The sequence below is a fragment of the Vibrio sp. La 4.2.2 genome (assembly GCF_027586995.1).
GTDB classification, from domain to species: domain Bacteria; phylum Pseudomonadota; class Gammaproteobacteria; order Enterobacterales; family Vibrionaceae; genus Vibrio; species Vibrio mediterranei.
On record NZ_JAPPTJ010000005.1, the window covers coordinates 172,598 to 287,940 of the forward strand.

Consider the following 115,343-nt stretch of genomic DNA (forward strand, 5'->3'; position numbering starts at 1 on the left):
TGATTGGTGATAAGACAGGCCTTTCTATCACTCTCGATGATGTTAATTTGGTACTGGAAGCCGTGGCCACGGGCAAATCAAATAATGTGTTTAATCGATGGATCGCATTTATGTCAAAGGTGTTTGACTATGCGGTCGATGAGTCAGTGATGGTCGATAACCCAGCTAAACGTAAAAAGCGCAAGCCTAAGGAAGAAAAGCAGCGTCAACGACTTACTATTGCTGAGTATAAGGCTATTTGGTCGATAGCGCCCCAATGGATGCGTATTGCAATGGACCTTTCTCTTGAGACAACTCATGCAGTCAACGAAATATGTGCGATGAAATATGAACACATCACCTTACTGGATAAGCCCGTTATGGAAAACGGAGTTGAAGTGTACGGGTACCTTAGAATTCATCGTCAAAAGGTAAAAGGAAAAGAAGCAAGTCGAGTTGTTATCCCTGTGACAAGGTCACTGCTAAATATTATTGAAGCAAGCAAGGACAACATCAATTCACCTTATGTAGTACACCGGATGCCGGAAAAGCGCAGCAATGAAATGAGTCAGTATTGTGATCACATCACTCAAGTGAACAGAAAATATTTGAGTCGCTTTTTTTCCAAGCTACGAGATCAGGCTAAGGTAAAGAGCAGCATTCCATCAGAGAGTAGGCCGACCTATCACGAGATTCGAGGTTTGAGTATCCACCTTTATGATAAGGCAGGGCATGACCCTCAAGCACGCGCTGCCCACACTGACTCCCGTAGTACCAAAATATACAAAGAGGGTCATGAAAAGTGGGTCCAAGTGCCAGCGGTTGAACTGGCAATCTGGACATAATATTGGAACCAGTTTTGGAACTGTTTTGGAACCGCCTTGCTTTTAAGTGCTTTCCTAAGGGTGTAAAAAAGCCCGTAACTCATTGAATTACGGGCTTTAGGTGTATGGTCGGACTGAGAGGATTTGAACCTCCGACCCCCGACACCCCATGACGGTGCGCTACCAAGCTGCGCTACAGTCCGATGGGATTAATCTAAACCAGAGGATTTTCTAGGTCAAGAGTCCAGAGTTATTAAATCCTTGATTTACTGACTTTTTGCGTAGAAACGTTGTAGTTCTGTGAAGCCTTGCATCAGTATCGGCAGCTTCGGATTCTTATCGTCTAGTTTACGATAGTTGTGATCGTATAAGCTGTAGTTACCAAATTTATCGACAACAGTAGTATCTGTCGGCGTAATTAATGCGAGCTCTCTAGTGTCCCCTGCGATAATCCATTTGCGTTTACGTTCATCAAACAAGTTACGACCACTGCTGTAGTTTTTTACATTCGTGGACACGCCACTTAAGTCTTGCATGATGGTTGCTGAGAGATCAAGGTGACTGGTCATATGGGTATAGTCTGCAGCCAGTTTTCCAGGCCAATGGACCACCATAGGAACGCGAAGTTGATATTGACTGTAGTTGGTATTAGAGCCCCAACTGCGCGTCTTCGTTTCGTTGAATTCAGTGCCATGATTAGACGTAAGAATAATCACGGTGTTGTTCATCAACCCTTGATCAGCGATTGTTTGCAATATTTTAGCAAACTCACCATCCGCTGCTGTCGCTGCAGCAGAATAAGCAGCAATAAACTGCTGTTCCGGTGATAAGTCAGTGCCTTGTGGTTGATAGGCGTCGAAGTTATCAACGGTCGTAAGCTCTATGTAGCTGAACCAAGGTTTTCCGGCCCCTGATTCAATATCAGCTTGCCAACGTTTGATGGCAGTGAGGTCAGAGACGACAGGTGGGTTCGTTTCACCTTCTTGCTGAACGGTTAGGTCTACCATAGGGAATTTGCGGAATATGGTGTCTCTATAAATATCATCTTCAAAATTATCACCGCTATAGAGTTTGAAACTATAGCCTTGGTCGCGAAGAATTGACATAAACAGAGGCGCAGTCCCTTGAGCTTTGATGCTACTTGCGTAGCTACTTGGCAGACCATACATCAAACCAAATACACCAAAGTCATCATTGCTAGAACTATAGTGATTAGTGAAATTCTGGTTGTTTAGAGCAAAGCCATAACTAACAGGCATGGTCTCCGCAGTTAACATATCGCTGCGTAAGTTATTAATGCTTACGACAAGTACGTTTAAATTTTCTGAGCGACGATTGAACTCTATCTCTGTTAATGGGTAGCTAACAAGGTCTACCGCACCTTCATTCTCTTTCAATTTTTGAAGGTATTCTTCTCTATCCAATAGACCATGCTTTTCCATGAATGACTTAGCTGTCATTGGGTAAGAAAGCGGGAAGTTCGCTTTTTGAATGGTAATTGGATTATAGAAATAAGCATCTGCCCAGATAAAAATCAGGTGGCTAGAAATAAAGCACAAGAAGAACACCGCCGTGAGTGGGCGTCCGACATGCTTGTGGGAGAGTTTACGTTGTTTCTTCCAAACCCACTCTGAAAGTGCCAACTGCGCTAAGAATATTGGCGGTAGCACAATAAATAGATGTTGTAGGTCCGAACTTATCGGGCTACTTTCGTCATTGAACAGTAGCTCCCATACCACCGGAGAAAGGTGTAAGTTGATTGACTGGTAAGCTTGAGTATCAATGAGTAGGACTGTGAGTCCGAACGTTGCGAAACAAACGGCAAGCAGCCTAAAGAGCTTGCGCGAAGGAACAATAAACGTTAGCGGAAATAACACTAAAAGATACAAGGCAAATACTAAAAAGCCAAAATGCCCAATCCACGAGGTCAGCAGATAGATCTGCCCCAACAGTGTATCTGGCCATGGCGATGCGGCGATATAACGCGTGCCAACCAACATAGCTGCGATAATATTGAAGAACGCAAACCAGTGTCCCCAACCGACTAGTCGTGAGACTCGTTCACCATATGAATTTTCGCTATCTACCATCTGCCGTTTTTTCTGTCCGTAGTTGATTAGTGTTGGTCTTTAGTTTCTAGTGAAGAAATCAGAGCCTTAGAGAATTTTTCCGCAATTGCTTGGCGTTGTGAAGGAGCAACGTTCTGATTTAAGACATTGGTTGCGATATTGCCTGCAATCATAAGTGAAAGTTCTGCACTTGCGCCATGCTTATCAAGCACTGCTGCAACTTCAGAAAGGATATCTTCAACTTGTTGATCGGTATATTTAGATGTAATTGGCATAAAGACTCTGCTAATGATAATGAAAGCGGCTTATGATACCCTACTCTGCATCACAAACGAAACAGCAACGATAATAATTTCACTATGAGTTTGAACCTATCTAACGTTATTTTACACCAGTTGGCGATAAATGAGCAGGAAGAACTGGTTGTTCATTACCGTGAGGCCCTTTTACCAAACGATAATTCAACCGAAAGCCTTGTTGCTGAGCTTCATCGCGTATTTAATTCGAAAGCAGGAAAAGGATTTGGTTCCTTTACTCAAGAAAGTGACTTCCAGGTTTGGTTGGGTGAGCTGCTAAAAGGTGATAAAGACTTTTACGCATTCTCGCAAGACAGCGCCGAGCGACTAAAAACTGAGTTAGCTAAATACCCATTTGCAGAAGCGGGTACCTTGGTAATGGCACAGTATCAATCTTTAGCAACCGACTATCTGTTCATTGGTTTACTACCTTCTTACAATAGCTTGCAAATCACTGAAGGATTGAACATCGGTTCAATTGATTATCTCGATATCGCCAAGATGGATATTGCCGCACGCATTGACCTAACCAGTTATGACTTAGATAAAAGCTCTAACCGTTATCTTACCTACATCAAAGGTAGGGTAGGTCGTAAAGTAGCAGACTTCTTCCTCGACTTTTTGCAGGCACAGGTGGGGCTGGACACCAAACAGCAAAATACCATTTTGATGCAAGCGGTAGAGGATTATTGTGCGGATGCTCAGCTTGATAAAGATGAAACCGTTAGTTACAAGAAACAGGTCTTTGATTACTGCAGTGATCAGTTGAAGACTGGTGATGAAGTTCAAATAAAAGAACTGTCGGGAGAGCTGCCTAGTAATGAAGGCTCGAGCTTTTTAGATTACACTCAAGAACAAGGCTATGATCTTGAAGACAGTTTTCCAGCAGATCGCTCCACAGTTCGCAAGCTAACAAAATTTGTTGGTGCGGGTGGTGGACTGAACTTAAGCTTTGATAGTCTATTACTGGGTGAGCGCGTATTTTACGATCCAGAAACTGATACATTGACGATTAAGGGGACTCCTCCTAATCTCAGAGACCAGTTGACTCGGAACCGATAAAATAATGAAAGCGCTGCCTTGTGTAGCGCTTTTTAGATCGCAAGAACCAAGGAAGGGGAACGGTTGTTGAATTCTTATAAACGTCTTTTTACTGTCGTTGCCATTGTTGGCATGATGTGGGCGCTGGCCATTTCGGTTGTCGTTTACCTGACTTCTAAAGAAGATCAAATTAACCATTTAATGGATGAGATATCCATTAGTATCAATAAGCTGCAGCAGACTCTCTTTCTCCCTCAACCTTATCGCTCTAAGTTTTCGGAACAGATAGAGCTTGATATCCAGTTAATACATGCGCAAGCGATTCAACTTAAATCTCTAACAAGCTCAGATCTACTTTCCGATGTATCACACACCGTATATTTGTTAGAACGGTTTGTTGAGCAGGCAGAATTGCTTGCAAGTGATGAAACTCGTCTTGATGAGTTTATCGCGCGAGTTAGCGAGCAAACGCCAACATTTAGTGCAAGTGCAAAAGCGCTAAGTAATCAATTGTCTTATGTAGTATTGGACACATTGTTTAATGAATCTATCGAGCCAAGACAAGTCTATCTGCGTCTAGAAGAAATTCAGCGTGCGGCGTATCAATTACCAGAAGAGGATAGGTTGGAGCTATTAGCTCTAAACTCTCAAGCATCGGTTCTACTCTCACAATCTGCGAATACTGAGTTCCTAATCGAACGAGTTGTAAATCACCCGGTAATGCGCGAGCTTTCTCAAAGAACGGATCAATCTAAGCTTATCGTTAATCATCAAATATTAATGATAGTAATGCTTAGTATTGTCGCGATGGCTCTAATCATCCTAACTGCGATCCGGACTATGCGTGTTGCTCAGGATAGTCAATTGCAGCACGCTACCCAGTCATTAGCGACGGAAAGCTCGGTTGAGCAGGAGCAGCACATCTCAGAGCCTGAATTAGCACTTGCTGTGGAAATTGAATCGCAAGCCGTGCCTAATCAACTCAAAACCGCGCCGAATGTGGAGACTGAGGTAGAAACTGAACAGCAAGCTTCAGCTCAAAGGAAGGAGAGTTCTGAGGCGATAGATTTCTCAAAGATGTTGAACACTCTTGACGGTGACCGAGAGTCTATGTTGTTGCTGTTGGGGGTATTTGTTTCAGAGCACGCGCAAGATGCAGAAAGATTACAACAACATTTAACCGACGACATTGAACAAGCCACGCGAATTGCTCATACGTTGAAAGGCGTTTCTGGAAGTATTTTTGCTGATGAACTTCGCAAAGTTGCGACAGTAGCGGAAAAAAGCTTGAAAGAGAGTCAAACGCTATCTGAAACCGTGCTCGCTGATCTGGATGCTAATTTACAGCAAGCGATAGTGTCAGCGCAGGCCTACATTGCGCAATCGGCGACCTAGCACTTTGAATTAGCGAAAACAGCTTAAGGCTTTCACGCATTTAGGTTTAAGGCTGAACATGCCCCTAGAAAAGAGTTTGTCAAAATCACTCAAAAACACTGACACTTAGCGAGAACTTTGTGTTTTATAAGTATAATGAATGTGTTGTACATTTATTCACGATCAGAGGCTTTTTTGATGAACGCATTGCGCGCCACTCGCAATTTTCTTTTACTACTGCTCATGGTAGCTCTCTCAGGCTGCTCACTTCTCGAGGTACAGCTCGATAGTCAAACGACCCCGCTGACGAAGCAAGAATTGAATATGCGCTTGATGACGCGAGAATACAGTCGTGAGTTTTTTAGCCAAGTTGAATCAACAGCGGATTCGCTTGCAGCTCAGTATCCTGAAAATGACGTAATGAACCAATCGTACGTGTTACTTTGGAAAATCCATGCCGAAGAGGGTCTACAGCAAGCTGCTTATCAAGTTTCGCCGACTGCGGGCTTGATCGATTCGTGGGTGTTTACGATCCAGATGAATAACTTTTTCAACCAAGGCAATGGTCAAGCTCTGTTTACAAGTGATGACGCTAAACAAGTGTCTCAGCAACTTAGCAACGAAATTGATCAGTTAGCAAAATCCTTGTTTAAAGGTGATAGCTACGCTACTAGCAAAGAGTTTGTCGAGAAATTCGCTGCGTTACACCCTTTTGAAAATCTAACTTTTTCCAGAACACCAGCTTATCGTGAGTGGTTAAAAGCGCAGGGGATTGACGAAAGTGAAGTTACAACAACGCTTGGAACCATGCCAGAAGCACTATCGGATGTTTCGGATCGTTTATCTCTTATGTCGGAACAAACACCAAAGCTAATGACGTGGAAAGCGCAGCTGATTGCTTTAAATAGCAACGTAAATGGTGATGATATTCGAGGAGCTATCCAAAGTTTCCAGTTGAGTGCAGACGCGTTTCAGGACTTCGTTAACAATAATCCCGAGTACATGAGAGATCTAGCGCAGAAGATGGCGATTGAATTGCAGCCACTACTCAATGATTTGGATGCCAAGACTCAAGATAAGTTGACGCAGCTAAGCGCGGAAAGACAAGCCCTTGACGACATGGTGGCGAGAGAGCGTGAAGAGCTGATTAAAATGGTTGAGCGTGAACGTAAGGAAATCGCGCTTATCGTAAATCAAGAGCGAGAATTGTTTGCTCAAGACCTCGACAAGATTTCTCAAGATGTCGTAACGTTAGCTGTAGAAAAACTTATCCAACTGATTAAGAGCACTATTGTTTACTTTATCTTGTTTATTTTGGTGATCTTTTTTGCACCTCTTGGACTTGGCTACATCCTTGGTAAGAAGGTTCAAGCAAGAAAAGAGAGTAAAACAAGCGCGTAAATTTATAGAAGCCCCGTATTGGGGCTTTTTTTACAACTTAATCTTCTCAAATTAGCAAAACTGGTAGGGTTAGTTAAAAAAAGACACACTTATTGTTACTTTACTCTTGTGTTATGGCTCGGAAAATTTTATAGATGGAGGAGCCTTTTTTAAATTCACACGGAGAGTAATTCAATGAGAGTAGGTTTAGTTGGTTGGCGCGGCATGGTTGGTTCGGTATTGATGCAGCGTATGGTCGAAGAAAAAGACTTCGACGTTATCGAACCAGTATTCTACAGTACCTCTCAAGTAGGTATCCCAGCCCCTAACTTCGGCAAAGATGCCGGTATGCTTCAAGATGCTTTTGATATCGAAAGCTTGAAACAACTTGATGCAGTCATTACCTGTCAAGGTGGTAGCTACACAGAAAAAGTCTATCCTGCATTACGTCAAGCTGGTTGGAAAGGCTATTGGATTGATGCAGCTTCTACTCTCCGTATGGACAAAGACTCTATCATTACTTTAGACCCAGTGAACTTAGGTCAGATTCAAGATGGTCTAATTAAAGGCACAAACACTTTTGTTGGCGGTAACTGTACCGTGAGCTTGATGTTGCTTGGTTTAGGTGGCCTGTATGAAAAAGGCATGGTCGAATGGATGAGTGCCATGACGTACCAAGCGGCTTCTGGTGCCGGTGCCAAAAACATGCGTGAGCTTATTTCACAAATGGGTGTAGTTAATGATGCTGTCTCTTCAGAGCTTGCAAACCCAGCTAGTTCGATTCTAGACATCGACCGTAAAGTGGCTGAGACTATTCGTTCGTCTTCTTTCCCAACGGATCAATTTGGTGTGCCTTTGGCTGGCTCTCTCATTCCATGGATCGACGTAAAACGCGATAACGGTCAAAGTAAAGAAGAGTGGAAAGCTGGCGTTGAAGCCAACAAGATCCTTGGTACGGATGGCAACCCAATTGCTATCGATGGTACTTGTGTTCGTATCGGCGCGATGCGTTGTCATGCTCAAGCACTCACAATCAAGCTTAAGCAAGATGTACCAATGGATGAAATCGAAGAGATCATCGCCACTCATAATGACTGGGTTAAAGTTATCCCGAATGAGCGTGACATTACCGCTCAAGAACTGACTCCGGCGAAAGTTACCGGCACGATGTCTATCCCTGTTGGTCGTCTAAGAAAGATGGCGATGGGTAATGACTTCTTGAATGCGTTCACTGTAGGTGACCAGTTACTTTGGGGGGCTGCGGAACCGCTACGCCGTACACTGCGCATTATTCTTGCAGAAAAAGCATCGTAATCAATGCATTGAACAATAAAAAAGCCCTCAAGATGAGGGCTTTTTTTGGTATTGGGGGGCGGAAATTATTCTTCTGAACTGGCTGTCACACGCTCGTCTGGTGGAGCAAGTTCACTGCCACAGTGCTTGCAGTGCAAAGCATCACTTTCGTGTCCCGCCTTTGAGCAGTTTGGACACTTTACCAGGTTCCTATGTGTCTTCATTTCTTGATTTAGCTCCGCCGTAATAATACCAGTAGGCACTGCAAGAATAGAGTAACCGAGTAGCATGGTTAATGATGCCAGCGCTTTGCCAAGAGGTGTACTTGGCACCAAATCGCCGTAGCCAACCGTCGTTATAGTGACGATCGCCCAGTAAATACTTTGTGGGATGCTAGTAAAACCATTCTCGGGGCCTTCTATAACGAAGATCAAAGCACCAAATATGGTGACTAGAATTGCTACTGTGCTGAAGAATACAAAGATCTTACGTCTCGACATGAGTAGAGAACGCAACAAAATATTTGAATCTTGAAGATAGCGCACGAGCTTTAAGATTCGGAATATTCTCATGACTCGAAGCAGCCTGATTACCCCCATAAACGAAGCCGATGGGAAAAGAAGGGCTAGGTAGGTCGGTAAAATGGCAAGGAGGTCAACCACACCGTAAAAACTTGTGGCGTACGCTTTGGGTTTTGGAGAACAATACAGCCGGAGTATATATTCCACTGTAAATAATGCAGTAAAGAAGTACTCGAGTAGTTGAAATTCTTGATCCCATTCTGTCGCAAGCCCTTCGATTGAGTGAAGGATTAACACTGTGAGCGAAAGAAGAATGGCAATAATGAGCGCAATATCAAACGCTCGTCCCGCTCGGGTATTATGGCCAAATATGATGACGTAAAGCTGATGCTTTAACCGATTGTTTTCCATAGCAAGTACATTTCGTTAACGACTAAAAACTAGTATATACCTAAGTGAGGTGTAGGGGCAGGGGGCTTAGTTTCGGAGAGCGGAGATTAAGGGCAGACGGCAAGGTAGCCCCACCTTTATTAAAGTGGGGCTTGAAAGGTTATTTAAGCCAAACCAGGGAACAAAGCTTTAAGGCCATTTGCCATAAACTCAATACCCAATGCACCGAGAATCAAACCCATGATACGGGTGATTACGTTAATTCCTGTCTGCCCTAAGAAACGCACGATTAAAGGCGCTGAGCGATAAAGTAGCCACGAACACAGAGCAAAAGCGATAATGGTAATGATGATACCCGTTGTTTCCAGCATTCCTGGGTAGCGAGCGCCATAGACAATAGTAGAGCTTATCGCACCAGGCCCCGCCATTAATGGCATTGCCAGTGGAACGACGCCGATTTGCTCTTTGCTGACATACTCCGATTTTTCTTGTTTATTCTGCTTATCTTCACCGAGCTTACCCGACATCATTGAAAACGCGATGCTCAGTAGCAGCAAACCACCTGCAACGCGGAATGAGTCTAGCGAGATACTAAACATATCAAGAAGTACTTGGCCTGCTAACAACGAGGTGATCAAGATGATAGCGACAGCAATATTGGCTGTCGCTGCGGTTTTGTTTTTATCTTCGAGCGACATATGTCCAGTTAGCGACACAAAAACCGGCATGATTCCTACAGGGTTCACTGCGGCAACTAGACCTAAGAAGAACTGCAAATAAATAGCGAATTCGATACTACTCATTTCTCGATACTCTATGTGAAAGAGGTGGATAACATGGGCGTGGAGTCCCCAATTTTAGGACGCTAATGTACGCTAACATTTGTCGATAAGCGAATGAAAAAATCTAACGATATGTCACTCAATAACCACAAAAAATCTAATGGCAAATGATGCTGGTCGCATTTATGAATAGAATGTGAAAATAAATTTCAATACCAGTAGCAAACTGAATTGAAGCTTGTTTCGTATTTGTTATCGCGAGCACGTTTTTGATAAAAAAATGTGATGTCGGTGGTTTTAGAGGTGGCTGCGGATATACTTGCTGTAGCACGTGCAGGGTGGTTTACTTGATTTATCTGTACAAAAATGAAACTTTTTTACAGAAATTTGTAGTTTATTTAAAAAAATCATTCGATTGCTGTAATTTTGAGCTAAGTATTTTACTCAATATAATTGTTATAAAACAATTACTTACCTTGCATTACCCTTAATGGTTACTACTAAGTAGGTAAATTACTTTTCAGAACTGATCTGAGTCAATTTTTTTCACGTCCTGAAATATTATACTCAGCCATGAAAGCAATTTACTAAGTAGAGTTGGGTTACCTAAGAGTAACTATTAATGGCAAACAGCTAACTTACTAAAAAGTTTTTAGTTTTTTTATTTTAGGAGATTCATTATGCCTGTAACAAATATGGCTGAACTAGATGCAATGGTTGCACGCGTTAAAGCGGCACAAGCAGAATTTGCAACTTACTCTCAAGAGCAAGTTGACAAGATTTTCCGCGCAGCATCTTTAGCAGCTAACCAAGCTCGTATCCCTCTTGCACAACAAGCGGTAGAAGAGTCTGGTATGGGTATCGTTGAAGATAAAGTTATCAAGAACCACTTTGCGTCTGAGTTCATCTACAACAAATACAAAGACGAGAAAACTTGTGGCATTCTTGAAGAAGACGACAACCTAGGCACTATGACTATCGCTGAGCCTGTAGGCATCATCTGCGGTATCGTACCAACAACTAACCCAACTTCTACTGCAATCTTCAAATCTCTAATCTCTTTGAAGACTCGTAACGGTATCATCTTCTCGCCACACCCACGTGCGAAGAACTCTACTAACGATGCAGCTAAACTAGTTCTAGATGCAGCAGTAGCAGCAGGTGCTCCAAAAGACATCATCGGTTGGATCGACCAACCATCTGTAGAGCTTTCTAACGCTCTTATGAAGCACGACGACATCGCTCTTATCCTTGCAACTGGTGGTCCAGGCATGGTTAAAGCAGCTTACTCTTCTGGTAAGCCAGCAATCGGTGTAGGTGCAGGTAACGTTCCTGTAGTCATCGACGAAACTGCTGACGTTAAACGTGCAGTTGCCTCTATCCTTATGTCTAAAACGTTCGATAACGGCGTAGTTTGTGCTTCTGAGCAGGCTGCAATCGTTGTTGACTCTGTATACGACGAAGTTAAAGAGCGTTTCGCTTCTCACAAAGCATACGTTCTAAGCAAAGCTGAAGCTGAGAAAGTACGTAAAGTACTTCTAATCGACGGCAACCTTAATGCTAAGATCGTAGGTCAACCAGCTCCAGCAATCGCTGAAATGGCAGGCGTTAAAGTTCCAGCTGACACTAAAGTTCTAGTTGGTGAAGGTCTAGGTAAAGTTTCTTACGACGACGCATTTGCTCACGAGAAACTTTCTCCAACTCTGGGTCTATTCCGCGCTGACGATTTCGAAGACGCAGTTGCTCAAGCAGTAACTATGGTTGAAATCGGTGGTATCGGTCACACATCTGGTCTGTACACAAACCAAGACGTTAACGCTGACCGCATCCGTTACTTCGGTGACAAGATGAAGACTGCACGTATCCTTGTAAACATCCCAACTACTCACGGTGGTATCGGTGACCTTTACAACTTCAACGTTGCACCTTCTCTAACTCTAGGTTGTGGTTCTTGGGGTGGTAACTCTATCTCTGAGAACGTAGGTCCTAAACACCTAATCAACAAGAAAACTGTAGCGAAGCGAGCTGAAAACATGTTGTGGCACAAACTACCTAAGTCTATCTACTTCCGTCGTGGTAGCCTTCCAATCGCTCTTAGCGACCTAGAAGGTAAGAAGCGCGTATTCCTAGTAACTGACCGTTTCCTATTCAACAACGGTTACAGTGATGAAGTAGTGAAGCTTCTTAAAGCTCAAGGCATGGAAGTTCAAACTTTCTTCGACGTAGAGGCGGATCCAACGCTATCTGTTGTTAAGAAAGGTGCAGAAGCAATGCAAAGCTTCCAACCAGACGTAATCATCGCTCTAGGTGGTGGTTCTCCGATGGATGCTGCTAAGATCATGTGGGTAATGTACGAGCACCCAGAAACTCACTTCGAAGAGCTTGCAATGCGCTTTATGGACATCCGTAAACGTATCTACAAGTTCCCTAAAATGGGTCAAAAAGCTGAGCTTGTATGTATCACTACAACATCTGGTACTGGTTCTGAAGTTACTCCATTCGCAGTTGTTACTGACGATGAGACTGGTGCTAAGTACCCACTAGCTGACTACGAACTAACTCCTAACATGGCTATCGTTGACGCGAACCTTGTTATGAACATGCCTAAGTCTCTAACAGCATTCGGTGGTTACGACGCAGTAACTCACGCTCTAGAAGCTTACGTATCAGTTCTAGCGAACGAATACTCTGACGGTCAGGCTCTACAAGCACTTAAGATGCTTAAAGAGTACCTACCTTCAAGCTATGCGAACGGTGCAAATGACCCAATCGCTCGTGAAAAAGTACACAACGCGGCAACTATCGCTGGTGTAGCATTTGCGAACGCTTTCCTAGGTGTTTGTCACTCAATGGCTCACAAGATTGGTGCTGAGTTCCACTTACCACACGGTCTGGCGAACGCACTACTAATCTCTAACGTTGTTCGTTACAACGCTAACGACAACCCAACTAAGCAAACTGCGTTCTCTCAGTACGACCGTCCACAAGCACGTCGTCGTTACGCTGAAGTAGCTGACCACCTAGGCCTAAGCCAAGCTGGTGACCGTACTGCTCAGAAGATTGAACGTCTGCTAGCATGGATGGAAGAGCTTAAGCAAGACCTAGACATCCCAGCTTCTATTCAAGCTGCAGGTGTAGCTGAGTCTGACTTCCTAGCGAAGCTTGACGAGCTAGCGGTTGAAGCGTTCGATGACCAATGTACTGGTGCGAACCCACGCTACCCTCTAATCTCTGAGCTTAAAGAAGTTCTGAAAGCGGCATACTACGGTAAAGCATTCGTTGAAGGTGAAACTTTCGAAGGTACGACTGTAATCAAGAAGAAAGCAGACCAAGAAGCTAAGCCAGCAGCTAAAGCTAAAAAAGAGAAAGCTGAAGCTTAATTTAGTTGTAGATTTTCGCTAGCACGAAATCTAAATCGGGAAAAATGATAAAGCCCCTTCAGAAATGAAGGGGCTTTTTTTATCCGGTTTTCAAAGAGTCCCTACTTAGGGCGTTACTTGAACCTGTGCACGGCTATGCTTCAGTACTTACAACTCGACCACTGAAATAATCATTACTCACTATGTATTCCGTTGTTCTCGTTAGCTCGTCCTGCACTTCTGACCAATTTGTGGCAATGTGATAGTTATGCGTTGTGACCGGAATGACGCCTCCAACACGTACATTGTGTGCTTTTAGTTCTTTCGCCCAACTTTTGGTAAACCCGGTCACCATCGACGTCGTGTTATCTAAATCACTATGATGCTGATCTGGCTCTTGCGCGACCACATTGACGATCACCCCAGATTGGTGAATAGCCATGCGCTCCGCTGCCACTTGTCCAAACATAAATAGACTGGAGGCGAGCATAGAGAATTTTTGAATAAAGCTCGAGTTTGATGAACTTCCTGTTAAGGATTGTTGTGGGAGTGACGTCCAATGATTAACCAGAACATCAGGAGATCGACCAGTTTTTGACTCAATCACATTGAACAGAGATTCTACCGAATCTAACGATATATCTTCAATCTCCACCATATCGACAAGCTCGGTAAGTTCGAGGCAACGCCGGTAAGTAGCCAGTAATGAAGATGGATTCACATCGCACAGAACAATACGGGCACCAAGTTTAGCAAAGTGCAACGCAATCATTGCTCCCAAGCTAGTCCCTGCGGATGTGATAAGTACAACTGAATTTTTAATGATCATAGTTACCCCGAAAGTGTCGGTTTCGGATAGATTTAGCCAAAAAGGCATTCCCCTGAATTAATAACTTGGTAGAAAAACTGTGAATCAAATGTGAATAACTTCAAACTTTTCTAGAAAAGTGCTAAACGAAAGGGTTATTTCTGCCACATATCACATTGTGTACGGAAAAAGTGGACAAGATTACATTAGTAACCACTTATAAAGTGTGGTTAAGCTTGGATGGCTAACGTATCTTTACGGTAGGCGGTGGAAAGGTGGTTATATAAGTAATCTATATTTGGGGTAGTAACAGATCCTTGAGCCAACTGTCGGCGCGTATGTCCTGACAGATTTTGATAGACTTCTTCACTGAGACCTATGGTATCTGTTGGCTGGTAGTTTAGCGGTTCAGGTGTGCTGTAATGCTGAAGTTTTGCGCTTGCCAGACCACCTTGGTGGAATTGATTAGCAATTGCCGCTGAGGTTTGATAATCATCCAACTCCCCCTGAAGTTTCTGAGCAGTAGGGACATTGAAGCGTTGGCGCAATACTGTTTCGTCCGCTATAGCAGTATCGATATCCTCAATGACGCTGGTTTCACGGCAGTCATGACTAAACATAGATAGAATTAATGCGAAATCAGCGCGTCTACCTTGTTCTACGGCACGGCAAAGCGACGTACCACATTGTAGTTCGTTGATTAAATTCGCTTTGTCTAAGCTATGAATTTGCATATATACCCCTCATGACTCTTTCTTTATCGGCATGAGAACAGGGGGCTTTAGCAATAATTGGCGGTTACCATAAAAAAAGACCTGCGAAAGCAGGCCTTTAAAGTAATCAGTAATCGATCCGATTATTTAGCTAGGTTTTCTTCTACGAATGCCCAGTTAACTAGAGCCCAGAAACCATTCATGTAGTCTGGACGAAGGTTACGGTAATCGATGTAGTAAGCGTGTTCCCACAGGTCTACAGTTAGTAGTGGAGTCACACCTTCTTCTGTTAGTGGAGTCGCTGCATTTGAAGTGTTCACGATATCTAGAGAACCGTCAGCTTTCTTAACTAACCAAGTCCATGAAGAACCGAAGTTGTTGATTGCTGAATCAGTGAACTTAGCTTTGAACTCTTCGAACGAGCCGAATGCAGCGTTGATTGCATCAGCAACCGCACCTGTTGGTTCGCCGCCAGCGTTTGGCGCTAGACAGTGCCAGTAGAACGTGTGGTTCCAAATCTGAGCTGCGTTGTTGAAAACACCGCCAGTTGAAGTCTTAACGATCTCTTCTAGTGTTTTACCTTCAAACTCAGTACCTGGAATTAGGCCGTTTAGTTTAACAACGTAAGTGTTGTGGTGCTTACCGTGATGGTAGTCCAAAGTTTCTGCTGAGATATGTGGTTCTAGAGCATCTTTTGCGTAAGGAAGTGCTGGTAGTTCGAATGCCATTGCTCGCTTCTCCATTGATTATTAGCGGGTTTTTACCCTGATTGCTTCCAAGATATTTTTTATTGAGTCGGGTGTTGACTGACTGCTTGCTATTTTAGCAAGTTTTTACTTTATTAAAAGAGTTCTCAAGAAAATTTATTGTTATGACTTATTAAAAACCGAACTCAGGTAGCTAAGATTAGAGTCGGTTGCATCACATCTTAGCTACAATAGTATAACCACATAATTATTGTGCTTTTTATTCTGTGGCGATTCGCTAGAATGTGACCATATCCGCAGTAAAAGCATTTCGAGGAAGCAATGGAAACTATCGATAAAATCAAACAGCAAATTGAAGAAAACGCAATTCTTCTTTACATGAAGGGTTCACCTAAATTGCCTAGCTGTGGCTTTTCTTCTCAAGCTGCTCAAGCACTAATGGGTTGTGGTGAAAAATTTGCCTACGTAGACATTCTACAAAACCCAGATATTCGCGCTGAACTGCCTAAGTACGCACAATGGCCAACGTTCCCACAACTATGGGTTGAAGGTGAGCTAATTGGTGGCTGTGACATCATTATGGAAATGTTCCAAAAGGGTGAACTACAACCTCTAATCAAAGAAGCGGCTTCACGTAACGCTGGTGAAGAAGAAGCGTAACGTGTTGTTTTCAATCATTTCTCTTTATTGAGTGATGACAGAAATAAAAAAGGCTTGGTCAATGACCAAGCCTTTTTCGTATCTGATGTGATTACAGAACCATCGCAGCAATCCAACCGAAAATAATCAGTGGGATGTTGTAGTGAATAAAGGTCGGAACAACAGTTTCCCAAATGTGTTCGTGTTGGCCGTCGGCATTCAATCCCGAGGTTGGACCTAGGGTTGAGTCAGAAGCTGGAGAGCCTGCATCACCAAGGGCAGCGGCGGTACCAACTAGAGCAATTGTTGCCATTGGTGAGAAGCCAAATGCCAGTGCCAGAGGCACATAAATAGTTGCGATAATTGGGATGGTTGAGAACGAAGAACCGATACCCATAGTAACTAGCAAACCGACGATAAGCATAAGCAGAGCAGCTAGTGGTTTATTGTCACCAATACTTGTTGATAGTGCTGCCACTAAAGATTCTACGCCGCCCGTTTGTTTCATTACTGCGGCAAATCCAGCAGCAGAAATCATGATGAAGCCAATCATTGCCATCATGTGAACACCCTTAGTGAACACATCTTGGGTTTCTTTCCAAGCGATAACACCGCCAAACGTGAAAACCATGAAACCTGCAAGTGCACCAATGATCATAGAACCAGATGTTAACTGCACAGCAAGCGCTGCGACGATACCTGCAATGGCTACAACAATGTTTTTCTTATTAATATGTGTTGGCTCTTCATCGATTTGAGTCATCTCCGTTTCAGCATACACACGAGGTTTTCTATAACTAAAGAAAATAGCAAATAGGAGGCCAGTGATCATACCAGCAGCAGGAAGAAGCATTGCCATTGGCACTTGTGCCGCTGTCACTGATTCCAAACCGTTGTCATGAAGGTTCTTAAGCAAAATGTTGTTTAGAAAAATGCCACCGAAACCAACAGGTAACACCATATAAGGCGTCACCAAACCAAAAGTTAGTACACATGCTACCAGTCGACGGTCGAGCTTTAACTTGGCAAAAACGCCCAATAGAGGTGGAATTAAAATTGGGATAAAGGCGATGTGTACAGGAATAATGTTCTGCGAAGACATGGTAACGAGAATGAGTGCTGCAAGTACCGCATATTTTAGGCCAGTAGTTGAAGCAGAGCTTTCTTTGCCATGAATACGCTTAATAACACTTTGAGCTAACAGGTCAGTGATGCCAGACTTTGAAATTGCCACCGCAAAGGTACCAAGCATTGCGTAGCTTAGCGCGATGGTTGCACCACCACCTAAGCCACCTTCAAAGGCGCTCACAGCTTCAGTCAATGACATACCAGACACGACGCCACCAACAATGGCACTGAATGTTAACGCAACGACAACGTTAACTCGCATCAAGGCCAAAACCAGCATGATGCAAACGGAAATAACGACAGGATTCATATTAATCTCTAAAAGTTGTGTTTATTTATTCTTGGGCTTGTTCATCAACAATAGGCCAGCCACCAAGCGCTTTCCATTTGTTGACGATTCGACAAAATAACTCAGCCGTCTTTTGAGTGTCATAAAGGGCAGAGTGAGCCTCTCTATTGTCAAACTCCATACCTGCGGCTTTACAAGCTTTTGCCAATACCGTTTGACCATAAGCTAAACCACTTAGAGTGGCTGTATCGAAAGTGGCAAACGGGTGGAAGGGAACACGCTTAAGTTTAGCGCGCTCATTCGCTGCACTAACAAAACTATGATCAAAGTTAGCATTGTGAGCCACCATGATAGCTCGGCTGCAATCATGTTGCTTTTGCTCTTTGCGAATGACTTTGTAGATTTCTTTAAGTGCTTCCTGTTCGGGCACAGCACCTCGAAGCGGACTAAATGGGTCGCGAATCCCTGTAAATTCCAGTGCCTCTTTCTCTAGGTTAGCGCCTTCAAATGGCTCTATGTGAAAGTGCAAGACGGAAGCTGGCTGCAAATTTCCTTGGTCGTCCATGGTTAAAGTGATTGCGCAAATCTCTAATAACGCATCGGTCTTAGCATTGAAACCTGCGGTCTCAACGTCAACGACGACGGGAAAATAGCCACGGAATCGCTTTTTTAGGGTGAGTGCTTCGTTTTCTACGGTCATTTCAGAGTTTTCTAGTGTGACGAAGGCAGCATTATTGCAGATTATCCAACTATAAAAAACCAGACGAGTCATTTAATTTTCGCAGACAAAGTTTGAAAAATCATGCTTGGCTATGATTCATGAGTATTTATCAAAACATTAAAGGGAACAAGTTGAACAAAGAAGCAGAGGAAACGTATGTTGGTGAATTGAGCCGATAACATGGCGAGGTTTTTGCAGTAACTGATGTGGAGATCCATCTAGCACGTAGAGCGGCAAAACTGTGCCGTTGCGTATATTGCAAAAGAGTTACTTAACTGTATGAAATTAAAAGCCTTACTAACAATATCACTGTTGCCTATTATGACTGCTACTGCGGCCAATGCGGCAATTGAGAAACGTTATGTGGCAACACCAACACAGTCACAATGGGAAATGGTCAGTAATTCTCCGCTAGAATGCCGACTTGTTCATCCGATTCCAAATTTCGGTGACGCGGAGTTCATCGCACGTGCAAGCAAGAAGATGAATCTGGACTTTGAATTAAAAATGCGCCGTTCTATGGGCGAGACTCGAAATGTGAGTTTGGTGTCTTTACCGCCTCCATGGAGACCGGGTGACAGTGCCGACAGAATTACTAACCTACAGTTCTTTAAGCAGTTTGATGGGTATGTCGGTGGACAGGCTGCTTGGAGTATATTGAGTGAGCTGGAAAAAGGACGCTATCCAACTTTCAGTTATCAAGATTGGCAAAGTAGAGATGAGCGAATCGAGGTCTCGTTGTCTTCGGTTTTATTCCAAGCCAAATACAATGTCTTTAGTGACTGTATCGCCAATCTATTACCTTATAGCTTCGAAGACATTTCATTCACGATTTTACATTATGACCGTAATAGTGAGCAGCTGAATAAGACTTCCCAACATAGGCTTGAGCAAATCGCCGAGTATGTTCGATACAATCAAGATATCGATTTGGTTCTTGTCTCGACCTATACGGATTCTTCAGATTCTAAAGGTGAGAGCCAACAACTTTCCGATAAACGCGCATCGATTCTGCAAGACTATTTTCAATCACTGGGACTACCTAAAGACCGTATTCAAGTTCAAGGCTATGGGAAGCGTCGTCCTGTTGCTGAAAATTCTTCTCCAATAGGTAAAGCGAAGAATCAGCGCGTGGTGATTTCTTTCGGGCGTACCGAAGTTTAGTTTTGATAGAAAAAACGCCAGCTAACTAAGCTGGCGTTTTAAATTAAGGCGTGGTGAAAGAGTAGAGATTACCCCTCTAAACCTGCACTTGCTTGTTTGTTCTGAATAAGCTCAATCATGTAGCCATCAGGGTCTTTTACGAATGCAATTTGAGTGGTGCCACCTTTCACAGGACCTGGCTCACGAGTGACGTTACCGCCTGCTGTTTTAATTGCATCACAAGTACTGTAAATATCATCGACACCAATAGCGATATGACCGTAAGCGCTGCCCAGATCGTATTCAGTTACGCCCCAATTGTAGGTTAACTCAATTACTGCGCCTTCTGACTCGTCACCAAACCCTAAAAACGCTAAAGTGTATTTATATTCAGTATTTTCGTTTTTACGTAGCAACTTCATTCCAATAACGTCGGTATAGAAAGAAATTGACTTGTCTAAATCACCCACGCGCAGCATGGTGTGAAGGATACGGCCGTTAGACATAACATTGCTCCTTTGTTTTTAATTCTCTGGATAGACTTTTTCTTTAAACTCACAAAGATCTTCAATAATGCAGCTACCACATCTCGGTTTTCGAGCGACACATGTGTAACGCCCGTGAAGGATCAGCCAGTGGTGAACGTCTAGTTTAAACTCTCTCGGTACAACTTTTAGTAACTTGTGTTCTACATCATCCACCGTTTTGCCCATCGCAAATTTGGTTCGATTTGAGACACGATAAATGTGGGTGTCTACAGCAATGGTAGGCCAGCCAAACGCAGTGTTTAGCACTACATTAGCGGTCTTACGCCCAACACCGGGCAGCGCTTCTAGTGCTTCGCGGTTTTCTGGGACTTCGCTATTGTGTTGGTCAACTAGGATTTGGCAAGTCTTGATGACATTCTCTGCTTTAGAGTTAAACAAGCCGATAGTTTTAATGTATTCCTTTACGCCATCCACACCCAATTCGAGCATTGCTTCAGGTGTATTAGCGACGGGATAGAGCTTATCGGTCGCTTTATTGACGCTAACATCGGTTGCTTGAGCAGAGAGTAAAACGGCGATAAGTAGCTCAAATGGGGAGTTCCAGTTGAGCTCAGTCTCTGGCTTTGGGTTGTTTTCTCGAAGTCGTTCGAGGATTTCTCTTCTTTTTATATTGTTCATTGGCTGACTTAGCTCTTCCCAAAAAGTAGTGGGTTCTTCCGGTGATTAAAAGCCCAAGATTAGCAAAGTCTTGGGCTTGTTATAGATGGTGATTAGTTCGTTACACGAGCGCGTTCTATCTGCTGTTTTTCTTGTTTCGGTTGACGAAGCTCTATTTGCTTATCAATAACATTTTTCAGAGCTATGAGAAAGCCAACCCCGATAAATGCGCCTGGTGGTAACAAGGCGAGTAAGAACTGGCTATCAAATTGGAAGACTTCGATACGAAGCGCCGCCGCCCACGGCCCCAATAACAAATCAGCACCATCAAATAGAGTACCGTTGCCGATAAGTTCGCGCATGGCACCAAGAACGACCAGTACTGAAGTCATGCCTAGCCCCATCCACAAACCGTCAAGTGCCGCTGGTAGCACCGCATTTTTGGAGGCAAACGCTTCTGCTCGCCCAATAATAATGCAGTTGGTCACAATAAGAGGGATGAAAATACCGAGGGATAAATACAGTCCATAAGCGTACGCATTCATTAATAATTGAACGCAGGTAACTAGCGCGGCAATGATCATTACAAAGACAGGGATTCGAACTTCTTTGGGGACGTAGTCTCTGATAAGAGAAACGGTCACGTTGGAACCGACTAACACCGCTAAAGTCGCAAGGCCAAGACCCAACGCATTCGTCACTGTGGATGACACTGCAAGGAGAGGGCATAGGCCAAGAAGCTGAACTAGCGCGGGGTTATTATTCCATAGGCCATTTTTTAACAACTCTTTAGAAGTACTCACTCTTCACCTCCACAATTTAGTGGTTGGTTTAATATCTTATCGCGATGGGTGTTCACGTAGTTTACTGTATTCTTCACGGCCTTAACGACGGCACGTGGTGTAATTGTGGCGCCAGTGAAAGAATCAAATTGACCACCGTCTTTTCGCACGGCCCACTGTGACTGATTATCTTCTGTGACTTGCTTGCCTGTAAAGCCAAGCACCCAGTCAGTAATTCTTAGGTCGATTTTATCGCCTAGTCCTGGTGTTTCTTGATGGGCCAGAACCCGAGTACCTAAGATCGTGCCTTCGATATCCATACCAACAATGATCTTAATTGCGCCATTGTAGCCATCAGGTGCTACTGACTCGATAGCCATGGCTTTGGGTTCATTATTAATGGTCGCGATATAGACCGGCTGTGGCTGTGTTGTTCCAAGAGCTGGATCACTCACCAAAGTACAAGATGCGTAAAGTTCATTATCATGCAGTTCATGCGGGATAACTTCATTAAGTGTCGCTTGAAGTTGTGCTCGCTCCTGGTGAACGATCTGATCTTTGGTTAGATACTGCGTAACAGCGACTACCCCTGTTGATGCACAGGCAAAGATAGCCAAGGTTAAGCCATTTTTTCTAATTGCATTCAACATGGTGATTAATGTCCATAAGTTCTTGGTTTAGTGTAATAGTCTATGAGCGGAACGCACATATTCGCTAACAGAACAGCGAAGGCGACACCGTCAGGGAAGCCACCCCAAGTACGGATTACGAAGATCATCACGCCGATAAATGCACCAAATATCAATCGACCTTTTACTGTTGTCGAGGCTGATACTGGGTCAGTAGCAATAAAGAACGCCCCAAGCATGGTTGCACCAGATAACAGGTGTAATATTGGTGACGCCGTCGCGCCTGGTGTAAACAGCATGAATAGACCACTAATCACGGTTAACGAGGCAAGAATCGCAACAGGAATGTGCCACTGAATGATTCGTAGCTTAAGTAAGATAAGACCACCAGCTAAATAAGCAAGGTTCACCCACTCCCAACCAATACCCGCTAGACCGCCAAATATAGGCTGTTGAACAACTTCCGCAATGGTGTTGCCATTTTTAATACCCGTTTTGAAGGCATCAAGTGGTGTTGCCATGGTAATACCATCAATACCAGTACGAATTTGCTGTAATGAATACCCGTCAGCATCAAAACCCGAGAAAATGAGCGAGAATGCATCGGTGAAAGTAACGGGTTCACTGGATAGTGAATGAGGCGTAATCCAGCTGGTCATTTCAACTGGGAAGGAAATCAGCAGAACAACATAGGCTACCATCGCTGGGTTGAATGGGTTTTGTCCTAGGCCGCCATATAAATGCTTAGCAATGATGATGGCAAATACTAAGCCGATGACTAATACCCACCAAGGAGAAAGTGGCGGTATCGCAATTGCCAATAACCAAGCCGTGACGAGCGCGCTATAGTCACGAAGGGCGGAGATTGGAGAGCGCTTACGAAACAGCATTACGATCGCTTCGAGCATCAAGCCGACTATGATAGCTAAACACAGTTGAATAGCGGTGCCCCAACCAAAAAAGTATGTTTGCGCTATCAGACCTGGCAACGCACAAAGCGCCACACCTTTCATTAGATCTGGAGTGCGTTTACGACTGTGCGCATGTGGAGAGCTAGCAATAAAGAAAGACACTAGTTGTTCTCCTTGTTATTTTGTTCTTTTTCAATTTTTCTCGCTTTTGCGCGTGCAATTGCAGCTGCAACTGCCGCTTTTTTGGGGTCATCCACAGCAGGCTCGTTCTCACCTTTAGTCTTAGGCTCTGTTTCGGCAGCAGCTTGCTTACGCGCTTTAGCACGAGCGATAGCGGCAGCGACGGCTGCTTTTTTCGGATCCTCTTCAGTAGGTGCGTCGGCGTCTTGAGCTTCTGGCTCGGTCTCGACAGCGGCTTGTTTACGCGCCTTAGCACGAGCGACAGCGGCAGCAATGGCTGCTTTTTTCGGATCGTCTTCAGCAGGCGCATCGGTGTCTTGAGTTTCCGGCTCGGTTTCGACAGCGGCTTGCTTACGCGCTTTAGCACGAGCGATAGCGGCAGCGACGGCTGCTTTTTTTGGATCGTCTTCAGTAGGTGCGTCGGCGTCTTGGGTTTCAGGTTCTGTTCCGGCAACGGCTTGCTTACGCGCTTTAGCACGAGCAATAGCGGCAGCGACGGCAGCTTTTTTCGGATCGTCTTCAGCAGGCGCATCGGTGTCTTGAGTTTCCGGCTCGGTTTCGACAGCGGCTTGCTTACGCGCTTTAGCACGAGCGATAGCGGCAGCGACGGCTGCTTTCTTCGGATCGTCTTCAGCAGGTGCATCGGCATCTTGAGTTTCCGGCTCTGCTTCAGTTGCAGCTTGCTTCCTTGCTTTAGCTCGAGCAATCGCAGCGGCAACAGCGTCTTTTTTCGACGCCTGAGCCTCTTCACCTGATGATTCTTCAGCTTGTAACTGTTGAGCGGCTTTCTTTGCTTTTGCCCTTGCTAATGCAGCCGCAATAGCCGCTTTTTTAGGGTCTTGCTCAGTACTGTCTGAGCCTTGTGCAGAGTCCGCTTCAGCTGGCTTATTTGCTTTTCGTTCTCTAGCCAAGCGTTTACGCTCTTCTCGCAACTTGGCCATTTCGGAGTTGTCTGGTTCTGCTTGTCCTTGTTTAGCGGCTTCAGCTTGTTTGGCTTTAGCACGAGCTATGGCTGCGGCAACGGCAGGCTTAACCTCATTCGTTGCAGAAGTGGACTTCTGCGCTTTTACGCGTTCAATCGCAGCAGCGATGGCATCGTCGCCACCAGATGATTTCATCTGTTTGCGGCGGTCGTCAGCGGCTTTCTTGAAGCGGTTTTCTCGCTCAACTTTATCACGCTCTAGACGTGCTTTCTTCTCTTCAAATCGAACTTTGGCTCGTTCTGCTGCCTCAGACTCTTGTTTCCGAGTACGAATTTCGGCTTTAGCTTGGCGATAGTAATGAACTAATGGGATCTCACTTGGACAAACAAAAGCACACGCTCCACATTCGATACAATCTTTGAGGTTTAACTCTTCACACTTATCGTATTCTTGAGATTTCGCGTACCACTGTAACTGCTGAGGTAACAAGGATGCAGGACAAGCTTCTGCGCATTGACTACAACGAATGCATGATATTTCATGTGAACGAGGATCAATCTCTCGATAAGTCGGAGCTAGAATACAGTTCGCTGTTTTAGTAATTGGCACATTCGCATGAGGCAATGTGAAGCCCATCATAGGACCGCCCATAATTAAGCGTGGAGATTTTTTATCGGCTTTGTAACCAAATTGATCCAATAAAGATTGCACAGGAGTGCCGATCAATGCCCAAACATTACGTGGTTGTTTAAAGGTTTTCCCTGTTAGAGTGACAACGCGCTCAATCAAAGGTTCACCATCGCAAACGGCACGTTTGATTGCGTAAGCCGAGCCAACATTTTGCACCATCAAACCAATATCAGCAGGAATACCGCCTATAGGGACTTCCAGGTTGGTAAGTATTTTAATGAGCTGCTTTTCGCCACCAGATGGGTATTTAGTTGGAATGACTCGAATGACGATATCTTCATCTGTCGCTGCTTGTTCCAGTGCTTTAATTGCTTCAGGCTTATTGTCTTCAATACCAATTATCGTCAGCTTTGGTTTGAGAATGTGATTGAGGATCTTAATACCTTCAATGACTTCCTGTGCCTTATCTTGCATCAAGCGGTCATCAGCAGTGATATAGGGTTCACATTCGGCCGCGTTGAGAATTAGAATCTCAGTGCGTTGTAAGCCAGACTGGATTTTTCTTGCAGTTGGAAAACCTGCGCCGCCCATACCAGAAATGCCTGCTAAGCGGATTCGCTCTATCAAGGACTCTGGTAGCTCATCAAGATAATTCTCACATGGGTTTAGATCGAACCATTCGTCTTGTTGATCCGCTTCGATAACAATACATAGGTCGCTCAAGCCTGATGGATGTGCAATAGTGCGCGGTTCAATGGCCTTTATCGTTCCAGATGTTGGCGCGTGAATCGGCAGCATAAATGCCGCATTGACTTGGCTGAGAGGTTGTCCTTTCAAGACACGCTCACCCACAGTTACTAATATATCGCCTGGTTTACCAATATGCTGTTTGAGTGGAATCACTAACTCATTTGGAATATTTGCCTTGGCGATAGAGCTTTGGTTGGATTGTTTCTTGTTTTCTTGCGGGTGTACGCCACCGGGGAAATCCCAAAGAGAACCAGATTTGATTTGTTCAATAAGTGATAACATGACGCTCCCTACTCACCGCTAGCTTGTGTTTGAGTTTTGGAAATATTGACAACAGGAATAGCATCAAGCTGCCACTTCCAAGTATCAGCGGTTGTTTTTACAGGAATCATTTCAATACAGTCAGTAGGGCATGGGGCAACGCATAGATCGCAACCAGTACATTCGTCTTTGATTACAGTGTGCAGCGCCTTTGTTCCGCCAACGATGGCATCTACTGGGCACGCTTGGATGCATTTAGTACAACCAATACACATATCTTCATGGATAAAAGCCACTTTCTTTATCGACTTTTCTGCGTCATGAGCGGAGTCTTCGACTTCAACACCCATTAAGTCAGCAAGCTTTTCAATAGTTGCTTGGCCACCGGGAGGACACTTGTTAATAGCGTCGCCGTTTGCAATAGCTTCCGCATAAGGCCGGCAGCCAGGGTAGCCACATTGTCCACATTGTGTTTGAGGCAGAATACCGTCGATTTGGTCAACAATTGGATCGGCTTCTACTTTAAACTTAATCGAAGCAAAACCGAGAACGGCCCCAAAAACGGCCGCTAAGATAACAAGAGCAATAATTGCAATAAGAATTGTCGTCATTACAGTTTCACCAACCCAGTGAAGCCCATAAATGCAAGAGACATTAGTCCCGCTGTTATCATGGCAATCGAGGCTCCTTTAAAGGGAGCTGGCACATCAGCTGCGGCAATACGCTCACGCATTGAAGCAAACAAGATAAGAACTAAAGAGAAACCTACAGCCGCTCCGAAGCCATAGATAATGGATTCGATAAAATTGTGGTTTTCGTTGATGTTTAGTAATGCTACGCCTAAAACTGCACAGTTAGTGGTGATCAAGGGTAGGAAAATACCTAGCAAACGATAAAGCGTTGGACTGGTTTTATGAACTACCATCTCAGTGAACTGCACGACAACTGCGATAACCAAGATAAAACTCATGGTTCGTAAATATTGAATGCCTAAAGGTACTAAGACGTAAGTTTCTACTAAGTACGCGCACACTGACGCAAGTGTCAGCACGAATGTCGTGGCTAACCCCATGCCAATTGCAGTCTCGAGTTTTTTAGAAACGCCCATGAAAGGGCATAACCCAAGGAATTTTACCAGTACGAAATTGTTGACGAGGACAGTTCCCACCAACAATAAGAAATATTCGGTCATAATAATAAGTGTAAAGAGCTCCGATCCCGTTATTATCCTGCTTTGCGTAGCGAATAACAACCAGTGAAACATAAGGTTTTGTCTGTTTGTACGAAAAGTATAGGTATTAAGCCTAAAATCAGGAAAGGGAAGTTTTAGGTTTCTGAAACGCAACAAGCATTTCTTGCGACACGACCTCTTTGGAATTTGGCTCCCCCTGAGGGACTCGGACGCGGGCGGCGAGCTCTGCGACATAAAACTCGGTACGAGTTTCGTCGCATTGAAATGTAAAACGCCGCGTCTTTCGACACGGCTTTTCTGGAATTTGGCTCCCCCTGAGGGACTCGGACGCGGGCGGCGAGCTCTGCGACATAAAGCTCGGTACGAGTTTCGTCGCATTGAAACGTAAAAAGCCGCGTCTTTCGACACGGCTTTTTTGGAATTTGGCTCCCCCTGCGGGACTCGGACGCGGGCGGCGAGCTCTGCGACATAAAGCTCGGTACGAGTTTCGTCGCATTGAAACGTAAAAAGCCGCGTCTTTCGACACGGCTTTTTTGGAATTTGGCTCCCCCTGCGGGACTCGAACCTGCGACATACGGATTAACAGTCCGCCGTTCTACCAACTGAACTAAGGGGGAATTGCTTTAAGCGGGGCGAATGTTAGCTATCTCACCAGATAGAGTCAATATTTTTCTGCAAAAAAAAGCAGAAAAAAACCGAAGAAAAAACTTTACTTTTCTGTATGCCTTGCTGGGTATAAGGCTATTTTACTTATCCACCAAATTTGTGGATAAATGTGTTAATTACACTGTATCAAATTAGAAGTAGGTGAAATGCAAGAACAAGAGGTTGTGAATAAGTTTAAAGCTTTGATGGTAACTTGCTGAATCTTCTGGAATTAAACGGAAAGGTAAAATTAATGTCAGAATTGAGAATTGTGTGAATAAGACACTTTTATCGATTGATTGGGGAAAAGTCGTGGATTAATTAACAATAATTATTTGGCTGTGACGCCGAGCAGGGCGAATACAATATCAAAAAGTCTGCCCGATAGCGAGCTTTAGGTTGCAAATTCTGTCGGCTAGGGGTGAAATACTAGGTTCGTTAACAAAGGAATCGCATTATGGCAAAACACTTCGAATTGGTTTCGGATTATCAACCTTCTGGAGATCAACCTACCGCCATCGCGCAGCTAGTCGATGGGCTGGATTCTGGTTTAGCACACCAAACATTGCTCGGCGTGACCGGATCAGGTAAGACGTTCACGCTTGCCAATGTGATTGCGCAATCTCAGCGACCAGCGATTCTGTTAGCACCAAACAAAACTCTTGCGGCTCAGCTGTATGGTGAAATGAAAGGCTTCTTTCCAAATAATGCGGTTGAGTATTTTGTCTCTTATTATGACTACTACCAGCCTGAAGCTTATGTACCTACCACCGATACCTTCATTGAGAAAGATGCGTCAGTCAATGCACATATTGAGCAAATGCGTTTATCTGCGACTAAGGCATTACTAGAGAGAAAAGATGCCATCATTGTGGCTTCAGTATCAGCGATTTATGGTTTGGGTGACCCAGACTCTTACCTGAAGATGATGTTGCATGTTACTCGAGGTGCGGTTATTGACCAGCGAGATATTCTATTGCGTCTGGCCGAACTGCAATATTCTCGAAATGATGTGGCCTTTGAGCGTGGTCAGTTCCGAGTTAGAGGGGAGGTCATTGATATCTTCCCGGCGGAATCCGATCAAGAAGCGGTTCGATTGGAAATGTTTGACGATGAAATCGACTGCATCAGTCTCTTTGATCCTCTTACCGGAGTGATTACTGAGCGAGATATTGCTCGCTATACGATTTACCCAAAAACTCACTATGTGACGCCTAGAGATCGTATTTTAGATGCTATTGAGAATATCAAAGTAGAGTTAGCAGCTAGACAGACGTATCTAAAAGATAATAACAAGCTACTTGAAGAACAGCGTATTTCGCAACGGACTCAATTTGATATTGAGATGATGAACGAACTTGGCTTCTGTTCTGGTATCGAAAACTACTCACGTTATCTCAGCGGAAGAAGTGAGGGAGAGCCGCCTCCGACACTGTTTGACTATCTCCCTGCTGACGGTTTATTGATTATCGATGAATCTCACGTCACCGTGCCTCAAATTGGAGCCATGTACAAAGGGGACCGTTCAAGAAAAGAGACGCTGGTGGAGTATGGATTCCGATTACCTTCAGCGTTAGACAATCGCCCCCTCAAGTTTGATGAATTTGAGATGATTGCACCACAGACTATTTTTGTTTCGGCAACACCTAGTACTTATGAGCTGGAAAAATCGGATGGCGATGTCGCTGACCAAGTTGTTCGTCCGACTGGTTTGCTTGACCCAGAAATTGAAGTACGTCCTGTAGCAACTCAGGTTGATGATCTGCTATCTGAAGTACGCTCTCGAGCCGCGATAGATGAGCGTGTGTTAGTAACTACACTAACTAAACGTATGGCCGAGGACCTTACTGAGTATTTGAGTGAACATGGCGTCAAAGTACGTTACTTGCACTCAGATATTGATACCGTGGAGCGGACTGAAATCATACGCGACTTACGATTGGGTGAATTTGACGTGTTAGTAGGTATTAACTTACTACGAGAAGGTCTAGATATGCCTGAGGTGTCATTGGTAGCTATACTTGACGCTGACAAAGAAGGTTTCTTGCGCTCTGAGCGCTCCCTGATTCAGACCATAGGTCGAGCTGCACGTAACCTAAAAGGTAAGGCGATTCTTTACGGTGACCGCATTACCAATTCCATGCAAAAAGCCATCAATGAAACCAACCGCCGTCGTGAAAAGCAGCATGCTTATAACGTTGAAAACGGTATGGTCCCGATGGCCTTGAAACGTAATATCAAAGATATTATGGAGATTGGCAGCGTGGCCAAGGGTGGTAAGCCCAAGAAAGGAAAACAAGTACCGTTATCGAAAGTGGCTGAGCCTTCTCAAGCGTATGTGGCACTATCACCTCAAGATCTAGAAAAACAAATTCTAAAATTAGAAGCAGAGATGTACCAGCATGCTCAGAACCTAGAATTTGAACTAGCCGCAGAAAAACGTGATGAAATAGAAAAACTTAGACAGCATTTTATTGCTAATAGTTAAAAGTTTTGGTTGAGTTTGATAGGCTGTTTCAAATATAAACAGCAAAATAAAAATGGTCTTTATTGGATAAAAATTGCAAAATGCGAATATTCTTATAAAGACCAAATTATAATCAACAGTTAGCTAGGAACTATGCAACAACTATTCGACGAGCCCAAGTCTCGCTATCTACTTATGGTAGAAGACACGGCTTCCGTTGCTGCGCTGTATCGCTCATATCTATCTCCATTGGGTATAGATATCAATATCGTTGGAAACGGTAGAGATGCAATTCAAAGTTTAGCGCACCGGACGCCTGACCTCATTCTACTGGATTTACGACTTCCCGACATGACGGGTATGGATGTATTGGACGCTGTAAAAGAATTCAATCCCGATGTACCTGTCATCTTTATGACAGCTCATGGTTCTATCGACATTGCGGTAGACGCTATGCAGCATGGCGCGCAGGACTTTTTAATCAAACCGTGCGAAGCCGACCGACTTCGCGTGACGGTAACCAACGCCATCCGCAAAGCTTCTAAGCTACGTAATGAGATTAATGATTCTAGTAGCCAAAACTACCAAGGATTCATTGGCAGCAGCCAACCTATGCAAGCGGTTTACCGCACTATTGACTCTGCCGCTTCCAGTAAGGCCAGTATCTTTATTACTGGAGAAAGTGGTACAGGTAAGGAAGTGTGCGCAGAGGCGATCCACGCTGCGAGTAAACGAGGCGATAAGCCATTTATTGCGATCAACTGTGCCGCCATACCAAAAGATCTTATTGAGAGTGAGCTGTTTGGTCATGTCAAAGGTGCCTTTACTGGGGCGGCAAGTGACCGACAAGGTGCGGCAGAGCTTGCTGATGGCGGCACGCTGTTTCTTGATGAGCTCTGTGAAATGGATCTTGATCTACAAACTAAACTACTGCGCTTTATTCAAACGGGTACCTTCCAAAAAGTGGGGTCTTCACGTATGAAGAAAGTGGATGTACGTTTCGTATGTGCGACCAACCGAGATCCTTGGAAAGAAGTACAAGAAGGGCGATTTAGAGAAGATTTATACTACCGACTTTATGTTATCCCTCTTCATTTGCCACCGCTTCGAGAGCGTGAAGAAGATGTGATTGAAATTGCCTACTCGTTATTAGGCTTTATGTCGCATGAAGAAGGTAAGAGTTTTGTGCGCTTTGCTCAAGACGTCATTGACCGCTTCATTCAGTACGAGTGGCCAGGTAATGTCCGCCAATTGCAGAATGTATTGCGCAATGTGGTGGTATTGAATCAGGGTAAAGAAATAGAGTTAAGTATGTTGCCGCCGCCTTTGAATGAGCCAGCGGTTAAGCCCGCAAACTCAAGTAATGTGGTATCAGTATCATTTGGGCCACAGGACATCCAACCTTTGTGGAAAACTGAAAAAACCACCATAGAGCAAGCGATAGAAGCGTGTGACGGTAACATTCCACAAGCAGCGAAACACTTGGACGTGAGTCCCTCGACAATCTACCGCAAAATACAGGCATGGAATGCAAGCGAGAAGAAAGCATGAAGTTTATGAATCGAGAAAAAGTAGAGCAGCTCACTCGCGAGATTGGTCAAGATAACATTCCTATTCTTCTTGGGATTTTCACCGGAGAGTTGGTGACATATCAGGCGCAGTTAAGTGAAGGTGATTTAACCGAAAAAATGTCGCACATGAAGGAAATCTGCCATGCGCTTAAGAGTAGTGCAGCTAGCTTCGGAGCTGAGTCACTGTGTGAGTTTGCTATTGATATCGACGCTCAAGTGAAAGGTGGCAAATTACGAGAAGATCAAGCCCAGGTCGACAGTATGCTGGCGAATCTTTCGGAAACACACTCTTGCTATATAGAATTTTTAGAGTCGATTAAATAATGTCATCACCGAGTCGCAAAACGGGGGCACAATTTGGCGCCCCCGTTTCTTTTGCTTCAATTATTAAAGCAGTGACTCGATAGCATGCTTTAGTTTTACTCGGTCATGACGCCAATCTCTATTTGGCGATGCCAGAGGAAGGGTAACGCAGTTCCATTGACTGCAAATATCAGAGTGTGCTTCTTCACCTAAAACAACGTCCAGTTTTCTGCCTTGAAGTGCACGTTCACACCACAGCAGCTTCTGTTCTAATGTCATGCGGCCAGCTGGGCCATATTCGGGTGATAGGTTCTCGACAAATACGACTTTAGCGGTTTGATTCTGGCAGATCGCTTGGCTCAAATCAGCGAGAAGCAGCGGTGGCATAATACTGGTTAAGAAACTACCTGGTCCAAGAATAATACAATCGGCTTGAGTAATCGCTTCTACTGCTTCTTTGGTGGCGGGTACGACGGGGTCAAGATCCAATCTTTGTAAATCTTGTTCCATCTCATCAACGGATGTTTCACCTGTCACCCACTTACCATCGACTGAAAGTGCTGTTAGGTCAGATGGATGTTCTGACATTGGAATGATATTGACATCAACCGCGAGAAGCTTGCGGATTAAATGTATGGCTTCAAGTGGACGAACGGACAAGTTATCCAGCGCAGTGAGCATTAAGTTGCCAAGGTTGTGGCCGTTTAGATCGCCAGAGCCTTTAAAGCGGTACTCAAACATCATGGAGCCAATAGACGGGTCGGTAATCAGCTGATTAATACAGTTACGAGTATCACCCCAAGCGATGCCGCCTTGACATTCTCGGATGCGCCCAGTAGAACCACCATTATCTGTAGTAGCTACGATACCAGTGGCATTCCCGCCAAATTCCTTCAAAGCCGCCAACATACGACCCAGCCCATGACCACCACCAATGGCCACGACTTTCTTTGATGAATATTTGCTCATCTTGTACTTCTTTTGAGTTATCTGAACTTTGTAACATAGGTTAAATTGTTCATTTGAGATACTCAACTATAATAAAAATGACGAATATGTAAGGTTTTTTGACATGAAGGCTGGAAAACCATACCGTTATTGAGTATTTTACTCAAAAGCTGTTACCGACTCATTATGCGGTAACTGCCATAACTCCGAGCTCTACGCGCTAAGTCGAACCAAAGATAAGCTTCTAGAGCCAGTGACAATTTGTCACAAGGGCATAATTGGAAATGATTGTGCCTCCCGTGTTTGGAAAGGTGTTCCGTGGCGCAACAATTCGAAGATAAATTTAATCGCAAGTTCTATTACTTGCGTCTTTCGGTTACAGATGTCTGTAACTTCAAGTGTACATATTGCCTCCCTGATGGCTACAAACCGCCTGGTCACAAAAGACCAGCCTTTTTGACGCTTCCAGAAATCAAACGCGTGGTCACCGCGTTTGCAGATTGTGGTACTTCCAAAGTACGAATCACTGGTGGTGAGCCGAGTTTGCGCAAAGATTTCCCTCAGATCATTGAAACGGTAGCGAATACACCGGGTATTACGAAGGTAGCAACGACGACCAATGGTTATCGAATGGCTAAACAAGTTGATACATGGCGTCAAGCTGGCCTTACCAATATCAATGTAAGTGTAGATAGTCTCGATCCAAGAATGTTCCACCAGATCACCGGTGAAAACAAATTTACTGAAGTGATGTCTGGCATCGACCGAGCGTTTGAAGTCGGCTATGAGCAGGTCAAAGTCAACGTGGTATTGATGAAAGATCTCAATGCCAAAGAGCTTCCTGCCTTCCTCAACTGGATCAAAGATCGTCCGATTCAATTGCGTTTCATCGAGTTGATGCAAACTGGCGAAATGGACGAGCTATTTAACAAGCATCATGTCTCCGGCACTGACATTCGTAATCAACTGATTGCCAACGGTTGGATCTTGAAAGCTCGAAGTCAAAATGATGGCCCAGCTCAAGTTTTTGTTCATGCGGACTACCAAGGTGAGATCGGCCTTATCATGCCATACGAGAAAAACTTCTGTGAAAGTTGTAATCGTCTACGTGTGTCGGCAATGGGCAAACTGCACCTCTGTTTATTTGGTGACCATGGTGTAGAGCTACGCGACTTACTTCAAGAAGACGCTCAAGAGAGCGCTCTGATCGAACGAATTCAGGCACAATTACAGACCAAATCAGTCAGTCATTTCCTGCATGACGGTAATTCAGGGATGACGCCGCATTTGGCATCTATCGGCGGCTAATAGACCGCGAAAAAATACGTAAAAATTTTATAGGGTGAATAATCATGGGTCACGCAGAAAGCAAGTTCGTGCCTGCAAATATCGCAGTGCTAACCGTATCGGATACACGTACCGAAGAAAATGACACGTCAGGTCGCTTTTTAGTCGAGAATCTACAAGAAGCAGGCCACACACTGGCGGATAAGCAAATCGTTATTGACGATATCTATCAAATTCGCGCAGTGGTGTCGAAATGGATCGCTGATGAGAGTGTGCAAGCGGTAATGATCACTGGCGGTACGGGGTTTACTTCTCGTGACAGCACGCCTGAAGCACTCGTTCCACTATTCGACAAACAAGTGGAAGGCTTTGGTGAGCTATTCCGTGCAGTTTCTTACGAGGAAATTGGCACATCAACTATCCAATCTCGTGCAATCGCAGGTTTTGCAAACCACACGGTTATCTTTGCGATGCCAGGCTCGACTGGAGCATGTCGCACAGGTTGGACAAAGATCATCAAGCAGCAACTTGATGCTAGCCACCGCCCATGTAACTTCATGCCTCATCTAAGTAAGTAATCATCTAGGGAAAGTCATGTCCGAATTTACCCATATCAACGCCTCTGGCGAAGCAAACATGGTCGATGTGTCGGCCAAAGCCGAGACGGTGCGTGAAGCAAGGGCCGAAGCTTTTGTTCACATGGCACCAGAAACTCTGCAGATGATTACTTCAGGCAACCATCACAAAGGTGATGTGTTTGCTACTGCACGTATCGCAGGTATTCAAGCGGCTAAGAAAACATGGGATCTTATTCCTTTGTGCCATCCGCTGTTACTGTCTAAAGTGGAAGTACAGCTGGAAGCTATCGAAGCGGAAAACAAAGTACGTATCGAGTCTGTTTGTAAGCTAGCAGGTAAAACTGGCGTAGAAATGGAAGCGTTAACAGCTGCGTCTGTGGCGGCTTTGACTATTTACGATATGTGTAAAGCGGTACAAAAAGACATGGTTATTGAAAACGTTCGTCTACTCGAAAAAACGGGTGGAAAATCAGGACACTTCAAGGTGGAATCATGATTAAAGTACTTTTCTTTGCACAAACTCGTGAGCTGATTGGTCAAGACAGTGTGGAGCTTGCTGCTGAGTTTGCCACAATCGAAGATATTCGAGCCCATCTTGCCGCTCAGCAAGGTAAGTGGGAACTAGCTCTTGAAAGTGGTAAGTTGCTTGCTGCTCTTAATCAAAATATTGTTGCTCTGGATGAGAAAGTTCAAGACGGCGATGAAGTGGCTTTCTTTCCACCGGTAACGGGAGGTTAACATGACCTTAAGAGTATCCGTTCAACACGAAGACTTTTCAGTGGGCGCTGAATACGATGCGTTGGCTGAAGGTACAGCGTCGGGTGCAATTGTCACGTTTACCGGCAAAGTTCGCGATATGAACTTAGGCGACAATGTTACCGGTTTATCACTAGAACACTATCCGGGAATGACAGAACGTTCGTTAGAAAAGATCTGTGATGAAGCAGAAGAGCGTTGGATGTTAAATGGTATTCGTGTAATTCATCGCGTGGGTGATATGGATGCCGGTGACCAAATCGTATTCGTTGGAGTATCTAGTGCTCATCGTGGATCTGCGTTTGAAGCTTGCGAATTCATAATGGATTACCTTAAAACCAAAGCTCCGTTTTGGAAAAAAGAGCGAACGACAGAGTCGACGCGTTGGGTTGAGTCACGAGACTCCGACGCCGAAGCGGCTGCACGCTGGCAAGAAAAATAATCTAAATCAAAAGAGCATGTCGATGACATGCTCTTTTTGTATCACTCGACGGTGGCTAAGTATTTATCTACCACTTTCAAGACGCCTGCTTCATTGTTGCTTGGAGCAATAAAGCGACTCAGTTTTTTTATCTCAGGATGTGCATTGTCCATAGCGTAAGAGTGGTAGCTCTCTTTTAACATTTCAACGTCATTGAAGTAGTCACCGAAGCTCATTGTTTCTTCAAACTTAAACCCTAAATGCTGTTGCAAGAAACGAATAGCAGCCCCTTTTGAGGCTTCTTTATTCATGACATCCAACCATATTTTTGCGCTTACCACCACTTGATACTCATTGCCAAAAAGATCATTGATGGTTGGGAAGACATGTTGCTCAGCCCCCTCAAAGTTACAGATCGCGACCTTGATAAAATCGTCTTCGACAGAGAGTAGGTCTTCGACATACTCGCATCGATGATAGTATTTACGGATTTCTTCAAGCGCTCTACGATCCTGAGTTTCAATATAGGCTGAGTGCTTACCGCATAGAACCATATAAGTGTTATCTATAGATCGGGCAGTTTTGATGATCTCTTTTGCGGCGGCCGTATCTAATGTGCAGCTGTAAAGCTCCTCATCGTTTTGCATGACCAGCGTGCCGTTTTCTGCGATAAAAATCAGCTCATCTTGAATAGAAGAGAACATGTCTTTAAGGCTGTAGTACTGACGGCCGGAAGCTGGTGCAAAGTGAATACCTTGCTCTTTAATACGCTCGTAGAGAGGGAAAAAATCTGGAGTCAGTTGGCCGTTTGGGTCGAGCAGTGTGCCATCCATGTCCGTTGCTATAAACTTGATTGTACTGTGCATATATTATCGCTGTTCAAATGGTAAGAGACGTGTGCAGTATACGTAAATCGACGCGATGGTGAAGTAAATAACTGGAATCTTAGTTAATGACTTGGTCACGTTGACGACAGACGGTTCAGTTGTTGGGTAAATAGGTTCTTATCACACTCAAAATCACCTTAAGAGATAGCTAGTTATTGCATTTCGAACGTGTGAAACGGAAATTTCGATAGTGGGCCGAATGGTGAGCGCCAGTACTTTGATCGTACAACCCAGCCCAGTTTGAGAGCTCTGGCGCGGTGGCCCAGATATTCATCATCGCTCTTAGCTTCGTATCGGATTGGCTAGGAATAGGTTGTGTTTCAGTATTGCGCACTTTGTATACCAGTTCATCGTCGATGTACCATTTTATGGTGTTTCTATTCCATTCTATGGCGTACTTATGAAACTCATCTGCGGCGTCAAAATCTAGGTAGTGAATATATTCATTACGCTGCTCGTAGCTATCGTCGTTACTCCAAAAATTAAACTGTACCAAGTTGGTGTTCAGGCCAATAAATTCAATGTCAATTTCGTTATGGATTCCATTGCCACCTTCAGGCTGATCGTAGGGACCTGCAAACAGGAAGAACGCGCTCACGACACCTTCCGCTTTGACAGGCTTCATTTCTACCTCAAAACAGCCGTTCCCATAAAAGCCTTGAGTTCGTATCTCTCCTGATACGATATCTGGATAGCCATGATTGTCGATGATATTGGATAAGTTGAGTGCCAACCCCTGTGGACTAAATTCTGCGTGGTCGTGTTGCCATCGATTTAAAAACGGATAACCGTTCTCCCACCCGTCGGCGATAAACCAACGATTGGTGTCTAATGAGGTCAGCGGGTCGTCAAATGCTTTCCCAGCCTCGGCAGAAGTGGCAAGACACACCATAGCAAGTGTTGTAGTCGTTGTTTTCATTATCGAGTCCTTTCATTGGCTTAGAGCTTTCACCTCGGGCTGAAATCGCTGTTATGGCCCGCTCTTTATAGTAGTTGTGGACGACTGACAATCCATCAGAGCGTTGTAACAGTTTTGAGAAACAACAAAGTTAAGAATCACACTATTGGTGCAACTGCATGATGATAGATCACAGTAAGACGTGGTAAATACAAAGAAATAGATACAAATTGTTGATATTTAGTGACTTTAATAACTGGCAATGTTCTTGCAGTGACATGAAGACTTCTAAATAAGAAGCGTGACATAAAGTGTCTCACTAATAATCAGTTGGCGACGGTGCGTTCTCATTCATTCGAGGCGCACCTTTTTTCTATTGAGTAAGGGATATGTTGTGGCGATGGCTAATTCTTGGATTACAATGGGTGAGTCAGTACATATAAAAAGGATTAAGTTTGTCGATTATTAAAGAGTGTATTCGCACGGTTGGCCGTGGGTCTCGTGGACGTGGTCCGTTAACTCAGGAACAAGCTAAGCAAGTGATGGAAGAGTTTATCGATGGACAGATCGGTGATGATCAAATGGCTATGTTGATGATGCTTATCCGCGTCCGCGACGAAACCCCAGAGGAAATCGCGGGCTTCGTGGAAGGTTTGAAACCTCATTACCCAGATATTAGCGCTGATTTCGACTGGCCATTATATGCGGGTAAAAGAGTAGGGCAGTTATCGGGAAAACCTTGGCATCTTATTGCTGCGAGCATTTTGGCGGAACATGGTGTACGGGTGGTGTTGCATGGCGACTTGGATAAAGAAAGTGATCGCTTACATGCAAAAGACTGTTTGGGTACACTGAATATTTCCAAAGCGGAGGATTTAGCTCATGCACAGCAACTTCTTGACCGCGATAATATTGCCTATTTACCGCTGAACCACTTTTGTCCACTCGCCAAGAAAATGTTGGATTGGAAGCATCGCTACGGTCTAAGAACACCGATCAATACTGTTATTCGAGCCCTGAATCCAGCGAATGCACCTTTTGGTATGCGAGGAAGTTTTCACCCGGGTTTCCAAGAACTGCACGCCAAAGTCGAACATCTTCTCGCTCGACATGGAAGAGACAACAATGACTATCAACGAATGCTATCGTTCAAGGGACAAGGTGGTGAAACGGAATACAATCCGAAAGTAAGCCAAACTGTGTGGTGGGTCGAATCCGATACGATTCATTCTGAGTACGTTGAAGAAAATATGGCCGAGCTAGCGCTTCCACAACACTGTCCATTACAGACACCGCAAGAAGAAATGCAGTTGATGGCAAATACCGTTGTATCCACATTGACGGCAGCGCTGTTTTCAATTTCAGGGGATTGGCAACAAGCATCCGAGAAAGCAAACCAATACTGGAATGGTTATTGCGAGACTCCACACTCAAGTTGTTAAGTAATAAACAGGCGCAGCCATTGACCGCGCCTGTTTTAGTTTACCGTTATTAACCTGTCAGGACGTTGTCTTCAGGGTATTTTAGTAATGTCGGTTTTGGTCTGGCTAGCATGTAGGCTAAGGTTAGTGGTCCAACACGACCAATAATCATCACGACAATCATAATCCACTTACCTTCGGTATTGAGTTGAGCAGTTAAACCTGCTGTTAGTCCGACGGTAGCAAATGCCGATATGGTTTCAAACAACACTTGTTCAAATTTTGCCTGTTGGGTGACCATAAGTAAGAACATGGCGATAGTCAAAATAGCGCCGCTCACCACTATGATTGCAAGCGACTTAGTAACGGTCTGCCAACTAACAGTGCGATTAAAGATCTCCACGTATTGTTTCTGCCTTAAGAATGCCCATGTAGCATAGAAGGCAACTGCGAATGTCGATACCTTAATACCACCACCTGTCGATGTAGAGCCTGCACCTATCAGCATTAAGATAATCATAATCAGTAGGGCAGGTTGCCCAAACTGAGCGATATCAACGCTATTAAAGCCAGCAGTACGAGCACTTGCCGACTGGAAGAATGCGGAGAGCCATTGTCCACCAAGAGGTAAAGCCCCTAAAGTTTCTGGGTTGGTGCGTTCCAGTAAGAAGAAAAACAGTGTGCCGCCCAACAACAAGATGGGTGTGGCAGTGAGCATGATTTTTGTATGTAGCCCTAGCCTAGAAAAGCCTTTCTTACCGTTGATCGCAAGATCACTGACCACGGTAAAGCCCAACCCGCCGAAGATGAATAACCCAGACAAAACAAGCAGAACGACTGGCTCTGATGCGAAACTCATCATACTATCTGAGAACAAAGCGAAGCCGGCGTTATTAAAGGCGGAAATCGCGTGAAATATCGAATAAAACACGCCTTGAGACAAGCCCATTTCGGGGATCCAACGCATAGCTAAAACGGCCGCACCGATAGCTTCGGCAATGAAGGCAAAAATGATGATTTTTTTCACTAACCCTTTAATATTGACCCGGCGATCTTGGCCAAGCGCTTCTTGGGCCAAAGCTTGTTGCTTTAGGCTTAATCTAACACCAAACATGTAGAGTAAAACCGCTGAAAGCGTCATTTGCCCAAGGCCGCCAATTTGCATCAACAGCATCAGTAACACTTTCCCTGAAGTCGTGAAATGCTGACCAGTATCGACCACACCGAGTCCAGTCACACTGATAGCGGATGTCGCCGTAAAGAAGGCGTCGCTAAAGCTCAATCCGGTAACCGAAAATACGGGTAGTGTCAGCAGCAAAGCTGAGGGTACTAAAACCGCCAAAAAGCTTGCTACTATAAGGTAAGGCTCTGACGGTACTGCTGATTTCCTAGTGAGTTTAATCGGGTAAATCAGACCTTTTTGGAAACGACGATTCATGACAGTCTGATCTTTTCGTGCAGGTCTTTTTCTGGGCCAGCAACAATGATCATGTCACCAATTTCAAGTGTTTGACTCATTTTTGGGTTGGCGTCCAGCTCAGGACCGCGCTTGAATCCCAGTACTTTGACATTGCTAGCTTGGCAAATGGCGACGTCAGCCAAGGTTTTGCCCATTAACTTATTGCCAACGACGATTTCGGTTAGCGCTAAGCCACTTCCTAGTTCATTGAAAGCAATCACTCGGTTATCAAGCATACGCTGCGCTACTCGGATACCCATATCTCTTTCAGGCATGATGATTTTATCTGCCCCTATCTTTTGCAAGATTTTGTACTGGAACTTGTCATTCGCCTTAACCCACACTTTCTTCACTTTGGCTTCTTTAAGCACCAGTGTGGTGAGAATACTGGCATTGATGTCATTACCTATGGATACCATCACCATGTCGAACTCATTCAGTCTGAGCTCTTCAACGGTTTCTTCTATCGTACAGTTGGCAATAATGCCTTGTGCGACGATTTTAGACACTTCCTTTACACGATCTTCATTGATGTCGATAGCAAGAACTTGAGCACCGGCTTCAGATAACTCTTTACAGATACTCATTCCAAAACGCCCTAAACCAATCACGGCGTATTGTTTGGTCACTGCTTTCATAATATCTACCTGCTTACTTTGTTTTTATGCATTCGGAGCTTAACGCTAGGTGGCTGTTGTTTAAATATAGTATTAATTATCGGATAAAAATTTCAGTGTTATCTGACAATAACAGCGGTTCACGTAAATATACATTAAGCGCCTAAAACGTAGACAGGTCAATGCTCTATTCGATTCGGCTATGTCGAGGAGATTAGGTTCGACTCATAAACTGGCTTTCCAGATGGTCGTTGACTGATTGCTCAAACAAAGATGTCAACCAGTCTAGGTCATGTTCTTGTACCGTGTTTTTTACGATAAAGGCTCGTTGCATAACATTGGCGCTAATGACTGCTTTGCGATGTTCCAAATCCGTAATACCTCCATCAAATGACAGCGTTTTGTTGTTCTTTACAGCAATGATGTTTGTGAGCTGTACGATGAGCGACATGGCATCACATTTCGAGGCTATACGATACAAGTAGCCGGATTCAACCTTCTGTTTCACCCAGTACTCCATGTCAATGAGGCTTAACGGAGTGCGGCTGATGAGCAACGCTTCACACTTTTTTGGCCAAAGCTCTATTGATACTGGGGTATGTTTGAATTCGGGTTGGCCAGAAAAAGGGTCAGTATTGGGCGAGATAAGTTTACACGCTTTTGCATTACTGGCGGTTGCTAAGTTCCAGTGAATGGGTACAAAGGCGTGCTCAGCAGTCACGTCGGAATCTACCGCTACCCGCATGTGAATATTGGCGTGTGGGTTGGATAGCTCTGCGATGTCTCCAGATTTAAGTCCCCACATGAGCGCTGTATCAGGATGCAGGCTTATAAACGGTTCTGGAGTATGAGAGGCCAGATGAGGTGACAATCCAGTACGGCTCATGGTGTGCCAATGATCTCGCGTCCGGCCACTGTTAAGCAAAATAGGCAGTGCATTGCTGGTTGTTTGTTGTGGGGCTTGATAATCCGTGGCGACAAAGTGTGCTTTTTGGTCAGCAGTATAAAACTGATGTTGGTTAAACAATCGCTGGTTGACGATATCGGTTTGTAGCGTTAACACTGGCCATTGTTGCGGAATAAGCGTGTTATAGCCTTTGTCATCCAACTGAGTTAACCCACTTAATGTCAGATCACGCTGTTGACCGCCCTCATTACCTAAGGTCGTCATGCGAGCATACTCGTTGAAGATTTGCCCCTCATGTAGATAATCAAAAGCATTGGTGAAACCCATTTTCATTGCCACCTCGCTTACTATCCACCAATCAGGCATAGCCATGCCAGGGCTGGGAAGCAATCGACGTTGTCTTGAAATACGGCGCTCAGAATTGGTGACCGTGCCCGATTTCTCGCTCCAACCTTGTGCGGGTAAAAGCACGTCAGCTAGTTGGGCGGTTTCGGTTTCCTTAATACAATCCGAGACCACTACAAACGGGCACTTTTGTAGCGCTGATTTTATTTTTTCTGAGTTAGGTAGACTCACCATGGGGTTGGTTGCCATGATCCAAATCGCTTTGATTTTTCCTGCTTCGACTGCGTCAAACAGGTCGATCGCTTTAAGGCCAGGCTTAGTGGCAAGAGTGGAGGTTTTCCAAAACTCACTAATTAATGAGTGATGCTGTGGATTATCAAACTCCATATGACTTGCTAATGTGTTTGCCAGTGCACCTACCTCTCTTCCTCCCATTGCATTAGGTTGCCCAGTGACAGAGAAGGGGCCCATGCCAGGCTGTCCAACTCTGCCTGTAGCGAGATGGCAATTTAGAATGCTGTTGACTTTGTTCGAGCCACTGCTGGATTGATTAACGCCTTGCGAATAGATGGTGACGGTTTTTGGGGTGTTAGCAAACAGAGTGTAAAACTCTTCAAGTTGCGATTGAGTTAGCCCTGTGATGGAACCAACGTCGACCGTCTGCTTCGCAACGGCCAACGCGTCATCAAACCCTTGCGTATGGTGTTCTATGTAGTTTGCGTTGAGCTGTCCCGTCAGTGAGAGATGATTCAATAGCCCGTTGAACAGAGCAACATCACTGCCAGAATGAATGGCGAGGTGTAGATCGGCAAGCTCACAAGTTGCGGTTTGACGAGGGTCAATTACCACCACTTTCATATTTGGATTATTCTGCTTAGCAGTCTTTAAGCGTTGAAAAAGGACCGGATGACACCACGCCAAGTTAGAACCAGTAATGACAACCAAGTCAGCCAGTTCGACATCTTCATAGACCACGGGGACAGTATCGCTGCCGAAAGCACGTTTATGGCCTACGACGCTCGAGGCCATACATAACCTGGAATTACTATCGATATTGCCGCTGCCAATAAAGCCCTTCATGAGTTTGTTGGCGACATAGTAATCCTCAGTGAGCAACTGACCTGATACATAGAATGCGACAGAGTCAGGACCATGTTGTTGAATGGCCTTCTGGAATTGCTCAGCGACAAGAGACGTCGCCTCATCCCAAGTCATAGACTTTTCCTCTAAAGCATCAATGCTGCGAGTGCGATGGATCGGTGATAAAAGGCGACCGTCGGTAATGACCGTATCCCCAAGTGCGATACCTTTGGTACACAGTTTGCCATAATTGGAGGGATGCTGTTTGTCGCCTCTTATTTCCAGAAGACCGTTTGCTTTTGGTCTCGCTTCAACACCGCAACCGACTCCGCAATAGGCACATGTTGTCTTAATCCAGCCTTCTTTAGTCATAACCTTTATCCTTGCTGATAATTTCCGTTAATTGTTGTTGAAAGCAAAACGCGCGCCATTGGGGTATTGTTGGGTTAAATATGTATTTATCCCTAATATAGTCAATCAATACAAATGGTTAGCCCGTGTACCACTAAAGTGGTATATGGGCTTTTTTGACAAAATATCAGTTATTTATTGTTTATTTGCACTGTTTTGGGATTTATCGCACTAAAAATGCTCAAAATCTTCTCTAATTGGATTTTTGTGGGTGTTGTTTTTGTGTTTCTAAATCAAAGGCTGAAATTATATTTCATTGTTTTTAAAGAGTTTATTCAAAAAATAACGAGACTATTATCATCGCTGGCATCCTTATTGCCTCTAAGTTGGCAAGCGAATAAAAAAATTTCGCCTGTCTATAAGGAGAAATGCCATGCAAGGAAATAGTATGAGAAGTAATCATATCTCATTGGTGGGTGCTGGACCGGGCGATCCTGATTTGCTCACGGTTAAGGCTCTTCGAGCAATCCAATCTGCTGATGTCATTATCTTTGACAATCTCGTTAGCCAAGAGATCAAGGCACTTTTTCCATCCAACAGCGAGCAGGTTTATGTTGGCAAAGCTAAGGGTTGCCATAGCTATACCCAGCAGCAAATTAACCAAACCTTAATCGACTATGCCCATCGAGGTGGACGAGTTTGCCGAGTTAAAGGGGGCGATGCCTTTATATTCGGTCGTGGCGGAGAAGAAATGCTACTACTCAAAAAACAAGGCTTTGATGTTGATGTTATTCCTGGCATTACGGCTGCTTCGGGGTGCACCACATACTCTGATATCCCGCTTACTCATCGCGGTTTAGCTCAAGGGTGTACTTTTATCACCGCCCATGCCGAAAAGGAATTGGACATACATTGGAAGGCACTGGCTGACCTGAATCAAACTCTCGTTATCTACATGGGATTAAGCAAAGCGGAGATGATTGCGAGCTCTCTTATAGACGCAGGTTTATCGGCGTCTACCCCTGTAGCGTTAATTGAAAACGGCTGTTGCCCAGCACAAAGAACGGTGCTGGGCAGTTTGGATGAGCTTGTCGAGTTAAGAGATAGTCATCAAATTCAGTCGCCTGCTCTCATTGTAATTGGCCAAGTGGTTAAAGTGGCCGAGCAAATGCAGTGGCTGTCGCAGCTCAACGAACGAGTATTGATGGAATCACCAAAACAAAATCAACAACACAAATTACAGCTGACAGCGTAATTATGAAAGGAAGCATTATGAAAACACAAAGGATTGTGGTGGTCGGCAATGGGATGGTAGGCCACAAGTTCATTGATAGCGTGATTGCTGCAAACGATGAGTCTGCGCAAATTATCACGTTTTCAGAAGAGTCGCGACTTGCTTATGACCGCGTGCAGCTTACCAGCTATTTTGATGACGACAAAGGTGCTGAGTATCTTGCGCTAACCGATGAAACTTACTATCAGAATCATGGGGTTAACTATGTCTTAAACGACAAAGTTGTCTCGATTGATACAGACCAAAAGCAGGTGACAACCGAAAGTGGGCGTCAGGAGAGTTACGATAAGTTGGTACTTGCCACGGGTTCATTTCCTTTTGTACCGCCCATTTCTGGTAATGACCAAGAACACTGTTATGTTTATCGCACCATTGAAGACCTAGATGCCATCGAGTCGGGCAGTAAAGTCAGTAAAACAGGCGTCGTTGTCGGAGGTGGATTACTCGGCTTGGAGGCCGCTAACGCGATTAAAAACCTTGGTTTAGATACGCATGTGGTGGAGTTTGCCCCGCGCCTTATGGCGGTGCAGCTTGATGAAGGTGGCGGCGCATTGCTGCGCAGGAAAATTGAAAATTTAGGCGTATCGGTACACACCGATAAAGCGACTACTGAAATTATTGCAGGTGAGCAGGCTCGCTATCGAATGAATTTTGCTGATGGTACTTACCTTGAGACCGACCTTATTGTCTTCTCGGCTGGCATTCGTCCTCAAGATGAGTTAGCGCGTCAAGCAGATATTGAGATAGGGCCGCGCGGCGGAATAGTGATTGATGATCAATGCCGCACCAGCGTCGAGGATATCTATGCGATTGGCGAATGTGCGTTGTGGCAAAATCAGATCTTCGGGCTTGTTGCACCGGGTTATCAAATGGCAAAAGTCGCAGTTAGCCAAATTGTCGATTCATTGGAGCCACTGGCATTTACTGGTGCCGATATGAGCACCAAACTTAAATTGTTGGGCGTTGATGTTGCGAGTATCGGTGAGGTTCACGGCAAGACAGTTGGTGCGCAGTCATACACCTACAATGACGAAATTGAGCAAGTCTACAAGCGGCTAATTGTGTCTGAGGATGGCAGTAAAATTGTAGGTGCTGTTTTGGTAGGGGATGCTGATGCCTACGGCAGCTTATTGCAACTCAAACAAAACGACATGGCTCTCCCAGACAGCCCTTCGGTATTGATTCTGCCTAATGTGGCTGACGATAGCTCAGCAGGACTCGGTGTAGAGGCTCTGCCTGACTCTGCGGTGATCTGCTCCTGTTTTGATGTGACAAAGGGTGATATCAAACAAGCGGTGGCGAGCGGTTGTAACACGATGGCTGCGCTAAAAGATACCACTAATGCATCGACAGGTTGTGGTGGCTGTTTAGCGTTAGCAAAACAAGTACTCGATAGTGAGTTGATGAACCTCGGCGTTGAAGTGAACAACGATATTTGTGAGCACTTTGCCTATTCCCGTCAAGAACTCAGCGACATTATTCGCGTTAACCAAATTAAGACGTTCGATGAATTACTATCTAGCCATGGCTCTGGGTTGGGCTGTGAGATTTGCAAGCCAACAGTGGGCTCAATTTTAGCGTCGTTTTGGAATGACTATATTCTGGAAGAGCAACACATGGAGCTCCAAGATACCAACGATATCTATTTGGGTAATATGCAAAAAGATGGAACATATTCGGTGGTTCCTCGTATCGCTGGTGGTGAAATCACACCAGATAAATTGATTGTACTTGGTCAGGTAGCTAAAGATTTCGACCTGTACACCAAGATTACCGGAGGTCAACGCGTTGACTTGTTTGGGGCACAACTCAATGAATTGCCTTTGATTTGGAAACGATTGGTGGAAGCTGGATTTGAAACCGGACACGCTTATGGCAAATCGGTACGAACGGTGAAATCGTGTGTCGGGAGCACATGGTGCCGCTATGGTGTCGGTGACAGTGTAGGTTTAGCTATCGACATTGAAAATCGTTACAAAGGACTAAGATCGCCTCACAAACTGAAGTTCGCTGTCTCAGGCTGTACTCGTGAGTGTGCAGAAGCTCAGTCGAAAGACATTGGTGTGATTGCCTCCGACAAAGGTTGGAACTTGTATGTGTGTGGTAATGGTGGAATGCGTCCTCGTCACGCCGACTTGCTAGCCACTGATCTTGATGAACAAACACTGATTCGCTATATCGACCGTCTATTGATGTTTTACGTCCGCACTGCAGACCGTTTACAACGAACTTCTGTGTGGCTTGAAAACCTAGAAGGTGGCATTGAATACCTCAAACAAGTGATTGTCGATGACAAATTGCAACTCGCCGATGAGCTGGAAAAAGACATGGCTACCAATGTCGGTAAGTATCAGTGTGAGTGGAAAACCACACTCGAAAATCCAGAGAAACTAAAACGATTCCAACACTTTATTAATACCGATGAGCTGGATGGTAACCTTCAGTTTGTCAATATTCGCCAACAAAGATTCCCAACTAATAATAAGAAACAAGCGCTTGTTTTGGAGCAACGTATTGATGTTGTTGAAGTTTAACGACGTTGCCTCGCTATAGGCGAATGAAATTTGATAGTTAAGGAGAAGAATATGAGTCAGTGGTTAACTGTTTGCTCAACTGATGACTTAGTACCCCATACCGGAGTGTGTGCTAAAGTCGAAGATAAACAGGTCGCTATTTTCTATTGTCAGCGTAGCGACCAACTGTACGCGCTTTGCAATTACGATCCTTTTGGCCATGCCTATGTGATGTCTCGCGGCATTATGGGCTCGCTAGATGGCCAACCTTGTGTGGCTTCACCGCTTTACAAGCAGCACTTTAACTTACAAACGGGTGTCTGCATTGAAGAGCCAGAGGTCCAACTGACTCGGTTTGATGTACGAGTCAGTGGTAATGATGTTCAACTCAAGTTGCCACTTGCAGCTTAACTCTTCGTGTACAAGGAAACTTGATCAACACATTGATCAGTAAAAGGAATTTGTTATGGAAAGCACTAAATTTAATTTGTTTTCGTTTTCTGGGAAGATGAAAACACTGCACTTAAGCTGGATGGCCTTTTTTATTACCTTTGTGGTTTGGTTTAACTTTGCACCATTACTTCAAATGGTAAAAACGTCATTGGGCTTATCAACACAAGAGATCAAAACCTTACTTATCCTCAACGTGGCGTTGACGATACCAGCGAGGGTAATCATTGGTATGTTGACCGACAAATATGGTCCACGTCTGGTCTACTCCGCATTGTTGGCAATATGTTCTATTCCATGTTTTGTTTTTGCGTTGTCAGATTCATTTATTCAAGCGGCTATCGCTCGTTTCCTATTAGGTTTTATTGGTGCAGGGTTTGTTATTGGTATTCGTTTAGTATCTGAGTGGTTCCCACATGATGAACTGGGTACTGCGGAAGGTATTTATGGTGGTTGGGGCAACTTTGGCTCAGCGGCGGCGGCTTTCACTTTACCAACCTTGGCTCTGATGTTTGGTGGTGACGACGGATGGCGCTATGCCGTTGGTGTGACGGGCCTAATGAGCTTGGTGTTCTCAGTCATTTTTTATCGCAACGTTCAAGATACGCCAAAAGGATCGACTTACTTTAAACCTAAACATTTAGCAGCGATGGAAGTGACATCGAAAGGGGATTTTTTCTTTCTGTTGATCATGAAGATCCCTATGTATGCTGCACTTGCGCTACTCGCTTGGAAACTGGCGCCATCGAATATTGGCATGTTGAGTGACACGGTGGTTAACGCCTTCTATGTAGGCTTGGTTGCTCTATATGGATTCGAAGTTTCTCAAGTTTGGAAGGTCAATAAATCTATTTTCTCTAAGCCTGTTGCGCAAATGCATCAATATAAGTTTAAGCAAGTCGCGGTGCTGAACGTCTTATATTTCGCTACGTTCGGCTCGGAGTTAGCGGTGGTCTCAATGCTACCTCTGTTCTTCTCTGAAACGTTTGAATTAACGCCTGTTTTAGCGGGTATGGTGGCTTCGGCTTATGCCTTTATGAACTTAATGTCGCGTCCGGGTGGCGGTTGGATCTCTGACAAATTTGGCCGTAAATCGACACTGTTAATTCTAACCGCAGGTTTGGCGGTGGGCTATTTCATGATGGGCCAGGTCAACAGTGAGTGGCCGCTGTGGCTTGCAGTATGCGCAGCCATGGTTTGTTCATTCTTTGTTCAAGCAGGAGAGGGGGCGGTGTTTGCGACAGTGCCATTAATCAAGCGCCGCATGACAGGTCAAATCGCTGGAATGACTGGCGCTTACGGAAATGTCGGTGCAGTGGTGTACCTGACGGTTCTGTCATTTGTTGACTATCAAACCTTCTTCTATGTTATTGCGGGGACAGCGGTTCTTGGGTTCGCAACCTTGATGTTTATGGAGGAACCCAGTGGTCAAATCGCTGAGGTAAACAAAGACGGTAGCGTAACGTTAATCAATGTATCTCATTAAAGGTCATCGGGGAGTGAGTATTTAGCGTGCTCACTCGTTCAAAAGCTCTGCTTGCACAGAGCTTTTGTTCTTCGACAGGTTCAATAGGGAATGATCATGGGATTACCGCTTAACCATCCACAAACGCTGACGACATCTTACGGAGGCGTGTCTTCTGCTGGTACTCGAAGCGAAAACCAAGATGCGTTTGTGGTTCGAGAGCCAAAACTACAAAGTGAGTTGGAAACCAAGGGTATGCTTGCTTGCATTGCCGATGGTGTGAGTTGCAGTGAACACGGGCAAAAAGCCAGTCACACCAGTGTGATGCAGTTTGTCGCCGATTATTATGCAACGCCAGAAAGTTGGAGCGTTCGGCGTTCGGCCATTCAGGTATTGACGTCATTGAATACTTGGTTATATGAGCAGAGTCTAAAGCAACCGCTGAAGCATAATGGACTGGTTACCACCTTTAGTGCCGTTGTCGTCAAATCCAATACGGCGTATCTATTTCATGTGGGTGATAGCCGAATCTATTTGCTTAGACAGGGCAAACTCCGTTTGTTAACCAGAGATCATCAGCGGACCAACATCGGTAAAGCGGCGTACCTAACTCGCGCTTTAGGCATGGATAGCAAATTGGAGGTCGATTTTCAGACCGTAGCCGTCGAAACTGGCGATCTTTTCTTGCTCTCAACCGACGGGGTACATGATTTCATCACTGAGAAACAGTTGGTCAACGTTATCCAAAATCACCTCCAAGGCTTTGAGACACGAAGCCAAGCATTGACGGATCTTGCCATAGAAAATGGTAGCCAAGACAATGTCACCAGCTTATTGGTTTCTATCGATCATGTTCCCAACCTAACATTGCATGAGTTTCAACAACAATCACTTAACCAAGTGGTGCCACCCCCGCTTAAAGTGAACAACAGAATTGATAGTTACACGGTGACAAAAGTACTTCATGCTGGAACTCGAAGCCATGTTTATGAGGTGAGGCAGGAACAGACGGATCAGAAGTATATTCTCAAAGCGCCTTCTTTACTGCATGTGGAAGATAAACAGGCTCTACTCGACATAAGTAATGAGTATTGGGTGGGAACGCATGTGAATAGCCATCGAATCATGCGTACTTATCCACGACCTGCTAATTCTCCCTTTCTCTACTTACTATGTGAGCCGATAGAAGGGATCACGTTGAGGCAGTGGATGCTTGATAATCCGGCGCCGAGCTTAGACTCTGTGAGGAGTATTGTTTCTGAGATAGTAAAAGCGGTGCGAGTGTTGCAACGGTTAGATATGGTACATCGCGACTTAAAGCCGGAAAATGTGATGATATCAGAGTCGCTGCAAGTGACTTTGATTGATTTGGGGTCTGTTTCGGTAAAGGGCTTAGACGAAGCAAGACAAGAACAATGTGCTCAAATGCCTAAAGGCGCGGCGAATTATATTGCCCCTGAGTATTTGAATGGCAACGAAGCGACAACTGTATCCGATTTATTTTCTGTTGCGGTAATGACGTATGAAATGCTGTCTGGCACGCTTCCCTATAAAGCGGCGATTGCACGTAGTGTCGACAGTGCACGCCATCAACAGTGGAAGTATCAGAGTATTCAAATCACCAATCCTGAACTCCCCCTATGGTTGGATATGGCCTTAAAGAAGGCTTGTCATCACAATCCGCAACATCGTCATCAAGCGTTGGGAGAGTTCTTATTGGATTTGAGCCAGCCGAATAAAGCGTTAATGAAACAATATGAGACGAGCCCGCTCATTAAAAAGCACCCATTGCTCTTTTGGAAGGGAGCGACAGCATTGCTTGCATTATTGGCCGCCATCGAGTTGATGCTATTAATGATTCAATAGCTGTTTATTTGACGCGCATAAGCTGGTGTTTAGTGCGACCAAGTTCAAACACTAAGATTTGTGAGCGCTTCATGCTCTCGACTTTACTCAGCATCTCTTGATCGTAGCCTTTGCCTTTCATCCAAGACAACGGAGACGAGAACTGATCTTCATTGACCACATATGACTGGTCTTTGAGTATGGACTCGGAAACATGGACTACCCAAATGCGAGAGCGAAATTCGACCGCATTCGCAAGAGAATTGAGAAGTTTTTTTAGCATGAAAATGACTCAGTGCATTGAGTTAACAGACAATAAGGCGACCGATTGTTACAAAAATCTTAACAATAAGATAGGCAAAACAAGAAAATTCGTCTTACGCTTAATTTAAACGGGACAAACAATTCTTACTTAACATCATGGATTGATAGGTAATGTCTATTACAAGAATCGTAGAATCCCATTTAGCAATATTGAAAATTTGGACAACAATAAACTTATCAAGATTAAGTTATTGGGGCTGAAGGAGATCGCCATGGAATCGCTAAAAGTTAAAGACTACATGACTCAAAGAACGGTGACCTTTACACAAGACATGTCATTGAGTGCTGCGCTTGATAAAGTCATGCAATCTAACCACCTTGGTGGTCCAGTTATTAATGAACGTGAACAAGTTATTGGCTTTATTTCGGAACAAGACTTGCTCGACAAGTTGGTTAAAGTTAGCTATCACTGTCAAGACACGCATACTGTTGGAGATTGTATGCATCAAGAGGTGCTGTCAGTGACACCTGAAACGTCCATCATTGAACTCGCAGATATGATGAAGGTCGGTAAACCGAAAGTCTATCCTGTTATCGACAATGGAAGATTGGTAGGGACGATTACTCGCCGCGATGTACTTCGAGCCATCGGCAAAAATATTGAAGCGTGCTTCAAACATCCTGTGTAAACTAAACAATATTCCCCTATGGGCGCTTCGGCGCCCTTTATTGTTTGTTGCATGTAAATAAAAGGACTGATATGGCGGACCAATCGGCTAAATTCGTTGAAGGATCAACCATGAGGCATATCCTGGTGATGTCAGGAACCTCCACTGTCGGAATCATGGCGATATTCATTGTCGATTTACTCGATATGCTGTTCATCAGTATGTTGGGTCAAGCTGAACTGGCTGCTGCGGTTGGGTTCGCTGGTACGTTAACCTTTTTTGCAACCTCCGTTTCTATAGGAACTTCCATCGCTATGGGTGCATTAATGTCCAAAGCGATTGGAGCTAAGAACGTAGATTATGCAAGGCAGATAGGCTCTAGTGTTCTTGTCATCGCATTTATCATTAGCGCGATTGTAACGGCAATAATGTGTGCCTACATTCCAGAACTGCTGACGGCCATCGGTGCAGAAGGGAGAGCACACGAGAGAGCAGAAGCCTACCTTTGGATCTTATTACCGAGTACGCCTCTGATTGCTTTAGGTATGGCTAGTGGTGCAGGTTTGCGAGCTGCGGGTGATGCGAAACGGTCGATGTGGGCAACGCTTGCGGGTGGGATCGTTAACGCTATATTGGATCCTATTTTCATTTTCGGTTTTAACTGGAATGTGGAAGGGGCCGCCGCCGCTTCGGTGGTCGCCCGATTTGCTGTGTTCTATTTCTCGTTTGCACCGTTATTACGTGTTCACAAATTACTAGCCAAACCTACATATTCGAATGTCATTAGTGATGCCAGAGTGATGTTGGCGATCGCTATTCCTGCCATTATTACTAATACCGCAACGCCTATTGGTAATGCGATTGTGACCACTGCTATTGCCCAATATGGTGAGGATTTTGTTGCTGGGTTTGCGGTAATAGGTCGTCTGACGCCAGTTTGTTTTGCCTTTATCTTTGCGCTGTCTGGGGCTGTTGGGCCTATCGTGGGGCAAAACTATGGAGCGGTAAGAATTGATCGTGTGGAGGAAACGCTAAAGAACTCACTCATCGTGACGACCATCTACACATTAGTGGTTTGCGCTTTATTGTATCTTCTCCAACAGCCGATTATTAACATGTTCTCGTTAACCGGTGATGCATCGCTGATCGTGGCGGCATTTGCGACTTATGTAGCGATTACCTTTGTGTTTAATGGTGTGCTGTTTGTTGCGAATACGTCGTTCAATAATTTGGGTAAGCCACTGTATTCTACCGCACTTAATCTGAGTAAGGCGACTTTAGGTACTTTGCCATTTGTGTACTTAGGCTCATTATGGTTTGGTGCGTTGGGCGTCTTGTATGGACAAGCGGTGGGTAATATCGTGTTTGGGGTGTTAGGTTACATTGTTCTTAAATTCCATATCTCTGAACTGCGTAAGACTGGCGAATGTCAAAGTACAGAAGAAGACCCAAGTTTGGTTTGTGTTAACTCTCAACCATTCAGTACAACAGATCCGGTTATGATTAATGATGTGTCGAAAGTTGAGGAGCAGTTAGAGTCGCCAACACTATCAGGGTAAAATTCTTCTTGACCTTGGAGCTAGCTCCAAGGTTTACACTTGGGATGTAGGATAAGCAAAGGAGAATCCCATGTGTACAAAACATAAAGCGTGCAGCTCACAATCTATCAACGCTATTCGTCCCGCGGGTGATGCGTGCAACGCGCCAAAAATCGCACAAGTAACGGCCATTTCTAGCGAGCAATCTGCGGATTGTTGCGACTCAGAGAGCAGTTGCTGTGCGTCAGAACCTGATGAACCTGCCGCCTCCGGTGGGAAAAGTGAATCTGATTCTGGACTATTAAAATCTTGGAAAGTTGTCGGGATGGACTGTCCTGCATGCGCCAGAAAAGTGGAATCAGCAACCAATAAGTTAGCTGGTGTGGTGAGTTCTAAAGTTCTGTTTGCCACTGAAAAGTTGGTGGTTCGAGTTAATGATGCTGCGTTATTTACTCAAGTTGAAGCAGCCGTTGTTGATGCTGGCTTTACTCTGAACGCTCTAGATGGCAGTACCAATGGAGCGCCGCAAGACCAACTAACAGGCTGGAAAAAAACCTTAAAAGACAACTTTCATATCCTTGCTATCTCTACCGGTATGGCGATCGCTGCTGCGTTTAAAGGCAGCTTGCCGCAGTTAAGCGAATGGCTATTCACGCTTACATGTATTCTTGGTCTTATCCCTATTGCCTCAAAGGCATTGAAACTTGCCAAATCTGGTACTCCTTTTGCCATTGAAACACTAATGAGTGTGGCGGCGATTGGTGCTCTGTATCTCGGTGAAACGGTAGAAGCTGCAATGGTTCTGTTACTGTTTCTTATCGGTGAGCGATTGGAAGCGTTTGCTGCTTCTAGAGCGCGCAGTGGTGTCCAAGCGTTAATGTCCTTGGTTCCAGAAGAAGCTACAGTGATTGTAGATGGTGTGCGTCAAACCAAGAGTGCATCGGCACTTGTGCCCGGTGACATTATTGAAGTTGCACCTGGTGATCGTATGCCAGCCGACGGTTCGTTATTGGATGCTAACGCCAGCTTTGATGAAAGTGCATTGACAGGCGAATCGCTCCCTGTCGAACGCCATATCGGTGAGACCGTTATGGCAGGTGCGGTCCTTGCAGACAAAGTTGTGCGACTCACGGTTACGTCCAAACAAGGTGAAAACGCCATTGACCGCATTCTCCACCTCATAGAAGAAGCGGAATCGAGAAAAGCACCAATCGAGCGATTCTTGGACAAATTCAGTCGTTGGTACACACCATTAATGATGTTGGTATCGCTACTAGTAATTATCACGCCGCCTCTTATGTTTGCACAGCCATGGGAAACCTGGGTGTATCGTGGTTTAGCGTTACTGCTAATCGCTTGTCCTTGTGCGCTTGTGATTTCAACACCAGCAGCGATTACGTCAGGTCTTGCCGCGGCAACAAGACGTGGTGCACTGATTAAAGGCGGAGCAGCGTTAGAGCAGTTAGGCAACGTTCAAGCTATTGCATTTGATAAAACGGGTACACTGACGTTAGGCAAACCTCATGTTACTGACGTAGTAGTGACAGCAGATTTGGATACTGAGCAAGTGTTGGCGCTATCTGGCGCGATTGAACAAGGTTCAAATCATCCTTTAGCAACGTCATTGATTAAGCACGTAGAGCAGCGTGGCATTACTATTCCAGAAGCCCAAGAGAAAAAAGCGCTGGTTGGTGTTGGTATCGAAGGTATTGTTGATGGTAGTAAGTGGATATTAAGCGCACCATCTAAAGTGACTTTTGACATTGCTGATGAGGTGATGGATAAAGTAGTTGAGCTGGAAAATGGCGGTAAAACGGTGGTGGTACTGGCAACAGAAAACACGGTGAAAGGTATCATTGCATGGCAGGATGAAGTTAGAGCGGATACCGCAGAAGCGGTGGAAAAACTCGCTAAACTCGGTATCGATACCATCATGTTGACAGGTGATAATGAGCGAAGCGCACATGCGATAGCAACGCCTCTGGGTATGGATTATAAAGCAAGCTTGTTGCCCGCAGATAAAGTCACCTTTGTAAATGAGTTAGCTCAAGGTCGTCGTGTCGCTATGGTCGGCGATGGCATCAACGATGCACCTGCGATGAAAGCGGCCAATATTGGTATTGCTATGGGTGGGGGGACTGATGTTGCGCTGGAAACGGCTGATGCAGCTTTGACTCATAACCGCTTGAGTGAGCTTCCTGTGATGATCGAACTCTCAAGAGCAACACTCAGTAACATTAAGCAAAATGTTACGTTAGCATTGGGTTTAAAAGGCGTATTCTTAGTCACTAGTCTTTTAGGTATTACAGGGTTATGGGTTGCTGTCTTGGCAGATAGTGGCGCTACCGCCATCGTGACCCTCAACGCACTGAGATTACTGCGTCATAAATCTAAATTTGATTGAATGTAGTACTCAGCTTCGCTGTATTTATAAATAATTCCATCAATAAACCGCCCCTCTGTAGGGCGGTTTTTTTGTGAACAGCAAAGAGTTATTCGTGTAATTTATAGACCGATATGACAATAAAGTGTGATGCAAACCGTTTTTATTTGAAATGTTGATGCTGTTACATTAGTAAAGTGTGATCTGTGTACGTTTATGTTTGGCGTGATCTTATAAGCTTTACCACATATCCAAGAGACAAAAGGAGTCCCCCATGTCCCAAGCTGTTTTCCATCTCGGAGTAAATAAAGAAGATCTACAAGGCGCTACACTAGCGATTATTCCAGGTGACCCAGCTCGAGTTCAAAAGATCGCTGAGTTAATGGATGAGCCAGAGTTTTTGGCTAGTCAACGTGAATACACAGTATACCGTGCAAAACTAGACGGTAAGACGGTTGTTGTTTGTTCGACAGGTATTGGTGGTCCATCAACTTCTATTGCTGTTGAAGAACTGGCTCAATTGGGCGTTCGCACTTTCTTGCGTGTTGGTACGACCGGTGCGATTCAATCTGACGTAAACGTTGGCGACATGATTGTCACCACTGGTTCTGTTCGTCTAGATGGTGCAAGCTTGCATTTTGCTCCTATGGAATTCCCTGCGGTAGCCGATTTCGATGTAGCAACGGCAATGAAAGAAGCAGCAATTGAAGCGGGTTCTACGGTTCATACTGGTGTAACGGCATCAAGTGACACTTTCTACCCTGGCCAAGAGCGCTACGACACCTTCTCAGGCCGTGTTGTTCGTCGTTTCCAAGGTTCTATGGAAGAGTGGCAACAAATGGGCGTACTGAACTTCGAAATGGAGTCGGCAACGCTACTGACTATGTGCGCAAGTTCTGGTCTAAAAGCTGGCTGTGTTGCGGGTGTTATCATCAACCGTACTCAGAAAGAAACGCCTGACCATGATACGTTGAAGCAAGCGGAAACTCGCTCTATCAAAGTGGTTGTAGAGGCTGCGCGTAAGCTTCTTTAAGCATTGATTCAATTAGAAAAGCCTCCTGTTATGGAGGCTTTTTTTTAGTCAAAAATCGCCAAATTTGCTAAGCATGTTTTGTCGAGGTTTGGTGTTTTGCTTCTTTGTTGTCACGAGTGACGGCCCAAATACATACAAAGGCAACTGTTGTTAGTACACCAATGGCGACGGGTAATGCGCTCCAGCTAAACGATTCGACAGTAAAGCCGCTGATCGCGCTGCCAGTTGCAAAACCGATGGAAATGAAGAACATCATTAGCCCTTGCGTATATCCAGCGCCAACTCTTGTTAAGCGGGAAGCGACGGCTGGAGAGCACATGTCTGTCACAGTAATACCTTGTAAATAAATGATGACTAACGCAACAGGGAAAATAATGGTTGGTATGAGTTGGAACTCAGCAATAAAGTAAAGTGCTGCAACAACAACAATAGACGCTACCGTACACAGCCTAAATAGTGCTGCTGGACCAAATTTAGCTGAGAAGCGCTCGGCTATAACGACGACGATTAACCCCAGCACTGCTGAAATTGATAGGCTGGTGGCGGAGACTGCTTCAGATACCGAGAACGCATTTTTCATTAAGTTTGGGAATTGAGCTTGAAACGCGCCTTGACCTGCGCATAATGCTGCGACAGCAAAAAGGAATAGACCGAATTTAGAAAACAGCACACTCAACAGATTCACTTTTTGTTGAGACTCAGCTTTCGCTGCTTCTTCGCGAGCTTTTGCGGTATCAAGTACTCGCTGACCAGCCTGTTTATTAGTCATAAAGGTGATCAAGGCTAATACAGCGACGGTGCCCATCATCGTGTAAAAGCTCGTTTCATAGCCAAACCCTCCATCGGTTAAAGCTGCTAACACGCCACCACCAATCAAAGTACCTATAATAGCGGCTTGTGCCATTCGACCCAGTTTGAGAGCTTCCGTTTTATTGTCATAACCGGCGAAAGCGATAAAGACGGGGTTTAACATTAATAGTGTTGCAGAACCTAGACCAAAGAAAATAGAGCCAATCGCCATCATCGTAAAGTCACTGCCTGAAGCGATGTAGCAGAAACCGGCAATCACATACGCCACCATGCCTAAAAACTGAGCTAATCGATGTGCTTTATATTTGTCTGCTAATAAGCCAATAATAGGAGCTGCAAGACCCGCTACACCGAAGAAGCCCATCGCTAAGCCTGCATTGGCAAAACTGCCGGTTCGCTCTGCGACAAACGCAGGCATTACGATCGGGATAAACACAAGCTGGACAAAGCCATAGGCAAGGTGAGCGGAGAACCAAAGCTCAATGCCCAGTTTATTACATATTTTTTTTAGCATAATCAATCTGCGTTTCCCATTTAGCTTCCCTCGTTCAATCGAAAGAAGATAAAATTTCAACCCGCATCCTTCTAATTAATATTTCAGCCATCGTGGCTGCAATCACACTGATAAGTTTTCAAGAAGTGAATTATTAAAATTAATAAAAAATCTTTTGTTAAAAATATTATTAACAAAAAACACCTAATAGGATGATAGTCATTCACTTGATAACTGTTACTTAAGTTAGCTAGAGATACTCCTTTTGGATATACCTTAAATAGGTACAAAGTAGTGTTATATATTGCTCTATGTCTCAATATTATTTTCCTAAAATAGTAGCGATAATTAATTGCAAATAGCTTTGTTTATTTGTTAACTATGATGTTTTTGAAATGTTAATTTATATAAATTACTTTCAATGCCAGTTATTGGCTCTATCTATGTGATATTAAGTTGGATTAAAGTAGGTTCTATTAAATGATCGGATGGAAACAGCTGGTATAATTAATGGAAAACCTACCCAATAGAGAAGTAATGTAGGTTTATGTAATTAGTAGACGGGAAGTTTAGATAATAAAAAGGCTTAGCAATAAGCTAAGCCTTTTAAATAGAACAGCTCATATGACAATTGAGAGGTTTCTATTCCTGATACGTTAAAGCTTACGCTTTAGCGGTTTTCTTTTTAGCGATTTCTGCTTTGGCCTTCTTAAAACGTTCTGGAAGGATTTGAGTAGCGAATACGTCCTCAACTGTTTCTGCACGCTTAATGAGTTCAGCTTGACCATCTTTAACAAGCACGGTTGCTGGACGTGGCAGTGAGTTAAATTGACTCGCTTGAGATTCAGCGTAGTGACCCACATCCATAATTGCTAGTACGTCTTTTGGCTCTAATGCAGGCATTGTTGCAGCGCTTTCCCAGATTGAAGGAATACAGATTGGACCCGCAATTTCTGTTGTTTTCTTAACAAGAGGTTGTGTCATCTTGTTTGCTGGTAGTACAGGGTTCTTCGACTCTTGAGACTCTACTAGCGTTGCTAGATAGGTTGATGCATCAACCATAGTGTAAGTGTAATCCATCTCTTGGTCGTCCTTTACGACGTATACAGATGTCAGTAGAGTACCAATGTTACCTGCAATGTAACGGCCAGGTTCTAGCCATAATTGTGGAACTTCGAAGCCTTCTTTAGTGAACTCTTCTAGCATACCTTCACAGACGATTTTTGCGTAATCTTCGATAGTGTTGGAGTTCATCATGTGCTCTTTGCTACGACACTCTGGCTCACGTTCACGAGGCCAACCACCACCTAGGTCCACTTGGAAAGGTTGTACACCACATTCACGAGAGATCTCGATTACGTTACGTGCATACTCACGGTATAGCGCATCCCAACCTTCAGGCTGCTTAGAGAAGCGACCTAGGTGAGTATGGAAGCCGTAGAATTCGAAGATATCGATTTCTTTAACGCGGTTGATGATTTTTTTCGCTTCTTCTTTAAGTAGACCGAATTTAATCCACTTCATCGCACCGATAAAGTTAGGGAACGGGTAAGCGTCTGGTTCGAAGTCGTTGAAGAAATCTTCAGGGATGACTTTTAGGCGTACCGCGATACGTACTTTCTCAGCAGGCTTCACTTCACGAGCGATACGCTCAACAATCTCGATCTCTTCGTAAGAATCTAGGTGGATAGCGTAGCCGTATTCAATGGCTTTGCGGATGGCAAGCTCAGGTTTCACTGTACCGTTTAGTGCGATAGTTTTTGGATCAGCGCCCGCAATGTGAGTCGCTTCAACTTCACCGGGACCGAAACAGTCGCCACCAACACCTTCCTCATTACAGATAGCGCGAACCGCAAAGTTTGTGTTCGATTTGATAGCAAACATAACGTTTACCGGTTTTGGCCAGTAGTTCCCGAAGGCGTTTTTCACACGGCGTAAGTTACCACGCAGTGTGTCTTCGCTTAGAACGAATAGCGGGCTGCCATATTGTTCAATAAGGTCAGTCGCTTTACAACCACCAATCAATAGATCGTCGCCCTGTGTGGTTAACTCGTCAGTTGGAGTCAATAGGTTGTTTAGACGCTCAGCGTAGTTTTGGTTAGCTTTGTGCTCTGCAAGTAGTTGTTTTTGTTCTTCAAGAACAACGCTAAGGTTGTTTACACTTTCTTCTAAGCGGTTTTGAATTGTCATCTTCGACCCTTACTATTTAGTCAATGATTATCATGAAGTTACATTCGATTTATTTACGGAGTTTTGGACTCTACAAAGGCTCGAATGCGGTATTGATTTGTTGCTGTTGAGTATATTCTTGGGCGTTGTCCCCAAGCACATCACTCAGCGTCAAAAAAACTTACGCTAGCGAAAAATAACAACTTGCATCAGGAAGCAAAATCATTCCTCTGGTGAATGAATGTGGCTTTCTGACTTTGGTGTTGAAGTGGTTATTAGAGCGTGACAATCCATAAATGCCACTAATAAAGGCAATAACCAGTAATTGTTACCTATTCGCTCTAAAGTAAATTACTCGGTTACTTTGTAGTGTTACCTAAGGCTAGGACAGTAAAAAGTCTATTTTTCTACGCGAAAATATAAGTTGTTTTTGTGATGAAGATCGCCAGTTATAGCCCTGGTTGATACTTCATTGTTTTAATTATTCATCGTCAAATCATTGTTACCGTAAAACGGTCAAAAAACCTGACTCTGAGTGAAGTTTATTTCGACGATACCTGAGATAGATTAATTCCATCCTTTGAAAGGGTTAAAAATAGTCTCAATTTATTGCTCCACAATAATTGATTACTCCCTTTGATGAATATTTATCGAAGATAAAAAGAAGGTTGTTTCCTTCTTCTTAATTAAAAGGTATCGCCCCTATGTACAATAAAGATTTCTTTATTCAGCAAGCTAAAAAGTTCGGCAAGAAGCAACGTATGGTTGTTGCGGCAGCGCACGATGATGCAACGCTTGATGCAGCAAACAATGCATTCCAAGAAGGCATGGCAGACGTCATTCTTGTTGGTGAGCGCGCGTTAATTAACGAAGCAGCGGCGAAAGCAAATGTTGACCTAGCCAACTTTGAGATCATCGAAGCCGACGGTCTTGAAGCAATTGCAACCGCATCAGTTTCAGCTATTGCAGAAGGTAAAGGCGACCTACTAATGAAGGGTCTTATTGACACTTCTGTTCTACTTAAAGAAGTCCTAAAGATAGAGCACGGCCTTCGCACTGGTAATGTACTTAGCCATGCTGGCGTTCTATTCAAAGAAGGTGGCGACAGCTTCCACGTATTTACCGACGCAGCGATGAACATCATGCCTACGCTTGAACAAAAAGCGGGCATCATCAAAAACGCTGTAAGCCTAGCGCACTCTGTAGGTATCGAAGAGCCTAAAGTCGCTAATCTATGTGCGAAAGAGAAGCCATACGACAAGATGCCAGCGACGATGGACGCGGCAGAGCTTCAAAAAATGAACCAAAACGGTGAAATCGAAGGTTGTATCGTTTCTGGTCCTATCTCTCTAGATATCGCGGTATCTCAGTACGCTGCAAACCTAAAAGGTTATGAGTCTCCAGTAGCGGGCAACGCCGATATCCTAATGGTTCCAAACATCGAAGTAGGCAACGTGTTTGCGAAAGCACTTCAGTACATGGCTGGATTTAGCATGGCGGGTGTTCTACTTGGTGCTCGTATTCCTGTTGTTCTTGTGTCTCGCGCTGACGGCGAAGCAGAGAAGACAGTCTCTATCGCGCTTGCTTGTTCTGTTGCTGCAATGAGCCAACAGAAAACAGCCGCAGAAGCGTCTGCTTAATCATAAATAGCAATAACTAAATTAGGTTTATAAGTGATGAAAATTCTAGCTATCAACCCTGGCTCTACCTCTACAAAAATCGGTGTTTTCGAAGGCACTACTGAGCTGTTCGAGAAAACACTACGTCACAGTGCTGAAGAGTTGGCACCGTTTGGCGCGGTTGTTGCTCACCAGAAAGAATTCCGTAAAGAAGCGATCCTAGCGGCACTAGAAGAAGCTGGTGTTAAAGCGTCTGAACTAGGTGCTATTGCATGTCGTGGCGGTGTTCTTAAGCCAATCGCTGGTGGTACTTACAAAGTTGACGATGCAGTCATCGCTGATCTTCTTGAAGCACAAATTCAACACCCAGCAAGCCTCGCAGGCATCATCGGTAAAGAGATTGCAGACGAGAACGGTATTGAAGCGTTCTTCACTGACGCACCAGTGACTTATGAGTTATCTGAGCTAGCTGCTTTCTCTGGTCACAAAGCCATTAAACGCAAAGGTCGTTTCCATGCGCTTAACCAGAAAGCGATCGCTCGTCAGTTTGCTGAACAGCAAGGTAAGAAATACGAAGACGTGAACGTTATCGTGTGTCACATGGGTGGCGGTATCACAGTTGGTGCTCACATGGGCGGTCGTACTGTTGACGTAAACGACGCGGTTTCTGAAGGCCCTTTCACTCCTGAGCGCTCTGGTGATCTGCCAACTCGTGAGCTAATTGACATCTGCTTCAGCGGTGAGTACACGCATGCTGAGATGAAAGCATTCATCCAAGGTAAAGGCGGCGCCTTTAGCTACACAGGTAGCATTGATATGCGTGAAATCGAAGAGAAAGCGGAAGCAGGAGACGCTGAGTTCAAACTAGTCACTGATGCAATGGCTTACCAAGTGTCTAAGCAAATCGCGGCAATGGGCGCGGTATTCGGTGGTGAGAAAGTTGATGGAATCCTGCTAACAGGTGGTATCGCTTACAGCAAATACATCACAGCTGAAATCACTAAGCGCGTTGAGTTCATTGCTCCGGTAACTAAGTTCCCAGGTGAAGTTGAACTAGAAGCACTTGTACTAGGCACACTGCGTGTGGCTAACGGCGAAGAAGCGGCGAAAACATACGCTTAATGAATTAAAGATTAGGGCAGGTCATCAACCTGCTCTGTAGAAGTGGCTCGCCACTGAATACTTTACAGAAGGTAATTAAAATGTCATTCGATATCAATAACGCACAAGGTGTATTCGAAACTGTTGAAGCAGCAATCGAAGCAACTCACAAAGCTCAAGTTGAATTCTACGCTAACTCTACCAAAGAAGGCCGTGAAGCTATCCTTACTGCGATCCGTGGTGCGGTTCTAGCTAAAGCTGAAGACTTCGCGAAAATGGTACGTGAAGAAACTAAACTAGGTCGTGTTGAAGACAAGATCGCTAAGCACCAACTAACTGCTGCTAAGACTCCGGGCACTGAAGTTCTAGAAACTAAAGTATGGTCTGGTGACAACGGTATCTCTCTAGAAGAGCGTGCACCATACGGTGTTATCGGTGCTGTTACTCCTGTAACTAACCCAACTGAAACTATCGTTAACAACGCTATCTCTATGCTAGCGTCTGGTAACGCGGTAACGTTCAACGTTCACCCATCTTCAAAAGTTGTTTCTGCGGTAATGATTGACATGATCAACAAGACTATCGTTGCAGCAGGCGGCCCAGCTAACCTAGTTACTATGGTTAAAGAGCCTACGCTAGAAACTCTTAACGAAATCGCTAAGTCTCCACTAGTAAACATGCTAGTAGGTACTGGTGGCCCAGGTCTAGTTAAAGCAATCCTACAATCTGGTAAGAAAGGTGTAGGCGCTGGCGCGGGTAACCCACCTGTAATCGTAGACGCTTCTGCTAACTTAGACCTAGCTGCGGCAGGCGTTTACGGCGGTGCATCTTTCGATAACAACCTACTATGTATCGGTGAGAAAGAAGTCTTCGTTGAAGATTCAGTAGCTGACGAGTTCCTAGCTAAGTTAGAAGCAACGGGTGCTTACGTTCTTTCTGCAGAAGAAGCTGAGAAGCTAACTGCACAAATCCTAACTATGGATGAAATCGATGGTGCTAAGCCATGTACTGCGCAAGAAATTGCTCGCGTATGGCATCCAGTTAAGCAACACGTTGGTCAAGACGCTGGTGAGATCCTTAAGTCTATCGGTGTTGAGTCTGAGACTCGTCTAGCGGTTATGGTTGTTGAGAACGACCACCCACTAGTACACGTTGAGCAAATGATGCCAGTACTTCCAGTTGTTCGTTGTGCGAACATCGACGAAGCTATCGAACGCGCTGTTGCTGCGGAACGTGGTAACAAACACTCTGCATGTATCTACTCTGGCAATATCGAGAACGTAACTAAGTTCGGTCGTGCTATTAACACAACTATCTTCGCACACAACGGTCCAACACTATCTGGTGTAGGTTACAACGCTGAAGGTACTTCAACGTTCACAATCGCTGGTCCAACTGGTGAAGGTATTACAAACGCGTACTCGTTCACTCGTGCACGTCGTTTCGCAATCGCTCAAGGCGGTCTGCGCATCGTTTAATCGATTTACCCCAATCGAGAAACGAAAAAGCCGAAGCATTTGCTTCGGCTTTTCTCGTTTATGGAAGCGGATAGTTAAAACAAGTCGTAGATACCTTCTTCGATGCCATCGATCAGTGCTTGTCTTGTCTCTACCGCATGATCGTTCGGGCGTGACATCTCGCCAAAGCTCTCAAAATACATGCCGTTCGGATGCTTCACGACCACTAAATGTTCTTGGCGTAACTCTTGTTTTACCAATGTCTCAGGAATGATCGCCCAACCTAAATTATCGATAACCGCATCCAATACTTCTTGGTAATTAGAAAAGCTCATTGTGCTACTCGAAATGGGGCGAAAGTCTTGATGAATCTCTTCAAACAGGTGAGAAAGCACGATTTGCCGGTGGGCACTGATGTCGGTACTGGTTACGTTGGTGAGTTTAGCCAACTCATGCTTAGGGGAACATACCGCCATCATTCGAATACGATGCAGAGCACGAACCTTAACTTGAGGATCATCGCCTGAGCTAAAGACCAAACCATAGCCAAGATCTACGTGATTTTCGCGAACGAGTGTCGGGATATCGGCACTGGAGGCTTTGATTACGGTCAGGGAGACATGTGGAAATTCATCAGACAAAGCAACAAGTTGTTTTCGCCAGAATGAAGACGGTAGTGTGTCGTCATAGGCGATGCGTATTTTGTCACTGTCACCTTGTCGAAACTGCTCGGCTTTTGAGTACAGACTTTCTGCCATATTGAGGATGTTTCGACAATCGGGCAGTAAAGCAGTTCCCGCGTCATTTAATACCAGACGATTACGAGTCCGTTCAAACAGTTCTACACCCAATTCATCTTCTAAACTGGATAGCGCCATACTTAGTGAGGTGCGCGTTTTACCCATAATATTAGCAACTTTGGTCAATGAACCATGCTCTGCAGTTAACGCAAACACTCTAAGTTTGGTGAGATTCATAAGGCAAACTCCTACCTTAATAATTAGCGGCAAAGTATATACCCAACACGACTGGGTAGATGACAACTATTCTTTCTGTCAGCATGATTAGAGTATAACAAACTTGACGCTGAGAGAAGTGTGGGCTTAACACTGGAGGCTTTGGGCTATTACGACTTTGTAGGTAGGCTGATATTATCATCACTATAAATAAGCCCAGTATTTTTATGGTTAACAACGGGTCAAACAGAGTGTTTACTCAGTTGATAATTTACCTAGATTTGGCGTGGGCTAGCTATTCGCTCAGTAGAAAACGGATCTTTTTGCTGTGGTTTAATTTATTACCCACAACACTAAGGGTAATGATCTATTGAGGTCTGTGATCATGTTGAAAAAACTTGGCTTAGAGGGCTGGTTTGCCGCGCACTTTGCTTATGGCATTGTGCAAATCGTGTTTATTCCTATGTTAATGCCTTCCTTTATTCTTGCTCGTACTGGTAGTGCGACTCAAGCGGGTCTGGCAATGGCTGTATTTGGTATGGCGGGTCTTGCCGCTCCAATTATTGGAGGCCTCGCTGATAAGTACAAAGCGCATCGACATGCACAGCTTTTCGGTATGATCTGTTATCTGCTTGCTGGGACAAGTTTTGTCGTCGCAGGTGAAAGCTTTCCATTGATGTTAATGGGTGCTGCATGTTTCGGTGTTGGCTCAGCTATTCTTCTTATGCTCAACCCTGTTTTTATTACGTTTGCGGGCTACGATACAAAAACTGAAGCGATGAAGCTTGGCCGTATGGCTCAAACGCTTATCATTGGTGCTTTATTATCTGGTGTAGCCTTGGCATATATCACTGATTTAGGTTGGTCTTACGAACAACGTTTTGGCGTTATGATGGCGATTGTTGCTGTGCTGTTGGTTATAACCATGTTTACCAATAAAGCCGCAGCTCAACGAGTACTGGATAACGCTGAGGCGAGTGCCGAAGCGGATATCGGTGGCAAAGAAGACGTTGGTCTAGCAAAATCACTATTCTCAAATTTCGGTTTGTTCCTACTTGCCGTTGGTTTGCTATGTGCGGGACAAGGGGCATTTCAGGCTCAATATCCGAACTTACTAGAAAACGCTTACGGTGTCGCGCAATCTCTCTCTGCTGCTAACCTATCGGTGGCGTCAGTTGTGGGCCTGTTTATCTTAATCGCGGCTGAGCGCTTTGTGGCACGTTACGGCAACCTTAGCTTGTTCAAAGTGTCAGCGATTGCTTCTATCGTCGTGATTGGTTTGCTTTACGTGATAGCTGAAGCCGGAATGAGTGTGCACTACATTATTACCCTAGGCTTGTTCCTGATTTATCTGCAAGGTATCACTATTACCGATATGATTTCACCAGCGATTGCTGCTCGCTTGACCGTAGTAGGTGGCGGTCTGACTCAAGGCTTAATGATGTTCTTCATCTCATTAGGTTTTGCTGCTGGTAGCGTTATCAGTGGTGTTGCTGTAGATGGGTTTGGTTGGGCGGCGTTGCCATTTGCTATTTTAGCCCTGACGATTGCTGCATATGTATGTATTGTCATTGTTGGCGCGAAACACAAAGCGTCGGTAAAGCATAAGCAGCAACAAGCTGCAGCGTAAACGCAAAATCAAAGTAAAAAAGCTTGGCGATGGCCAAGCTTTTTCTGTTTCTATCTGCTTAAGAAAGGTGAGCTTTCTCATCGATACCGCCGGCACCTTTAAACCATTTGGTTAGATGCAGTTTTAGATCCTTCAACTCATCCGGTCCAATAAGTGCTAAGCCAAGATCTTCTGCACGAGTAATATCGTTGTGACGTAGCGGTCTAAAACTAACCAACATGGCACGGGCTTGCAGACCACCTAACAAGTCACGCAGCGATTCCAGTTTGTATAGAGTGTCGTCACCATCGTCGCGCATACCTTTGGTCTTACATTCAATAATATGCAATTTATTGTTTACAACGGATGCGACATCCAGTTCGTTGCGAACTTCTCGCTCACCAAGCTGACGGTATACTTGAACATTCAAAGAACGGTCTTGAATGGTCGGTAAATCGTCTTGGATTTGTTTGACCGTGCTATGAACTAGGTTCTCTAACCATTCCCCATTGGAAAAGCGACGTGCATCTTCACTGATAAAGGTTAAAATGCCGTTGTCATAAGTCGCTATTTCAGATTCTACCAAATCGCTAAGTAGCATATTGAGTTCGCGATAACCTTGTTGTTTTTCGGAAAGCTCAACATCGAGTTTCTGTTCTTTTCGGCACGTGGTTGCCAAGTAGTTTAGCGTCGCTAGACCCGGACCTAATTCCAGTGCGTTACTCGCCCATTTTTCACCCAGCTCATAAAGTTTTTTGTCAAGTTGTGGGGGAAGATCGTAGTCAGTAAATTCACCACGAGCACCAAAAATCGTGAGGTAATCACCAATGGTGATATGATCTTGTACCTGCGCATCAGTTGCGCCTTCCGGGTATAACCAGCACATCTTATCGCTGTTCGGTTCAACAACGAAGATTGGCCAATGGAAGGTACGGAATACTTCATAGACAGAAAGCAGTCGATGTCTTAAGCCGCAACTGGCATTCAATTTAACTTCGACATTCTTTTCTTTAAGTTGCTTAGCTAAACCGAGAATGGATTGTTTGATAACAGACGTATTGACGATATTGGGAATTTCATAAAATTCTGCAGTAATGTCGCGCTCCGCCAATACTGAGCTCAAACGCTCATACATTTCAAATTGGGATTCGTCACCAATAAAGATGATGTGACGACTAACGGTTCGGTCATCCAGTAAAGGAGTTACCAAACGAATGGGATCTTGATCAATTATGCCTACGTGAACGGCCATTATAGCTTCCTTCAACTATTGGCTTGCTGAAGAAAATGAGAGCATGACATTCGTCATTGATATCGAAACTTGGGCTTTCAAAATCAAAGGTCATGGAAAAGTGAAGCAAGCCATAATTCAGATATAATGCCGTTACTTGTAAAAAACAAGAGCAGGTCTCAACGAAACCTGCTCTTCAGGGGAGAATTTACGCGTTTCTTACACGAAAACTAAAGTTTGAAGCGGTGTACTAGTTCACTTTGCTGATTGGCTAGGCTAGTTAAGCTTTCACTTGTTGCCGCGATTTGCGACATGGCTTGATAGCTTTCATCGGCGATATGATTGATTTCTTCGATGTTTTTAGCGATATCTACGGTAGTTTCACTTTGCTCGCCTGCGGCTTGAGAAATATGCGTACTCATTTGGCTGATTTCGATGATCAACGCTTGTATCTCTTCCATGGCTCCATTAGCGGTAGAGGCTTGCTCAACCGATAGTTCCATATCCTTCATACAGCTTTCAATGACTTGTCCTGCACTCTTAGAGCTGGTTTGTAAGTTACTGATCATAGTTTCGATTTCAGTGGTAGATTCAGTGGTCTTCTGAGCTAGTACGCGAACTTCGTCTGCCACCACTGCAAACCCACGTCCTTGCTCGCCTGCACGTGCTGCTTCAATAGCAGCATTGAGGGCGAGTAGGTTGGTTTGCTCAGCGATGTTGCGAATGACATCTAAAATGCTGCCAATTTGGCTGCTCATCTTCTGAAGTTCGCCAACCGCTTCAACCGATTCATTAAGACGAAGCTCCAACTGATTGATGGTACTGATATTGGTACTCATGATTTGACGACCAGATTCAGAGGCCGATTCGACTTGATGTACCTTCTCTAACGAGTTTTGCGCACTGTTTGCCACTTCCTGTACTGAATGAGACATTTCGGTCATTGCCGTCGCGACGTTAGCGGTTTGCTCACGCTGCGCACTAAGTTGGCTTTGCGCACTCAAAGACGTGCTTTGGTTGTTGCTTGCAGTATCAGTGAGGTTGTCCGATGCATCATTCAGTTTGACCAACACGTTGTGCAGGCTGTCTGCAAGCGTATTAATGTGGTTGCCTAGACGGCGGAACTCATTGTTGTATTTCACTTCAATGCGCTGCGTCATGTCGCCTTCGGTTAAGCTTTCTAGTGTTTTGAGTGTGCTGTTCAGTGGTTGACGCACACTTTGCGCAATGTGGTAACCAATACCGACTGCAATTAAGACAACGACCACACCTATACCAATGGCTTTTATTACGCCTTCGTCATAGATAGTGCCTGCTTGTTCAAGGGATTGGTTTAGATTGGCTGTCGCAGTTTCGGTGAAGCCGTTAAGTGTCGCCATCGCACCGTCTACTTCCAGAGCTAGGTTTTCGATGTTTTGATACAGAGCGGCTCTGGCGATCAAATAATTATTATGTTGGTCTAGCACGCCACCTTTCTGGCCGACATCTTTGGTAAATTGTTCCACAGAGCTCTCAAACACTTTCTTCAACTCTGGCATTTGTGTAACTAAGCCGCGGTAAGCATAGTTGAGGTGAGTGACGGCTTTGCGGTTTTTATTAACGGCTTCTTGAACGAAGACGGTGTCGCTACTGGCTAGTGCATCTGAAGTGATGAGTTCGGCGTCTTTTAGTTTGATAAAGTAACTTTTTGCCATCACTTTGACAGAAATACTCGAAGCGTCATCTACATACTCTTTCATACCAACAGAAAGGTCTGAGTGGAGTTTTTGGAATCGTCGTGTGGATAGTTGAACCTGTTCTTGAGCTGAGAACATGGATTGGTAGTTATCCATTGCTTCTTGAGCTTCTTCGCTATAGCGAGCTTGAACCTCTCGCAGTTCTCCAATTCGGTTTTCTAGCTCAGGGAAACCAGCACTCGCGCTAGCGAGTTGTTCTAAGTCACGACCAAACTCTTCCATTGAAGCGGAAAACTCTTCGCGACGGATAGTCATTCTTTCTTCGTTCTGCGTTGTGAGGAAATCTTTGAAGGATTTGTCCGCAGACAATAATTGCACACTGGTTTGATTCGAAAGAGAAACTAACGGGAGAGAGGACTTAGAAACAGAACCAAAATACTGATGAATTTGGTTCATGCCACTGAGCATAATCATGATGGTGATAACAAAAAGAATGACGATGAGCGTGAACCCGGCGTACATCCTCCGTATAACGGAACCCTGCATATATCTCTCCCTAGTGATGTTGCAGCAATACAAAAATCATACAAAATTTAACTGGACGCTTTACGCTAAACCTTGCACTATCCGTCCACTCGTAACATCAGGTCGGAATTGAGGTTTGGCGCTTTTGTCTCTTTATCGTTACAAATAACAAAAACTGAAATATATATGACTTGTCGTGCTACGTTTTATGACGCACTCGTCAAAAATGTAATAAAAGCCAAGGTTTTGTCGTGAAGTGTTATCTCAAAAAAAGTACTTCTAGCGAGATAGAGGTTGAGAATCGAATAATAGTGAAAACAACAAGCTATGTTGGCTTTGCTTTAAATTGTGATTCTATAGACCTTAGTGCATACTCTAAAGTAAGTATGTGCTGGCGATCCTGTGTCAGTATTATTGGTTTGGTAATTGGAGAACTTCATGGCTGAAGAAACCATTTTTAGCAAAATTATTCGTAAAGAAATTCCTGCCGATGTGTTGTATCAAGACGATCTTGTTACCGCATTTCGTGATATCAATCCGCGTGCTCCAAGCCACGTGTTGATCATTCCAAACAAACTGATTCCCACTGTTAATGAAGTTGAAACTGATGATGAAGCAATGATGGGACGTATGTTCACCGTTGCAAGGAAGATCGCCCATGATGAAGGTATTGCAGAAGATGGCTATCGTTTGATCGTCAACTGTAATTCTCACGGCGGTCAAGAGGTGTACCATATTCACATGCATCTCGTTGGTGGTCGCCCACTTGGCCCATTGTTGATGAGCTAATTTCGAGAGGCTTTGGCAACTTAGTACTAACGTAATTGTCAAAGCCTCACTAAAGGTATCTATTCTCTTCAAAACATATGTTAATACGTAGCGTTAAACACGCACTCATCGTCGTACTTGCTGCATCACTTACCGCTTGTGCGGGACTAAGTGCAGGTAATCTGTTTAGCCACTATACCCAGCAGAATACGGTGGTGTATCAAGCGGTGAAAACTGGCCAATATGAAAAAGCGCAGGCTGCATTGCCTCAGGCTGAAGATGTCGTTGCGGGTGATATCTTGGATAATTTTGAGCGCGGCAGGGTCGAGTTCTTAAACCAATCCTATCCGCAAAGTAAGTCAGCGCTTGAAGTCAGTGATAAGGCCGTTAGAGTCCAGCAAGATAAGGCGCTTATTTCTATTACTGATACTGCGACTAGTGTTGGCGCTTTAGCGGTCAATGACAATATAACTGAGTATGTACCGCCAGATTATGAGCTCGGTTATTTACACCTATATCTAGGGCTCAACTATATTCAAAAAAACGACCTAGAGGGTGCTCTGGTTGAGGTGCGCCGAGCAAATCAAGTTCAACAGCGTGCTCGCCAAGCGCGAGAGAAAGACTTACGTTCTGCTGAAGCTGAAATGAAGCAAAAGGGGTTATCACCTAATCTAGGGTCGGTGTTGTCGCGTTATCCTGATGCGGGAAATCAACTGAAAGCGATTCAAAATGGCTATTTGTTGTTTTTGTCAGGCTTGATGTACGAAGCTTCAAATGACCTCAATGGGGCCTATATTGACTATACTCGCGCACTTGCTGTTGCACCAGATAACGAAGCCGTTATCGACGCGGTAATTCGTGTGGCTAAACGCTCAAGTCGTAACCAAGATCTTGCGAAGCTTAAAAAGCAATATGGTGATCGACCAGGTGTTAAAGCTGGTGAAGGTCGTGTCATCCTGCTCGAAGAGCAGGGGGTTGTGAGCGCCATGCAATCTTGGAATCTGACTTTGCCTGTTTATGACAGCCAAGGTAATACTGCGTTGTATACTGTGGCACTGCCGTATTATGTTCCAGCAGTGACGCCTAAATTTTCGAATATTATGTTGGATGGTAAGCCCCTGAAGTCGGATGAATTAGTGGATACTAATTTAATGGCGCAGCAGCAGCTTACCGAGAATATGCCGACCATCTTGTTGCGACAAGCACTGCGCGTGTATGCCAAAGACCAAGTTCGTAAGAGTACGGCGAAAGACGATGATGTCGGTAACCTTATCTTCAACGTGTGGAACACCTTGACGGAACAGCCTGATACTAGGAGTTGGCAAACATTACCGGGTGTCGTGAACGGTGCAAGTCAAATCGTTAAAGCGGGCAGCCACAAAATGACGTTAGATGGTCAAGACTATACTTTTGATGTGAGAGACAGACAAACCACTTTGGTTTGGGTGTCGCGCCAGGGCGGCAATGCCACCATTTGGCATAAACAATTAGGAAGAATGTAATGAAAAAATGGTTAGTGAGTATTGGTGTGCTGTTGACGCTGTTTGGCTGTGCTTCAAGTAAAACCTCAGGGATCAAAATCGAAGGCCAAACTCAGGCTGTGCTTTATGGTGACGCACAAATGGGTAAAAAATTCTCTATTGATGATATTTCGACCATTGATACCAATGGTCATGCGAGAGGCGTGGTGCGATTGTCTAATACGACATCTACGGACCAAATCATCCAATATCGATTCTATTGGTATGATGCGCAAGGACTCGAAGTAAATACTAAACAAGCCCCTTGGAAAAGAGCCATCTTACGCGGTGATGAAACTATTACCCTATCTGAGGTGTCTGTAAATCCTAATGGTAAAGAATTCCGTGTGCAATTGCGCGGAGCGGATGAGTAATTTCCACCCGTTGGAAAGTAAGTAAGACTAAGGAAACAAAATGAAAAAAAGTATTATTGCTTTGTTGGGTTTGGCTGTCATTCTCGGTGGCTGTTCAAATAAAGTAAGTTACGGCGACGCGCAAGCTACTGAAACGACAACAATCGATTTCGGTTCAACTGACCTACAGAAGATCGCTGGTGATATGGTTGATAGCATGCTGATGTCTGGTTCAGTTGCGGCAATCACGCGCGACAGTCGCCCAATTGTATTTGTTGAACGTATCAAGAACAAAACAACGGAGCACATTGATACCGAGTCTATCACTGACAGCATCAGCACCAAAATGCTGAACTCTGGTAAGTTCCGTTTCGTAGATATGGATCGTGTTGAGTCTGTACGTGAACAGCTTAACTTCCAAAACAATGATGAGCTAGTGAACCAAAGCACAGCTATCCAATTCGGTAAAATGGTTGGTGCGCAATATATGCTTTACGGTAACCTAAGTAGTATCGTTAAAGAAGCGGGCAGCGATAAAGACGTATACTACAAAATGACAATGCGTCTTATGGATCTAGAAACGGGTCTGATTGAGTGGGCTGACGAAACTGAAATTCGTAAGCAAGAGTCTCGTTCAGTACTAGGTCTATAACAAGCGCTCAATGCTTAATTGGATTGATGCGGTCCAGCAATCACCAGATTTGGCTGGATTATCTTCCTTGTTAAACGAAGTGCCCTTAGGGGCACTTCCGTTATCTGGCGGCCTGACAAATCGGGCGTGGCGTGTATTGACTCCATCTCATGGTTGGGTGATTTGGCGTGCCAACTCATCGCTATGTCAGTCATTTGATATCAGTCGCGACAATGAAGCTGAGGTTTTGAACTCGGTTGCCGGACACCTCCCTACTAACAAAGTCATCGCTCGCGGCCCACAGGGTATCGCGCTCAGTTGGTGTAATGGCATTCCTGTTAGTCAGTTAGACGATCATTCAAAGGTTATCGCGCTTCTTGCGAATATCCATACCATTCAACCTATCAGTCAGGTGCGACGTTTTGATTACCAAAAAAAAGTGGGTCATTACTGGTCTCAGCTTGACGATTCTGTTCTAAAGCGGCGCTTTCGTCCGATCTACGAAAGCCTTCGAACGCTACCAAAATTAAGCTGTGCGCAACAAGCGCTTTGTCATTTTGATTTTGGCATTCATAACTTAGTGCAGATTGAAACGGGCCTTGCGGTAATTGACTGGGAATATGCTGCAATTGCCAGTCCCGTTCTGGACCTAACAATGACCTTGGATATGCTTCAAATGGATGTCGTTACAGGAATTGAACTCTACAAACAGCACCAGCCCACGATAGATAGTAGATCTTGGCAAAAGGATGTGGAGATTTGGCAAAGACACTCGCAGATGATGGCTATGCTCTGGTATCTACTTGCAGCGCAGGTGTGGCAAGATGATGGTTTTTTAGTCGAAGCTGAGGCTATTTATCTACGATTATGTTGAGGGGATCACTGTTTAACGTTATCTTTTCTGAAAAATCATCTTACCCCCTATGAAACTAGGGCTTTCGTGGTAGATTTAACGAAAGCGTACCAATAAGGACGGATTGAGAGGTACTATGATTATTTATCTTCACGGCTTCGATTCAACAAGCCCAGGCAACCATGAAAAAGTGCTCCAGTTGCAATTCATTGACGAAGACGTTCGTTTCGTCAACTACAGCACACTTCACCCCAAGCATGATATGCAGCACCTTCTTAAAGAAGTGAACAAGCTGGTTCAAGAGTCAAAAGATGAAGCGCCGATTATTTGCGGTGTAGGTCTGGGAGGCTACTGGTCAGAGCGCATAGGCTTCTTATGTGGCATTAAACAAGTTATCTTCAACCCCAATTTGCACCCTGAAGTAAATATGCAAGGTCGTATTGATCGGCCAGAAGAATATGAAGACATTGCCACTAAGTGTGTTGAAAAGTTCCGCAGTAAAAATGCGGGTCGTTGTATGGTCATTTTGTCCAAAGAAGACGAAATTCACGATAACCAAAAAACGGCGGATGCCCTTAAAGATTATTACGATGTAGTGTGGGATGAAACTCAAACACATAAATTCAAAAAGATCTCTCAGCACCTTCAAACAATGAAGGCGTTTAAAGAATCGTAATGTAAGAAACGTCCGAGTGGCGTGTACTACTTTTTACAAAAGCAGCGGATTTCGCTGCTTTTTTTTGTTCAATACGGTAACAACTTTCACACAACATTAAGATTTTATTATGGTACGCCCAGTTAGTTTAGGTTGGTTACTCTTACAAGGTCATTCTCACACTCTTCAGTAGCCTGCCTCACGCTCGTATTAGACGAAAACGGAGGAAGCAGTGGTTTCTACTCATAAAGTACTCAGTTTAGCGATAGTTGTATCGCTCAGCTTTAACGTCCTCGCCGATGAAACGTCGGCTGACAGTGACGCTTTTTCATCGCATTGGTACCTAGGAGGAAAACTAGGTGTAATGAAATACCAAAATGCCTGTGAAGAATGGGCGGTAGATTGTGATGGAACTGATGTTGCGTTAGGGGGCTTTATTGGCTATCAGGTTTGGCAGCACTGGGGACTAGAGTTAGGCTACCTCGATTTTGGTGAAGCGAAAGCTTTGTATCCAGAAGGTGGTAAAGTCAACCAATATGCGGGTTCTATGTCAGGCATAGAAATGTCAGTTGTAGGTCGTATTCCTGTGACCGACAATTTGGACGCGTTTGCAAAAGCGGGCACACTCTACTGGCAAGGTAAGAATAGCGGACCAACCAGAACTCTAACAGATGACGGTTGGGCTCCAACAGCTGGTGTCGGCTTGGAATACCACTTCTCAAATCATTGGGCGGGCAGAGTAGAGTACCAATATGTCAATGCGCTTGGCAGCGACAAACTTGGTGGAAGTAACGGGCATCTAGCTACTTTGGGTATTGTGTATCGATTTAGCTCGGCAGAAGGTTCCAAGCCAGAGACTCAAACCGAGCCCAAACCAGTTACTCCAATAATAACAACGCGCTTGCCAGAGCTGCATTCTTCGGTTCTCTTCGCATTTGACTCCGAAAAAATCGAGAATGTTGAGGCGCTTAACCCTATTGTCTATCGATTAACTCGCTATCCTGAAACTCGTGCAACCGTATATGGTTACACCGATTCTACTGGACCGAATGAGTACAACCAAAGCTTGTCCGAGCGTCGAGCAAATGCGGTTTATGAGTACCTAAAACATGCGGGCGTAAGTACTGAGCAACTAAGGGTTGCTGGTTATGGAGAAGACTCTCCTGTTGTTCCTAATGACACAACGGAACATCGTCATATGAACCGAAGAGTGACCGTTCATATCGAAGAAATGACTACCCCGTCTAGTACTAATCAAAACTAAAGAGTGACTCATGCAGATGACAAAAACACTTTATCGCTTATGTGTGTTATGGATGACATTCTTTTTGGCGGCATGTAATGGAGATAATAGTGGCTTTCCAACCAGTGAGTGCGGTGGGCCAGATAATCCGTGTGCACCTTATATTACCAGTATCGCTGTTGTGCCACCGGTCAAGGCGATAGCGAAAGGGACACAGTATCAGTTTCAAGCAATAGCGAATTATTCTGACGGCAGCGTTCAAGATATTTCAGCGTTGTCACAGTGGAGTATTATCGATTCCTCTATTGCGACGATTGTCGCTGATGGCACACAAGGTGGACTTGTTGGCGGAAAGCAAGTCGGAATTACGACGGTCAACGCTCAGTATCAAACCTACCAAGCTTCATCGGAACTAACGGTTACCTCTGCGGTTTTGGATTCGTTGTCTATCTCTCCTGTAAACAAGACGGTTCCAGCAGGTATCGCGGTTCAGTACCAAGCGATGGCGCTCTTCTCTGATGCAAGCCAACAAGATGTGACTAAATTCGGTAACTGGCAAAGTGGCACTGCTAATGTTGCAACGATAGGTTCACAAAGCGGTAATGCGGCCACGTTATCTCAAGGTACAACTCAGATCAGTTTTAGCTATCAAGGTAAGTCGGTACAAACGGATTTGAACGTTACCAATGCGGTTGTATCGAGTTTACAGGTCACCCCGAAAAATCTGGCGAAGCCTGTGGGTACCACAGGTAAATACACTGCGACCGCGTATTATTCAGATGGGCATAGTGAAGACGTAACGCAATTAGCCACATGGAATTCGTCAAATGGTAGAGCAGTTTCAATTGTAGTAGATGGCACAGATGGCGGCTTGGCGACGGCGAACGAGATCGGCACAACCCAAATAACCGCAAGCTATCAAGGCATCGCATCATTCTCGAAAACGAGTAATACCATTTCCGATAGTACAGCTGCGACCGTGACTCAGGTTTCCGTTACCGATTTGGTGGTGACACCAGCAAAAGCCAGCGTAGCGGCGGGTAATATTCAGCAGTATCAGGCGTTCGCTTTATTTAGTGATGGGACAAGTCGAGAGGTAACTGAGCTGGCAAGTTGGCAATCTTCCAACAACAGTGTGGCATCTATTAATCAAAAAGGACTGGCAGATAGTTATCAGAGTGGTGATGTTGTTGTGACGGCTACTTATGCCAGCCAACAGGCGGATGCTTTATTGAATGTGACTCAAGCTCAACTAACAGAGCTGGTGGTAGCTCCAAACAAGGTGACTATACCTGCAGGGCATCAAACTAGGCTACAAGCTTTTGCCGTGTATAGTGATGGGTCATCGAATGATGTAACTCTGCAATCGGTTTGGGCATCTATGGACCAGAGTTTAGTAAACGTTGAAACCGGTAATATAAGCGCCGGAACGGTACATGGTTTAGTTTTAGGCCAAGCGGGTGTCACGGCGAAATTTGGCGGTATGGAGCAGAGCAGCATGATCACGGTAAGTAGTGCAACGCTAACTTCGGTATCCATATCACCTGCTAATGCGACGATTCCAAAAGGAACGACACAAAGTTATGTGCTTACTGCTCAGTATTCAGATGGAAGCAAACGAGATGTCAGCACTTTGAGTAGCTGGCAATCGAACAATACTGATATCGCTACCATTAACGCCTTTGGCGTGGCACAAGGAGAGGAGCAAGGAACTAGCCAGATCAGCGGATGTTATTTAGGACAGTGCGCTACCGCGAACCTTTCTGTCACTCGAGCGGTAGTAACAGGGCTGCAAGTGACGCCTGCTAGCGCCATTATTGCAGATGGTCAGAGTCAGTACTATCAAGCGACTGCATTTTACTCTGATGGGACAAGTAAAGTAGTGACTCAGATAGCAACCTGGACTTCTTCGGATATCAATATTGCTACTATTTCTTCTACAGGAATAACAGGGGGAAAAGCGACGGCTGTTGAACAGGGAAATGTCGTTATTTCAGCTCGTTACGGGGGGCAACTGAGTCAGGCAACGTTGACTGTAACAGCTGCAACGGCAGTTAAGTTAATTGTGTCTCCGGCCATTACTAAGGTTCCTGCGGGATTGAGCTTACCGTATCATGCGGATGCGCTCTACACAGATGGAACCTTGCAAGATGTCACCTTGCTGTCTGTTTGGCAAAGCTCGGATAACGATGTTGCTTCTATAGATGCTTCTGCGAATGCGGTGACGTTTATTGCTGGTCAAACGACAATCAGCGCGCAGTACTTGGGTCTTAATGGTGAAGCAAGTTTAACGGTTACCGCGGCGGTAGTTGATCACCTAGAAGTGACGCCAAATGCCGTTACAGTACCAAAAGGCACAAATGGGCAGTTCGAGGCAACGGCCATCTATAGTGATGGAAGCAGTATTGATGTGACATCTAGCGCTAATTGGAGCAGCTCGGATTCAAGAGTGGTCAATGTTGATAACAGCTCCGCTAACGCGGGGATAGGTAGTGCCTTGAACATTGGTAATGCAGTCGTCACTGCTACCTACTCTGGCATGAGTGATACTTCGAGCGTCACCGTCGTTGCCCCAAGCTTGGTTGAACTTACTATTAGTCCTCAAAATGAGACCGTACCACTGGGTTTAGAAGTACAATATGAGGCTCATGCTCGCTATTCAGATGGTACTAGTAAGACTGTAACTTTAGAATCCAGTTGGCAAAGCAGTATGACGACGGTAGCGACAATTAGTACTGATGGGATGGCTTCAACCGTTTTTACAGGGGAAACCCAAATCAGCGCGACTTTTGAGTCAATTACCGTGTCGACATCGTTGATAGTTACCGAGCCAATTTTGATGGAGTTACAGGTTACGCCAGCTACAGCTACCATTAACATTCAAGATCTACAGCAATATAAAGCAACAGCGGTATTTTCAGACAAAACCGTGACGGATGTGACGACTGGTGTGACTTGGACGATTGCTGATGATGTGGTTGCCCATGTAGATAACGCGCGCTTTAGAGAAGGATTAGTCACAGGTTTAAACTCTGGACAAACGTCAATCATCGCGACCTATTATGGTAAAACGGCAAACGCGGAAGTAGTGGTTGGTAGCCTGACCTACTTAGGCGTGAACGTTGAGCCTGCCGATTCCATGGTCAAAGTAGGGGATACAAAGCAACTTAATGCTTATGCAATATACAAAGACGTTAATACTAATAAGGTTTCATTTAAAGATGTAACAACGTTAAGTGATTGGCGGGTGCAACAGAGAGATAAACTTGCCGTGAATACGACGGGGTTGATAGAAGGAAAATCTGCGGGTAACAGTGAAGTGTATGCGATCTATCAAAACATCGAAGGAGCAGGTCAGGTTAGTGTTGTTGACACATATATCAGACAGCTAGTCGTTACGCCAGACAATGAGACAGTTCCAGAAGGAACTGTAGGACGATATAAGGCGATTGCTAAATATCATCAAGGCTTGCCTGATGAAGATGTAACTTCAAAAGCGACGTGGTCTTCTAGTGACCCTACTGTGATTCAAGTGGTCACCACAGGGGAGTTAGGAGGTAGTGGTGAAGCGTTATCCGCAGGCAGCACGCAGATCAAAGCTGAGTTTGATGGGGTTGAGGATGAGGTAACTACCACGGTTGCTCCTCTAGTTCTAGCACAAGTCGCAATAGAACCAAGACAGGACATCCTCTATTCGGGAACACCATTCCAATACCATGCTATTGCATACTATCGAGGTGGGTCGAGCAAAGATGTTACCTTAGATGCTGAGTGGTCGAGCAGCGATACCACTGCCGCGACGATTGAATCCGGAAATGCCAAGGCGGGTTTAGCGCAAGGTGTTTATGAAGGAGGGCGCGCGACGATTACGATGTCATACCAAGGCATGACAGATTTTGTTGAAACGCAAACCTATCCTGCCACAACGACAAAGGTAGAAATTGTGCCACAAAATATCACGGTTGCTACCGGTGATACTGTTGAGGTAACTGTTAATGTCACTTTCTCTGATGGTCGTGTTGAGAACTACGCCAAATATGTCTCTTGGAGCAGTTCAGACATGGATGTTGCATACCCATCCAAGCAATATGTCAGTGGCATTTCGGCGGGTACTGCTACCATCACTGCATCATTTGAAAATGTCACGGGTGATGCATTAGTTACGGTAACGCCCTAGGTATTGACCTTGAATTATGAAGTTAAAAACGGCTCCTTTGAGGAGCCGTTTTTAGTGATGGAACTATCGATTAACAAATGGCCATTTAATTCACTTAACAAAAATAATTCCATTGAATAGTTGCGGACATTGATTTGCCCTATATAATAAAACCATTCTACATTATTTGATAAATATCAAAAAAAGTTGAGAGCAAGAAGAGAACTTGCCCTAAGATGTTCAAACAAAGACGATTTTGAACAAATTTGTGAAGTGAAACCATGATTGTACCGCGCTAGGGGCTGCCACTTGGAGTCTATATTTGCGCATAATGACCAAATTTTAAGCATTTCGCCTTGGGCGGGATGTAAGACCATTTTCTAACTTTCAAATTTCACTTTTTAGGAGAGCCATTGTGACTAATATTGTCGTTGTTGGTGGTGGCGCAGGCGGACTTGAGCTTGCGACCAAATTAGGCCGAACACTTGGACGTAAAGGGCGCGCCAATATTACGCTTGTTGATCGTAAAGCAAGCCATTTATGGAAGCCACTTCTGCACGAAGTAGCGACCGGCTCATTGGACGAAGGGGTTGATGCGCTAAGCTATCGTGCCCACGCGAAAAACCACCATTTTGACTTTCAAATGGGCAGCCTGAATGAGATTGATCGTGAGCGCAAAAGCATTACGTTAAGTGAATTGAGAGATGAGCACGATGAGCTATTGATGCCAAGCCGCGAGATCGCTTATGACATCTTAGTGCTTGCGATTGGCTCAACATCAAACGACTTCAATACTCCTGGTGTTCGCGATAACTGCATCTTCTTAGATAGCCCAGAACAAGCACACCGTTTCCGTACAGAAATGAACAATGAGTTCCTAAAACTGCATGCGAAAAATGGTCACGGCACTGTCGATATTGCGATCGTTGGTGCTGGTGCAACAGGGGTAGAGCTGTCTGCCGAACTGCACAACGCAGTCAAAGAGCTTCGTACTTATGGTTTCGGTGATCTGGATTCGAGTAAGCTGAACGTAAACTTGATTGAAGCGGGTGAGCGTATTCTTCCAGCGCTTCCTCCACGTATTTCAAGCGCAGCGCATTCTGAACTGACAAAACTGGGTGTAACCGTTCGCACTGCCACTATGGTGACTCAAGCGGACAAAGATGGCTTAACTACGAAAGATGGTGAAAAAATCCCAGCACAAATAATGGTTTGGGCGGCAGGAATCAAAGCGCCAGACTTTATGAAAGACATTGCCGGTTTGGAAACTAACCGTATCAACCAGTTAGTAGTAAAAGACACACTGCAAACCACGCGTGATGACGATATTTTCGTTATCGGTGACTTGGCTCAGTGTACCCAAGCTGATGGTAAATTCGTACCACCACGTGCTCAAGCAGCACACCAAATGGCGAGCCGAGCGTTTAGTAACATCGTTGCTAAACTGACAGACAGAGAATTAAAGCCTTACGTATACAATGATCACGGCTCATTAGTATCATTGAGCCGATTCTCAACGGTAGGCAGTTTAATGGGTAACTTAACCAAGGGCTCTATGATGGTGGAAGGCCGAATCGCTCGTGTGGTTTACATTTCGCTTTATCGTATGCACCAGGTGGCGTTGCATGGTGTATTAAAGACCGGATTAATGATGTTGGTTGGTCGCATTAACCGTGTATTGAGACCAAACTTGAAATTGCACTAATACCTAGTAACAACAGAGAGGCGCTGAAAAGCGCCTCTTTTTTTCATCTCATTCACTGGTTCAGCGGGTGGGAGGAATGAGGGAATAGACTAGTCCTGCTTTTGGTTTACCATCAAAAACAAAGCGATTCTGCGCTAAGCATTCGTAGGTTGCTCCGATACGTTCAGCAAGCCTATGGCTAGCGGAGTTGTCTGGGTCGCAAACAATTTCTAGTCGAGAGAGTAATAAATTAGCAAAACTGAATTCTACCAACGCATCGAGCGCTTCCAAGGCATAGCCCTGCTTTTGAGCATCATCTCTTAGCCAATAGCCAAGACTTCCCATATTGAAGGTATGATAAAACTCATTGAGCGCCACCATACCCAGAAACTGTTCGGTTTTTCGGTCAAACAATGCAAAGCCAAATGCTACGGCTTTCACCCAGTTAACTCGAGTCGCTCCAATGAATTCCATCGCTTCATGTTGAGTAAAGTCTTTATGACACCAATCTATCCATTGATGCAACGAAGGAGATTCTTGGATTGCAATTGCCAGTTGCTCGGCATCGTTAAGATCCATTAATCGAAGGCATAATCTTTTTGTGTAGATGGTGTAATGCGTATTCATAATGCCTTGGAACGGAAGAAGAAATGAAAAAAAGGGCCGTATTTCAGGCCCTTTCTGGATTAGTTCTGCACTCTTCGAACTTGGATGATCATGCCCATTAACGGATGGTCTAGGTAGTGTGTTTCACTACTTCTCATGCGACGTTTCTGATCAAATCGATAGTCCTTAAGAAAGGTTTGAACTTCACGTTGAGGCTCTATGGCCTGTAAGTTGCCAGCAATGACGTTACTGTCTTCAGTCCCCGTCGCTACAGAATTGTCTGCAGACGGTTCCATCGGTTCTGTTGCCGTGACGGAATCAGTAACAATCACCTCTTTGGTGCTTGGCGAGCGAAGGTCTAGTTGGGCTTCTGCATACAAGTAATGCTGCACGTAAATCTGTAGTTTACCGTCAAGCTCGTACAACGGTTTGTCAATGGCCACTTCCGTTACGCCATCAACCGGGCTTGTGGTGTTGCTGTTGCTGCCCTTTTCTGTTCCATCGGCATTAAAACCAGCTGAGTAATCTTTCCCTGCACGAATATGGAAGATTGGAGCAGAGCCTCTACCGTTATCGCCTTGACGCCATGCTTTGTGCATAAGCACCGTATAGCCTGCATGATTTTTTAGTTTTGCCGCTTCATCATTCAATTGGTATGAAGAGTAAGGCAGCATCTGAACGCCTTTCGACGCGCGATAACTGGCATCGTTCATTGAACCAGCGCGGCTAAAGTCTATTTGCGGCATAGTGTTCGGCCAAGACTCGTTTACTTTTTCAGGGTTTACCGCACGTTTGAAAACGATCACTTCTATATCAAATTGTCTCTGCGCCAAACTTGGCATAGAAACCAATAGGAGTAGCAGTGGGATCAGTTTTTTCATTGTTTCTCCATTGATTGCCACTATCATTGAGTGCAATCCCATTATATCAATTAATACAGGACGTTGCTGAAACATTTCACGGTGAAAAATCGTTGCAGCTGTAAGCAATTATGCGTTCGGAAGTTGATTGGCTTCAAACTCGTCAAGCATGTTATTGAGGTAGCTTAAGCGTTTACGCCTATCGGTTAACGCTTCCATAAACTTGAACTTAGTTGGCCCTTCCATCGCAAACTTTGTTGGCTGCGCTTGAAGTAGTTTAACCAAGAAGGCCGGGTTAATGTCAGCATCCGGATAAAATTCAATATAGCCACCTTTATCATGGGCTTCTACTTTTTTAACTTTCAGCGCTCTACCACGAAGCTTCATTTGTGAGACGGCAAGAAGGTGTTTGGCAGCATCCGGCAGCAGGCCAAATCGATCAATAAGTTCCACTTTTAGCTCGTCGAGCTCTTCGTTATCTACAACGCTTGCGATTCGTTTATACATGGATAGACGAGTATTGATATCCGGAATATAGTCATCAGGTAGCAAAGCGGGGATACGTAATTCCACTTCGGTTTGTTCGCGAAGTAGATCGTCCAAAGAGGGCTCTTTGCCTTCTTTTAGCGCTTCCACGGCTTGCTCTAACATTTCCATATAGAGTGAGAATCCAACGGACTGAATTTGCCCACTCTGTTCATCCCCTAAAAGTTCTCCAGCGCCACGAATTTCAAGGTCATGAGTCGCTAGAGTAAAGCCGGCCCCAAGATCTTCTAGTGAGGCGATAGCGTCTAATCGCTTCACTGCATCTTTTGTCATGGCTTTTGGATGAGGAGTCAGCAGATAAGCATACGCCTGATGGTGCGAGCGACCCACACGTCCACGAAGCTGGTGAAGCTGCGCTAAGCCAAGGTTATCAGCACGATCCATGATGATGGTGTTGGCAGTTGGCACGTCGATGCCCGTCTCAATGATGGTCGTACATACTAGTAAATTAAAACGTTGATGATAGAAATCATTCATAACTCGCTCTAGTTCACGTTCACGCATCTGGCCGTGGGCAACTGTGACGCGTGCTTCGGGGACTAACTTTTCTAAGTCTGCCGCTACCTTTTCAATGGTTTCAACCTGATTGTGGAGGAAATAGACCTGACCACCTCGCATGATTTCACGAAGTATTGCTTCGCGTACAACACTGTCTTCGCTTTGACGCACAAAGGTCTTAATGGCAAGACGTCTCGCTGGCGGTGTAGCAATGATGGAAAGATCGCGCATGCCACTCATGGCCATATTCAGCGTTCGTGGAATAGGCGTTGCTGTTAAGGTCAAAATGTCGACATCGGCACGCATCGCTTTCACTTTTTCTTTTTGCCTCACACCAAATCGATGTTCTTCATCAACGATGAGTAGGCCAAGATCTTTAAACTGAATGTCACTAGAGAGCAGTTTGTGGGTGCCAACGACAATATCCACCTTTCCATCGGCGACGTCTTGTAGGGTGGCTTTTTGCTCTTTGGCCGATTTAAAGCGCGACAAGACTTCAACACGGATTGGCAGGTTGGCAAATCGATCGCGGAAGTTCTCAAAATGCTGCTGTGCCAGCAGTGTGGTAGGAACCAGCACTGCGACTTGTTTACCGTTGTCGGTTGCCACAAATGCTGCGCGCATTGCGACTTCTGTTTTTCCGAAGCCAACATCACCACAAACCAAACGATCCATGGCTTTAGGCTGACACATATCAGACATGACAGCATTGATGGCCTGTGCTTGGTCGTCAGTTTCTTCAAATGGGAAACCAGCTTTAAAGGTCGCATATTGGTCACGATCTAAGCTGAATTTAAAGCCAGGTTTTAACTCGCGCTTGGCGTATACGTCGAGCAACTCTGCCGCAACATCACGCACTTTTTCAGCGGCTTTTCTACGGGCTTTAGCCCAAGATTCACTGCCTAATTTGTTGAGTGGTGCCGATTCTTCCGCACCACCAGAGTAGCGTCCGATTAAGTTCAGTGAAGCGACAGGGACGTACAGCTTGGCATCGTTTTGGTATTCGAGTGTGACGTATTCTGTCGTCAAGCCGCCCGCTTCAAGTGTTTGCAAGCCGACGTAGCGGCCAATACCGTGGTCAATATGAACAACGGGTTGGCCTGGCTTGAGTTCAGCAAGGTTGCGAATGACCGTGTCACTATTAATCGAGCGTTTTTCTTTCTTGCGTCGTTGAATGACGCGATCGCCGAGCATGTCACTTTCGCAGATCAGAGCGAACTGTTGTCGATAAGCAAAACCATGTTCACATTGACCAATAACAAGTGTGAACTTATCGTCACTCTTCAGCGCATCGAGAAAATGTTCTTTCTCTTGTGGCCTCAGTTTTATGCGATGAAGTAATTCAAGCAGCGCCTCTCGACGGCCCTCAGATTCCACCGAGAAAATCACTTTACCAGCGTACTGCTCAGTAAACTGACGGATTTGAGCCATCGGCTCTTTTAATTGATGCTGTACTGCTAAATCAGGAAGTGCCTCGACGGGAGCATTGACGCGTCCTGCTTTTTCATCCACGGAATCAACGGAGCACAGCAATTGTGGATAGGCTTTTAGCTGTGAATAGAACTCATCTTTTTGCAGCCAAAGCGCACTCGGTTCTAACAGTGGGCGCAAAGGGTCGACCTTTCGCTGCTCATAACGTGTTTCCACGTCAGACAAAAAGGTATCTATGGCGGACTCAATATCACCCACCGCAATAATTTGGGAGTCTTGACTGATGTAATCAAATAGCGTTTCAGTATGCTCAAAGAACAGAGGCTGCCAATACTCTATACCCGCTGGCCAAGTGCCTTTTGTTACCTGCATGTAGACTGACTCTGGTTCGCGCCTTGCGTCGAATTGTTGTCTCCAGCGAACACGAAACTCTTCAATCGCGTCTTTTGTCGTAGGAAACTCATGAGCTGGGAGGAGTCGAATCTCGCTAATATCTTCGATGGAACGTTGGTTTTCCGGGTCAAAGGTGCGAATAGTGTCGATTTCATCGTCAAAGAAATCAATGCGATAAGGCGCAGAGCTTCCCATAGGGAAGAGATCGAGAATTGAACCCCTACTTGCATATTCACCGGGACCAAACACTTGGTCTACATGTCGGTAGCCAGAGTTTTCTAGCTGTAGACGTAGTTTATCCAGTGAAAACAAATCACCAGTTTTTACCATCAAGGTATGTTGCATTAAGAAATCGCGAGGACTTTGCCTTTGCAACAAAGTGCTTACCGGAACGATAGTGATCCCTTTTGACTGTTGCGGTAGGGCGTATAGCCGTGCAATACGATCAGAAATTATATCCTGATGTGGCGAGAAATTATCGTATGGCAAGGTTTCCCAGTCAGGAAATAGCGCAACCTCTCCTGGAAAGAACTGTTCTAGTTCACCTTGAAGTTTAAGAGCAAGCTGTGGGTCTGGCACAACCAGTAAAGTATGATCAGTATAGGCGTTAGCATGCTCGCTAATAGCAAGGGCTAATGCGCCACCAATCAGGTTACCGAGAAACTTTTTATCACCGGTACCCGTTGGTGCATTAAGAGGAAGTAGTTGACAATTACTCATAGTATTTATTGGTTGTCTCTGTCTAGCGAGCGCTGTCGAAGCAATTTCTGTTGTTGGTACAAAGCGGCTTTAATTAGTAGGTCTTGGTGTTCTTCAAGGATTCGTACAAAACTCAACGTAACCAATTGGCCTGATTCGGAGTTCTGTATATCGGTGACTTCTGCATAACAATATATACCAGCAGGTGGGTGATCTAGGAAAAGCTTCACCTTGGCTACTTGACCAACTTTCAGTGCTTCTGAAGTGATATAGGTAAGTTGACCTGCACCAAAACTGTGAGTCACATGGCGTTGTGCAGGGTCATCTTGTTGCGAAATAATATAATTAAGCAGCAAGTTAAGCTTGCTGTTTTGCTGTTCAATTAACTCGGCAACGTGCTTGAGGTTATGTTGATTCAGTTCGTGCTTTGCAGCGTCATTTTGCTGATCGAGCAGACTAAATTCACTCGATGCCATAAACGGAGCTGGAATTTCAGCAATGTATTGGTCTAGGTCGGGTAGAGTACTACCAAGTGCTAATGGCTCAATGTTGGCTTTTAAAGGTCCATTTACGGTGAAGAATTCGTTCTGCTGCATACATTTTTCCTAATCGACTTGAATTAATTATCTCTGTGTATGTCTGAGTTATCAAGAAAATGACCGAATGAAAGGTCAAAAGTACGTAATTTAAAAGGAAATTTACAATCGGGGCTACAACCCAATGGGTTTTCTGGTTACATTACTCATAGATTTCGTCCCATGGCCATTATTATGTTTCACCCTTTGCCCGTTTTTATTGGATTACGTTACCTAAGAGGTCGCTCAGGCGATCGCTTTAGTCGGTTCGTATCTTATATGTCGACCGCAGGAATCACTATCGGTGTTTTGTCGCTCGTTACTGTTCTCTCAGTAATGAACGGATTTGAAGCTCAACTGAAAGGTCGAATTCTTGGCGTTTTGCCTCAAGCGGTTATTTCACATGATTCAGGTCGAGTCGACTTAAATGACAAGCCAGATGCGTTGCTGAATAGTTTTGCTACTAGTCAGCCAGCGGTCCCTATTGTCCGCAGTGAGGCTGTGGTCCAAAGCCATCAGGGATTGTCTGCTGCCATGATGATTGGAATTGAGCCCGAAACTGATGATCCGATTCGCTATCGTCTGGTAAGTGGTAGCCTAGATAATTTACAAGCAGGAAAGTATCAGGTTTTGTTGGGTCATACGCTTGCCCGAGAGCTCGATGTGCGCGTTGGCGATAAGGTAAGACTAATGGTTACCAGTGCTAGCCAGTATACGCCGCTTGGGCGAATCCCGAGTCAGCGAATGTTTACTGTTGCTGGGCTTTATAGCACTGGCTCCGATGTGGATGGCCAATTAGTCGTAACTCATTTGAAAGATGCCGCCAAGTTAATGCGTTACAAAGCCGATGAAGCGAGTGGATGGAGACTGTTTTTTAATGACCCGTTCGTTGTTTCCAATTTAAGTGAACAGCCATTGCCGGATGGTTGGTTATGGAGTGACTGGCGCGATCAACGTGGCGAATTATTCCAAGCAGTAAAAATGGAAAAGAATATGATGGGGCTGATGCTTGGGCTCATTATCGGCGTAGCGGCGTTCAATATTATTTCCGCACTGATTATGGTGGTGATGGAGAAACAATCAGAAGTCGCCATTTTGAAAACGCAAGGCATGACTGACCGTCAAGTGCTCGCCATCTTTATGGTTCAGGGTGCCAGCAGTGGTGCACTAGGAGCCATTGTTGGTGGCATTCTTGGTGTGTTGTTGGCAAACAACCTTAATAGCCTATTGGAAGTCATGGGTGTCGCTTTATTTAGCTTTGGTGGACAGTTGCCGATAGTGGTGAATCCTAGCCAAATTATTGTCGTTGTTATTTGCGCTGTGTTGCTGAGTTTAGCAGCCACACTGTTTCCTTCTTTCCGAGCATCATCCGTTAAACCAGCAGAGGCTTTAAGATATGAGTAGTCCGTTAATCGCCTGTCAAAACATTCGAAAAACGTATCACGATGGGGCGGTGGATACCGAGGTACTTAAAGGCGTGAGTTTTGAGATCTCCAAAGGTGAGTTGGTGTCTATAATTGGTTCTTCTGGCTCCGGTAAGTCAACTCTACTTCACGTACTAGGTGCTTTGGATGAGGCAACGGAAGGGGAGGTTACTTTCCTTGGTGAGCCTCTACTGACTTTAAGCAGCAACCAACAAGCCAAGCTTCGTAATGAACACTTAGGGTTCGTATATCAGTTCCATCATCTACTCAGTGACTTTACAGCGGTAGAAAACGTGGCGATGCCGTTACTCATTGGTGGTATGGGAACCAAACTTGCGAAGGCCGAAGCGAGTGCATTACTAGAGCGTGTGGGGCTAAAACATCGTTTAGAGCATCGACCTTCTGAGCTTTCGGGAGGAGAGCGCCAACGAGTTGCCATCGCTAGAGCTTTGGTCAATAAGCCTGCGTTAGTGTTGGCTGATGAGCCGACCGGTAACCTTGACCATACTACGGCTTTATCTATATATGATTTGATGCGAACACTTAACCAAGAATACGGAACCGCTTTTCTAGTGGTGACTCATGATAATGAGTTAGCCGCGAAAATGGATAGGCAGATGCATATGCAAGATGGCCTGCTACTCGATGCCAAAATTGCGTAATTCAAGGAGCTAATGTGTCACTATCGTTTTTTATTGGTAAACGTTTTAGCAAAGCCAAGCAACGTAACAAAATGGTGTCGTTTATTTCGATTTCATCCATTGTTGGCATCGCCGTTGGGGTGGCGGTGATTGTCATTGGTTTGTCTGCGATGAATGGCTTTGAGCGCGAGCTGAAGAATAGAGTGTTATCCGTAATTGCCCATGGTGAGTTTGAAGGTGTGAATGCTCCGATCAAAAATTGGCAAAAGGTGATGGACTCGGCAATGAAACACTCAAAAGTAGAGGCGGCTGCACCCTATATTCGAATGACAGCTTTGGTTGAAAAGGGCAGCCTACTCAAAGCTGTTGAAGTTCGCGGCGTTGACCCCGAACTTGAAACCAAAGTGTCGACACTATCGGGCTTTGTGAAAGGCACAGCTTGGCAAAACTTTCATGCCGGTGAACAGCAAGTGATCCTCGGCAAAGGGGTCGCAGATCAAGTGGATGCAAAAGTAGGTGACTACGTAACGTTAATGATCCCAACCACTAGCAACACCAGCAAAGTGCAAGCACCAAGACGAGTTCGAGTCCAAGTATCTGGTTTGCTCGAGTTAAATGGACAGATTGACCATAGCTTGGCGATTGTTCCGTTAGCAGATGCTCAGCAGTATGCTCGACTAGGTAATCAAGTTACTGGCGTTTCTATAAAAGTAGATGACGTATTCAATGCCCCTTTGATTGTTAGAGAGGTGGGTAATACCTTAACGGAGTATGTCTATTTACGTAGCTGGAAACAGAAATATGGTTTCCTATATCGAGATATTCAGTTAGTTCGTACCATTATGTATTTGGTGATGGTTTTGGTTATTGGTGTTGCGTGCTTCAATATTGTTTCAACGCTGATGATGGCGGTAAAAGATCGCGCATCTGAAATTGCAATATTACGTACGATGGGCGCCACAGATGGCCTCATAAAACGCATCTTTATCTGGCAAGGTGTATTTTCTGGCGTAGTGGGTAGTATTGTCGGTGGTATGCTGGGTAGTTTAGTGGCACTGAATCTCACGCCATTGGTTTCTGGCCTTGAGTCTCTCATTGGTCATAAGTTTTTATCTGGCGATATTTACTTTGTAGACTTTCTGCCATCTGAGTTGGTTTGGAGTGATGTGGCTTTAGTGGCGGGGACTGCAACGGTGTTAAGTCTGATTGCGACATGGTATCCAGCAACTAAGGCAAGTCAGTTAAACCCAGCTTCAGTACTGAGCGCCAAGTAATTTAATCTCAAGAAAAAGCCCGTCAATGAATATCATTGACGGGCTTTTTCATATTTGGTCGACAGTCTTGTTGCTTAGAAGTGTCGTCACACTCGTAGTTTCTGTTTACGACTCTGTTGTCAGTTTCAAGCTAACGTTATCTTGTAGCGCGTTGCTGCCAACTGCGAACCACAGAGTAACGCCAAAGGCCACGAATGCCGAAATACCCAGCAACAGAAGCAACAATACCACATATCGCGCACCCTAAGAGGAACGGGGGGCCAATGGTGGTCATTTGGTCGGATAAATATTGCCAAGACAACTCAAAATGGAATGGCTGCGGAGGCGTATTCAAGCAAAATGCGCCGATCTTGTACGCAAAATAAAACAGTACTGGCATGGTCACAGGGTTACTAATCCATACAAGTGCGACCGATAACGGAAGGTTTACACCAAACAGGATAGCTAACCCTGCCGCCATAATCATTTGGCTTGGTAGTGGGACAAAAGCCATAAACAAACCAACCGCAAAAGCGCCTGCCGCTGAGCGTCGATTTAAACACCAAAGGTTTGGGTTATAGAGGACATTGCCGAACACTTTCAATGCCTTTTGTCGCTTGATCATCTCGTGATCGGGCATGAAACGTTTAATGAACTTTCTTGGCATAGGGAAACATGACTCTCTTAACAGGCATTGTTGCACCGTTGGTTTTTTCACTAACACTTATCAGTGTTGCGTGGTGGCCAATGATGCCTCATTACTACTGGCTGATTCCTACATCCTTAATTAGCATAGCCTTACTAATAAAACGCTGCTCGTTAATTGCAGTGGTTTTTATTGCAATGTCCGTGGCTTTGATACAAGGGAATCTTTACAAGCACCAATCAGAGGTGCTTTACCGATTTGGCACAGATATTACCATAAAAGGACGAGTTGACAGCTATTTTAAAAAAATAACTCGTGGATATGAGGTTGAATTGACGATTTTATCGATTGATGGAGAAAAATTGTCATTCTTTGAGAGGCCTAGCGTTAAATTATATGCACCGATAGCGTTAACAATGGGCGATGAACTCCAAGCTTTGGTTCAACTAAAACCCGTTGTTGGTGTTCTTAATCAGGTTGGTTTCGACAAAGAGCAATACTATTTCTCGAATCGTTTTTTATCCGACATTGTTCTAGCAGATGACAGTCATTTTATGGTTCGCAGTACGTATGATTGGCGTTCGAAATTACATCGGTTGGTAACGTCTGCGACTAAAAACAGCATACATCAAGGTTATTATTTAGCGCTAATTTTCGGTGATAGAAGCAAACTCGCGTTTGAAGACTGGGCGCGATTAAAACACAGCGGATTGTCTCATCTCGTTGCCATCTCTGGCCTACATATAGGAATAGTTTTTGCCGTTGGGTATTTGGTTGGGCGAGGGGCTCTGCTGGTGTTGACTTTGCTTCTACCAATAGAACTACGTTATAAAACGACGAAGTTACGTTTATTGTTAGGTATCTTCACAGGATTAGTGTTAGCGTTTTTTTATGCGGCTTTAGGTGGGTTTGCTACGCCAACAGTTCGCGCTCTACTCATGCTTGTCATTGCCAATTCGCTTAGCATTATTCACATCAGGATAATGAGTATGACCACTCTATTAGTAGCTGCCTCTCTCATACTCACCTTGATACCTTTTTCTGCCGCAAGTACCAGTTTTTGGCTTTCTTTTCTCGCTGTCTCCGCACTTATGGTGACCAACTCGGTTGTTTCGTATCAATTTGGTGTTCGTACTGTGTTGTATACCCATGCTTTGCTCTGCTTACTGTTCATTCCCATTGTGGTCAGTTTATTTCAAGGGGTTGCTGTGGCATCACCTTTCTATAACTTGCTGTTTGTCCCATGGTTTAGTTTTTTAGTCGTTCCTTTATTGCTTTTAGCGACTGCGGTGACAGTCCTCTTGGAAGAGGAGAGCTTTATTTGGTCATTGGTCGATATTCTGATGATGCCCTTTGATTACTCTTTGAACCTATCAAGTTGGTTCTGGATTAACACCCCAAGTTACTTAGCTTTCTATGCGATACCATTAATTTTCGCGTTTATTCTGAGAAAGGTAGTGTCATTGAAGTGGCTGGCATTGTTACTGATATTATGTGCTGTCACATTGCCATTAAAACAAAGCGGGCAAAAAGTTAGTGTTCACTTTTTTGATGTAGCCCATGGGCTCTCTGTTGCCATCAAACAGGGAGATCAAGCTGTACTCTATGATACAGGACGCGCGAGTCCAACTTTCTCAATGGCGAGGACGGTAGTGACTCCCAATCTTTTAGCTTTAGGAGTTAGAGAACTGCACGGAGTTATTATCAGTCATGCTGATAATGACCACGCTGGTGGTGAAATTGAACTCCGTAATTATTGGGAACCTGATTGGGTCAAGAAGCCAGATGGAATGACAGAAGAGCAACTCTGTATTCGAGGTAGAACTTGGCAATGGAAGGCAATTCGATTTGAGGCGCTGTGGCCTCCAAAGAGAGTGGGCAGAGCTTACAACCCACACTCTTGTGTGGTTCTGATTAGTTTTGCTCAGGGAGAAAATTCAGTTCATCGAATATTGCTTACAGGCGATATTGAGAAAGTCAGTGAAATATTGATCGCCAGAACACTCTCTGAACTAGATGTTGATGTTATGAGTGTACCTCATCATGGTAGCCGGACCTCCTCTTCTACGTTTTTGACACAATTGATTCATGCTGAGCACGTTGTGGCCTCTACGAAATTTCGTTCCCACTGGCAACTGCCTAACGACTTGGTTAAACAACGATACCTAGAGCAAGGTGCTCAATGGTATGAAACAGGTACGCTGGGGCAGATTAATTTTGTCTTTTTTGATGGAGAATTAACCGTTTCAACGCTTCGCAACCAGAACCTCGACCCTTGGTATAGGCAGATGTTGCGAAGCAGAGTAGAATGAACAGATAGATAAAAGAAAACGAACAATAATTATGTCGCTAAATCAAGATGAAACGACGCTGCAGACCTTTAAGCGTCTTTGGACTTATATTCGAGAGTACAAAGCGGGTCTCGTCGTTGCGGTGATCGCACTGGTGATCAATGCTGCTGCAGATACCTACATGCTATCACTACTTAAGCCTCTACTCGATGAAGGTTTTGGTGATGTCGAATCGAATTTCTTAAAAGTCCTTCCTTTTATCATTCTTGGAATGATGTTCATACGTGGCACCAGTGGATTTGTCTCGACCTACTGTTTGAGTTGGGTATCCGGCAAAGTCGTCATGGAACTACGACGCAAAATATTCAGTCACTTTATGCACATGCCAGTCTCCTTTTTTGATAAAGAGTCTACTGGTGGGCTGCTCTCTCGGATTACTTATGACTCAGAACAAGTTGCAGGAGCGACGAGTCGCTCGCTAGTCAGTATTGTCCGAGAAGGGGCAAGTATCATGGGTTTATTGATACTGATGTTCTGGAGCAGCTGGCAGTTATCGCTGGTTCTTTTCGCTGTCGCTCCTGTCGTAGCTTGGGCGATTAGCTTTGTATCTAAGCGTTTTAGAAAGATCTCTCGCAACATGCAAACCTCGATGGGTCATATGACCACCTCAGCCGAGCAGATGCTAAAAGGTCATAAGGTAGTGTTGAGTTACGGTGGTCAGCAAGTTGAGAAAGAGCGTTTTGATCAGATGAGTAACCAAATGAGGCAGCAAACCATGAAGATGGTAGCAGCCTCAGCGGTAGCGAATCCTGTGATTCAAATGATTGCCTCATTAGCATTGGTTGCGGTCCTTTATTTGGCAAGTTTCGATGAGATTCGTGAGCAACTTACCGCGGGTACTTTTACGGTTATTTTCTCGGCTATGTTCTCATTGATGCGTCCATTGAAAGCACTGACTGGTGTTACGGCTGAGTTCCAGCGTGGTATGGCCGCGAGCCAAACTTTATTTGGGTTAATGGACCTAGATACGGAGCGTGATACTGGTAAAGTTGAGCTGTCGAAAGTGAAAGGCGACATTAAAGTTAACGATATCACTTTCACTTATCAGGGAACCGAAAAGCCAGCGTTACGCCATGTTAGTTTTGATCTTCCTGCGGGTAAAACCATTGCGCTTGTAGGGCGTTCAGGTTCGGGCAAAAGTACCATCGCTAACTTGTTTACACGCTTCTATGACGTCGATAGTGGACATATTGAACTTGACGGTCACAAGATTGATGATATCAAGCTGACCAACTTGCGTAAGCATTTCGGGTTGGTTTCTCAAAATGTTCATCTGTTTAACGATACTATTGCCAACAACATTGCCTATGCAACTGATGGCATATATAGCCGAGAGCAAATTGAGCATGCGGCTAAATTAGCTCATGCTATGGAGTTCATTAATGGTCTCGACAACGGCCTTGATACCGTGATTGGAGAAAATGGCGCAAGCTTGTCAGGTGGTCAGAGGCAACGTCTCGCGATTGCACGAGCTTTGTTGCGTGATGCTCCCGTTCTGATTTTGGACGAGGCAACCTCGGCATTAGATACTGAATCTGAGCGCGCGATTCAATCTGCGTTGGATGAACTTCAAAAGGATAAAACGGTGCTAGTTATAGCTCATCGCTTATCAACAATCGAAGAAGCTGACGAAATTCTCGTTGTTGATGACGGTGAGATCATCGAAAGAGGTGATCACAATACGTTACTTGCGCATAAAGGTGCGTACGCTCAACTGCATAAAATTCAGTTTGGTGACAACGAGTGATTGAGAAACTGTGGTTTGGTCGTAATCCACTAAACTACTTATGGTGGCCGCTTTTGTGGCCACTTAGTGCGTTATATAGAGCGATTGCGAAGCGACGTAGGAAAGCTTTCAGTGATGGTTCAAAAGAATGCTACCGCGCTTCTGTGCCTGTGATTGTCGTTGGTAATATTACCGCTGGTGGTAATGGTAAGACACCGATCGTTATTTGGCTGGTTGAGAATTTGCAACGTCAAGGTTTCAAACCTGGAGTAGTCTCTCGAGGTTATGGGGGTAAATCTAACCATTATCCTTTGCAAGTTGAAACCCAGACCAGTACTAAAGCCTGTGGCGATGAGCCGAAGCTTATTTATGAAAGAACCAAAGTCCCTGTTGTTGTGGATCCGGTAAGATCGAATGCAGTCAAGGCACTAGAAAGTCTTGGTGTTGATGTGATTATCACCGATGATGGTCTACAGCACTATGCGCTTGATAGAGCAATGGAAATTGTAGTGGTTGATGGAGTGCGCCGCTTTGGTAATGAGCAATCTATTCCACTAGGACCACTACGAGAAACGCTGTCTCGCTTGGAAGAAGTAGACCTTGTTGTTACCAATGGCGGGGAGCCTAGTTTAGGGCAAGAGAAGCGTTTTGAATTACAGCCTGAGCTTGCTATCAATCTAACAACCAATGAGAGTAAAGCTGTGACCGAACTAGGGCAACTCACTGCGTTTGCCGGTATTGGCCATCCTCCACGTTTTTTTAAGACGTTGAATGATCTTGATGCAGATGTGGTACGCAGCCAAGGCTTTGCAGACCATAAAGATTTTCAACCGGAACAATTATATGCCCTAAGTGATGGGTCTGATAACGTCATTATGACGGAGAAAGATGCCGTAAAATGTCGTTCATTTGCACAAAACAATTGGTGGTATTTACCTGTATCGGCTCAATTTACTGAGCAAGACGGTAGGGAAATACTCAAAAAAATAAACAAGGTAATAGAAAGTTATGGATCACAGACTTCTTGAAATCGTGGCATGCCCAGTATGTAAAGGAAAACTCACTTTTGATAAAGATAAGCAAGAGCTTATCTGTAAGCTTGATCGTCTTGCTTATCCGATTAAAGAGGGTATTCCGGTTTTACTAGAGCCTGAAGCGAGACAAATGAGTATGGAAGAGGGACGCTAATGTCTTTTACGGTCATTATCCCAGCAAGGTATGAATCTTCTCGTTTGCCAGGCAAGCCGTTAGCGGATATTGGTGGCAAACCGATGATCCAGCACGTTTATGAGAAGTCGCTACAATCTGGTGCCGATCGCGTGATCATCGCAACCGATGACCAAAGAGTGGAGCTCGCTGCAAAACAATTTGGTGCCGAAGTTTGTATGACTTCTCCATCTCACGAGTCTGGCACCGAGCGGTTAGCGGAAGTGGTTGCGTCGATGAAAATCGCACCCGATCACATCGTTGTGAACGTACAAGGTGATGAACCTTTGATTCCAGCATGCATTATTAAGCAAGTTGCTAATAATCTTGAGAGCAGCACGGCGCCAATGGCTACCCTCGGTGTAACGATTGAGAATGAATCAGAAGTCTTTAACCCAAATGCGGTAAAAGTAGTGACGGATGAGCAAGGTTATGCGCTGTACTTTAGTAGAGCAACGATACCTTGGGATCGAGATGCTTACGCTGCAGAGCCGAAAAAACGTGCAACTAACCCTCTACTGAGACACATTGGCATCTATGCTTATCGTGCTGGGTTTATTAAGACTTATGTAGAATGGGAGCCGAGTGCACTTGAACGAATTGAGTGCCTAGAGCAGCTTCGAGTGCTGTGGTATGGAGAAAAAATCCACGTCGCAACGGCTCAGGAAGCACCACCTGCTGGGGTAGATACTCCTGAAGACCTTGAGCATGTGAGGGCTATTGTTGCTCAGCAATAATAGCTTTGCTTTGGATTACTTATCTCTTTAAAGCTGGGTGATCGGTGGGGATTTCCAACCAATCACCTGGCTGCAAGCCTCCAATCTCAAACCCTGCCATCGAAGCACGAATAAGCCTTAATGTTGGGAAACCAATATTGGCTGTCATTCGACGTACTTGTCGATTTCTTCCTTCAATAATTGTAATGCTTAACCATGTGGTAGGAATGTTGGCACGAAAGCGCACCGGTGGGTGACGCTCCCAAACGTCAGGCGTATCCATAAGGCTGACTTTCGCAGGCAATGTAGGCCCATCTTTAAGCACTACACCGCGTCGCAGCTTATCTAAGTCATCCTCACAGGGCGCTCCATCGACCTGAACCCAATAGGTTTTTTCTGACTTGGATTTTGGTTGAGTCAGTCTAGCTTGCAAAATACCATCGTTGGTAAGAACCATCAGCCCTTCGCTGTCTCTGTCGAGGCGTCCGGCGGCGTATACATCTTTGACAGGTATGTAATCGGCAAGTGTTTTTCGTCCGTCACCATCTGTGAATTGACTTAAAGTGTCATAAGGTTTGTTGAAGAGGATCACTTTGCGTTCTTCAATGGGTAGTCTGCTTCGGTTAGTGTCTGTTTTTCGTTTAACCGCAGGTTTCGAAGTGGACTTTCGCGGTCTACTTCCTGGACCTGAGTGCTGTTTGAAACGTGTAGAAGCAGCGCGGCTTTTCGACTTACTACGAGGTGCCGCTGTTTTATTCGTCATGTTAACTACCTTGCAAAAATGTAAACAAACTGTGTGGTGTAGTTTTGTCTACGGTTGTTTTGAGCTATCATAAGCGCGCTCAAAAACAGGAATAACGCACAAGATAATAGACTAATTGCCCAAATTTGTTTAATTATAAGTGCTTAGGATTTCGTTTGACTGAACAAAAAAAGCCCAATTGAGAGGGTTTTCATGTGCAAACTTTTTGTATCAACCACTCAATCGCGTTCCGTCATAACGTTTACGTGTCCTTGATGAAGGCACGTTGATTAATAAGGGTACTCATACCCAATTAGAACGATAGGGAAATTTCATGCCTACAGAAAAGCCGACAATTATCTATACCATTACTGATGAAGCTCCAGCGCTCGCAACTTACTCGTTGCTGCCGATCATTCAGTCATTTACTGCTTCATCTGGTATCAGTGTTGAAACGAGAGACATTTCACTAGCAGGGCGAATTATTGCTAACTTCCCTGAATACCTCAAAGAAGAGCAACGTATTGGTGATGCACTAGCTGAACTTGGTGAGCTGGCGAAAACACCAGAAGCGAACATCATCAAGCTACCAAACATCTCTGCGTCTATCCCACAGCTACAGGCTGCTATTAAAGAACTTCAAGCAAATGGCTATGATTTGCCAAACTACCCAGAAGAGCCAAGCACGCCAGAACAAGAAGCTATCAAAGCTACTTATGACAAGATCAAAGGCAGTGCGGTAAACCCGGTTTTACGTGAAGGTAACTCAGACCGACGCGCACCGCTATCTGTGAAGAACTATGCTAAGAAAAACCCGCATTCAATGGGAGCATGGTCGAAAGATTCTAAGTCTCATGTTTCTAGCATGACAGATAAAGACTTCTTCGGTAGTGAAAAATCGATCACTGTTGCTGATGCGACGGGTGTGAAGATTCAATTTACTTCAGCTACTGGCGAGACTAGCGTTCTTAAAGAGAAGGTTGCCCTACAAGCGGGTGAAATCATCGACGCATCTGTAATGAACAAGAAAGCGTTGGTGTCTTTCTTTGAAGAGCAAATTGCAGAGGCGAAACAGCAAGATGTTCTGCTTTCATTGCACATGAAAGCGACGATGATGAAGGTCTCTGACCCAGTTATTTTTGGTCACGCAGTTAAAGTTTACTACAAAGATGTATTTGCAAAACACGGTCAGCTATTTGAAGAACTAGGTGTTGATGTAAACAACGGTATTGGTGATGTATACGCAAAAATCGCCTCACTACCAGCCGCTCAAAAAGCTGAGATTGAAGCCGATCTAGCAGCTGTTTATGAAACTCAACCAGCACTTGCAATGGTTGATTCTGACCGTGGTATTACCAACCTACACGTACCAAGTGACATTATCGTTGATGCTTCTATGCCAGCGATGCTTCGTTCATCTGGCCAAATGTGGGGCCCGGATGGTAAGCAGAAAGATACCAAAGCAATGATCCCTGATCGTAGCTATGCAAGTATCTATCAAGCAGTTATCGACTTCTGTAAAGAGAATGGTGCATTTGATCCAACGACGATGGGTAGTGTGCCAAACGTAGGTCTAATGGCTCAAAAAGCAGAAGAGTACGGTTCACACGATAAGACCTTCATCCTAAAAGGTGATGGCAAAGTCGAAGTTATCGATACAGCCGGCAATGTGCTTATTGAGCAGTCAGTTGAAGAAGGCGATATCTTCCGTATGTGTCAGGTGAAAGACGCACCGATTCAAGATTGGGTGAAACTGGCTGTGACACGCGCTCGTGCATCAAGTACGCCAGCGGTATTCTGGCTCGACGAGAACCGTGCCCACGATGCTGAGTTGATCAAAAAAGTGAATCAATATCTTCCAGAGCACGATACGTCAGGTCTAGAAATTTATGTGAAGGCTCCACTGGAAGCAACACTGTTCTCACTAGACCGAATCAAGAAGGGTGAAGACACCATTTCTGTCACTGGTAACGTTTTACGTGACTACCTCACAGACTTGTTCCCAATTCTTGAACTTGGCACATCGGCGAAGATGCTATCTATTGTTCCATTGATGAACGGTGGCGGCCTATTTGAAACAGGCGCTGGTGGCTCTGCGCCTAAGCACGTTCAACAGGTTCAAAAAGAAAATCACTTACGTTGGGACTCTTTAGGTGAATTCTTAGCACTAGCAGCTTCTCTAGAGCATCTAGCGGTCGTTTCTGGTAAAGAAAAAGCGAATGTACTAGCGAAAGCTCTTGATGAAGCAACAGGCAAGTTCCTAGACAACAACAAGTCGCCATCACGTCGCGTTGGTGAGTTAGACAACCGTGGTTCTCACTACTATCTAGCTCTATACTGGGCTCAAGCACTAGCTCTTCAAACAGAAGACAAAGCACTAGCAGACGAGTTCGCGCCAATTGCAGAGCACCTTGCATCAAACGAGAGTGTTATTGTTTCTGAGCTAAACAATGCTCAAGGCGTTGCAGGCGATCTTGGTGGTTACTATCAATTTGACGATGTGAAGACTTCAACGTTAATGCGTCCAAGCTCCACATTGAATAACATTGTTGGCTAATCGCTAAACATCGAATTGTGAAAGGCATAAAAAAACCACCGAAAGGTGGTTTTTTTATAGGTCGTGTCTTCTGTAATGGGTGATTGTTTTGTGAAACTACTTCGCTATGTCACCTTCGACAGGCGTAACTGAGCTAGCGTGATAGCCCTTTGGCCCTTCTTCTACTTCGTAATTCACTTGTTGACCCGCTTTCAGAGTACGGTAGCCATCCATCTTAATAGTGGAGTAGTGTGCGAAAATGTCACCATCCTCGCCTTCTGGACAAATAAACCCAAATCCTTTGGCGTTGTTAAACCATTTTACTGTACCTGTAGCCATGCTATACATCCCTCATGCATTTTTTGTTACTGAAGTCGCTTTGAAGACACTGACCAATCGTGTTTGCTTCTTCTTTGCTGTGATTCAAAATAACTAACCACAACCTAAGTCGTGGCTCTATACCACATTCATCCGTTTTGAATGTGTTTTTTGCTGTAAGGGTATTCTTACTTTGTGGGGAATACCGATGCAAAACTTGTTAAATTTTAGTCACTAATTAACCACTGTAGTCAAACATTGAGCGGAGTCAATAGGAAAGTCGTATAAATAACTACATATTCTATACATATGCGCTTTGGTTTTAACAAAAGTGCAAAATCTATCTTCTGTTTGCATGAGCTTCATGTATTCTATTTATGAGGGAGGCGAAAGTTTTTTCAACTTGGCTCATATGTGACACACACTAATAGCATTGTTTTGTTTGCAGCGATACAATTGGTGCATTAGTCTCTTAATAGAGATGTTTTTTGAGTGTTGGCTCTCAGGTGTTTCTAGCGACGCTTTTAGCATTGAAATTCAGCACAGTGTTTTGTAATTAAAAGAAAACTCTCAACATTTGGCCATGAGTAAAAATTTTGAATGGGTGACTCCAGACTCAGACTTACTGGAGAAAGAAAAAACTAAGGTTGAGCCGCCGGCAATGTACAACGTTGTGTTAAACAACGATGACTATACGCCGATGGACTTTGTAGTAGAAATCTTGGAACGCTTTTTTTCACTCAACGAAGACAAAGCGACTCAAGTGATGTTAGCGGTGCATTATGAAGGTAAAGCTGTCTGTGGCACCTACACATCCGAAGTCGCGGAAACGAAAGTTGCTCAAGTGACCATGTATTCAAGGGAAAATGAACACCCACTTTTGTGTACCATGGAAAAAGCCTAATTTTCGCATGAATGACGTTTGTCATTCCTTAGGAGGTACTTATGCTTAATAAAGAATTAGAATCGAGTCTGAACGGCGCATTTGCTCGTGCTCGTGATAAAAGACATGAATTCATGACCGTAGAGCATCTCCTTTTAGCTTTGTTGGAAAATGACTCGGCTAAAGAGGCACTAACTGCTTGTAACGCAAATTTAGAGAATCTGCGTAATGAGCTCGACATTTTCATTGATCAAACAACTCCTCTTATCCCTGATGCCGACGACACGCGAGAAACACAACCTACTTTAAGTTTCCAACGTGTTCTTCAACGCGCCGTATTCCATGTACAGTCTTCTGGGCGCAGTGAAGTAACAGGCGCTAACGTCTTAGTAGCGATTTTTAGTGAACAAGAATCACATGCTGCTTACCTTCTTAAGAAAAATGACATTAGCCGTTTAGATATCGTTAATTTTATTTCTCACGGTATTACCAAAAACATCGGTCCAACTGGTGACGAACCATCGAGTGGCTCACTTGGTGGCGGTAGTGAGAACATTGAAGAAGCCAACGGTGAAGATCGTCTTGAAAGCTTTGCAACGAATCTGAACCAAGTGGCGAAAGCAGGCAACATAGACCCTCTTATTGGTCGCGATAAAGAACTTGAGCGTACGATTCAAGTGCTATGTCGCCGTCGTAAGAACAACCCATTGTTGGTGGGTGAGGCCGGTGTTGGTAAGACTGCTATCGCTGAAGGTTTGGCTTGGAGAATCGTTGAAGGCCAAGTGCCAGATGTTATCCAAAACAGTGTTATTTACTCTCTCGATATAGGCTCGCTACTTGCAGGTACTAAATACCGCGGTGACTTCGAGAAACGCTTCAAAGCGATTCTCAAGCAATTGGAAAAAGAAGATGACGCCATTCTGTTCATTGATGAGATCCATACAATTATCGGTGCAGGTGCGGCTTCTGGTGGACAAGTAGACGCAGCAAACCTTATTAAACCTCTTCTAAGCAGCGGCAAACTGCGCTGTATTGGCTCTACAACTTACCAAGAATACAGCAACATTTTTGACAAAGAGCGTGCACTATCTCGTCGATTCCAGAAAATCGATGTAGTGGAACCTTCTTTAGATGATACGACTAAGATCTTGATGGGTCTTAAGCCTAAATATGAGGAGCACCACGAGGTTCGTTACACTAACAAAGCGTTGCGTGCTGCCGTTGAATTGTCAGCGAAGTACATCAACGAGCGCCATTTACCTGATAAGGCTATTGACGTTATCGATGAGGCGGGCGCACGCAGTCGTTTGGTTCCGGTGAGCCGTCGTAAGAAAACGGTTGGTGTGGCGGATATCGAAGCGATGGTTGCTAAGATGGCACGCATTCCAGAGAAGTCTGTATCTTCTTCAGACAAGGATATTCTTCAAAACCTTGATGACAAGATGAAGATGCTGGTCTTTGGTCAAGACAAAGCCATTGACGTGCTTTGTGAAGCAATCAAGATGACTCGCGCTGGATTAGGTAATGATGATAGACCTGTTGGCTCATTCTTGTTTGCTGGCCCAACTGGGGTTGGTAAAACGGAAGTGACCGTTCAATTGTCTAAGCTATTGGGTATCGAGCTGCTTCGTTTTGACATGTCGGAGTACGGTGAGCGTCACTCAGTAAGCCGTTTGATCGGTGCTCCTCCAGGTTATGTAGGCTACGATCAAGGTGGATTGCTAACCGATGCGGTTATCAAGCATCCACATTCTGTAGTATTACTGGATGAGATTGAGAAGGCGCACCCTGATATCTTCAACTTGCTACTGCAAGTCATGGATAACGGTACGCTAACGGATAACAATGGCCGAAAAGCTGACTTCCGCAATGTGATTTTGGTAATGACGAGTAACGCAGGTGTTGCTGAGACTGAGAAGAAATCTATTGGTCTGATTCAACAAGATCACAAACCAGACGCGATGGGTGCCATTAAACGTGTGTTCACTCCGGAGTTCCGCAACCGTCTTGATGGTATCATCTGGTTCAACAGCCTAGATGACACGGTTATACATCAAGTGGTTGATAAGTTTATTGTTGAACTTCAAGCGCAGTTGGATTCTCGAGGCGTTTCGTTAGAAGTGTCTGATGATGCTCGCGATTGGCTTGCGATTAAGGGTTACGACAAGACAATGGGTGCAAGACCTATGGGTCGTGTTATCCAAGACAAGCTTAAGAAACCACTGGCGAATGAACTCTTATTTGGTTCGTTGGTTGATGGCGGAACAGTGAAAGTGTCCCTTAAAGATGATGATTTAGCGTTTGAATATGTAGGCGCTAAGGAAGAAGCAGAAGCGCATCACTAGCGCTTCTTCATCTGAATCGCTACTTAGTGGATAACAAAAAACGGAGCCTAAGCTCCGTTTTTTTGTGTTCGTTTAAACGTTGAGATTAACGAGCACGGAAGACGATGCGGCCTTTAGTTAGGTCGTATGGAGTCATCTCTACAGTTACTTTGTCACCAGTAAGGATACGGATGTAGTTTTTACGCATCTTACCAGAGATGTGCGCAGTAACTACGTGACCGTTTTCTAGTTCAACACGGAACATTGTGTTTGGTAGAGTATCAAGGACTGTACCTTGCATCTCAATTACGTCTTCTTTAGCCATTTAATCCTCTTTCGAAATGCGGCGTTTTAACGGCAGGCATTGTGCCGTTAAAATCTTAATAAGTAAAGTTGCGGTGTATTCTACCCTCGCCATCGCTGATTTACTAGCCTTTGATGACGTTGGAACCGTGTTTTGTAGTTCATTGCTGAACAATCATCTATTTGGTAGCCCAAATAGAGCCATTGTTTGTTATATCGTTGGCAGTATTCAATTTGACACAATACAGCGTACGTACCGAGAGATAACGTATAGTCAGGGTCGAAGAAGGTATAAAAAGCACTGGCGCTATCAGAGAGAATATCGGTGATGGCGATCCCTATCAGCTTATCATCGTCAAAGATGTGCAGATAGTGCAAGGTCATCCATGAACACTGTGCAAACTCAAAAAACTCTTGTTGTCTTGGTGGATACATACTGCCTGTTGAATGACGTTTCTCAATATAGCGAGAGTAAAGATCAAACCATTCTTCATCTAACGTTGGTCTTATCTCCCAGTGAAATGATTTGGTTTTGGCAAGCAGACGTTTCTGGCTCTTAGATAGCTTAAAATCATCGATAGCTACTCTGAGCGCATGACAGGCACTGCAATGGTCACATTGAGGCTTATAAATGGCGTCCCCACTTCTTCTAAAGCCATTAGCTAATAACATTTCGTATTGATTGGCTTCATGCAGTTCTTTTTCCAAAACAATAGCCACTCGCTCCTGTTGAGCGGGCAAATAGCTACAGTCTTGTTTGCGACTCAGACCAATTCGGATCTGTTGGACAGCCATGTTCATCAACTCATCTCCTGTTGTATAGGAAATGATAGCTCTTGTTGAGAAAAACAGGAATCTTGTACGGTTTGTTCGCGTAAATCATGCAAAGCCGTTATAAACTGCTCGCGGGTCAGTTCTTGTGCTCCTAGTGAGTTCAAGTGCGGATTCATAACTTGGCAGTCGATGAGTTTGCCTCCATGGTTTTTAAAGTGATGACAAAAGTACCAGAGAGCAATCTTGGAAGCATTAGTTTCCAGAGAAAACATCGATTCGCCACAAAAGACTTGGCCAATGGAAAGTCCGTAAAGCCCACCAACTAGGGCATTATCGTTCCAAACTTCGACGGAATGACAATGACCTTTTTTTGCTAACTCTCCATACGCAGAACGCATATCCTCATTTAGCCAAGTTTCTTCGATAGGACGTGTACTTGCGCAATATTCTATGACTTGCGATGTGCATGTATTCATCGTGACTCGATAATCTGCTTTGCGCTGAAATTTACGCAGGCTTTTTGCCGGACGGAAAAGAGATGGATCAAATACGGCTCTCGGGGCTGGACTCCACCATAGAAGTGGTTCATTTGGGCCAAACCAAGGGAAAACACCATGTTGATAGGCAGACAGCAGTCGTTGTGGGTTGAGATCACCGCCAAACGCTAGCAAGCCATTGGGCTCATCAAGCGCTTCGAAAGGAGAGGGAAATGTAAAGTCATTGCTGTCTAGTTCTGTCAGGTAGATCGTCATAGTGCTGTAATGTCGCGTTCCTTTCTATTAATTATAAACAATACCGACTCATTTATTAATTTTCATTAGTACTAGTTGGCTAGTACTGAGTGTCGAGATATTGACCATCTAGCGGTGTATTAGCTCTGGTGTTTACCTTGTATTTTAGTTACGCTGCAACTACCAAGAATTATTTAAGACGCTTCATTACAAGGACTGAAGTGTCTACAAAGGATTAGATTCAACTAATGGAAAGCTTAACACTCCAACCCATCCAAAAAGTATCCGGAACGGTTAACCTTCCAGGTTCAAAAAGTGTCTCGAATCGTGCTTTATTGCTTGCTGCGTTGGCAGAAGGTACGACCACACTCACCAATCTTCTAGATAGTGATGATATTCGTCATATGCTTAACGCCCTCACCAGTTTGGGTGTCGAGTATCAGTTATCCGAAGATAAAACTCAATGCATCGTTAAAGGTTTAGGTCAACCATTCAGTGTCTCGGAACCAAAAGAACTATTTCTTGGCAATGCAGGTACTGCGATGCGTCCTCTAGCAGCTGCGCTTTGCCTTGGTGAAGGCGAATATGTTCTTACTGGCGAACCAAGGATGAAGGAAAGACCCATTGGTCACTTGGTTGATGCGCTTAAGCAAGCTGGTGCGGACGTCGAATATCTAGAAGCAGAAAACTATCCGCCTCTAAAGATCGTTGGTACCGGTTTGACAGGTGGACTGGTCAAAATTGATGGTTCCATTTCCAGTCAGTTTTTAACAGCATTCTTGATGTCTGCACCACTAGCAAAGGCTGATGTCACTATCGAAATAGTCGGTGAATTGGTATCAAAACCATATATCGATATTACGCTGCATATAATGGAGCAGTTTGGTGTCAAAGTTGAAAATCGTGACTATCAACAGTTTATTATTAAGTGTGGTCAACAATACCAGTCTCCAGGCCAGTTTTTGGTAGAAGGGGATGCGTCTTCAGCCTCCTATTTCCTTGCTGCTGCAGCCATTAAAGGCGGTGAGATAAAGGTGACGGGTATCGGTAAGAACAGTATTCAGGGTGATATTAGATTTGCCGACGCACTAGAAAAAATGGGTGCAGAGATTGAATGGGGTGATGACTACATTCTGTGTCGTAAAGGTGAATTAGTGGGTATTGATATGGACTATAATCATATCCCTGATGCCGCCATGACTATTGCTACGGCGGCACTCTTTGCAAAGGGCACAACTGCAATTCGTAACGTATATAACTGGCGAGTAAAAGAAACAGATCGTCTTGCGGCTATGGCTACCGAATTGAGAAAAGTAGGTGCTACAGTAGAAGAAGGTGAAGACTATATTATCGTCGAGCCAACCGATGACCTAAAACATGCTGCGATTGACACGTATGATGATCACCGAATGGCAATGTGTTTCTCTCTCGTTGCGTTGAGTGACACACCAGTGACGATCAACGATCCTAAGTGTACGTCAAAAACGTTCCCTGACTACTTTGATAAATTGGCAGATTTAAGCCAGTAACATAGTGAATAATAACGCCCCTGAATCGGGGCGTTATTATTTAGTTCTGTAGAGTAAACTCTTTCGAAAGGTGGTGTGCAAGGTATTTAAACATATTAAATACCGCCGTTGTTTTCTCGGTTGGTAGCCCTTTATCATCGAGGAAGTAGTTACCTTTGAAAACTAGGACACCGTCTTTTTCTTCGACGCTGTCTGCACGCATTCCTTCAATGAAATCATCATGTTCCTGAATGATTTGGTTGGCGATGAGCAACAAATCAAACTCTGTGATGGCGGTTTTCTGTGACATATTGATGTCCTCTATATAAAACATTACCGCGTAGTGTATGAGTGCCAACACATTTTGCAAGGACAAATATCTCGGCTATAGTTAGCAGCAATTTGTGATAAGCAACAAATTTTGGTGAATGTTGCTAGGCAACAATCATAAATGGCGTTTAATATTGCGCCATTTTTCAAGCGATGAGTTCTATTTGATCGGACATTTGTCGAGCAATCAGAATCTAATTGCAAAAAAACTGGTTGATCTTCTTTTGTTCTCGCTCAATAGTAAAAAGAAGCATAAATTTCGAACATCGTGCGATTAAATGTCGCAATGTGATATAGGACGTTAGTGTCATTATGGGAAAGTCACTGGTTATAGTGGAGTCACCCGCTAAGGCTAAAACCATTAACAAATACCTCGGTAAAGACTTTATAGTGAAGTCGAGTGTAGGTCACGTGCGTGACTTACCAACTGCAGGGCAAAGTACTGGTAAAAAAGCAGCAGCTGTCTCTACAAAAGGCTTAAGTGCTGAAGAAAAAGCACGTATTAAAAAAGAAAAAGACCGCAAAGCGCTAATTAAAAAAATGGGTATTAACCCATATGATGATTGGGCAGCAAACTATCAAGTATTGCCTGGCAAAGAAAAAGTAGTTGCCGAGCTACAAAAACTTGCGAAAGACGCTGACCATGTTTATCTCGCAACCGATTTGGACCGCGAAGGAGAGGCTATCGCATGGCACCTTCGTGAGATCATCGGTGGCGATGAAGAGCGATATAAACGAGTAGTATTTAACGAAATTACCAAAAACGCGATCCAACAGGCATTCCAAGATCCTGGTGAACTGAATATGGATGGCGTGAATGCACAGCAAGCACGACGTTTCTTAGACCGTGTTGTTGGTTTTATGGTGTCTCCGCTTCTTTGGAAGAAGGTCGCACGAGGCCTATCTGCTGGTCGAGTCCAGTCAGTTGCCGTTAAGCTTCTCGTAGAGCGTGAGCGTGAAATTAATGCGTTTATCCCAGAAGAATTTTGGGATATTCATGCGGATACTAAAACTTCGGATAAAACAGATTTCCGACTACTAGTTGCACAAAAAGCGGGCAAGGCGTTCAAACCATCTAATGAAACAGAAGCGCAAGCCGCTGTTTCTGTATTGGACAAGGCGACGTACGAAGTATGTAAACGTGAAGACCGTCCAACTCAAAGTAAGCCATCAGCACCTTACATCACTTCTACACTGCAGCAGGCAGCAAGTACGCGCCTAGGTTATGGTGTTAAAAAGACCATGATGCTGGCTCAGAGGCTGTATGAAGCGGGTTATATTACCTATATGCGTACCGACTCTACCAACTTGAGTACAGAAGCCGTTGATGCAGTCCGTGGTTATATTGATAGTGAGTTTGGTGGTGCCTATCTTCCTGAAAAGCCAAACTTCTACGGAAGCAAAGAAGGTGCTCAGGAAGCGCACGAAGCGATTCGTCCTTCAGACGTTAACGTGAAAGTTGATGATCTTTCAGGTATGGAAGCCGACGCTCATAAGCTATATGCACTTATCTGGAATCAGTTCGTGGCGTGTCAAATGACACCAGCGAAGTACGACTCCACAACGATCAGCGTGAAAGCTGATGAGTATACGTTGAAAGCGAAGGGACGTATTCTTAAGTTTGATGGTTGGACTCGTGTTCAGCGTCCAATGGGCAAAAACGAAGATGCTATCCTTCCTGCAGTACAGCTGGGCGATAAGCTTGACCTTGTTACGTTAGATCCTAAGCAACACTTTACCAAGCCACCCGCACGTTACACCGAAGCGGCTTTAGTTAAAGAGCTAGAGAAACGTGGAATTGGTCGTCCTTCTACTTATGCGTCAATCATCTCAACGATTCAAGATCGTGGTTATGTAAAAGTTGACCAGCGTCGTTTCTATGCTGAGAAGATGGGTGAGATAGTGACCGATCGTCTTGATGACAGCTTCACTGATTTGATGAACTACGACTTTACTGCTCGCATGGAGCAGAAGCTCGATCAAATCGCCGAAGGTGATGCAAGCTGGAAAAATGTATTGAACGAATTCTTCGAAGAGTTCACTACTGATTTAGGCAAAGCTGAACAAGACGAAGAGCATGGCGGTATGAAGCCAAATCATATCGTTATGACAGAAATTGAATGTCCTACATGTTCACGCCCTATGGGTATTCGTACTGCTTCAACTGGCGTATTCTTGGGCTGTTCTGGCTATGCTTTACCACCTAAAGAGCGTTGTAAAACGACGATTAACTTGGGTGATGAAGAAGGCATTATTAACGTTCTTGAAGAAGACGTCGAAACGGCAGCTCTGCGTGCTAAGAAACGTTGCCCAATTTGTGAGACGGCAATGGATGCTTATCTGATTGATGATAAGCGTAAGCTTCATGTTTGCGGTAATAACCCAAATTGTGAAGGCCATGTGGTTGAACAGGGTGAGTTTAAAGTTAAAGGTTATGATGGCCCGACGGTCGAATGTGACAAGTGTGGCTCTGAAATGGTACTTAAGAACGGCCGTTTTGGTAAGTACATGGACTGCACCAGTGAGACCTGTAAAAACACCCGTAAGATCCTTAAAAACGGTGAAATAGCACCTCCTAAGGAAGACCCAGTTCATTTCCCAGAGCTTCCTTGTGAAAACTCGGATGCTTACTTTGTACTGCGTGATGGTGCATCAGGCCTATTTATGGCTGCTAGCAACTTCCCTAAATCTCGTGAGACTCGCGCACCGCTTGTAAGTGAACTTGCGAAATACAAAGAACGTTTATCGCCGAAGTTCCACTATCTTGCGGATGCACCAACAGAAGATCCAGATGGTAGACCAACGGTAGTTCGTTTCAGTCGTAAGACTAAAGAGAATTATGTTCGTTCTGAAATCGACGGTAAACCATCGGGTTGGACGGGGTTATATGTTGATGGTAAATGGGAAATTACCGATAAGCGTAAAAAGCCTAAAAAATAATCTCTGAACGTTCTAATTAACAGCACTCATTTGAGTGCTGTTTTTTTATCCTCACTATTAAATCCTTAATTTTGTAAATGATTGTATATATTTAGTACATTCATTATCTATATATATCCATTAAACTGGTCATAGCAGTTTAGCTCATTGTTTTTCAGGCAGTTTTCATCAAAGAGTGGTTGAGGTGAATTGCATGTTAACAATATGTGTTGATAAGGTGATGTCGGTATGCCATTCTGTGATTAAAGGCATAAGTTTTGATGCAACTGTGTTCAATGCCAAATAATGCGTCATGATGCATTGTAATCTTATTTCAAAACGATAATTTAGATAAAAACCATATTAAAAAAATGGTTGGCCTAGGTTGATAATTAAACAACTTGGCCTCAAGCCTATTTTATATACAAGATTCAACGTTTGAATGGTCGATGAAATAATCGACATTGTCATCCGTTAATAAAGAAGTCGGGTACCCCCATATGTAATTTAACTACCCGACAATAAATGGAAAAAAGCTGTAATAAAACGGAGATATCAATGGCTGGTGTATTGGGAATGATTCTTGCTGGTGGAGAAGGCTCTCGCCTACGTCCTTTAACCGAATCACGTAGCAAACCTGCGGTACCATTTGGAGGAAGCTATCGTCTGATTGACTTCGCTCTGAACAACTTTATCAATGCTGACTTAATGCGAATTTATGTCCTCACTCAATTTAAGTCTCAATCACTTTATCAACACATGCGTAAAGGTTGGAATCTAACGGGAATCACCGATCGATTCATTGACCCCATTCCTGCTCAAATGCGTGATGGTAAACGTTGGTATGAAGGTACTGCGGATGCGATTTATCAAAACGTTCGTTTTATCGAGTTAGCCAATCCTGAGCACGTATGTATCTTTGGGTCTGATCATATCTATAAAATGGACATTCGTCAGATGCTAGACTTTCACAAACGCAAGGAAGCGAAACTAACCGTTTCAGCACTGCGAATGCCATTAGAGGAAGCGTCAGAATTTGGCGTGATTGAAGTTGATGAAGAAGGCAAAATGATTGGCTTTGAAGAAAAGCCACAAAACCCGAAGTCAATTCCTGGTCACCCTGATATGGCGTTAGTGTCTATGGGTAACTATATCTTCGAAGCAGAAAGTCTTTGCAATGAGCTACGTATAGATGCCGAGAATACTGAGTCTAGCCATGATTTTGGTAAAGATATTATTCCTAAGATGTTCCCTGAAGGTGATGTCTATGTTTATGATTTCTCTACCAACAAAATCAGCGGTGAGAAAGACACTACTTACTGGCGTGATGTAGGTACGATCGACTCGTACTGGGCGGCTCATATGGATCTACTTCAAGAAGACGCTCAGTTCTCGCTATACAACCGTAAATGGCCGCTTCACACTTATTATCCACCATTGCCGCCAGCAACGTTCGTTGACGCTGAGCATCAAAAGATCAAGATTACTGACAGCTTGATTGCGGGCGGTAGTTATGTTCGTGGCTCATCAATCTATCGCTCTGTATTAGGTTTTAGAAGTAATATTGCCGCTGGTTCTGTGGTGAGTGAATCTGTTATCCTAGGTGACGTAAAGATTGGTGCTGGTTGTACAATCAAGCGCGCGATCATTGATAAGAACGTAGAAATTGCCCCTGGGACTGTGATTGGTGAAGATCTTGAGTTGGATGCGAAACGTTTCCATGTCTCCCCAGGTGGCGTTGTAGTCATCAAGAAAGGGACGAAAGTTGGATTCTAAAATGCGAAACATAGATGTATGGTTTCCAGTTTCAGAAGCGCAAGGACTTGTAAAAAGTGGAGGCTTGGCAGATGTTGCCAAGGCTCTGCCTAAAGCTCTGCAAGAACTGGGTAAAAATGTAGCCATTACTTTACCCGGTTACCAGTCACTGCCTAACAAGGATCAGTATGAGTTTGTACTAGCTACGGAGCTAGAGCACTGGCCACATACACCGTACCAAGTTAAGAAAACGCAACTCGACGGTGTTGATGTGTTCGTGATCGAATGTGATCGATACTTCGATAGGCCGGAATTGTATGCTGAGCACAATCGAGCTTATGCTGACAATGGGGAACGATTTGGTTTCTTCGCTGCAGCGAGTCTGGATGTGTTACCGAAACTCGGTATTCGACCTTCTATTGTTCATGCCAACGACTGGCATACTGGTTTGATCCCATTCTTGCTTAAAACACGCTACGCTGATGACGAGCGTTTTGCAGGAATGAAGTCAGTTCTAACGGTTCACAATGCTATTTTTAAAGGCATCTTTTCCTACAGTCAGCTGGAAATCATTCCGGAACTCCGTCTTTCTGGAATGGAATTTCTACAGTATGGGGACGGTTGGGTAAGCACACTTCGTGCGGGAATTGCCTTCGCAGATAAAATCAACGCAGTAAGCCCTAACTATGCCGCTGAACTAGTGACCCCTCTAGGTTCACATGGTTTGGTAGACGATTTTGTTCATCGTTCCAAAGATCTTCATGGCATCGTTAATGGCTGTGACTACTCAGAGTGGAACCCTAAGCTTGACGACTTTCTACCGGTCAATTACGACGACGAGTTAGAGAGAATGCTAAATGGTAAGCTCGCCGCTAAGCAGGCGTTGCAAAAGGAGCTATCGCTGCCAGAACGCAATGTTCCAATGGTTGGCATGGTATGTCGATTGACTCACCAAAAAGGTTTTCATTACATACTGCCAATATTGGATAAGTTTCTGAAAAACGATGTTCAGGTTGTCATTATCGGAACTGGTGAACCACAAATCGCTTCCCATCTTAACGATATTGCTGAGCAGTTTTCTGATAAGTTGGCGTTTGTAGAGGCGTATAGCAACCGATTTGCTCATCTAGTAGAGGCTGGCTCAGACTTTTTCCTAATGCCTTCTGAATTTGAAGCATGTGGTCTGAACCAAATCTACAGTATGGCTTATGGTACCTTGCCTATTGTACGTAAAGTTGGTGGGCTGAAAGATACGGTAATCGACTTTGATGACAATCCACAGCAGGCAACGGGCTTTGGGTTTGATGAGCCTTGCCATGACGCGCTGTTGATTGTCTTACAGCGAGCGCTTCTGTTCTATTTGCAACACCCAGAAGAGATGCGTGAGATGCAACTTCGAGCAATGCGCAAAGACTTTAGCTGGATAGAATCTGCCAAGGAATACATCAAAATGTATGATTTGGCGCTTGAAGCCTCACATAGCTAATATCATTGGAAGAGCGGCGTAATGCCGCTCTTTTATATGCACTTGTTGGCATTTTTTGACACAATTGGAAATCATTTTTTCTAAATTTCCGCGCAATTTTCTCCTGAGACGTGTAGAGTTGTGATAACTTTATTTTCGTACTACTAACCAATCCGAGAACTATGTCCGAAAGCCTACTATTTCATAAAACGTATACCCATCCTACAAGTGATGAATGGGTGGTATTTGTGCATGGGGCAGGGGGCAGCTCATCTATATGGTTTAAGCAGATACGAGCTTATCGTGAGCACTTCAACTTACTGTTCATTGATTTGCGTGGACATGGTAAATCAAATCAGTTCTTAAAAGATATCATGGCCAACAAGTACACATTCAAAACGGTAACAATGGATATCGTTCGT

General features: G+C 44.5%; 95 protein-coding genes, 2 tRNA genes and 1 riboswitch (2 of these 98 running past the window's edge). Of the genes, 55 read left to right on the forward strand and 42 right to left on the reverse strand.

Annotation, left to right across the window (positions count from 1 at the left end; genetic code table 11):
• Positions 1-824: the 3' portion of a tyrosine-type recombinase/integrase gene (locus OH456_RS12825; protein WP_270033620.1), read on the forward strand. The gene continues 343 nt to the left of window position 1, outside the view; only the last 824 of its 1,167 coding nucleotides appear in the window; its start codon lies off the left edge, out of view; it ends in the stop codon at positions 822-824.
• Positions 825-929: 105 nt separating this feature from the next.
• Here the strand turns inward: OH456_RS12825 and OH456_RS12830 are convergent.
• The 3 genes from OH456_RS12830 to OH456_RS12840 form a co-directional block, all read right to left on the reverse strand.
• A tRNA-Pro gene (locus OH456_RS12830) sits at positions 930-1,006 on the reverse strand.
• Positions 1,007-1,069: 63 nt separating this feature from the next.
• Positions 1,070-2,893 carry a DUF3413 domain-containing protein gene (locus tag OH456_RS12835; RefSeq protein ID WP_198558092.1) on the reverse strand — a complete coding sequence of 608 codons (1,824 nt, stop codon included), beginning with the start codon at positions 2,891-2,893 and terminating at the stop codon, positions 1,070-1,072.
• A gap of 26 nt (positions 2,894-2,919) precedes the next feature.
• Positions 2,920-3,147: a YejL family protein gene (locus tag OH456_RS12840; protein ID WP_006070060.1), complete on the reverse strand. Its 228-nt coding sequence runs from the start codon at positions 3,145-3,147 to the stop codon at positions 2,920-2,922.
• Positions 3,148-3,231: 84 nt separating this feature from the next.
• On the opposite strand from OH456_RS12840, the gene yejK reads away from it, so the two are divergent.
• The 4 genes from yejK (at position 3,232) to asd (ending at position 8,277) form a co-directional block, all read left to right on the forward strand.
• On the forward strand, positions 3,232-4,230 hold the full coding sequence (gene yejK / locus OH456_RS12845) for a nucleoid-associated protein YejK (RefSeq protein WP_171388426.1): 999 nt from the start codon (positions 3,232-3,234) through the stop codon (positions 4,228-4,230).
• 66 nt (positions 4,231-4,296) lie between these two features.
• Positions 4,297-5,604 carry an Hpt domain-containing protein gene (locus tag OH456_RS12850; protein WP_270033621.1) on the forward strand — a complete coding sequence of 436 codons (1,308 nt, stop codon included), beginning with the start codon at positions 4,297-4,299 and terminating at the stop codon, positions 5,602-5,604.
• A 177-nt stretch (positions 5,605-5,781) separates the two neighbouring features.
• Positions 5,782-6,984 (forward strand): chemotaxis protein, encoded by a 1,203-nt coding sequence (locus OH456_RS12855; RefSeq protein ID WP_270033622.1) that lies wholly within the window; start codon positions 5,782-5,784, stop codon positions 6,982-6,984.
• A 174-nt stretch (positions 6,985-7,158) separates the two neighbouring features.
• A complete protein-coding gene (gene asd, locus OH456_RS12860) occupies positions 7,159-8,277 on the forward strand; it encodes an aspartate-semialdehyde dehydrogenase (protein ID WP_006070064.1) in 1,119 nt (372 codons plus the stop codon).
• Positions 8,278-8,342: 65 nt separating this feature from the next.
• On the opposite strand, the gene OH456_RS12865 is transcribed toward asd, so the two are convergent.
• Together OH456_RS12865 and OH456_RS12870 are read right to left on the reverse strand one after the other, a co-directional pair.
• On the reverse strand, positions 8,343-9,188 hold the full coding sequence (locus tag OH456_RS12865) for an ion transporter (RefSeq protein ID WP_006070065.1): 846 nt from the start codon (positions 9,186-9,188) through the stop codon (positions 8,343-8,345).
• 143 nt (positions 9,189-9,331) lie between these two features.
• Positions 9,332-9,970 carry a YchE family NAAT transporter gene (locus OH456_RS12870; protein ID WP_006070066.1) on the reverse strand — a complete coding sequence of 213 codons (639 nt, stop codon included), beginning with the start codon at positions 9,968-9,970 and terminating at the stop codon, positions 9,332-9,334.
• Between the two features lie 659 nt (positions 9,971-10,629).
• Here OH456_RS12870 and adhE point away from each other — a divergent pair.
• Entirely contained in the window at positions 10,630-13,329 is a 2,700-nt protein-coding gene (gene adhE, locus OH456_RS12875) for a bifunctional acetaldehyde-CoA/alcohol dehydrogenase (RefSeq protein WP_062457764.1), read from the forward strand.
• 133 nt (positions 13,330-13,462) lie between these two features.
• Here the strand turns inward: adhE and OH456_RS12880 are convergent, their stop codons facing one another.
• From OH456_RS12880 to sodB, 3 genes are all read right to left on the reverse strand, one after another.
• Positions 13,463-14,137 carry an SDR family oxidoreductase gene (locus OH456_RS12880; protein ID WP_038229491.1) on the reverse strand — a complete coding sequence of 225 codons (675 nt, stop codon included), beginning with the start codon at positions 14,135-14,137 and terminating at the stop codon, positions 13,463-13,465.
• 209 nt (positions 14,138-14,346) lie between these two features.
• The gene (locus OH456_RS12885) at positions 14,347-14,850 is read right to left on the reverse strand and encodes a VC2046/SO_2500 family protein (RefSeq protein ID WP_006075745.1); all 504 of its coding nucleotides are present in this window, start codon (positions 14,848-14,850) and stop codon (positions 14,347-14,349) included.
• 122 nt (positions 14,851-14,972) lie between these two features.
• Positions 14,973-15,557, reverse strand: a complete 585-nt coding sequence (gene sodB, locus OH456_RS12890; RefSeq protein ID WP_031493433.1) for a superoxide dismutase [Fe] — start codon at positions 15,555-15,557, stop codon at positions 14,973-14,975.
• A gap of 300 nt (positions 15,558-15,857) precedes the next feature.
• On the opposite strand from sodB, the gene OH456_RS12895 reads away from it, so the two are divergent.
• Complete coding sequence (locus OH456_RS12895) at positions 15,858-16,196, forward strand: Grx4 family monothiol glutaredoxin (protein WP_270033623.1); 339 nt, start codon at positions 15,858-15,860, stop codon at positions 16,194-16,196.
• 91 nt (positions 16,197-16,287) lie between these two features.
• On the opposite strand, the gene OH456_RS12900 is transcribed toward OH456_RS12895, so the two are convergent.
• Positions 16,288-17,613, reverse strand: coding sequence for a Na+/H+ antiporter family protein (locus OH456_RS12900; RefSeq protein WP_270033624.1), 1,326 nt, complete (start codon positions 17,611-17,613; stop codon positions 16,288-16,290).
• 25 nt (positions 17,614-17,638) lie between these two features.
• Entirely contained in the window at positions 17,639-18,292 is a 654-nt protein-coding gene (gene rnt / locus OH456_RS12905) for a ribonuclease T (protein WP_062458260.1), read from the reverse strand.
• 342 nt (positions 18,293-18,634) lie between these two features.
• Here rnt and motY point away from each other — a divergent pair, with 342 nt between their 5' ends.
• Complete coding sequence (motY, locus tag OH456_RS12910; RefSeq protein ID WP_412104838.1) at positions 18,635-19,477, forward strand: flagellar protein MotY; 843 nt, start codon at positions 18,635-18,637, stop codon at positions 19,475-19,477.
• A 68-nt stretch (positions 19,478-19,545) separates the two neighbouring features.
• Here motY and gloA read toward each other — a convergent pair whose 3' ends face one another.
• The 9 genes from gloA to OH456_RS12955 all read right to left on the reverse strand — a co-directional run bounded on the left by gloA (position 19,546) and on the right by OH456_RS12955 (position 27,476).
• Positions 19,546-19,962, reverse strand: coding sequence for a lactoylglutathione lyase (gene gloA / locus OH456_RS12915; protein WP_006072936.1), 417 nt, complete (start codon positions 19,960-19,962; stop codon positions 19,546-19,548).
• 18 nt (positions 19,963-19,980) lie between these two features.
• The gene (nth, locus tag OH456_RS12920) at positions 19,981-20,622 is read right to left on the reverse strand and encodes an endonuclease III (RefSeq protein WP_031493436.1); all 642 of its coding nucleotides are present in this window, start codon (positions 20,620-20,622) and stop codon (positions 19,981-19,983) included.
• A 92-nt stretch (positions 20,623-20,714) separates the two neighbouring features.
• Positions 20,715-21,404 (reverse strand): electron transport complex subunit E, encoded by a 690-nt coding sequence (locus OH456_RS12925; RefSeq protein WP_006072938.1) that lies wholly within the window; start codon positions 21,402-21,404, stop codon positions 20,715-20,717.
• The gene (gene rsxG, locus OH456_RS12930; RefSeq protein ID WP_270033625.1) at positions 21,401-22,033 is read right to left on the reverse strand and encodes an electron transport complex subunit RsxG; all 633 of its coding nucleotides are present in this window, start codon (positions 22,031-22,033) and stop codon (positions 21,401-21,403) included. Before rsxG ends, OH456_RS12925 begins: the two co-directional genes overlap by 4 nt.
• A gap of 5 nt (positions 22,034-22,038) precedes the next feature.
• On the reverse strand, positions 22,039-23,085 hold the full coding sequence (rsxD, locus tag OH456_RS12935) for an electron transport complex subunit RsxD (RefSeq protein WP_239941078.1): 1,047 nt from the start codon (positions 23,083-23,085) through the stop codon (positions 22,039-22,041).
• Positions 23,085-25,688 carry an electron transport complex subunit RsxC gene (gene rsxC / locus OH456_RS12940; RefSeq protein WP_270033626.1) on the reverse strand — a complete coding sequence of 868 codons (2,604 nt, stop codon included), beginning with the start codon at positions 25,686-25,688 and terminating at the stop codon, positions 23,085-23,087. The genes rsxD and rsxC overlap by 1 nt, the downstream gene beginning before the upstream one ends.
• An 8-nt stretch (positions 25,689-25,696) precedes the next feature.
• On the reverse strand, positions 25,697-26,278 hold the full coding sequence (rsxB, locus tag OH456_RS12945) for an electron transport complex subunit RsxB (protein WP_270033627.1): 582 nt from the start codon (positions 26,276-26,278) through the stop codon (positions 25,697-25,699).
• A complete protein-coding gene (gene rsxA / locus OH456_RS12950) occupies positions 26,278-26,859 on the reverse strand; it encodes an electron transport complex subunit RsxA (protein ID WP_006072943.1) in 582 nt (193 codons plus the stop codon). Before rsxA ends, rsxB begins: the two co-directional genes overlap by 1 nt.
• A gap of 541 nt (positions 26,860-27,400) precedes the next feature.
• Positions 27,401-27,476: transfer RNA gene (locus OH456_RS12955), tRNA-Asn, on the reverse strand.
• Positions 27,477-27,961: 485 nt separating this feature from the next.
• On the opposite strand from OH456_RS12955, the gene uvrB reads away from it, so the two are divergent.
• The 3 genes from uvrB (at position 27,962) to luxU (ending at position 31,866) form a co-directional block, all read left to right on the forward strand.
• Positions 27,962-29,992, forward strand: coding sequence for an excinuclease ABC subunit UvrB (gene uvrB, locus OH456_RS12960; RefSeq protein WP_270033628.1), 2,031 nt, complete (start codon positions 27,962-27,964; stop codon positions 29,990-29,992).
• Between the two features lie 132 nt (positions 29,993-30,124).
• Positions 30,125-31,522, forward strand: coding sequence for a quorum-sensing sigma-54 dependent transcriptional regulator LuxO (gene luxO, locus OH456_RS12965; protein WP_062462808.1), 1,398 nt, complete (start codon positions 30,125-30,127; stop codon positions 31,520-31,522).
• Positions 31,519-31,866, forward strand: a complete 348-nt coding sequence (gene luxU / locus OH456_RS12970; protein ID WP_006072947.1) for a quorum-sensing phosphorelay protein LuxU — start codon at positions 31,519-31,521, stop codon at positions 31,864-31,866. The genes luxO and luxU overlap by 4 nt, the downstream gene beginning before the upstream one ends.
• Before the next feature lie 63 nt (positions 31,867-31,929).
• Here the strand turns inward: luxU and OH456_RS12975 are convergent, their stop codons facing one another.
• Positions 31,930-32,814: a YvcK family protein gene (locus OH456_RS12975; RefSeq protein ID WP_270033629.1), complete on the reverse strand. Its 885-nt coding sequence runs from the start codon at positions 32,812-32,814 to the stop codon at positions 31,930-31,932.
• Positions 32,815-32,985: 171 nt separating this feature from the next.
• A riboswitch (molybdenum cofactor riboswitch) is annotated at positions 32,986-33,123 on the forward strand.
• Here OH456_RS12975 and moaA point away from each other — a divergent pair.
• The 5 genes from moaA to moaE all read left to right on the forward strand — a co-directional run bounded on the left by moaA (position 33,112) and on the right by moaE (position 35,856).
• Entirely contained in the window at positions 33,112-34,101 is a 990-nt protein-coding gene (gene moaA / locus OH456_RS12980; protein WP_031494455.1) for a GTP 3',8-cyclase MoaA, read from the forward strand. Its footprint overlaps the riboswitch before it by 12 nt.
• A gap of 44 nt (positions 34,102-34,145) precedes the next feature.
• Entirely contained in the window at positions 34,146-34,658 is a 513-nt protein-coding gene (gene moaB, locus OH456_RS12985; protein WP_006072950.1) for a molybdenum cofactor biosynthesis protein B, read from the forward strand.
• A 16-nt stretch (positions 34,659-34,674) separates the two neighbouring features.
• Positions 34,675-35,154, forward strand: a complete 480-nt coding sequence (moaC, locus tag OH456_RS12990; RefSeq protein ID WP_006072951.1) for a cyclic pyranopterin monophosphate synthase MoaC — start codon at positions 34,675-34,677, stop codon at positions 35,152-35,154.
• The gene (gene moaD, locus OH456_RS12995; protein ID WP_006072952.1) at positions 35,151-35,396 is read left to right on the forward strand and encodes a molybdopterin synthase sulfur carrier subunit; all 246 of its coding nucleotides are present in this window, start codon (positions 35,151-35,153) and stop codon (positions 35,394-35,396) included. Before moaC ends, moaD begins: the two co-directional genes overlap by 4 nt.
• A gap of 1 nt (position 35,397) precedes the next feature.
• On the forward strand, positions 35,398-35,856 hold the full coding sequence (moaE, locus tag OH456_RS13000) for a molybdopterin synthase catalytic subunit MoaE (RefSeq protein ID WP_006072953.1): 459 nt from the start codon (positions 35,398-35,400) through the stop codon (positions 35,854-35,856).
• A 41-nt stretch (positions 35,857-35,897) separates the two neighbouring features.
• On the opposite strand, the gene OH456_RS13005 is transcribed toward moaE, so the two are convergent.
• Positions 35,898-36,701 (reverse strand): HAD family hydrolase, encoded by an 804-nt coding sequence (locus tag OH456_RS13005; protein ID WP_270033630.1) that lies wholly within the window; start codon positions 36,699-36,701, stop codon positions 35,898-35,900.
• A 169-nt stretch (positions 36,702-36,870) separates the two neighbouring features.
• Positions 36,871-37,641 (reverse strand): glycoside hydrolase family 16 protein, encoded by a 771-nt coding sequence (locus tag OH456_RS13010; RefSeq protein ID WP_171388438.1) that lies wholly within the window; start codon positions 37,639-37,641, stop codon positions 36,871-36,873.
• A gap of 434 nt (positions 37,642-38,075) precedes the next feature.
• On the opposite strand from OH456_RS13010, the gene OH456_RS13015 reads away from it, so the two are divergent.
• Positions 38,076-39,062: a glycosyl transferase family protein gene (locus OH456_RS13015; RefSeq protein ID WP_270033631.1), complete on the forward strand. Its 987-nt coding sequence runs from the start codon at positions 38,076-38,078 to the stop codon at positions 39,060-39,062.
• Positions 39,063-39,111: 49 nt separating this feature from the next.
• On the opposite strand, the gene OH456_RS13020 is transcribed toward OH456_RS13015, so the two are convergent.
• From OH456_RS13020 to OH456_RS13030, 3 genes are all read right to left on the reverse strand, one after another.
• Positions 39,112-40,479: a TrkH family potassium uptake protein gene (locus tag OH456_RS13020; protein WP_038229531.1), complete on the reverse strand. Its 1,368-nt coding sequence runs from the start codon at positions 40,477-40,479 to the stop codon at positions 39,112-39,114.
• Positions 40,476-41,138, reverse strand: coding sequence for a potassium channel family protein (locus tag OH456_RS13025; protein ID WP_006072958.1), 663 nt, complete (start codon positions 41,136-41,138; stop codon positions 40,476-40,478). The genes OH456_RS13020 and OH456_RS13025 overlap by 4 nt, the downstream gene beginning before the upstream one ends.
• 193 nt (positions 41,139-41,331) lie before the next feature.
• Positions 41,332-43,821, reverse strand: coding sequence for a molybdopterin oxidoreductase family protein (locus OH456_RS13030; RefSeq protein ID WP_270033632.1), 2,490 nt, complete (start codon positions 43,819-43,821; stop codon positions 41,332-41,334).
• Between the two features lie 427 nt (positions 43,822-44,248).
• Between OH456_RS13030 and cobA the strand changes: the two genes are divergently transcribed.
• From cobA to OH456_RS13055, 5 genes are all read left to right on the forward strand, one after another.
• Positions 44,249-45,055 (forward strand): uroporphyrinogen-III C-methyltransferase, encoded by an 807-nt coding sequence (cobA, locus tag OH456_RS13035; protein WP_231892929.1) that lies wholly within the window; start codon positions 44,249-44,251, stop codon positions 45,053-45,055.
• A gap of 17 nt (positions 45,056-45,072) precedes the next feature.
• Entirely contained in the window at positions 45,073-47,628 is a 2,556-nt protein-coding gene (gene nirB, locus OH456_RS13040) for a nitrite reductase large subunit NirB (RefSeq protein ID WP_270033633.1), read from the forward strand.
• Positions 47,629-47,679: 51 nt separating this feature from the next.
• Positions 47,680-48,018, forward strand: coding sequence for a nitrite reductase small subunit NirD (nirD, locus tag OH456_RS13045; RefSeq protein ID WP_006072963.1), 339 nt, complete (start codon positions 47,680-47,682; stop codon positions 48,016-48,018).
• Positions 48,019-48,073: 55 nt separating this feature from the next.
• On the forward strand, positions 48,074-49,543 hold the full coding sequence (locus OH456_RS13050; protein WP_270033634.1) for a NarK family nitrate/nitrite MFS transporter: 1,470 nt from the start codon (positions 48,074-48,076) through the stop codon (positions 49,541-49,543).
• 96 nt (positions 49,544-49,639) lie between these two features.
• A complete protein-coding gene (locus tag OH456_RS13055; protein ID WP_270033635.1) occupies positions 49,640-51,388 on the forward strand; it encodes a bifunctional protein-serine/threonine kinase/phosphatase in 1,749 nt (582 codons plus the stop codon).
• Between the two features lie 4 nt (positions 51,389-51,392).
• Here OH456_RS13055 and OH456_RS13060 read toward each other — a convergent pair whose 3' ends face one another.
• Positions 51,393-51,650: a hypothetical protein gene (locus OH456_RS13060; protein ID WP_006072966.1), complete on the reverse strand. Its 258-nt coding sequence runs from the start codon at positions 51,648-51,650 to the stop codon at positions 51,393-51,395.
• 253 nt (positions 51,651-51,903) lie between these two features.
• On the opposite strand from OH456_RS13060, the gene OH456_RS13065 reads away from it, so the two are divergent.
• From OH456_RS13065 to udp, 4 genes are all read left to right on the forward strand, one after another.
• Positions 51,904-52,320 carry a CBS domain-containing protein gene (locus OH456_RS13065; RefSeq protein ID WP_006072967.1) on the forward strand — a complete coding sequence of 139 codons (417 nt, stop codon included), beginning with the start codon at positions 51,904-51,906 and terminating at the stop codon, positions 52,318-52,320.
• Positions 52,321-52,391: 71 nt separating this feature from the next.
• Positions 52,392-53,858: an MATE family efflux transporter gene (locus OH456_RS13070; RefSeq protein ID WP_006072968.1), complete on the forward strand. Its 1,467-nt coding sequence runs from the start codon at positions 52,392-52,394 to the stop codon at positions 53,856-53,858.
• A gap of 70 nt (positions 53,859-53,928) precedes the next feature.
• Positions 53,929-56,241: a zinc/cadmium/mercury/lead-transporting ATPase gene (locus OH456_RS13075; RefSeq protein ID WP_006072969.1), complete on the forward strand. Its 2,313-nt coding sequence runs from the start codon at positions 53,929-53,931 to the stop codon at positions 56,239-56,241.
• 253 nt (positions 56,242-56,494) lie between these two features.
• The gene (gene udp / locus OH456_RS13080) at positions 56,495-57,253 is read left to right on the forward strand and encodes a uridine phosphorylase (protein ID WP_006072970.1); all 759 of its coding nucleotides are present in this window, start codon (positions 56,495-56,497) and stop codon (positions 57,251-57,253) included.
• 67 nt (positions 57,254-57,320) lie between these two features.
• Here udp and OH456_RS13085 read toward each other — a convergent pair whose 3' ends face one another.
• Positions 57,321-58,577, reverse strand: a complete 1,257-nt coding sequence (locus OH456_RS13085; RefSeq protein ID WP_270033636.1) for an MFS transporter — start codon at positions 58,575-58,577, stop codon at positions 57,321-57,323.
• Between the two features lie 642 nt (positions 58,578-59,219).
• Entirely contained in the window at positions 59,220-60,746 is a 1,527-nt protein-coding gene (locus OH456_RS13090) for a diaminopimelate decarboxylase family protein (protein WP_006072972.1), read from the reverse strand.
• A 683-nt stretch (positions 60,747-61,429) separates the two neighbouring features.
• On the opposite strand from OH456_RS13090, the gene OH456_RS13095 reads away from it, so the two are divergent.
• The 3 genes from OH456_RS13095 (at position 61,430) to OH456_RS13105 (ending at position 64,923) form a co-directional block, all read left to right on the forward strand.
• Complete coding sequence (locus tag OH456_RS13095) at positions 61,430-62,365, forward strand: bifunctional enoyl-CoA hydratase/phosphate acetyltransferase (protein WP_270033637.1); 936 nt, start codon at positions 61,430-61,432, stop codon at positions 62,363-62,365.
• 36 nt (positions 62,366-62,401) lie between these two features.
• A complete protein-coding gene (gene buk, locus OH456_RS13100; protein ID WP_270033638.1) occupies positions 62,402-63,466 on the forward strand; it encodes a butyrate kinase in 1,065 nt (354 codons plus the stop codon).
• Between the two features lie 80 nt (positions 63,467-63,546).
• Positions 63,547-64,923 carry an aldehyde dehydrogenase gene (locus OH456_RS13105; RefSeq protein WP_006072975.1) on the forward strand — a complete coding sequence of 459 codons (1,377 nt, stop codon included), beginning with the start codon at positions 63,547-63,549 and terminating at the stop codon, positions 64,921-64,923.
• A gap of 74 nt (positions 64,924-64,997) precedes the next feature.
• On the opposite strand, the gene OH456_RS13110 is transcribed toward OH456_RS13105, so the two are convergent.
• Positions 64,998-65,879 (reverse strand): LysR family transcriptional regulator, encoded by an 882-nt coding sequence (locus OH456_RS13110; protein WP_270033639.1) that lies wholly within the window; start codon positions 65,877-65,879, stop codon positions 64,998-65,000.
• A 364-nt stretch (positions 65,880-66,243) separates the two neighbouring features.
• Here OH456_RS13110 and OH456_RS13115 point away from each other — a divergent pair, with 364 nt between their 5' ends.
• Complete coding sequence (locus OH456_RS13115) at positions 66,244-67,488, forward strand: MFS transporter (protein WP_270033640.1); 1,245 nt, start codon at positions 66,244-66,246, stop codon at positions 67,486-67,488.
• Between the two features lie 58 nt (positions 67,489-67,546).
• On the opposite strand, the gene OH456_RS13120 is transcribed toward OH456_RS13115, so the two are convergent.
• Both OH456_RS13120 and OH456_RS13125 read right to left on the reverse strand, forming a co-directional pair.
• Positions 67,547-68,719: a DUF1887 family protein gene (locus tag OH456_RS13120; protein WP_268679309.1), complete on the reverse strand. Its 1,173-nt coding sequence runs from the start codon at positions 68,717-68,719 to the stop codon at positions 67,547-67,549.
• 209 nt (positions 68,720-68,928) lie between these two features.
• The gene (locus tag OH456_RS13125) at positions 68,929-70,920 is read right to left on the reverse strand and encodes a methyl-accepting chemotaxis protein (protein ID WP_038229553.1); all 1,992 of its coding nucleotides are present in this window, start codon (positions 70,918-70,920) and stop codon (positions 68,929-68,931) included.
• Between the two features lie 417 nt (positions 70,921-71,337).
• Between OH456_RS13125 and hinT the strand changes: the two genes are divergently transcribed.
• The 9 genes from hinT (at position 71,338) to OH456_RS13170 (ending at position 82,783) form a co-directional block, all read left to right on the forward strand.
• The gene (gene hinT, locus OH456_RS13130) at positions 71,338-71,688 is read left to right on the forward strand and encodes a purine nucleoside phosphoramidase (protein ID WP_006072981.1); all 351 of its coding nucleotides are present in this window, start codon (positions 71,338-71,340) and stop codon (positions 71,686-71,688) included.
• Positions 71,689-71,765: 77 nt separating this feature from the next.
• The gene (locus OH456_RS13135) at positions 71,766-73,169 is read left to right on the forward strand and encodes a COG3014 family protein (RefSeq protein ID WP_270033641.1); all 1,404 of its coding nucleotides are present in this window, start codon (positions 71,766-71,768) and stop codon (positions 73,167-73,169) included.
• On the forward strand, positions 73,169-73,561 hold the full coding sequence (locus tag OH456_RS13140) for a YcfL family protein (protein ID WP_006072983.1): 393 nt from the start codon (positions 73,169-73,171) through the stop codon (positions 73,559-73,561). The genes OH456_RS13135 and OH456_RS13140 overlap by 1 nt, the downstream gene beginning before the upstream one ends.
• A gap of 40 nt (positions 73,562-73,601) precedes the next feature.
• The gene (gene lpoB, locus OH456_RS13145; RefSeq protein WP_006072984.1) at positions 73,602-74,192 is read left to right on the forward strand and encodes a penicillin-binding protein activator LpoB; all 591 of its coding nucleotides are present in this window, start codon (positions 73,602-73,604) and stop codon (positions 74,190-74,192) included.
• 10 nt (positions 74,193-74,202) lie between these two features.
• A complete protein-coding gene (locus OH456_RS13150; protein ID WP_270033642.1) occupies positions 74,203-75,045 on the forward strand; it encodes a phosphotransferase in 843 nt (280 codons plus the stop codon).
• A gap of 115 nt (positions 75,046-75,160) precedes the next feature.
• Positions 75,161-75,700 carry an alpha/beta hydrolase YcfP gene (ycfP, locus tag OH456_RS13155; RefSeq protein WP_006072986.1) on the forward strand — a complete coding sequence of 180 codons (540 nt, stop codon included), beginning with the start codon at positions 75,161-75,163 and terminating at the stop codon, positions 75,698-75,700.
• A gap of 211 nt (positions 75,701-75,911) precedes the next feature.
• On the forward strand, positions 75,912-76,943 hold the full coding sequence (locus OH456_RS13160) for an outer membrane beta-barrel protein (RefSeq protein ID WP_252038209.1): 1,032 nt from the start codon (positions 75,912-75,914) through the stop codon (positions 76,941-76,943).
• A 10-nt stretch (positions 76,944-76,953) separates the two neighbouring features.
• Complete coding sequence (locus OH456_RS13165; RefSeq protein ID WP_252038208.1) at positions 76,954-81,099, forward strand: Ig-like domain-containing protein; 4,146 nt, start codon at positions 76,954-76,956, stop codon at positions 81,097-81,099.
• A 394-nt stretch (positions 81,100-81,493) separates the two neighbouring features.
• The gene (locus OH456_RS13170; protein ID WP_031497041.1) at positions 81,494-82,783 is read left to right on the forward strand and encodes an NAD(P)/FAD-dependent oxidoreductase; all 1,290 of its coding nucleotides are present in this window, start codon (positions 81,494-81,496) and stop codon (positions 82,781-82,783) included.
• A 60-nt stretch (positions 82,784-82,843) separates the two neighbouring features.
• Here the strand turns inward: OH456_RS13170 and OH456_RS13175 are convergent, their stop codons facing one another.
• The 4 genes from OH456_RS13175 to OH456_RS13190 form a co-directional block, all read right to left on the reverse strand.
• Entirely contained in the window at positions 82,844-83,389 is a 546-nt protein-coding gene (locus OH456_RS13175; protein WP_031497042.1) for a GNAT family N-acetyltransferase, read from the reverse strand.
• 59 nt (positions 83,390-83,448) lie between these two features.
• Positions 83,449-84,249 carry a peptidoglycan binding protein CsiV gene (locus tag OH456_RS13180; protein WP_031497044.1) on the reverse strand — a complete coding sequence of 267 codons (801 nt, stop codon included), beginning with the start codon at positions 84,247-84,249 and terminating at the stop codon, positions 83,449-83,451.
• 108 nt (positions 84,250-84,357) lie between these two features.
• Entirely contained in the window at positions 84,358-87,816 is a 3,459-nt protein-coding gene (gene mfd, locus OH456_RS13185) for a transcription-repair coupling factor (protein WP_270033644.1), read from the reverse strand.
• 5 nt (positions 87,817-87,821) lie between these two features.
• Entirely contained in the window at positions 87,822-88,391 is a 570-nt protein-coding gene (locus OH456_RS13190) for a PilZ domain-containing protein (protein WP_006075597.1), read from the reverse strand.
• A gap of 174 nt (positions 88,392-88,565) precedes the next feature.
• Between OH456_RS13190 and lolC the strand changes: the two genes are divergently transcribed.
• From lolC to lolE, 3 genes are read left to right on the forward strand one after another with little or no spacing between them, the layout of a single operon-like run.
• Positions 88,566-89,774 (forward strand): lipoprotein-releasing ABC transporter permease subunit LolC, encoded by a 1,209-nt coding sequence (lolC, locus tag OH456_RS13195; protein ID WP_038223394.1) that lies wholly within the window; start codon positions 88,566-88,568, stop codon positions 89,772-89,774.
• A complete protein-coding gene (gene lolD, locus OH456_RS13200; RefSeq protein WP_038229573.1) occupies positions 89,767-90,456 on the forward strand; it encodes a lipoprotein-releasing ABC transporter ATP-binding protein LolD in 690 nt (229 codons plus the stop codon). Before lolC ends, lolD begins: the two co-directional genes overlap by 8 nt.
• Positions 90,457-90,470: 14 nt before the next feature.
• Positions 90,471-91,709 (forward strand): lipoprotein-releasing ABC transporter permease subunit LolE, encoded by a 1,239-nt coding sequence (lolE, locus tag OH456_RS13205; protein WP_270033645.1) that lies wholly within the window; start codon positions 90,471-90,473, stop codon positions 91,707-91,709.
• A 136-nt stretch (positions 91,710-91,845) separates the two neighbouring features.
• Here lolE and OH456_RS13210 read toward each other — a convergent pair whose 3' ends face one another.
• On the reverse strand, positions 91,846-92,355 hold the full coding sequence (locus OH456_RS13210) for a DUF2062 domain-containing protein (RefSeq protein ID WP_006075333.1): 510 nt from the start codon (positions 92,353-92,355) through the stop codon (positions 91,846-91,848).
• Positions 92,356-92,363: 8 nt separating this feature from the next.
• On the opposite strand from OH456_RS13210, the gene OH456_RS13215 reads away from it, so the two are divergent.
• Genes OH456_RS13215 through kdsB form a run of 5 tightly spaced genes read left to right on the forward strand, consistent with a single transcriptional unit; the run spans position 92,364 to position 98,354 of the window.
• Positions 92,364-94,646 (forward strand): DNA internalization-related competence protein ComEC/Rec2, encoded by a 2,283-nt coding sequence (locus tag OH456_RS13215; RefSeq protein ID WP_270033646.1) that lies wholly within the window; start codon positions 92,364-92,366, stop codon positions 94,644-94,646.
• Positions 94,647-94,677: 31 nt separating this feature from the next.
• A complete protein-coding gene (msbA, locus tag OH456_RS13220) occupies positions 94,678-96,432 on the forward strand; it encodes a lipid A ABC transporter ATP-binding protein/permease MsbA (protein WP_270033647.1) in 1,755 nt (584 codons plus the stop codon).
• Positions 96,429-97,439: a tetraacyldisaccharide 4'-kinase gene (gene lpxK / locus OH456_RS13225; RefSeq protein ID WP_270033648.1), complete on the forward strand. Its 1,011-nt coding sequence runs from the start codon at positions 96,429-96,431 to the stop codon at positions 97,437-97,439. Before msbA ends, lpxK begins: the two co-directional genes overlap by 4 nt.
• Positions 97,420-97,599, forward strand: coding sequence for a Trm112 family protein (locus tag OH456_RS13230; RefSeq protein WP_006075338.1), 180 nt, complete (start codon positions 97,420-97,422; stop codon positions 97,597-97,599). Before lpxK ends, OH456_RS13230 begins: the two co-directional genes overlap by 20 nt.
• The gene (gene kdsB / locus OH456_RS13235; protein WP_198558060.1) at positions 97,599-98,354 is read left to right on the forward strand and encodes a 3-deoxy-manno-octulosonate cytidylyltransferase; all 756 of its coding nucleotides are present in this window, start codon (positions 97,599-97,601) and stop codon (positions 98,352-98,354) included. Before OH456_RS13230 ends, kdsB begins: the two co-directional genes overlap by 1 nt.
• 19 nt (positions 98,355-98,373) lie before the next feature.
• Here the strand turns inward: kdsB and OH456_RS13240 are convergent, their stop codons facing one another.
• Positions 98,374-99,096 (reverse strand): pseudouridine synthase, encoded by a 723-nt coding sequence (locus OH456_RS13240; RefSeq protein ID WP_124939982.1) that lies wholly within the window; start codon positions 99,094-99,096, stop codon positions 98,374-98,376.
• Positions 99,097-99,409: 313 nt separating this feature from the next.
• Between OH456_RS13240 and OH456_RS13245 the strand changes: the two genes are divergently transcribed.
• Positions 99,410-101,632: an NADP-dependent isocitrate dehydrogenase gene (locus OH456_RS13245; RefSeq protein WP_270033649.1), complete on the forward strand. Its 2,223-nt coding sequence runs from the start codon at positions 99,410-99,412 to the stop codon at positions 101,630-101,632.
• Positions 101,633-101,728: 96 nt separating this feature from the next.
• Here OH456_RS13245 and cspD read toward each other — a convergent pair whose 3' ends face one another.
• On the reverse strand, positions 101,729-101,950 hold the full coding sequence (cspD, locus tag OH456_RS13250; protein ID WP_006075342.1) for a cold shock domain-containing protein CspD: 222 nt from the start codon (positions 101,948-101,950) through the stop codon (positions 101,729-101,731).
• 562 nt (positions 101,951-102,512) lie between these two features.
• Between cspD and clpS the strand changes: the two genes are divergently transcribed.
• Both clpS and clpA read left to right on the forward strand, forming a co-directional pair.
• Positions 102,513-102,833 carry an ATP-dependent Clp protease adapter ClpS gene (gene clpS / locus OH456_RS13255; RefSeq protein WP_031494481.1) on the forward strand — a complete coding sequence of 107 codons (321 nt, stop codon included), beginning with the start codon at positions 102,513-102,515 and terminating at the stop codon, positions 102,831-102,833.
• Between the two features lie 41 nt (positions 102,834-102,874).
• Positions 102,875-105,157 carry an ATP-dependent Clp protease ATP-binding subunit ClpA gene (clpA, locus tag OH456_RS13260; RefSeq protein ID WP_006075346.1) on the forward strand — a complete coding sequence of 761 codons (2,283 nt, stop codon included), beginning with the start codon at positions 102,875-102,877 and terminating at the stop codon, positions 105,155-105,157.
• Between the two features lie 85 nt (positions 105,158-105,242).
• Here the strand turns inward: clpA and infA are convergent, their stop codons facing one another.
• The 3 genes from infA to aat form a co-directional block, all read right to left on the reverse strand.
• Positions 105,243-105,461: a translation initiation factor IF-1 gene (infA, locus tag OH456_RS13265; RefSeq protein WP_006075347.1), complete on the reverse strand. Its 219-nt coding sequence runs from the start codon at positions 105,459-105,461 to the stop codon at positions 105,243-105,245.
• Between the two features lie 80 nt (positions 105,462-105,541).
• The gene (locus OH456_RS13270) at positions 105,542-106,240 is read right to left on the reverse strand and encodes an arginyltransferase (protein ID WP_198558059.1); all 699 of its coding nucleotides are present in this window, start codon (positions 106,238-106,240) and stop codon (positions 105,542-105,544) included.
• Complete coding sequence (gene aat, locus OH456_RS13275) at positions 106,240-106,965, reverse strand: leucyl/phenylalanyl-tRNA--protein transferase (RefSeq protein WP_198558058.1); 726 nt, start codon at positions 106,963-106,965, stop codon at positions 106,240-106,242. The genes OH456_RS13270 and aat overlap by 1 nt, the downstream gene beginning before the upstream one ends.
• A 227-nt stretch (positions 106,966-107,192) precedes the next feature.
• On the opposite strand from aat, the gene aroA reads away from it, so the two are divergent.
• A complete protein-coding gene (gene aroA, locus OH456_RS13280; protein WP_198558057.1) occupies positions 107,193-108,473 on the forward strand; it encodes a 3-phosphoshikimate 1-carboxyvinyltransferase in 1,281 nt (426 codons plus the stop codon).
• Positions 108,474-108,513: 40 nt separating this feature from the next.
• Here aroA and OH456_RS13285 read toward each other — a convergent pair whose 3' ends face one another.
• Positions 108,514-108,762: a YciN family protein gene (locus OH456_RS13285; protein WP_031494484.1), complete on the reverse strand. Its 249-nt coding sequence runs from the start codon at positions 108,760-108,762 to the stop codon at positions 108,514-108,516.
• A 332-nt stretch (positions 108,763-109,094) separates the two neighbouring features.
• On the opposite strand from OH456_RS13285, the gene topA reads away from it, so the two are divergent.
• From topA to OH456_RS13305, 4 genes are all read left to right on the forward strand, one after another.
• Entirely contained in the window at positions 109,095-111,722 is a 2,628-nt protein-coding gene (gene topA, locus OH456_RS13290) for a type I DNA topoisomerase (protein ID WP_270033650.1), read from the forward strand.
• Between the two features lie 537 nt (positions 111,723-112,259).
• Positions 112,260-113,477 (forward strand): glucose-1-phosphate adenylyltransferase, encoded by a 1,218-nt coding sequence (gene glgC, locus OH456_RS13295; protein ID WP_006074945.1) that lies wholly within the window; start codon positions 112,260-112,262, stop codon positions 113,475-113,477.
• Between the two features lies 1 nt (position 113,478).
• Positions 113,479-114,942, forward strand: a complete 1,464-nt coding sequence (gene glgA / locus OH456_RS13300; RefSeq protein WP_038223135.1) for a glycogen synthase GlgA — start codon at positions 113,479-113,481, stop codon at positions 114,940-114,942.
• Positions 114,943-115,103: 161 nt separating this feature from the next.
• Positions 115,104-115,343: the beginning of an alpha/beta fold hydrolase gene (locus OH456_RS13305; protein ID WP_006074947.1), read on the forward strand. It continues 561 nt past the right edge of the window; only the first 240 of its 801 coding nucleotides appear in the window; it begins with the start codon at positions 115,104-115,106; the stop codon falls past the right edge of the window.

Bases quoted from the DNA above. Each gene is read 5' to 3' on its own strand.
- OH456_RS12835 (WP_198558092.1), bottom strand. From the start codon at position 2,893: ATGGTAGATAGCGAAAATTCATATGGTGAACGAGTCTCACGACTAGTC.
- OH456_RS12840 (WP_006070060.1), bottom strand. From the start codon at position 3,147: ATGCCAATTACATCTAAATATACCGATCAACAAGTTGAAGATATCCTT.
- yejK (WP_171388426.1), top strand. From the start codon at position 3,232: ATGAGTTTGAACCTATCTAACGTTATTTTACACCAGTTGGCGATAAAT.
- OH456_RS12855 (WP_270033622.1), top strand. From the start codon at position 5,782: ATGAACGCATTGCGCGCCACTCGCAATTTTCTTTTACTACTGCTCATG.
- asd (WP_006070064.1), top strand. From the start codon at position 7,159: ATGAGAGTAGGTTTAGTTGGTTGGCGCGGCATGGTTGGTTCGGTATTG.
- OH456_RS12865 (WP_006070065.1), bottom strand. From the start codon at position 9,188: ATGGAAAACAATCGGTTAAAGCATCAGCTTTACGTCATCATATTTGGC.
- OH456_RS12870 (WP_006070066.1), bottom strand. From the start codon at position 9,970: ATGAGTAGTATCGAATTCGCTATTTATTTGCAGTTCTTCTTAGGTCTA.
- adhE (WP_062457764.1), top strand. From the start codon at position 10,630: ATGCCTGTAACAAATATGGCTGAACTAGATGCAATGGTTGCACGCGTT.
- OH456_RS12880 (WP_038229491.1), bottom strand. From the start codon at position 14,137: ATGATCATTAAAAATTCAGTTGTACTTATCACATCCGCAGGGACTAGC.
- OH456_RS12885 (WP_006075745.1), bottom strand. From the start codon at position 14,850: ATGCAAATTCATAGCTTAGACAAAGCGAATTTAATCAACGAACTACAA.
- sodB (WP_031493433.1), bottom strand. From the start codon at position 15,557: ATGGCATTCGAACTACCAGCACTTCCTTACGCAAAAGATGCTCTAGAA.
- OH456_RS12895 (WP_270033623.1), top strand. From the start codon at position 15,858: ATGGAAACTATCGATAAAATCAAACAGCAAATTGAAGAAAACGCAATT.
- OH456_RS12900 (WP_270033624.1), bottom strand. From the start codon at position 17,613: ATGAATCCTGTCGTTATTTCCGTTTGCATCATGCTGGTTTTGGCCTTG.
- rnt (WP_062458260.1), bottom strand. From the start codon at position 18,292: ATGACCGTAGAAAACGAAGCACTCACCCTAAAAAAGCGATTCCGTGGC.
- motY (WP_412104838.1), top strand. From the start codon at position 18,635: ATGACTGCTACTGCGGCCAATGCGGCAATTGAGAAACGTTATGTGGCA.
- gloA (WP_006072936.1), bottom strand. From the start codon at position 19,962: ATGTCTAACGGCCGTATCCTTCACACCATGCTGCGCGTGGGTGATTTA.
- nth (WP_031493436.1), bottom strand. From the start codon at position 20,622: ATGAACAATATAAAAAGAAGAGAAATCCTCGAACGACTTCGAGAAAAC.
- rsxG (WP_270033625.1), bottom strand. From the start codon at position 22,033: ATGTTGAATGCAATTAGAAAAAATGGCTTAACCTTGGCTATCTTTGCC.
- rsxC (WP_270033626.1), bottom strand. From the start codon at position 25,688: ATGTTATCACTTATTGAACAAATCAAATCTGGTTCTCTTTGGGATTTC.
- rsxB (WP_270033627.1), bottom strand. From the start codon at position 26,278: ATGACGACAATTCTTATTGCAATTATTGCTCTTGTTATCTTAGCGGCC.
- rsxA (WP_006072943.1), bottom strand. From the start codon at position 26,859: ATGACCGAATATTTCTTATTGTTGGTGGGAACTGTCCTCGTCAACAAT.
- uvrB (WP_270033628.1), top strand. From the start codon at position 27,962: ATGGCAAAACACTTCGAATTGGTTTCGGATTATCAACCTTCTGGAGAT.
- luxO (WP_062462808.1), top strand. From the start codon at position 30,125: ATGCAACAACTATTCGACGAGCCCAAGTCTCGCTATCTACTTATGGTA.
- luxU (WP_006072947.1), top strand. From the start codon at position 31,519: ATGAAGTTTATGAATCGAGAAAAAGTAGAGCAGCTCACTCGCGAGATT.
- OH456_RS12975 (WP_270033629.1), bottom strand. From the start codon at position 32,814: ATGAGCAAATATTCATCAAAGAAAGTCGTGGCCATTGGTGGTGGTCAT.
- moaB (WP_006072950.1), top strand. From the start codon at position 34,146: ATGGGTCACGCAGAAAGCAAGTTCGTGCCTGCAAATATCGCAGTGCTA.
- moaC (WP_006072951.1), top strand. From the start codon at position 34,675: ATGTCCGAATTTACCCATATCAACGCCTCTGGCGAAGCAAACATGGTC.
- moaD (WP_006072952.1), top strand. From the start codon at position 35,151: ATGATTAAAGTACTTTTCTTTGCACAAACTCGTGAGCTGATTGGTCAA.
- moaE (WP_006072953.1), top strand. From the start codon at position 35,398: ATGACCTTAAGAGTATCCGTTCAACACGAAGACTTTTCAGTGGGCGCT.
- OH456_RS13005 (WP_270033630.1), bottom strand. From the start codon at position 36,701: ATGCACAGTACAATCAAGTTTATAGCAACGGACATGGATGGCACACTG.
- OH456_RS13010 (WP_171388438.1), bottom strand. From the start codon at position 37,641: ATGAAAACAACGACTACAACACTTGCTATGGTGTGTCTTGCCACTTCT.
- OH456_RS13020 (WP_038229531.1), bottom strand. From the start codon at position 40,479: ATGAATCGTCGTTTCCAAAAAGGTCTGATTTACCCGATTAAACTCACT.
- OH456_RS13025 (WP_006072958.1), bottom strand. From the start codon at position 41,138: ATGAAAGCAGTGACCAAACAATACGCCGTGATTGGTTTAGGGCGTTTT.
- OH456_RS13030 (WP_270033632.1), bottom strand. From the start codon at position 43,821: ATGACTAAAGAAGGCTGGATTAAGACAACATGTGCCTATTGCGGAGTC.
- cobA (WP_231892929.1), top strand. From the start codon at position 44,249: ATGAGAAGTAATCATATCTCATTGGTGGGTGCTGGACCGGGCGATCCT.
- nirB (WP_270033633.1), top strand. From the start codon at position 45,073: ATGAAAACACAAAGGATTGTGGTGGTCGGCAATGGGATGGTAGGCCAC.
- nirD (WP_006072963.1), top strand. From the start codon at position 47,680: ATGAGTCAGTGGTTAACTGTTTGCTCAACTGATGACTTAGTACCCCAT.
- OH456_RS13050 (WP_270033634.1), top strand. From the start codon at position 48,074: ATGGAAAGCACTAAATTTAATTTGTTTTCGTTTTCTGGGAAGATGAAA.
- OH456_RS13055 (WP_270033635.1), top strand. From the start codon at position 49,640: ATGGGATTACCGCTTAACCATCCACAAACGCTGACGACATCTTACGGA.
- OH456_RS13060 (WP_006072966.1), bottom strand. From the start codon at position 51,650: ATGCTAAAAAAACTTCTCAATTCTCTTGCGAATGCGGTCGAATTTCGC.
- OH456_RS13065 (WP_006072967.1), top strand. From the start codon at position 51,904: ATGGAATCGCTAAAAGTTAAAGACTACATGACTCAAAGAACGGTGACC.
- OH456_RS13070 (WP_006072968.1), top strand. From the start codon at position 52,392: ATGGCGGACCAATCGGCTAAATTCGTTGAAGGATCAACCATGAGGCAT.
- OH456_RS13075 (WP_006072969.1), top strand. From the start codon at position 53,929: ATGTGTACAAAACATAAAGCGTGCAGCTCACAATCTATCAACGCTATT.
- udp (WP_006072970.1), top strand. From the start codon at position 56,495: ATGTCCCAAGCTGTTTTCCATCTCGGAGTAAATAAAGAAGATCTACAA.
- OH456_RS13085 (WP_270033636.1), bottom strand. From the start codon at position 58,577: ATGCTAAAAAAAATATGTAATAAACTGGGCATTGAGCTTTGGTTCTCC.
- OH456_RS13090 (WP_006072972.1), bottom strand. From the start codon at position 60,746: ATGACAATTCAAAACCGCTTAGAAGAAAGTGTAAACAACCTTAGCGTT.
- OH456_RS13095 (WP_270033637.1), top strand. From the start codon at position 61,430: ATGTACAATAAAGATTTCTTTATTCAGCAAGCTAAAAAGTTCGGCAAG.
- buk (WP_270033638.1), top strand. From the start codon at position 62,402: ATGAAAATTCTAGCTATCAACCCTGGCTCTACCTCTACAAAAATCGGT.
- OH456_RS13105 (WP_006072975.1), top strand. From the start codon at position 63,547: ATGTCATTCGATATCAATAACGCACAAGGTGTATTCGAAACTGTTGAA.
- OH456_RS13110 (WP_270033639.1), bottom strand. From the start codon at position 65,879: ATGAATCTCACCAAACTTAGAGTGTTTGCGTTAACTGCAGAGCATGGT.
- OH456_RS13115 (WP_270033640.1), top strand. From the start codon at position 66,244: ATGTTGAAAAAACTTGGCTTAGAGGGCTGGTTTGCCGCGCACTTTGCT.
- OH456_RS13120 (WP_268679309.1), bottom strand. From the start codon at position 68,719: ATGGCCGTTCACGTAGGCATAATTGATCAAGATCCCATTCGTTTGGTA.
- OH456_RS13125 (WP_038229553.1), bottom strand. From the start codon at position 70,920: ATGCAGGGTTCCGTTATACGGAGGATGTACGCCGGGTTCACGCTCATC.
- hinT (WP_006072981.1), top strand. From the start codon at position 71,338: ATGGCTGAAGAAACCATTTTTAGCAAAATTATTCGTAAAGAAATTCCT.
- OH456_RS13135 (WP_270033641.1), top strand. From the start codon at position 71,766: ATGTTAATACGTAGCGTTAAACACGCACTCATCGTCGTACTTGCTGCA.
- OH456_RS13140 (WP_006072983.1), top strand. From the start codon at position 73,169: ATGAAAAAATGGTTAGTGAGTATTGGTGTGCTGTTGACGCTGTTTGGC.
- lpoB (WP_006072984.1), top strand. From the start codon at position 73,602: ATGAAAAAAAGTATTATTGCTTTGTTGGGTTTGGCTGTCATTCTCGGT.
- OH456_RS13150 (WP_270033642.1), top strand. From the start codon at position 74,203: ATGCTTAATTGGATTGATGCGGTCCAGCAATCACCAGATTTGGCTGGA.
- ycfP (WP_006072986.1), top strand. From the start codon at position 75,161: ATGATTATTTATCTTCACGGCTTCGATTCAACAAGCCCAGGCAACCAT.
- OH456_RS13165 (WP_252038208.1), top strand. From the start codon at position 76,954: ATGCAGATGACAAAAACACTTTATCGCTTATGTGTGTTATGGATGACA.
- OH456_RS13175 (WP_031497042.1), bottom strand. From the start codon at position 83,389: ATGAATACGCATTACACCATCTACACAAAAAGATTATGCCTTCGATTA.
- OH456_RS13180 (WP_031497044.1), bottom strand. From the start codon at position 84,249: ATGAAAAAACTGATCCCACTGCTACTCCTATTGGTTTCTATGCCAAGT.
- mfd (WP_270033644.1), bottom strand. From the start codon at position 87,816: ATGAGTAATTGTCAACTACTTCCTCTTAATGCACCAACGGGTACCGGT.
- OH456_RS13190 (WP_006075597.1), bottom strand. From the start codon at position 88,391: ATGCAGCAGAACGAATTCTTCACCGTAAATGGACCTTTAAAAGCCAAC.
- lolC (WP_038223394.1), top strand. From the start codon at position 88,566: ATGTTTCACCCTTTGCCCGTTTTTATTGGATTACGTTACCTAAGAGGT.
- lolD (WP_038229573.1), top strand. From the start codon at position 89,767: ATGAGTAGTCCGTTAATCGCCTGTCAAAACATTCGAAAAACGTATCAC.
- OH456_RS13210 (WP_006075333.1), bottom strand. From the start codon at position 92,355: ATGCCAAGAAAGTTCATTAAACGTTTCATGCCCGATCACGAGATGATC.
- OH456_RS13215 (WP_270033646.1), top strand. From the start codon at position 92,364: ATGACTCTCTTAACAGGCATTGTTGCACCGTTGGTTTTTTCACTAACA.
- msbA (WP_270033647.1), top strand. From the start codon at position 94,678: ATGTCGCTAAATCAAGATGAAACGACGCTGCAGACCTTTAAGCGTCTT.
- OH456_RS13230 (WP_006075338.1), top strand. From the start codon at position 97,420: ATGGATCACAGACTTCTTGAAATCGTGGCATGCCCAGTATGTAAAGGA.
- kdsB (WP_198558060.1), top strand. From the start codon at position 97,599: ATGTCTTTTACGGTCATTATCCCAGCAAGGTATGAATCTTCTCGTTTG.
- OH456_RS13240 (WP_124939982.1), bottom strand. From the start codon at position 99,096: ATGACGAATAAAACAGCGGCACCTCGTAGTAAGTCGAAAAGCCGCGCT.
- OH456_RS13245 (WP_270033649.1), top strand. From the start codon at position 99,410: ATGCCTACAGAAAAGCCGACAATTATCTATACCATTACTGATGAAGCT.
- cspD (WP_006075342.1), bottom strand. From the start codon at position 101,950: ATGGCTACAGGTACAGTAAAATGGTTTAACAACGCCAAAGGATTTGGG.
- clpS (WP_031494481.1), top strand. From the start codon at position 102,513: ATGAGTAAAAATTTTGAATGGGTGACTCCAGACTCAGACTTACTGGAG.
- clpA (WP_006075346.1), top strand. From the start codon at position 102,875: ATGCTTAATAAAGAATTAGAATCGAGTCTGAACGGCGCATTTGCTCGT.
- infA (WP_006075347.1), bottom strand. From the start codon at position 105,461: ATGGCTAAAGAAGACGTAATTGAGATGCAAGGTACAGTCCTTGATACT.
- OH456_RS13270 (WP_198558059.1), bottom strand. From the start codon at position 106,240: ATGAACATGGCTGTCCAACAGATCCGAATTGGTCTGAGTCGCAAACAA.
- aat (WP_198558058.1), bottom strand. From the start codon at position 106,965: ATGACGATCTACCTGACAGAACTAGACAGCAATGACTTTACATTTCCC.
- aroA (WP_198558057.1), top strand. From the start codon at position 107,193: ATGGAAAGCTTAACACTCCAACCCATCCAAAAAGTATCCGGAACGGTT.
- OH456_RS13285 (WP_031494484.1), bottom strand. From the start codon at position 108,762: ATGTCACAGAAAACCGCCATCACAGAGTTTGATTTGTTGCTCATCGCC.
- topA (WP_270033650.1), top strand. From the start codon at position 109,095: ATGGGAAAGTCACTGGTTATAGTGGAGTCACCCGCTAAGGCTAAAACC.
- glgC (WP_006074945.1), top strand. From the start codon at position 112,260: ATGGCTGGTGTATTGGGAATGATTCTTGCTGGTGGAGAAGGCTCTCGC.
- glgA (WP_038223135.1), top strand. From the start codon at position 113,479: ATGCGAAACATAGATGTATGGTTTCCAGTTTCAGAAGCGCAAGGACTT.